The 114,419-nt window shown below is 45.5% G+C and carries 104 protein-coding genes and 4 pseudogenes (1 of these 108 only partly in view); 34 read left to right on the top strand and 74 right to left on the bottom strand.

Annotated features, from left to right (window positions below; translation table 11 throughout):
• The 3 genes from R8O11_RS07315 to R8O11_RS07325 form a co-directional block, all read left to right on the top strand.
• Nucleotides 1–861 carry the 3' portion of a serine/threonine-protein kinase gene (locus R8O11_RS07315; RefSeq protein WP_033907005.1) on the top strand. The gene continues 1,290 nt to the left of window position 1, outside the view, so the window shows 861 of its 2,151 coding nt (coding positions 1,291–2,151); the start codon falls outside the window, past its left edge; the stop codon is at nucleotides 859–861.
• A 446-nt stretch (nucleotides 862–1,307) separates the two neighbouring features.
• The gene (locus R8O11_RS07320; protein WP_031781126.1) at nucleotides 1,308–1,643 is read left to right on the top strand and encodes an Hpt domain-containing protein; all 336 of its coding nucleotides are present in this window, start codon (nucleotides 1,308–1,310) and stop codon (nucleotides 1,641–1,643) included.
• Between the two features lie 34 nt (nucleotides 1,644–1,677).
• Complete coding sequence (locus R8O11_RS07325; protein WP_025767706.1) at nucleotides 1,678–1,869, top strand: hypothetical protein; 192 nt, start codon at nucleotides 1,678–1,680, stop codon at nucleotides 1,867–1,869.
• Between the two features lie 70 nt (nucleotides 1,870–1,939).
• On the opposite strand, the gene R8O11_RS07330 is transcribed toward R8O11_RS07325, so the two are convergent.
• From R8O11_RS07330 to R8O11_RS07345, 4 genes are all read right to left on the bottom strand, one after another.
• Nucleotides 1,940–2,317 carry an ATP-binding protein gene (locus R8O11_RS07330; RefSeq protein ID WP_230856642.1) on the bottom strand — a complete coding sequence of 126 codons (378 nt, stop codon included), beginning with the start codon at nucleotides 2,315–2,317 and terminating at the stop codon, nucleotides 1,940–1,942.
• A 64-nt stretch (nucleotides 2,318–2,381) separates the two neighbouring features.
• Nucleotides 2,382–3,611, bottom strand: a complete 1,230-nt coding sequence (locus tag R8O11_RS07335) for a PP2C family protein-serine/threonine phosphatase (RefSeq protein WP_064376518.1) — start codon at nucleotides 3,609–3,611, stop codon at nucleotides 2,382–2,384.
• 29 nt (nucleotides 3,612–3,640) lie between these two features.
• A complete protein-coding gene (locus R8O11_RS07340) occupies nucleotides 3,641–3,901 on the bottom strand; it encodes a hypothetical protein (RefSeq protein ID WP_017820228.1) in 261 nt (86 codons plus the stop codon).
• Between the two features lie 220 nt (nucleotides 3,902–4,121).
• Nucleotides 4,122–4,736 (bottom strand): glutathione S-transferase family protein, encoded by a 615-nt coding sequence (locus R8O11_RS07345; RefSeq protein ID WP_005375905.1) that lies wholly within the window; start codon nucleotides 4,734–4,736, stop codon nucleotides 4,122–4,124.
• Nucleotides 4,737–5,020: 284 nt separating this feature from the next.
• On the opposite strand from R8O11_RS07345, the gene R8O11_RS07350 reads away from it, so the two are divergent.
• Nucleotides 5,021–5,596 (top strand): TetR/AcrR family transcriptional regulator, encoded by a 576-nt coding sequence (locus tag R8O11_RS07350; RefSeq protein WP_318194043.1) that lies wholly within the window; start codon nucleotides 5,021–5,023, stop codon nucleotides 5,594–5,596.
• 1 nt (nucleotide 5,597) lies between these two features.
• A complete protein-coding gene (locus R8O11_RS07355; RefSeq protein WP_158155215.1) occupies nucleotides 5,598–6,002 on the top strand; it encodes a PPC domain-containing DNA-binding protein in 405 nt (134 codons plus the stop codon).
• 98 nt (nucleotides 6,003–6,100) lie between these two features.
• On the opposite strand, the gene nirD is transcribed toward R8O11_RS07355, so the two are convergent.
• The 11 genes from nirD to R8O11_RS07410 all read right to left on the bottom strand — a co-directional run bounded on the left by nirD (nucleotide 6,101) and on the right by R8O11_RS07410 (nucleotide 19,551).
• Nucleotides 6,101–6,436 (bottom strand): nitrite reductase small subunit NirD, encoded by a 336-nt coding sequence (nirD, locus tag R8O11_RS07360; protein ID WP_158155217.1) that lies wholly within the window; start codon nucleotides 6,434–6,436, stop codon nucleotides 6,101–6,103.
• Nucleotides 6,437–8,956, bottom strand: coding sequence for a nitrite reductase large subunit NirB (gene nirB, locus R8O11_RS07365; RefSeq protein WP_318194044.1), 2,520 nt, complete (start codon nucleotides 8,954–8,956; stop codon nucleotides 6,437–6,439). It abuts the gene before it with no gap.
• Between the two features lie 10 nt (nucleotides 8,957–8,966).
• Nucleotides 8,967–9,803: an ABC transporter ATP-binding protein gene (locus R8O11_RS07370; protein WP_053053060.1), complete on the bottom strand. Its 837-nt coding sequence runs from the start codon at nucleotides 9,801–9,803 to the stop codon at nucleotides 8,967–8,969.
• 11 nt (nucleotides 9,804–9,814) lie between these two features.
• Nucleotides 9,815–10,780: an ABC transporter permease gene (locus R8O11_RS07375; RefSeq protein ID WP_079401738.1), complete on the bottom strand. Its 966-nt coding sequence runs from the start codon at nucleotides 10,778–10,780 to the stop codon at nucleotides 9,815–9,817.
• Between the two features lie 72 nt (nucleotides 10,781–10,852).
• A complete protein-coding gene (locus R8O11_RS07380; protein ID WP_115386679.1) occupies nucleotides 10,853–12,217 on the bottom strand; it encodes a CmpA/NrtA family ABC transporter substrate-binding protein in 1,365 nt (454 codons plus the stop codon).
• 265 nt (nucleotides 12,218–12,482) lie between these two features.
• Nucleotides 12,483–13,064 carry an ANTAR domain-containing response regulator gene (locus R8O11_RS07385; RefSeq protein ID WP_033906998.1) on the bottom strand — a complete coding sequence of 194 codons (582 nt, stop codon included), beginning with the start codon at nucleotides 13,062–13,064 and terminating at the stop codon, nucleotides 12,483–12,485.
• 73 nt (nucleotides 13,065–13,137) lie between these two features.
• Complete coding sequence (locus R8O11_RS07390) at nucleotides 13,138–14,055, bottom strand: dienelactone hydrolase family protein (RefSeq protein ID WP_009704599.1); 918 nt, start codon at nucleotides 14,053–14,055, stop codon at nucleotides 13,138–13,140.
• A 229-nt stretch (nucleotides 14,056–14,284) separates the two neighbouring features.
• The gene (locus R8O11_RS07395) at nucleotides 14,285–15,238 is read right to left on the bottom strand and encodes a glycosyl transferase family protein (RefSeq protein ID WP_318194045.1); all 954 of its coding nucleotides are present in this window, start codon (nucleotides 15,236–15,238) and stop codon (nucleotides 14,285–14,287) included.
• Complete coding sequence (cobA, locus tag R8O11_RS07400) at nucleotides 15,235–16,140, bottom strand: uroporphyrinogen-III C-methyltransferase (RefSeq protein WP_213963802.1); 906 nt, start codon at nucleotides 16,138–16,140, stop codon at nucleotides 15,235–15,237. The genes R8O11_RS07395 and cobA overlap by 4 nt, the downstream gene beginning before the upstream one ends.
• Before the next feature lie 20 nt (nucleotides 16,141–16,160).
• Entirely contained in the window at nucleotides 16,161–18,824 is a 2,664-nt protein-coding gene (locus tag R8O11_RS07405; RefSeq protein WP_318194046.1) for a nitrate reductase, read from the bottom strand.
• A gap of 292 nt (nucleotides 18,825–19,116) precedes the next feature.
• Entirely contained in the window at nucleotides 19,117–19,551 is a 435-nt protein-coding gene (locus R8O11_RS07410; RefSeq protein ID WP_005375870.1) for a GNAT family N-acetyltransferase, read from the bottom strand.
• Between the two features lie 379 nt (nucleotides 19,552–19,930).
• On the opposite strand from R8O11_RS07410, the gene R8O11_RS07415 reads away from it, so the two are divergent.
• From R8O11_RS07415 to R8O11_RS07435, 5 genes are all read left to right on the top strand, one after another.
• Nucleotides 19,931–21,187 carry an aromatic amino acid transport family protein gene (locus R8O11_RS07415; protein ID WP_033907092.1) on the top strand — a complete coding sequence of 419 codons (1,257 nt, stop codon included), beginning with the start codon at nucleotides 19,931–19,933 and terminating at the stop codon, nucleotides 21,185–21,187.
• Nucleotides 21,188–21,798: 611 nt separating this feature from the next.
• A complete protein-coding gene (locus tag R8O11_RS07420) occupies nucleotides 21,799–23,712 on the top strand; it encodes a tetratricopeptide repeat-containing diguanylate cyclase (RefSeq protein ID WP_318194047.1) in 1,914 nt (637 codons plus the stop codon).
• Nucleotides 23,713–23,722: 10 nt separating this feature from the next.
• A complete protein-coding gene (locus R8O11_RS07425; protein ID WP_033906993.1) occupies nucleotides 23,723–24,064 on the top strand; it encodes a hypothetical protein in 342 nt (113 codons plus the stop codon).
• Nucleotides 24,065–24,312: 248 nt separating this feature from the next.
• On the top strand, nucleotides 24,313–26,091 hold the full coding sequence (locus R8O11_RS07430; protein ID WP_262902057.1) for a S8 family peptidase: 1,779 nt from the start codon (nucleotides 24,313–24,315) through the stop codon (nucleotides 26,089–26,091).
• 13 nt (nucleotides 26,092–26,104) lie between these two features.
• Nucleotides 26,105–26,560: a hypothetical protein gene (locus R8O11_RS07435; RefSeq protein ID WP_025767689.1), complete on the top strand. Its 456-nt coding sequence runs from the start codon at nucleotides 26,105–26,107 to the stop codon at nucleotides 26,558–26,560.
• Between the two features lie 146 nt (nucleotides 26,561–26,706).
• Here the strand turns inward: R8O11_RS07435 and R8O11_RS07440 are convergent, their stop codons facing one another.
• The 3 genes from R8O11_RS07440 to R8O11_RS07450 form a co-directional block, all read right to left on the bottom strand.
• Nucleotides 26,707–27,636, bottom strand: coding sequence for an SRPBCC family protein (locus tag R8O11_RS07440; protein ID WP_262902056.1), 930 nt, complete (start codon nucleotides 27,634–27,636; stop codon nucleotides 26,707–26,709).
• 137 nt (nucleotides 27,637–27,773) lie between these two features.
• Nucleotides 27,774–29,015 (bottom strand): HAMP domain-containing sensor histidine kinase, encoded by a 1,242-nt coding sequence (locus R8O11_RS07445; protein WP_318194048.1) that lies wholly within the window; start codon nucleotides 29,013–29,015, stop codon nucleotides 27,774–27,776.
• Nucleotides 28,987–29,655: a response regulator transcription factor gene (locus R8O11_RS07450; RefSeq protein ID WP_318194049.1), complete on the bottom strand. Its 669-nt coding sequence runs from the start codon at nucleotides 29,653–29,655 to the stop codon at nucleotides 28,987–28,989. Before R8O11_RS07450 ends, R8O11_RS07445 begins: the two co-directional genes overlap by 29 nt.
• Nucleotides 29,656–29,744: 89 nt before the next feature.
• Between R8O11_RS07450 and R8O11_RS07455 the strand changes: the two genes are divergently transcribed.
• The gene (locus tag R8O11_RS07455; RefSeq protein ID WP_318194050.1) at nucleotides 29,745–30,944 is read left to right on the top strand and encodes a DUF5666 domain-containing protein; all 1,200 of its coding nucleotides are present in this window, start codon (nucleotides 29,745–29,747) and stop codon (nucleotides 30,942–30,944) included.
• A gap of 149 nt (nucleotides 30,945–31,093) precedes the next feature.
• Complete coding sequence (locus R8O11_RS07460; protein WP_258635093.1) at nucleotides 31,094–31,390, top strand: hypothetical protein; 297 nt, start codon at nucleotides 31,094–31,096, stop codon at nucleotides 31,388–31,390.
• A gap of 97 nt (nucleotides 31,391–31,487) precedes the next feature.
• On the opposite strand, the gene R8O11_RS07465 is transcribed toward R8O11_RS07460, so the two are convergent.
• Nucleotides 31,488–32,537, bottom strand: a complete 1,050-nt coding sequence (locus tag R8O11_RS07465; protein ID WP_213961490.1) for a Preprotein translocase subunit SecY — start codon at nucleotides 32,535–32,537, stop codon at nucleotides 31,488–31,490.
• Between the two features lie 439 nt (nucleotides 32,538–32,976).
• Here R8O11_RS07465 and R8O11_RS07470 point away from each other — a divergent pair, with 439 nt between their 5' ends.
• On the top strand, nucleotides 32,977–33,438 hold the full coding sequence (locus R8O11_RS07470; RefSeq protein ID WP_054578984.1) for a hypothetical protein: 462 nt from the start codon (nucleotides 32,977–32,979) through the stop codon (nucleotides 33,436–33,438).
• Nucleotides 33,439–33,531: 93 nt separating this feature from the next.
• Entirely contained in the window at nucleotides 33,532–34,005 is a 474-nt protein-coding gene (locus R8O11_RS07475) for a copper chaperone PCu(A)C (RefSeq protein WP_318194051.1), read from the top strand.
• A gap of 341 nt (nucleotides 34,006–34,346) precedes the next feature.
• Here the strand turns inward: R8O11_RS07475 and yegD are convergent, their stop codons facing one another.
• The 4 genes from yegD to R8O11_RS07495 all read right to left on the bottom strand — a co-directional run bounded on the left by yegD (nucleotide 34,347) and on the right by R8O11_RS07495 (nucleotide 37,682).
• Nucleotides 34,347–35,699 (bottom strand): molecular chaperone, encoded by a 1,353-nt coding sequence (gene yegD, locus R8O11_RS07480; RefSeq protein WP_161441559.1) that lies wholly within the window; start codon nucleotides 35,697–35,699, stop codon nucleotides 34,347–34,349.
• A gap of 122 nt (nucleotides 35,700–35,821) precedes the next feature.
• Nucleotides 35,822–36,445: a hypothetical protein gene (locus R8O11_RS07485; protein WP_130545582.1), complete on the bottom strand. Its 624-nt coding sequence runs from the start codon at nucleotides 36,443–36,445 to the stop codon at nucleotides 35,822–35,824.
• A 325-nt stretch (nucleotides 36,446–36,770) separates the two neighbouring features.
• Nucleotides 36,771–37,091 (bottom strand): DOPA 4,5-dioxygenase family protein, encoded by a 321-nt coding sequence (locus R8O11_RS07490; RefSeq protein ID WP_005375836.1) that lies wholly within the window; start codon nucleotides 37,089–37,091, stop codon nucleotides 36,771–36,773.
• Nucleotides 37,092–37,487: 396 nt separating this feature from the next.
• Complete coding sequence (locus tag R8O11_RS07495; protein ID WP_127891143.1) at nucleotides 37,488–37,682, bottom strand: hypothetical protein; 195 nt, start codon at nucleotides 37,680–37,682, stop codon at nucleotides 37,488–37,490.
• A 65-nt stretch (nucleotides 37,683–37,747) separates the two neighbouring features.
• On the opposite strand from R8O11_RS07495, the gene pdhA reads away from it, so the two are divergent.
• From pdhA to R8O11_RS07510, 3 genes are read left to right on the top strand one after another with little or no spacing between them, the layout of a single operon-like run.
• Nucleotides 37,748–38,842, top strand: coding sequence for a pyruvate dehydrogenase (acetyl-transferring) E1 component subunit alpha (pdhA, locus tag R8O11_RS07500; RefSeq protein ID WP_213905226.1), 1,095 nt, complete (start codon nucleotides 37,748–37,750; stop codon nucleotides 38,840–38,842).
• Nucleotides 38,835–39,818, top strand: coding sequence for an alpha-ketoacid dehydrogenase subunit beta (locus R8O11_RS07505; RefSeq protein WP_017634235.1), 984 nt, complete (start codon nucleotides 38,835–38,837; stop codon nucleotides 39,816–39,818). The genes pdhA and R8O11_RS07505 overlap by 8 nt, the downstream gene beginning before the upstream one ends.
• A complete protein-coding gene (locus R8O11_RS07510; RefSeq protein ID WP_053307766.1) occupies nucleotides 39,815–40,963 on the top strand; it encodes a dihydrolipoamide acetyltransferase family protein in 1,149 nt (382 codons plus the stop codon). Before R8O11_RS07505 ends, R8O11_RS07510 begins: the two co-directional genes overlap by 4 nt.
• A 67-nt stretch (nucleotides 40,964–41,030) precedes the next feature.
• Here R8O11_RS07510 and R8O11_RS07515 read toward each other — a convergent pair whose 3' ends face one another.
• Nucleotides 41,031–41,996: an electron transfer flavoprotein subunit alpha/FixB family protein gene (locus R8O11_RS07515; RefSeq protein WP_017821214.1), complete on the bottom strand. Its 966-nt coding sequence runs from the start codon at nucleotides 41,994–41,996 to the stop codon at nucleotides 41,031–41,033.
• A gap of 137 nt (nucleotides 41,997–42,133) precedes the next feature.
• Between R8O11_RS07515 and R8O11_RS07520 the strand changes: the two genes are divergently transcribed.
• On the top strand, nucleotides 42,134–43,795 hold the full coding sequence (locus R8O11_RS07520) for an electron transfer flavoprotein-ubiquinone oxidoreductase (protein ID WP_318194052.1): 1,662 nt from the start codon (nucleotides 42,134–42,136) through the stop codon (nucleotides 43,793–43,795).
• A gap of 59 nt (nucleotides 43,796–43,854) precedes the next feature.
• On the opposite strand, the gene R8O11_RS07525 is transcribed toward R8O11_RS07520, so the two are convergent.
• Nucleotides 43,855–44,739 (bottom strand): LysR family transcriptional regulator, encoded by an 885-nt coding sequence (locus tag R8O11_RS07525; RefSeq protein WP_005388553.1) that lies wholly within the window; start codon nucleotides 44,737–44,739, stop codon nucleotides 43,855–43,857.
• 117 nt (nucleotides 44,740–44,856) lie between these two features.
• On the opposite strand from R8O11_RS07525, the gene R8O11_RS07530 reads away from it, so the two are divergent.
• A complete protein-coding gene (locus tag R8O11_RS07530; RefSeq protein WP_318194053.1) occupies nucleotides 44,857–45,528 on the top strand; it encodes a type 1 glutamine amidotransferase domain-containing protein in 672 nt (223 codons plus the stop codon).
• 84 nt (nucleotides 45,529–45,612) lie between these two features.
• Here R8O11_RS07530 and R8O11_RS07535 read toward each other — a convergent pair whose 3' ends face one another.
• The gene (locus R8O11_RS07535) at nucleotides 45,613–46,260 is read right to left on the bottom strand and encodes a glutathione S-transferase family protein (RefSeq protein WP_158155262.1); all 648 of its coding nucleotides are present in this window, start codon (nucleotides 46,258–46,260) and stop codon (nucleotides 45,613–45,615) included.
• 118 nt (nucleotides 46,261–46,378) lie between these two features.
• Here R8O11_RS07535 and R8O11_RS07540 point away from each other — a divergent pair, with 118 nt between their 5' ends.
• Nucleotides 46,379–47,209, top strand: a complete 831-nt coding sequence (locus R8O11_RS07540; protein ID WP_054576774.1) for a LysR family transcriptional regulator — start codon at nucleotides 46,379–46,381, stop codon at nucleotides 47,207–47,209.
• Between the two features lie 9 nt (nucleotides 47,210–47,218).
• On the opposite strand, the gene R8O11_RS07545 is transcribed toward R8O11_RS07540, so the two are convergent.
• The 5 genes from R8O11_RS07545 to artP all read right to left on the bottom strand — a co-directional run bounded on the left by R8O11_RS07545 (nucleotide 47,219) and on the right by artP (nucleotide 50,833).
• Nucleotides 47,219–47,791: a protocatechuate 3,4-dioxygenase gene (locus tag R8O11_RS07545; RefSeq protein ID WP_054576775.1), complete on the bottom strand. Its 573-nt coding sequence runs from the start codon at nucleotides 47,789–47,791 to the stop codon at nucleotides 47,219–47,221.
• A gap of 137 nt (nucleotides 47,792–47,928) precedes the next feature.
• Nucleotides 47,929–48,597: an arginine ABC transporter permease ArtM gene (gene artM / locus R8O11_RS07550; RefSeq protein WP_318194054.1), complete on the bottom strand. Its 669-nt coding sequence runs from the start codon at nucleotides 48,595–48,597 to the stop codon at nucleotides 47,929–47,931.
• The gene (gene artQ, locus R8O11_RS07555) at nucleotides 48,594–49,283 is read right to left on the bottom strand and encodes an arginine ABC transporter permease ArtQ (RefSeq protein ID WP_318194055.1); all 690 of its coding nucleotides are present in this window, start codon (nucleotides 49,281–49,283) and stop codon (nucleotides 48,594–48,596) included. The genes artM and artQ overlap by 4 nt, the downstream gene beginning before the upstream one ends.
• Nucleotide 49,284: 1 nt before the next feature.
• Complete coding sequence (locus R8O11_RS07560) at nucleotides 49,285–50,016, bottom strand: arginine ABC transporter substrate-binding protein (RefSeq protein ID WP_085568965.1); 732 nt, start codon at nucleotides 50,014–50,016, stop codon at nucleotides 49,285–49,287.
• Nucleotides 50,017–50,104: 88 nt separating this feature from the next.
• Entirely contained in the window at nucleotides 50,105–50,833 is a 729-nt protein-coding gene (gene artP / locus R8O11_RS07565) for an arginine ABC transporter ATP-binding protein ArtP (protein ID WP_284143208.1), read from the bottom strand.
• Nucleotides 50,834–51,258: 425 nt separating this feature from the next.
• On the opposite strand from artP, the gene R8O11_RS07570 reads away from it, so the two are divergent.
• A complete protein-coding gene (locus R8O11_RS07570; RefSeq protein ID WP_318194056.1) occupies nucleotides 51,259–53,493 on the top strand; it encodes a hypothetical protein in 2,235 nt (744 codons plus the stop codon).
• Nucleotides 53,494–53,634: 141 nt separating this feature from the next.
• Complete coding sequence (locus tag R8O11_RS07575; RefSeq protein WP_017821206.1) at nucleotides 53,635–54,630, top strand: ABC transporter substrate-binding protein; 996 nt, start codon at nucleotides 53,635–53,637, stop codon at nucleotides 54,628–54,630.
• Nucleotides 54,631–54,712: 82 nt separating this feature from the next.
• Here R8O11_RS07575 and R8O11_RS07580 read toward each other — a convergent pair whose 3' ends face one another.
• From R8O11_RS07580 to R8O11_RS07610, 7 genes are all read right to left on the bottom strand, one after another.
• Nucleotides 54,713–55,090 carry a nuclear transport factor 2 family protein gene (locus tag R8O11_RS07580; RefSeq protein WP_031777276.1) on the bottom strand — a complete coding sequence of 126 codons (378 nt, stop codon included), beginning with the start codon at nucleotides 55,088–55,090 and terminating at the stop codon, nucleotides 54,713–54,715.
• A gap of 142 nt (nucleotides 55,091–55,232) precedes the next feature.
• Nucleotides 55,233–55,964, bottom strand: a complete 732-nt coding sequence (locus R8O11_RS07585) for a DUF3726 domain-containing protein (protein WP_017821204.1) — start codon at nucleotides 55,962–55,964, stop codon at nucleotides 55,233–55,235.
• Entirely contained in the window at nucleotides 55,961–57,697 is a 1,737-nt protein-coding gene (locus tag R8O11_RS07590) for a hypothetical protein (RefSeq protein ID WP_275115260.1), read from the bottom strand. The genes R8O11_RS07585 and R8O11_RS07590 overlap by 4 nt, the downstream gene beginning before the upstream one ends.
• A gap of 101 nt (nucleotides 57,698–57,798) precedes the next feature.
• A complete protein-coding gene (locus R8O11_RS07595) occupies nucleotides 57,799–59,400 on the bottom strand; it encodes a BCCT family transporter (protein ID WP_115386696.1) in 1,602 nt (533 codons plus the stop codon).
• A 109-nt stretch (nucleotides 59,401–59,509) separates the two neighbouring features.
• Nucleotides 59,510–60,499, bottom strand: coding sequence for a membrane dipeptidase (locus tag R8O11_RS07600; RefSeq protein ID WP_053303711.1), 990 nt, complete (start codon nucleotides 60,497–60,499; stop codon nucleotides 59,510–59,512).
• A gap of 69 nt (nucleotides 60,500–60,568) precedes the next feature.
• On the bottom strand, nucleotides 60,569–62,029 hold the full coding sequence (locus R8O11_RS07605; RefSeq protein WP_047100933.1) for an aldehyde dehydrogenase family protein: 1,461 nt from the start codon (nucleotides 62,027–62,029) through the stop codon (nucleotides 60,569–60,571).
• A 73-nt stretch (nucleotides 62,030–62,102) separates the two neighbouring features.
• Nucleotides 62,103–62,501 carry a RidA family protein gene (locus R8O11_RS07610; protein ID WP_005375789.1) on the bottom strand — a complete coding sequence of 133 codons (399 nt, stop codon included), beginning with the start codon at nucleotides 62,499–62,501 and terminating at the stop codon, nucleotides 62,103–62,105.
• A gap of 155 nt (nucleotides 62,502–62,656) precedes the next feature.
• On the opposite strand from R8O11_RS07610, the gene R8O11_RS07615 reads away from it, so the two are divergent.
• Nucleotides 62,657–63,547: a LysR family transcriptional regulator gene (locus R8O11_RS07615; RefSeq protein ID WP_005375788.1), complete on the top strand. Its 891-nt coding sequence runs from the start codon at nucleotides 62,657–62,659 to the stop codon at nucleotides 63,545–63,547.
• 80 nt (nucleotides 63,548–63,627) lie between these two features.
• Here the strand turns inward: R8O11_RS07615 and R8O11_RS07620 are convergent, their stop codons facing one another.
• The 13 genes from R8O11_RS07620 to R8O11_RS07680 form a co-directional block, all read right to left on the bottom strand.
• The gene (locus R8O11_RS07620) at nucleotides 63,628–64,734 is read right to left on the bottom strand and encodes an NADH:flavin oxidoreductase (RefSeq protein WP_318194057.1); all 1,107 of its coding nucleotides are present in this window, start codon (nucleotides 64,732–64,734) and stop codon (nucleotides 63,628–63,630) included.
• 671 nt (nucleotides 64,735–65,405) lie between these two features.
• Nucleotides 65,406–66,320: a heme o synthase gene (gene cyoE / locus R8O11_RS07625; protein ID WP_033906955.1), complete on the bottom strand. Its 915-nt coding sequence runs from the start codon at nucleotides 66,318–66,320 to the stop codon at nucleotides 65,406–65,408.
• Nucleotides 66,281–66,592 (bottom strand): cytochrome o ubiquinol oxidase subunit IV, encoded by a 312-nt coding sequence (cyoD, locus tag R8O11_RS07630; protein WP_012842490.1) that lies wholly within the window; start codon nucleotides 66,590–66,592, stop codon nucleotides 66,281–66,283. The genes cyoE and cyoD overlap by 40 nt, the downstream gene beginning before the upstream one ends.
• The gene (gene cyoC / locus R8O11_RS07635; RefSeq protein ID WP_005375782.1) at nucleotides 66,592–67,194 is read right to left on the bottom strand and encodes a cytochrome o ubiquinol oxidase subunit III; all 603 of its coding nucleotides are present in this window, start codon (nucleotides 67,192–67,194) and stop codon (nucleotides 66,592–66,594) included. Before cyoC ends, cyoD begins: the two co-directional genes overlap by 1 nt.
• The gene (cyoB, locus tag R8O11_RS07640; RefSeq protein ID WP_005375781.1) at nucleotides 67,184–69,220 is read right to left on the bottom strand and encodes a cytochrome o ubiquinol oxidase subunit I; all 2,037 of its coding nucleotides are present in this window, start codon (nucleotides 69,218–69,220) and stop codon (nucleotides 67,184–67,186) included. The genes cyoC and cyoB overlap by 11 nt, the downstream gene beginning before the upstream one ends.
• Nucleotides 69,221–69,225: 5 nt before the next feature.
• Nucleotides 69,226–70,107: a ubiquinol oxidase subunit II gene (gene cyoA, locus R8O11_RS07645; protein ID WP_005388604.1), complete on the bottom strand. Its 882-nt coding sequence runs from the start codon at nucleotides 70,105–70,107 to the stop codon at nucleotides 69,226–69,228.
• Nucleotides 70,108–70,905: 798 nt separating this feature from the next.
• Nucleotides 70,906–71,664, bottom strand: coding sequence for an SDR family oxidoreductase (locus R8O11_RS07650; RefSeq protein WP_005375778.1), 759 nt, complete (start codon nucleotides 71,662–71,664; stop codon nucleotides 70,906–70,908).
• A gap of 110 nt (nucleotides 71,665–71,774) precedes the next feature.
• On the bottom strand, nucleotides 71,775–72,680 hold the full coding sequence (gene mmsB, locus R8O11_RS07655) for a 3-hydroxyisobutyrate dehydrogenase (protein WP_258658463.1): 906 nt from the start codon (nucleotides 72,678–72,680) through the stop codon (nucleotides 71,775–71,777).
• An 11-nt stretch (nucleotides 72,681–72,691) separates the two neighbouring features.
• Nucleotides 72,692–73,831, bottom strand: a complete 1,140-nt coding sequence (locus R8O11_RS07660) for an enoyl-CoA hydratase/isomerase family protein (RefSeq protein ID WP_054574349.1) — start codon at nucleotides 73,829–73,831, stop codon at nucleotides 72,692–72,694.
• Between the two features lie 8 nt (nucleotides 73,832–73,839).
• Nucleotides 73,840–74,625 (bottom strand): enoyl-CoA hydratase, encoded by a 786-nt coding sequence (locus R8O11_RS07665; protein WP_191115842.1) that lies wholly within the window; start codon nucleotides 74,623–74,625, stop codon nucleotides 73,840–73,842.
• 38 nt (nucleotides 74,626–74,663) lie between these two features.
• The gene (locus R8O11_RS07670; RefSeq protein WP_158155285.1) at nucleotides 74,664–75,818 is read right to left on the bottom strand and encodes an acyl-CoA dehydrogenase family protein; all 1,155 of its coding nucleotides are present in this window, start codon (nucleotides 75,816–75,818) and stop codon (nucleotides 74,664–74,666) included.
• Between the two features lie 19 nt (nucleotides 75,819–75,837).
• Nucleotides 75,838–77,331: a CoA-acylating methylmalonate-semialdehyde dehydrogenase gene (locus R8O11_RS07675; RefSeq protein ID WP_191115844.1), complete on the bottom strand. Its 1,494-nt coding sequence runs from the start codon at nucleotides 77,329–77,331 to the stop codon at nucleotides 75,838–75,840.
• Nucleotides 77,332–77,354: 23 nt separating this feature from the next.
• Nucleotides 77,355–78,566 (bottom strand): thiolase family protein, encoded by a 1,212-nt coding sequence (locus R8O11_RS07680; protein ID WP_269333958.1) that lies wholly within the window; start codon nucleotides 78,564–78,566, stop codon nucleotides 77,355–77,357.
• 275 nt (nucleotides 78,567–78,841) lie between these two features.
• Here R8O11_RS07680 and R8O11_RS07685 point away from each other — a divergent pair, with 275 nt between their 5' ends.
• The 5 genes from R8O11_RS07685 (at nucleotide 78,842) to R8O11_RS07705 (ending at nucleotide 83,859) form a co-directional block, all read left to right on the top strand.
• Nucleotides 78,842–79,216 (top strand): MerR family transcriptional regulator, encoded by a 375-nt coding sequence (locus R8O11_RS07685; RefSeq protein ID WP_017821195.1) that lies wholly within the window; start codon nucleotides 78,842–78,844, stop codon nucleotides 79,214–79,216.
• Between the two features lie 66 nt (nucleotides 79,217–79,282).
• Nucleotides 79,283–80,452: an isovaleryl-CoA dehydrogenase gene (locus R8O11_RS07690; protein ID WP_158159375.1), complete on the top strand. Its 1,170-nt coding sequence runs from the start codon at nucleotides 79,283–79,285 to the stop codon at nucleotides 80,450–80,452.
• A 25-nt stretch (nucleotides 80,453–80,477) separates the two neighbouring features.
• The gene (locus tag R8O11_RS07695; RefSeq protein WP_025767660.1) at nucleotides 80,478–82,082 is read left to right on the top strand and encodes a carboxyl transferase domain-containing protein; all 1,605 of its coding nucleotides are present in this window, start codon (nucleotides 80,478–80,480) and stop codon (nucleotides 82,080–82,082) included.
• Between the two features lie 29 nt (nucleotides 82,083–82,111).
• Nucleotides 82,112–82,951 carry an enoyl-CoA hydratase-related protein gene (locus R8O11_RS07700; protein ID WP_042521092.1) on the top strand — a complete coding sequence of 280 codons (840 nt, stop codon included), beginning with the start codon at nucleotides 82,112–82,114 and terminating at the stop codon, nucleotides 82,949–82,951.
• Nucleotides 82,951–83,859 carry a hydroxymethylglutaryl-CoA lyase gene (locus R8O11_RS07705; RefSeq protein ID WP_042521094.1) on the top strand — a complete coding sequence of 303 codons (909 nt, stop codon included), beginning with the start codon at nucleotides 82,951–82,953 and terminating at the stop codon, nucleotides 83,857–83,859. The genes R8O11_RS07700 and R8O11_RS07705 overlap by 1 nt, the downstream gene beginning before the upstream one ends.
• A 46-nt stretch (nucleotides 83,860–83,905) precedes the next feature.
• Here the strand turns inward: R8O11_RS07705 and R8O11_RS07710 are convergent, their stop codons facing one another.
• From R8O11_RS07710 to R8O11_RS07725, 4 genes are all read right to left on the bottom strand, one after another.
• The gene (locus tag R8O11_RS07710; protein WP_005375761.1) at nucleotides 83,906–84,784 is read right to left on the bottom strand and encodes a DMT family transporter; all 879 of its coding nucleotides are present in this window, start codon (nucleotides 84,782–84,784) and stop codon (nucleotides 83,906–83,908) included.
• 215 nt (nucleotides 84,785–84,999) lie between these two features.
• Nucleotides 85,000–88,047, bottom strand: a complete 3,048-nt coding sequence (locus R8O11_RS07715) for an FAD-binding and (Fe-S)-binding domain-containing protein (RefSeq protein ID WP_258479024.1) — start codon at nucleotides 88,045–88,047, stop codon at nucleotides 85,000–85,002.
• A 55-nt stretch (nucleotides 88,048–88,102) separates the two neighbouring features.
• Nucleotides 88,103–88,972: an amidohydrolase family protein gene (locus R8O11_RS07720; protein ID WP_053307794.1), complete on the bottom strand. Its 870-nt coding sequence runs from the start codon at nucleotides 88,970–88,972 to the stop codon at nucleotides 88,103–88,105.
• Between the two features lie 58 nt (nucleotides 88,973–89,030).
• Nucleotides 89,031–89,924: an alpha/beta hydrolase gene (locus R8O11_RS07725; protein WP_053307795.1), complete on the bottom strand. Its 894-nt coding sequence runs from the start codon at nucleotides 89,922–89,924 to the stop codon at nucleotides 89,031–89,033.
• Nucleotides 89,925–90,078: 154 nt separating this feature from the next.
• Between R8O11_RS07725 and R8O11_RS07730 the strand changes: the two genes are divergently transcribed.
• The gene (locus R8O11_RS07730; RefSeq protein ID WP_005375751.1) at nucleotides 90,079–91,035 is read left to right on the top strand and encodes a GlxA family transcriptional regulator; all 957 of its coding nucleotides are present in this window, start codon (nucleotides 90,079–90,081) and stop codon (nucleotides 91,033–91,035) included.
• A gap of 36 nt (nucleotides 91,036–91,071) precedes the next feature.
• On the opposite strand, the gene R8O11_RS07735 is transcribed toward R8O11_RS07730, so the two are convergent.
• From R8O11_RS07735 to R8O11_RS07815, 18 genes and pseudogenes are all read right to left on the bottom strand, one after another.
• Nucleotides 91,072–92,421, bottom strand: coding sequence for an MmgE/PrpD family protein (locus R8O11_RS07735; RefSeq protein ID WP_005375749.1), 1,350 nt, complete (start codon nucleotides 92,419–92,421; stop codon nucleotides 91,072–91,074).
• Between the two features lie 14 nt (nucleotides 92,422–92,435).
• Entirely contained in the window at nucleotides 92,436–93,272 is an 837-nt protein-coding gene (locus tag R8O11_RS07740; protein ID WP_005375747.1) for a nitrilase-related carbon-nitrogen hydrolase, read from the bottom strand.
• A 4-nt stretch (nucleotides 93,273–93,276) separates the two neighbouring features.
• The gene (locus tag R8O11_RS07745; RefSeq protein WP_005375745.1) at nucleotides 93,277–94,158 is read right to left on the bottom strand and encodes a glycine betaine ABC transporter substrate-binding protein; all 882 of its coding nucleotides are present in this window, start codon (nucleotides 94,156–94,158) and stop codon (nucleotides 93,277–93,279) included.
• A gap of 35 nt (nucleotides 94,159–94,193) precedes the next feature.
• The gene (locus R8O11_RS07750) at nucleotides 94,194–94,928 is read right to left on the bottom strand and encodes an ABC transporter permease (RefSeq protein WP_005375743.1); all 735 of its coding nucleotides are present in this window, start codon (nucleotides 94,926–94,928) and stop codon (nucleotides 94,194–94,196) included.
• Nucleotides 94,925–96,094, bottom strand: coding sequence for an ABC transporter ATP-binding protein (locus R8O11_RS07755; RefSeq protein ID WP_005375741.1), 1,170 nt, complete (start codon nucleotides 96,092–96,094; stop codon nucleotides 94,925–94,927). Before R8O11_RS07755 ends, R8O11_RS07750 begins: the two co-directional genes overlap by 4 nt.
• A 24-nt stretch (nucleotides 96,095–96,118) precedes the next feature.
• Nucleotides 96,119–96,721, bottom strand: coding sequence for an ABC transporter permease (locus R8O11_RS07760; RefSeq protein ID WP_412035061.1), 603 nt, complete (start codon nucleotides 96,719–96,721; stop codon nucleotides 96,119–96,121).
• 287 nt (nucleotides 96,722–97,008) lie between these two features.
• Complete coding sequence (locus R8O11_RS31790; protein WP_373921618.1) at nucleotides 97,009–97,545, bottom strand: methyl-accepting chemotaxis protein; 537 nt, start codon at nucleotides 97,543–97,545, stop codon at nucleotides 97,009–97,011.
• Nucleotides 97,543–98,322: pseudogene (locus R8O11_RS31795) on the bottom strand (PAS domain-containing protein); the annotation flags it as partial. The pseudogene R8O11_RS31795 and the gene R8O11_RS31790, both read right to left, overlap by 3 nt.
• Nucleotides 98,323–98,919: 597 nt before the next feature.
• Nucleotides 98,920–99,093, bottom strand: a complete 174-nt coding sequence (locus tag R8O11_RS07770; protein WP_165862932.1) for a hypothetical protein — start codon at nucleotides 99,091–99,093, stop codon at nucleotides 98,920–98,922.
• 44 nt (nucleotides 99,094–99,137) lie between these two features.
• Complete coding sequence (locus R8O11_RS07775; RefSeq protein ID WP_318194059.1) at nucleotides 99,138–99,914, bottom strand: SprT family zinc-dependent metalloprotease; 777 nt, start codon at nucleotides 99,912–99,914, stop codon at nucleotides 99,138–99,140.
• 2 nt (nucleotides 99,915–99,916) lie between these two features.
• Nucleotides 99,917–103,228 carry an HsdR family type I site-specific deoxyribonuclease gene (locus R8O11_RS07780; RefSeq protein WP_318194060.1) on the bottom strand — a complete coding sequence of 1,104 codons (3,312 nt, stop codon included), beginning with the start codon at nucleotides 103,226–103,228 and terminating at the stop codon, nucleotides 99,917–99,919.
• An 80-nt stretch (nucleotides 103,229–103,308) separates the two neighbouring features.
• The gene (locus R8O11_RS07785; protein WP_318194061.1) at nucleotides 103,309–104,505 is read right to left on the bottom strand and encodes a restriction endonuclease subunit S; all 1,197 of its coding nucleotides are present in this window, start codon (nucleotides 104,503–104,505) and stop codon (nucleotides 103,309–103,311) included.
• Nucleotides 104,495–106,012, bottom strand: coding sequence for a type I restriction-modification system subunit M (locus R8O11_RS07790; RefSeq protein WP_318194062.1), 1,518 nt, complete (start codon nucleotides 106,010–106,012; stop codon nucleotides 104,495–104,497). The genes R8O11_RS07785 and R8O11_RS07790 overlap by 11 nt, the downstream gene beginning before the upstream one ends.
• 19 nt (nucleotides 106,013–106,031) lie before the next feature.
• Nucleotides 106,032–106,973 carry a nucleotidyl transferase AbiEii/AbiGii toxin family protein gene (locus tag R8O11_RS07795; RefSeq protein WP_258644212.1) on the bottom strand — a complete coding sequence of 314 codons (942 nt, stop codon included), beginning with the start codon at nucleotides 106,971–106,973 and terminating at the stop codon, nucleotides 106,032–106,034.
• A 1-nt stretch (nucleotide 106,974) separates the two neighbouring features.
• Nucleotides 106,975–107,379, bottom strand: coding sequence for a DUF6088 family protein (locus R8O11_RS07800; protein ID WP_258644213.1), 405 nt, complete (start codon nucleotides 107,377–107,379; stop codon nucleotides 106,975–106,977).
• 189 nt (nucleotides 107,380–107,568) lie between these two features.
• The gene (locus tag R8O11_RS07805) at nucleotides 107,569–108,162 is read right to left on the bottom strand and encodes a tyrosine-type recombinase/integrase (RefSeq protein WP_258644214.1); all 594 of its coding nucleotides are present in this window, start codon (nucleotides 108,160–108,162) and stop codon (nucleotides 107,569–107,571) included.
• Between the two features lie 217 nt (nucleotides 108,163–108,379).
• Complete coding sequence (locus R8O11_RS07810) at nucleotides 108,380–109,309, bottom strand: PD-(D/E)XK nuclease superfamily protein (RefSeq protein ID WP_262652261.1); 930 nt, start codon at nucleotides 109,307–109,309, stop codon at nucleotides 108,380–108,382.
• Nucleotides 109,310–109,489: 180 nt separating this feature from the next.
• Nucleotides 109,490–110,125, bottom strand: a complete 636-nt coding sequence (locus R8O11_RS07815) for a recombinase family protein (RefSeq protein ID WP_031847521.1) — start codon at nucleotides 110,123–110,125, stop codon at nucleotides 109,490–109,492.
• A gap of 195 nt (nucleotides 110,126–110,320) precedes the next feature.
• Here R8O11_RS07815 and R8O11_RS07820 point away from each other — a divergent pair, with 195 nt between their 5' ends.
• The 4 genes and pseudogenes from R8O11_RS07820 to R8O11_RS07835 form a co-directional block, all read left to right on the top strand.
• A complete protein-coding gene (locus R8O11_RS07820) occupies nucleotides 110,321–110,563 on the top strand; it encodes a type II toxin-antitoxin system ParD family antitoxin (protein ID WP_016151373.1) in 243 nt (80 codons plus the stop codon).
• Nucleotides 110,556–110,855, top strand: coding sequence for a type II toxin-antitoxin system RelE/ParE family toxin (locus R8O11_RS07825; protein WP_016151372.1), 300 nt, complete (start codon nucleotides 110,556–110,558; stop codon nucleotides 110,853–110,855). The genes R8O11_RS07820 and R8O11_RS07825 overlap by 8 nt, the downstream gene beginning before the upstream one ends.
• An 83-nt stretch (nucleotides 110,856–110,938) precedes the next feature.
• Nucleotides 110,939–113,225 (top strand): annotated as a pseudogene (locus R8O11_RS07830) (Tn3 family transposase); the annotation flags it as partial.
• Nucleotides 113,221–113,379, top strand: a pseudogene (locus R8O11_RS07835) (IS66 family transposase); the annotation flags it as partial. The pseudogenes R8O11_RS07830 and R8O11_RS07835, both read left to right, overlap by 5 nt.
• Nucleotides 113,380–113,386: 7 nt before the next feature.
• On the opposite strand, the gene R8O11_RS07840 reads toward R8O11_RS07835, so the two are convergent.
• Entirely contained in the window at nucleotides 113,387–114,160 is a 774-nt protein-coding gene (locus R8O11_RS07840; protein ID WP_203514069.1) for an EAL domain-containing protein, read from the bottom strand.
• A 137-nt stretch (nucleotides 114,161–114,297) separates the two neighbouring features.
• Here R8O11_RS07840 and R8O11_RS07845 point away from each other — a divergent pair.
• Nucleotides 114,298–114,419, top strand: a pseudogene (locus tag R8O11_RS07845) (IS5/IS1182 family transposase); the annotation flags it as partial.

Here is a 114,419-nt window from a genome sequence, read left to right on the forward strand (position 1 = left end):
CCAGTCGTTAAGGCTGGCTTATTACGCTTACACAAGACCTATATTCTCAGCGAGTTTGAATCTGAAATTGATCAGGTTTTGAATTCTGATGCCAACAACTACCCGAATTATGATGAAATTGAGTCCATACTTGATAAAGCAAAAACCTACTACCCTGACTCACATAAAATAGAAGTTCTTGCCTTAGATATTCAGTCAAGCAAGCACTCCACGTTACTTTCGATAGCAAGGCAAATCAACAGTCAACTTGAAAAGTCTCGGTACAGTAAAGAAGACGGCAGTAAATCCATCTATGAGCTCAAGGATGAGTTAAATCAGATTCATCAAGGTTATCCTTTCACGCCAAGTTCGTTATCTAGCGATGTTTTCGGTCAGCACCTCACTGAAGCACTCAAAAAGAAAGACGCAGCTGCACTTGTTGCTCTTATTAAGGTTGGGAACACCTTCTTTTCAAACGTAGAAGAGCATCAAGAGAACTTACAGATAAGTAATGCGATGAAAGATGCAGTGCTGGAAATGAAATTATATGAGACAGCGCTAGATTCCAACAGCCCTCTACCGTTTCCAGAAGATGCCGCTAGAATCCTGTTCCAAGAAGAGTTTGAAAACTTTTATTCTCGCCTAGAAAAGGCAAGGACGACAACTCATCTCGATAACTTGGTGAAGGATGTGGATCTGTTCTCGAAAAACTTTCCTATTGGTTTTCAGGATGTTAACGATTTAAGATTCAAAACTGCTGATAAATACTTACGCTTCTCCGATATATTGCTTAATAAGCGAAGGACTTCAAGCGCAAGACGCGCTATGAAGAAAGCCAACGAGCTTATGAAGCAAATAGAACAGGACTCTAAGCAAAGCTAGTAATACAAAAGGGACGCGAGTCCCTTTTTTGCCGTAGATTACTTGCCAATATGCAACTAGATTGCTAATTTATACTTGTACTTAATGAGGAGAGTTAGCCTTGACTGAAGGAATAGTCAAAGTTGGCGAACGTCTGGCGTCCGTATGTAACGATAGCCTTAAACTAGGACTGCAAGACACTTACCGACTCGGCGTTTTACTTGGAAACATCCCCTTTGCTACTTGTGTTAAAAACACGCGAGTTGAAGTTTTTTCATCCCTACATTTCGACCATTGCCGTTTGGATATAAGTCAAAATATCTTTAACAATGACTTTCTTTTTGTAAGTTTATCTCAAGCGACAAGCAAACTATTTCTGCTCAAATACTGGTTATGCCATTCATACCTTCGGCTAAGCCTTCATTATCCGAAACATTCCTCTACCTCAACGTTTAATAGGGGTATACATGATTAATTTTGATGTTCTCAATACATACATGGATAACGACGTAGATCTGATCGTCACTGTTTTTTCTACATACCTTGAAGATCACACGAATGATATAGAGCGTATAGATGAGCTATATGCAAGCAAATGTTGGTCAGAACTCTATCTATTAGCTCATAGTTTAAAGGGCATTTTAGAGAGTTTCGGAGAAGACACCGCGGTCATTGCGTTTCAAAGAATAGAAGAAAAAACCAGAAACGATACAGCGCCAGATAGCTCAGATATAGCTATAGTTACTAAAGAGCTAGCTGCAATTAATCAACAAATCTTCACTTACTTGAAGAATATGCAATAAAGAAATTCAAGGCTTAACTGGGGGAAATATGGCAATGAATAATAGCAATTTCAGGGAGTTGATTGAGTCTCTCAAAGACTTAACACCAACTCAAAAAAGGTACTTACTTAGCCGTACAAAGATGGCGCTAGATGATGAAAGTAATATGTTAAACATCAGTGATATTCTAACACCAGAAGAGTTGGAGGCGTTACTATCACCGGCACCAACAACGAATACAAAATAACAATGATATACAACGCAACCGTCAGATTAACGCTAGGGACCAAGTGAAGCAAATCGACTTTGCTTGGTTGTTAGTTTCTCTCCCTATTCCTTTTCACTACAACAAACGTATTGTTTTCGAAACCTTTTTCCAATGTAAACAGGTCAGATAATTGAGCGACTAACATCAGTCCGCGACCTGAGGAGGACCAACTATCGTCATCCATTAAGTTAGGTGCCTCAATCTGTTTATTTTTATGTTGGATGAACGTCTTTTCATTGATCGGCGCTCCGCAATCAGAGACTCTCAGTTCCACGAAACCGGACACTTGGTCATCCCCAACCCTACACTCCACTTCAATTGGTAGGCCTTCTATTTCACTGTAAGAATGAATATAAGCGTTATTCATGAGTTCAACGACACAAAGCTCCAATGATTGAATTGCATTTAAGGGGATTTGATGACCCATCAAAAACCGAACAACGTCTTTGCTCGCACTTCGTGAGTGAGTAAGGGAGCTCCCGTAAGTTCGTTTAAATTCGCTCTTTGACATTCTTTTCCTTAAAATCGAGCCTCTCACCATGCCATTTTACCTGTAAAAGGCTGGCATCATCATCAAACTCATCTTCGTTATGCCAAGATTGTACTTTTTTAAAGACGTCTCCCACTTGGTCTTCAACTGTCAGCGTGCAAACAACTTTTATACTCGATGCCAATCGTTGTAGTGAAAACATCTCCTCACCCTGCCTCGCTTCAATCAAACCATCCGAATAAAGCCACAATGCATCGCCCTCATCCAGACTAATTTGGTTACCGATATATTCCATCGGCTGCATTGCACCAACGATAAAGTTATCGTCACCTATCTGTTCCATCGTTTTCGTACTCGTTCGCCAAACTAAGATCCTGGGGTGGCCAGCCGTGCAATAGCTAAGTTGCCCTGATTTTGTGTTAAGAATGGCGTAAGCCATAGTAAAGTAAAGTTGACTGTTTCTAGTTTGCTGATAACGCCGATTTAGCCGTTCAATCACAGATGCAGGCTCACTTACGCAATAGCCGTCATCTCTCAACTCCATCGTGATCGAATCAGGCCCCTGACTTTGAGATAGCGTCTGTTGAATAGAAAAAGCCATCAAAGCTGAAGAAATACCATGACCAGAAACATCAAATACATAAAACGCAACATGTCGTTCATCGAGCTCCAAATACCCCAACATATCACCACCAATCTGGGAGCATGGTTTGTAGACATAGCTAAAATTTACATTCTGAATAGTTGATTCAGCAGGGAGTAGTTGCTCCATCAGATGACTAGCAGACTGTAGGTCTTGGTGAATTGTTTGATAGGCCGCATCTAGCTCTTTATTTCTCTCAACGAGTTTGTTGTGCAGTTCTAAAGTACGAAACCCCGCACGGATTCTGGCCTGAAGTTCCTCTACAGACGTCTTCTTATCTACGAAATCATCTGCGCCAGCATCAATGCCTTTCACGATCGAACTTTGGTCATTTCTAGAAGACAGTAGAACAAAGAAAATGTAACGTTCGCTAACTTTAGATTTTAATTGGCGACACAATTCAATACCATTAATTCCAGGCATCATTAAATCACTCAGCACAAACTGAATATCAGGGCGGTGGGTTAGCACCTCAAGCGCCGCTCTTCCGTCTTCAACTGCAACCACTTCATAGCCCTGCTTTTCCAATGCACTGCTGATGTAAAGCAGTACTGTTTTACTATCATCGACCAAAAGAATGGGTTTCATCTTCCTCCTTAATACGGTTGCTTTACTGGCTAACGCAAAACACTAGTCACTGACTGCTCATTTCTAAAACGGCTGTAGTCTTCGGCTAATAATTGGTGTTGATATCGAGTGTAAGACAACGCTTCATTAGAAATTAGTATCTGATGCTCTTTTTCGATTAACTGACTTTGCAGCCTTTCAATCTGTTCATTCTGCTGCGTGTAATTGAGGTACAGTGCGAATAGACCAAAAACCGAAACCATTAACAGGGCGATTAGAATATTATTGATAGTTTTCACTTGAATACTCATGACCTCTCCTTGTCTATTATTAGACTTTCCATGATGAAAGAGAGCGTCTACGGACCAAGAGCCCAAGGCTCTAAAACGCAACGAAGCAAATTGAGGTTGTTTTTCCAATTATAGGCGATAGGAGAAAAAATAAGAAAAATCTGAAAAAATTTGAATATCCTGCTGAGTTAAGAATCGGTAAGGTGGTAGCAGCGAGCTATCATCCACTCGCTGCAATACATTAACTCTGAAATGCAGGTCTAGCTAAAATTTGGTTATACCATCGAGCAATGTTTGGCGACGTCGATAGCACATCAATTTCTAGGCCTTTAATTGCGAAACTGATCAAAATAAAGCCTGTTATATCGACGATAGTAAAATGGTCTACGGCGATAAAATCATTATGTTCAAGGCGCTTGTCTAAGACAGGCAGAAATTCGTAGACGCGTTGTTTTGATTCTTCGCCCCATGCTTCAACGCAACGTTCTCTGTCTCCATAAACTCCGGTCATGTTTCGAAACGCCTGAAATGCCGCATTTAGTCCTTGGAACTCCACCACACGATGCCACATTTCCACCTGAGCACGTTCGAGCTGGTTTGCACCAAACAGCGCCAGATCATTTTCAAACGCTTCATCTAGGTAGCGACAAATCGCCACGCTTTCACAGATCGTCGTGCCGTCATCCAGTTCCAGTAAAGGCACTTTGCCGTTCACGCTTTTCGATTTAAACGGTTCAGATAGGTTATCGCCCTCACGAACGTTCAGCGCAATTCGCTCAACCTCGCCACCGATTTCCTTTAGAAAAATGCTAACTCGCTTACAACTTGGAGTCATTGCGGTTTCATAGAGCTTCATTTCACATCCTTTTATCTTTTTCTAACCGATTGGTTAGGATATACTGTAGCCAGTTTATAAACGATCAGTCAAGAACTTCACTATCAAAAATTTTCAAACAGTTGTGGGTCTGTTTGCTGAGCGAGATTTTTGATGCCGTTTGTGAGTTCACATGAATTTGGAGGCTGATACCCAAGCATAGATGGGTATTCATCATATTGGTTCAGTTCGAACGCTAGAGGTTCTCTGTACCATCCCTCCAAAGCAATTTAATTACCCGATAAGCAGACCCAGGCAGGTAATTTATGGCAAGAAAAGCCAACTTCGACCGAGATGAAAAGCTTCTCGTGGCTATGGATGTGTTTTGGCGCAAGGGCTTTGCGAACACGTCTATCTCGGATCTCACCGACGAACTGAACATCAACCGCTTCAGTCTTTACAACACCTATGGTGACAAGCAACAGCTCTACTACGAAGCGCTCGATACTTACTTAAAAAAGGTCTCGCTACCGTCACTCAATGATTTGGAAAAAGACGACGCGTCTTTACCTGAGTTGGAATCGTTCCTTAAATCTTTTGCTGAGCTGCAGCGCAAACGCAACTGTGGGTGCTTTATTCAAAATGCGTTGATTGAGCACGCTGGCGAAGACGATGACGTACTGCGCAAAGGGCATTTTTTGTTTGACCATCTTATCGACATCATTGCGGATGCGCTGACCAATGCGCAGAAAGAAGCCTTAGTGCCGAAAACGCTGAAACCAGAAGAACTCGCTCGTTTTGTTCTCAACAACATGCAAGGCATGCGCGTACTTGGCAAAGCCAAACGTTATGCAGACTTGGATACGGCGCTTTCCTGCTTGCTGGTTTTGATTAGGAAATAATATGTCGATTGAAGTGATAGCGGTACGCCTTACCAAAGGCATGGACTTAAAGCTGAGCCTAGCGAAATTGGTCGAGCAGCATGGTATCAAAGCAGGCTCGATTTCCTCATGCGTTGGCTGTATCTCTGACCTCAACGTTCGTTTGGCAGGTGCAGAGAGTACGTTAACCAAACAAGAACCATTTGAAATCGTCTCTGTGATGGGAACCCTAACGCCTGAACATCAACACGTTCATATCTCGGTATCTGATCGTGAAGGACGAGTCTGGGGCGGGCATTTAATGGAAGGCACGGTTATAGATACCACCGCAGAATTGATCATCCATTCTTACTCAGAACTTGAGTTTACCAGAACGATGGACGACTCGACCGGCTATACCGAACTGCAAGTGAATCCTTCCAAATAGTAAAAAGCTCCAGAGCCATACTGTGCTGTCTCTGGAGCTTTACTCGCTTATCTCTTACGCTAAGCATTCACTCATATCGAGCAAGCTAATTTCGAGGATCATTCTTCGACTAAATAACAAACCTGATTATCGTCGACTGTTACTTGCCACGTTTTTAGACAGTGCGCTTCGTTTTCTAAGCACTCCCCGCTCGTTAAGCTGAAATGCTGTTTGTACAGTGGTGACGCAACACACATCTCACCATCGATATCACCGACAATCCCTCGACTCATCACATAAGCCTTACCAATTGGGTCCCAATCTTGAACGGCGTAAACACCGTTATCAGGAATGTAGAATAACGCGACATGCTCGCCTTCAATCAATACAGTGGCACCGATAAACGGCATTAAGTCATCAAGCTGACATAATTTCACTTTGGTTAAAGCTGCCATTTACACCTCCTGTTTCACGGGAATACGCTGACCGCGCACACGTTGGTACGGCAAGACTTTGCTGCCCGACGTGCTGTTCAAGAAAGGACGGAAGCGTTGCAATTTTTGAGGATTATCCAACGTACTCTTCCACTCACACTGATAGGTATCTACGACTCGTGCCATTTGTTCATCCAAAGAGTCACATAGGTTGAGAGAGTCATCCAAAATCACTTGTTTGAGGTAGTCTAGGCCCCCTTCCATGTTCTCCATCCACACCGACGTACGCTGCAAGCGATCTGCGGTGCTGACGTAGAACATCAATACTCGGTCGATCATGGTGATCAACTCTGATTTGGATAAGTCGGATGCAAACAAATCAGCGTGTCGTGGTCTCATGCCGCCATTACCACAAACGTATAGATTCCAGCCGTTTTCGGTGGCGATCACCCCAATGTCTTTACTTTGCGCTTCTGTACACTCGCGAGTACAGCCCGATACGGCAAACTTAAGCTTATGGGGCGCTCGCAATCCTTTGTAGCGGTTCTCTAACTCAATGGCTAATCCAACCGAATCATCAACACCATAACGACACCAAGTAGAACCGACGCAAGATTTCACGGTGCGGACCGATTTTCCGTAGGCGTGCCCTGTTTCAAAACCAGCATCGATTAAGGTTTGCCAGATTTCTGGGAGTTGTTCTAACTGCGCGCCAAATAAATCCACGCGCTGACCGCCAGTGATCTTGGTGTATAGATCGTATTGCTGAGCAACTTCGCCTAGCACGATGAGTTTGTCTGGTGTGATTTCGCCGCCCGGAACACGAGGTACAATCGAGTAAGAGCCGTCTTTTTGCAGGTTTGCCATAAAGGCATCATTAGAATCTTGCAGAGATTGATGTTGAGGCTCCATGATGTGTTCATTCCACAAAGAAGCGAACACAGATGCCGCCGTTGGCTTACAGATATCACACCCATGCCCTTTGCCATACAGTGCAATTAAGGTGTCGAAGTCTTTGATTTGTTCCACTTGGCAAATATGGAACATCTCTTGGCGACTAAGCTCAAAGTGCTCACAAAGGTGGTTGTTAACCTCTACCCCCATGGCTGCCAATTGAGTATCCAATACCGACTTGACCATATTGCTACAGCCACCACAGCCTGTACCGGCTTTGGTGTTAGCTTTAAGGTCTGTGAGGTTGGTGGTTCCGGCTTGAATCTCGGCAACTAAGTCGCCTTTTGTGACGTTGTGACAAGAACAGATAATGGCGCTGTCTGGCATCTCTCCATCAAGCATTCCGGTATCAAACAGCAGGTTCGCTGCGTGGTCTGGCAGGACCGTTTTGTTCAAATAACACTGTAAGAGCGCATCGTAGTCACTGTTGTCACCAACGAGAATCGCACCAAGCAATTGGGTACCACTCGCATCTACCACCAGCTTTTTGTAGATGCCTGCAACCGCATCTTGCAATACCATTTCTTGTGCGCCTTCGGTTTGCATTTGTGCATCGCCGATAGACGCCACATCCACCCCAAGCAGCTTAAGTTTGGTGCTCATGTCCGCACCTTTAAAACCTTCGCTTGGCATCCCAGTCAAGACATCGGCAGTGGTTCTCGCCATGGTGTAACCGGGTGCGACTAAACCAAAGATCTTCTGCTCCCAAAGGGCACATTCGCCAATCGCGTAAATGTTCTCATCGCTGGTTTGGCATTGGTTATTAATCACAATGCCGCCTCGCTCGCCTATTTCTAGCTCAGCCAGCCTTGCCAACTCATCTTGAGGACGAATGCCTGCGGAGAAGACAATCACATCCACTTCGAGAGGATCTTTGTCTTTAAACACCATACGATGCTTAGCCGTTTCACCATCGCAGATTCGTTCCGTACCCGTTGAGGTGTGAACGGTTAGCCCTAGCGCTTCAATCTTCTCTTTTAGCACTAAGCCAGCACCATCATCTAACTGTACAGGCATCAGGCGAGGCGCAAATTCAATGACGTGAGTTTCTAACCCCAATAGTTTGAGTGCGTTTGCCGCTTCTAAACCCAACAAGCCACCACCAATCACTGCGCCTGTTCTTGCACCTTCACATGCCTTTTTGATTTGTGAAAGATCATCAAGCGTGCGGTAGACAAACACGTTGTCGCGGTCTTTACCTTCAATTGGCGGCACAAATGGGTACGAACCAGTAGCGAGCACAAGTTGGTCGTAACCCAGCACATCTTCACCATCAAGCAGAATGCGCTTTTGCTCTCTGTCGATGCCTGTTACTTGGCTGCCAAGTACGAGTTGGATGCCATGCATGTCGTACCATTCTTGGTTACTCAGCATCAAATCATCATGAGACTTACCCGCAAACAAAGAGGACAACTGTACACGGTCATACGCGATAAAGCGCTCTGCACCAATCACGGTAATTCGGTGCTCCAAATGCGCGTTTTTCTGCACTAATTGCTCGACGAGGTGTTGCCCGACCATACCGTTGCCTACCACAACGATGTGGCTCAATGCGTTCTTTACTGGAATCGTTAAAGGACTGTTCATCGCTGCCTCCTTATGCCGTTTGCGCTGCGGTTTTGGGTTTGTCTTCTTTCGAAACAGGAATCTCGACTTTGGATTGCTTCTCATAAAGGAACTTCAACACGGCTTGTCGACACTTCTGATACTGCGCATCATCCGCCAGTGCGACACGCTCACGAGGGCGAGGTAGGTTCACTTCTAACACTTCACCAATGGTTGCCGCCGGTCCGTTAGTCATCATCACGATTTTGTCGGATAGCAGCACCGCTTCATCCACGTCGTGGGTAATCATGATGACAGTGTTGTTTAGCTCGGCTTGAATCTTCATCAGTGCATCCTGTAAGTGCGCACGAGTCAACGCATCCAGCGCACCAAATGGCTCATCCATCAGCAAAACCTTTGGTTGAAGTGCCAGTGCTCTCGCAATGCCGACTCGCTGCTTCATACCGCCCGAGATTTCATCCGGCTTTTTGTGCGCAGCATGCTGCATTTGAATCAACTCCAAATAGTGGTTCACTTGTTCCTGAATCCACGCTTTGCCCTTTTTACCGGCAATTTGTTTTACTGCAAGCTCAACGTTTTGATACACGGTTAACCAAGGCAATAATGAATGGTTTTGGAACACCACTGCGCGGTCGGGTCCCGGCCCTGCCACCTCTCGTCCATCGACGATCACGCCGCCGTCTGTTGGCATGTGTAGCCCTGCGACTAAGTTTAATACCGTTGATTTACCGCAGCCAGAGTGACCAATTAGGGATACAAACTCGCCTTTATTGATTTGTAAATCGACGTTCTTAAGCGCGATGAACTCGCCATCTGGCGTTGGGAATCGCATCCCTAAACGCGTTAGATCTAATAATGCTTTTTCCATGATCGTTTCCCTTATCTCAACGCTTGTTGTTTATTCCAAGACAGCCACTTTTGAAGTTGCAGCATGCCTCTATCGAGCATCAAACCGATAAAACCAATGGTGATGACCGCCACCATGATGCGCCCCAATGATGCCGAGCTGCCGTTCTGGAATTCATCCCAAACGAACTTGCCTAACCCCGGGTTCTGAGCGAGCATCTCTGCCGCAATCAATACCATCCAAGCGATACCTAAAGAGAGACGTAAACCGGTGAAGATCATTGGAATGGCAGAAGGTAAAACGATGGTGCGAATGTGCTGCCACCACGAAAGTTGAAGCACTTTACTCACGTTGATTAAGTCTTTATCAACGCTCGTTACACCCACTGCGGTATTAATCAGCGTCGGCCATAAGCTACACAGCGCTACAGTGATCAGAGAGTTAATGAACGACTTAGCAAACATCGGGTCATCACTCACATAAGTGGCACTTACAACCATAGTGACGATAGGCAGCCAAGCTAAAGGTGATACGGGCTTGAGCAATTGAATGATTGGGTTGAACGCTTGATACAGTCCTTGATTCAGACCAAGCACGATGCCAAGTGGAATCGCAATGACAGTCGCCAATAGAAAGCCAGCAGTTACAGTCACTAAGCTTGTTATGATTTGGTCGAAGAACGTCGGTTTACCTGTGTAAGGACGAATCTTCACTTCCGCATCCGGATTCTTGACTAACTTCGCAGCATTGCGTTTTTCCTGACGTTCGATAAACGCTTGTTCCTTTTCTCGCTCTTGCCAATGGTCATCGACAAGGTTGCTGAACTGCTGAAAAGTTTGCACAGGTCCCGGTAGCGTACCTAATGAGGTTTGCACTTCTCTCGCTGCTAAGTGCCACATTGCCAAAAAGATCAGCAAGCCAATGACGGGCAAAAGCACCAACCGACTTCGGTTCACTACCTGCTTAGCAGGAAACAGGGAAATGACATTACTAGACATACTCACTCCTAAGAAATTTACATCCTTGTTGCCACAAGCGAATTCCCTCGCCTGTGGCGTTTATCGTTATGGTTAAACCTTGTCTTTTCCTTTAAGCCCGATAGATAACTTCTCTAGATATTTATTTGGCTCACGACCGTCATAAACGATGTTGTCAATAAAGTGCGTTTGCGGCGCACGGAAACCATCTTCAGCACTGAAATCTGGGAAGTCTTTTTTGCTCAACACACCATCTTCAATTAGCGCTTGAGCTGCTTGTTGGTAGATATCTGGACGGTAAACCTCTTTTGCCACATCCATGTACCAATCATCGGATTTCTCGCTTGAGATCTGTCCCCAGCGACGCATTTGGGTCAGGTACCAAATCGCATCGCTGTAATACGGATACGTGGCGTTATGACGGAAGAACACGTTGAAGTCTGGCACGTCTCGTTTGTCACCTTTCTCGTATTCAAATGTGCCGGTCATTGAGTTAGCGATAACTTCGGCATCGGCTCCAACATATTCGCTTTTTGATAGCATCTTCACAGCTTCTTGGCGGTTGGCATTGTCGTTTTCATCCAACCAATGTGCCGCTCGAATCAAGGCTTTCACTACGCGAATGTGTGTGTTTGGATACTTCTCAGCCCAAGCTTTGGAAACACCAAACACTTTCTCTGGGTTGTTCTTCCAGATCTCGTAATCGGTCACGACTGGCGTACCAATACCTTTGAATACGGCTTGTTGGTTCCATGGTTCGCCTACGCAGTACCCTTTGATCGTGCCCGCTTCCATTGTGGCTGGCATTTGTGGTGGCGGTGTAACACTCAAAAGAACGTCAGCATCCAACTGGCCACTGTTATCGCCTGATTCTGGGGCATAAAAACCTGGATGAATCCCACCTGCCGCTAACCAGTATCGCAACTCATAGTTGTGTGTCGATACAGGGAACACCATGCCCATGTTGAACGGTTTGCCTTTATCCAGATAGCTGTCGACCACAGGCTTCAGCGCATCCGCTTTGATTGGGTGAACTGGTTTGCCATCTGGTTGCTTTGGAATGTACTGCTTCATCTGCTCCCAAGTGTCATTGGAAACCGTAATTGCGTTGCCGTTCAAATCCATACTGAACGCGGTAATCACTTCTGCTTTTGTGCCGACACCAATCGTTGCGCCCAATGGCTGACCAGCAAGCATGTGCGCGCCAGCAAGCTCACCATCGATGACTCGGTCTAAAAGCACCTTCCAGTTTGCTTGCGCTTCTAAAGTGACGTACAAGCCTTCGTCTTCAAAAAAGCCTTTCTCATAAGCAACCGCCAGCGGTGCCATATCGGTTAACTTAATAAAACCAAACTTCAGGTCTTCAATTTCTGGTTCACCCAACTCTGCCTTTACGCTGACCGTGGTGAATACCGATAACGAAATTGCTGACACTTTCAGCATCGAACTCCATTTCATTGGTTTGCTCCCATAAAAAAAGCGCTACTACTCCGAAGAGCAGTAGCGCCGTTGCTAAGTCTACAATTACCGCCGTTGATAATTGAGATAAGCGATTCAACAATAAACCCAATTCTACTAATCCAATTACTGTGCCAACTTATTTTTCACAGTAAATACAATAAATTAGTATATCTTGCCGTTTGTTATTCCCTGTTATTGCTTGCTGATAGTGCAACACGCACCACGTTAGAAAACGCACTATAACCCCAAAGTGGTAGAACGACTAATCAAGCACCTCCAAAGTAGTTATCAAATTCTTGGCAACTTGTGCGAGCGTTTGGCTCGATTGCATGGCTGAATTTCTTAGCGCTTTATAAGCCTGTCCTTCATCAACGCTGTGCATCTTCATCAGCAGACCTTTCGCTTTTTCCACCAGCTTGCGCTCTTCAATCTTATTGGTCAGTAATTCAATTTCCGATTGCATACTTTCGAATTTCGCTCTCACTAATGTCGCATGTTCAATCCAAGGTTGAAGTGCAAACTCACTATCGTGCGGCATAAGAACATAGTCCATTTTTTCTGATAAACGATTGATATCATTGGATGATAGCTGCTTTAAGACGATAAGAAGTGGTGCCGATTTTCTGCGGCAGAAATCGACGATCAAACGCAGTTCCGCGGTTGGTTGCTGCCATCCAACCACAACGCTTGCTGACGGTTCTCGTTGCATTAACGTTTCTAGTTGTGCCAATTGGCAACCCATGATGTTGTCGTAATCTTTGCTCAATAAGCCGGACAATCGAGCCTGCTCTTGGAGGCTATCGCAGCATACTATGATGGGTGTTTTTGACGTTGATTGAGTCATGCACATTCCTTGTTTATATCTCACTCACTAAGAGAGACATAACAAGGAATGTGCCAACTAAAGTAGACGCGCTTTAACTAGAGGCGAGATGTTCTTTGAAGAAGCCGAGTGTACGTTCCCAAGCGAGTGCTGCTTCTTCCGGTGCGTAGCGTGCTGTTGAGTCGTTATGGAAGCCGTGGTTGACGTTCTCATACATTAACGCTTGATACTGTGCGTCGGTTGCGATCAATTGCTGCTCATAAGCAGGCCATGTGTCGTTAACACGCTTATCGAGCCCTGCAAAGTGAATCATCAACGGTCCTTTGACTTGCTTTTGGATCTCTTGCGCCGCTGGTGTTCCATAAAAAGGCACACCTGCATCGAGCTCTTCAGGCATTACCGCTGCAAGCATATTGACAATGTATCCACCGAAGCAGAATCCAACCGCGCCCAATTTACCGTTGCCACCCTCGTATTGTTTGAGGAAGTTAGCGGCTGCAATAAAGTCTTGTTCGATCTTGGCTCTGTCCATCTCTTTCTGCATCGCGCGACCTTCATCGTCGTTCCCCGGATAGCCGCCGAGTGGATAAAGCGCGTCTGGAGCGAAAGCAATAAAGCCATCTTTTGCAAGTCGTCTTGCGACATCTTTGATATAAGGGTTCAGACCTCGATTTTCATGAATCACCAACACGGTCGGCGATTTTAAGGTCTTCTTCTGTGGCATCACCAAATAACCACGCCCTTCTCCATGCCCATTTGGAGATGGAAAGGTTTCGTAAGTTGCTTTGATGTCAGGATCGTTAAATGAAACTTGTTCTGCGAGTGCGTAATTCGGGGTTAACGCATCGACCAGTGCTGTCATGCTAAAGCCAAGCACCGCAAGGCCACCCAGCCTATTTAGAAACTCACGGCGCGAGATTTTTCCGTGGGCGTATTCGTCGTACCAATCGAAGGCTTCTTGCGGGATCGGATGAGAAGCCTTTTCACTAGGAGTGGTATGCTTTAGAACCATTATCCATGTCCTCTGTGTCTTACCATATGGGATTTTCTCATTCTCAAACGCGAAGCTAAAAACGAACGCGATTGAGGCTAAAACTGCGGTTTCACCACTCTGATACGGAGCAAGGTTGTGAAACACATCATTGGCGAGCTAGGATCTTTTACCTTCTTCAAACAATAGATAATGGATTCAGATTCAACAACTTTGCGTCGTTGGTTTTACATTAATTGACAATAGTGTGTCATTGTTGGCCGCAATAGGCTTGCCAGTAAGAGAAAGCTCGTTCGAATGCTTTTTCCCTGTCGTGTATTTGTGCAAACAAAACCACTGTCATGGTAGCGAGAACCGTATTTGCCATTTGGTTCATGTCATCTTCTGACGTCCCAAACGGGCAGTTCACAGGCATTGGCACCTCAGACAGCATTTGCTCCGTCCAGTAGTGCGATGTCACGCCGTTTGTTTGGCTTAGCCATACTGTTTGGCTTACTTTCGGGTTGTATTCTGACTCACCCGATTGTCCTTTGAATGAAACAACGGCATGAGCGGTTTGACCAATCTCATATTCGACTTCAGCATGAAGTTGTTGAAACCCAGGATGGAAGCTACCACGAATACCAACCGTCGCCTGCCCCGGATTCAATGCACGAACCACGGTATTAATCGGCGTTCTAAGCCCATAACGATTCTTCCAACCGATCATGGTTTCTGCTTGAGGAGCGAACGCACTGAGCGGCAGATACACGATGTTTTGTGTTTCTAACACACGCTTTGCGTCTTCTGCTGATTCCGCTTTGTTGATAGAAAACTTATCGAGGTAATCTTCGGCATGCAAACGACCAGATTGACGGTCATGATAGCCGTGCATCAGCACTTTGTGGCCATTATCGGCAAGGATCTTCGCTGCCAACAGATGCCAAGGCTGACCTGCCGCTTCACGTTTGCCTGCATAACATGGCCAGTCTATGTCTGCACCAATAGCAGGCATGCGGGATTGGAATGCTTTCACAAAGCCAGCGATTTCTTGTTGAGTCTCGTTCTGTACACGGATCAGCATCAATAACATTGCCATCTGATCGTCGTCGCACTCACCGTTTAGGTATTCATCCATAACTCGAAACGCTTGGTCAAAGTTCAGTGGTTTTCTACCACGTTCGCCACGACCGACTGTTCTAATACATTCCAAAATGCTGCTCATATTCCCTCGTATTCCGTCACTGACTGTACGGTTTCTATTAGTTGTTCGCGCAGTTTGACAACTTCTCCCATCACAATCAATGCTGGGCTCACGCCTTTAAGTGTAATCGATAAATCATTGAGCTGATTGAGTTGGGTAACATGAACTTGTTGCTGAGGGCTGCAACCATGAGTGATGATCGCGACTGGGAAATCTGCTCTCAAACCAGAGCCTAATAAACCCGTTTGTATTTGCGATGACTTTTCTAACCCCATATAGAAGACTAATGTTTGTCCACTTTGCATCAGTTGGCTCCAAGCTTCAAATGCGCCTGTTACCACTTGCCCTGTCACAAAGGTAACGCTGCGAGCAACGCCACGATGAGTCAGCGGAATCAAGCTGTTTGCTGAACATCCAATCGCAGCGGTAATGCCGGGGATGACTTCGTAAGCGATTGAGTGTTTGACGAGTGCTAACGCCTCTTCACCTCCACGGCCAAATACGAAAGGATCTCCCCCTTTTAAGCGTACAACTCGCTTTCCTTGCTGAGCGAGCGACACCATCAAGTCACAAATTTCTTCCTGACCAATACTGGGTTGTCCGCATCTTTTGCCCACGTAAATCCAATCGGCTTGTGGCGAAGCCAACTCCAAAATATCTTTGTTAACCAAACGGTCGTACAACAGAACCTCTGCCGACATAATCGCTTTTACAGCCTTTACCGTTAACAAGTCAGGATCGTGCGGCCCTGCTCCGACTATCGACACAAAACCTTTGTGGTTCGCGTCGAGGTCTAGTGAATGGTCTTCTAAGAGTTGGTTCAGTTTGCTTGCTTGGTCATGCTTAGAAAAGCGAGACGAGCGTTCTTGATTCTGACTCGCTTGTCCTTTCTTAAACCAAGACTTTTGATAAGGCGCTTCCATGTGCTTATCCTCTTTATGACTTACTTTATTTGAATCGCCAGACTTTGCTGGTTCGCTTGCTGTTTGCCCTTTTGATGCTGATGGCTGTCGACCATTTGTTTGATTTGAGAAACGCACGAGCCACAGTTAGTGCCGCATTTGAGTTTGTTTTGAAGTTGAGTCAGTGACGTGCAGTCTTGTTTCTCCATCGCGTCATGTATTTGTTTATCGGTGACACGGAAACAACTACAAACCAGTTTGGCACTGCTTTGCGATTGAGTGATGGTAAGCAGTTGCGATAGCTCCATCGGCTTGCCAATCAAGCCAGTAAAGTTGGTGTAGTCGGTTTGAATCGGTTCATTAGACACCACCAAAACAGAGCGAATGATACGCACGTCTCCAACAAGGTCGTAATCCACCGCTAGCCAACCTTGGGCAATATCTATCGTAATTCTGCGGCTCTTTTCCGTTCGACAAAAACTCTGCTTCTTTGGTCGTTTGTCGTGTGCAAAGCGCCAGATGCCTAAATTACTTTCTGCTTGAAATGCGCTGTAGAGAAACTTGCCGGAATCAAACTGTGTACCGATGAACATACCGTAGGTTTTTACCGCCGCATCTTGCACTTCAACATAAGACGACTTAAATGCAGGCTGCCCAGAAATAGGGTCTTTTGCGCTGTTTACTATCGCGTTAACACTACTTTCACCGCCATATCGACCCGCCCAGTGCATTGACATAAATAGCTCTTGAAAACCCAAACCTTCATCAATGGCAACTTTGGCATAAATACTGGTGTTTGAAGTAGGCTGAAACAGCTTGGTGAGTTGTCCTGCTTTTAAGCGATTTTGAGTAGCAGAGAGTGTGTTCATGTACACGGTTGGTTCTAACTCAGAGGCGGCAAGGTGTGCGATATGGCCTGTGCGCGTCATGGTATGCCATTGGTCGCGTTGTCTGCCCGTATTGAGCCACCAGCCTTTTGTTCTCTCTAAACGCGTTGGAGATTCACTGGTCACGACAAAACGCGCTTTACCATCTGGGTGCGAATAGACGCCATCAGAAAAAGGACGCTCTCCTCCCCATTGTGTCGGCACCCACTCTTCGTATTCTTGCTCAGTTAAGTTCGCGTATTGAGACAGATCGAGCTTCAATGGCGAATCTGCATTCATGCCTGTCATCGCCGCATATTCCCTGAATACCACCCGCTCTGAAGTAAACGCAAAACCATTTTGTGTCTTTTCCAATGCACACAGAGCTTGTCCGACTTGGCTTATCGCCCACCAATCTGATTTTGCTTCACCGGTAGGCGTTTGAAACTGGCGCTGCCTAGAAAGGCGACGCTCAGAGTTGGTTACCATACCTTGTTTCTCACCCCAACCAGCGGCGGGCAGCAACAGATCCGCAAAATGCGCTACATCCGAATCCGCTGTGATATCGGAAACAATCACAAACGGACAAATCTCTAGTGCTCGTTTTACCAATTGGTTATCTGGCAAAGAGACGACAGGATTGGTTGCCATGATCCACAGCACTTTAATCTCACCACGTTCTACCGCCTCAAACAGTTCAACGGCTTTTAATCCGGGCTGAGTGGCAATTTCAGGTGAATCCCAGAACGCTTGTACTTGCTTGATAGACTCTGCGTCAAAAGCACGATGAACCGCTAATTGATTTGCCAATCCACCGACTTCTCGACCACCCATCGCATTCGGCTGACCTGTAATAGAAAACGGACCACAACCTGACTTAGCAATTTTACCTGTCGCCAAATGTGCATTAATAATGGCATTGCCTTTATCGACACCATTTTCGGCTTGGTTAACCCCTTGGCAAAACAACGTGATTGCGGTTGGGCTTTGTGCAAACCATTGGAAGAATGTCGTGAGTTTTTCTTCTGAAATCCCAATGGAAGACGTTAGATTAGTGACATCGTAACGCAAATCAGAAGCTTCTTCTGCAAGCGCATCAAACCCGTCGGTATAGGAATTTATGTATTGAGAATCAACGCACTGCTGCTCGATAAGAAACTTGAGCAGCCCATTGAAGAGCGACACGTCTCCATCATTTTTGATCGGTAGATGCAAATCTGCTTGTTGCGCGGTGACCGTTTCACGAGGGTCAATGACCACCAGCTTGAGATTAGGATTGTTCTCTCTCGCTTGTTGAATGCGTCGAAATAAAACAGGGTGCGTCCAAGCAGTATTCGCACCGCAGATGACCAACAGCTCGGTATTATCAATGTCATCGTAATTGACAGGAACGACATCTTCGCCAAACGCTCGTACATGAGCCGCAACCGCCGAAGACATACACAAACGGGAGTTCGTATCGATGTTTGCGCTGCCAACATAGCCTTTCATGAGTTTGTTGGCGACGTAATAGTCTTCCGTCAACAACTGACCAGAAACATACATAGCGACGGAATCCGGTCCAAACTCCGCTTTCGCTTGATGAATCTTCTCTGCAATCAGATCCGTGGCTTGTTGCCATTGCACTTCTTGCCCTTGAGGTCGCTGCTTGGTGACAAGCTTTGGATACAGCAAGCGCGAAGGCATATTCAAGCTCTCTGCCAACGCGACGCCCTTTACGCACAGTGAGCCCGCATTTGCAGAATGACACGCATCCCCAACGATTCCTTTCGCATTGACCTCGACACCACATCCAACACCACAATAGGGACAAGTGGTTTTTTTGCATCCTTGCGACATAACACCTCCAGTGCGATTCAGCCCAACTTACTAGCAAAAAAAAGCCTCTCCCGAATCGAGAGAGGCAGCAATGCCTTTAACGCTGTTAGTACATTTTCAAAAAGTAATACCCTATACCGCTCTCGCCTGCTATTGAGAGCGGTGCATCGAGTTATCGATGAACGTTTATGTAAAGCAAGTGAGGTGCCAAGATTAAAAACCCTTACTATACAAAAGGTTAGCTTAAAACCAATTATAGCAACGCAATGCTACGCACTGATTGTGTGCAAACTTCGGTCATTATCGTGCAGTATTACTTTACTAATTCCATAACTAACCTGGATTCTTCGTCACCAAAATAATGCGCTTCTTCTTCTAACGTTTTAAAGCCAAGGGAGAGGTATAAAGACAATGCAGGTTGGTTCTTAGGATCGACAGTCAATTTCACGCTTGAGCCTAACGTCAACGGCGCAATAACGTTTTCAAGGAGGGAACGCGCAATACCTTTACCTCTATGTTGAATATCGACGGCCAATGACATGATCCAATATTGATGTGCATTTGTGCTAGTCGTTAGCAATATATACCCTGCGACCTGCTCTCCCTCTTTTGCTACCAGTAAACTCTCTCCCCAACAATCAAAAGCTTGCCGAAAGAAAAATTGAGGATAGGCGTGTTCTCCAAATAAAGTATTTTCGAGCTTATATATGGCAAATAAGTCCTCTTTTTGCGCAGACAAGATGTCCATTCAATGACTCCTTCTTTAACATGAATGGCAGCAGTATACCTAAATCTCATCTAAATGACGGGACACAAACATCTCAATTAAGTGCTTAAGAAATGTAATATTCTTCCTGAAAATTAGGCCTAACTCACTTAGAACATACATCCGTGATTAAGTTTTAACCGCAAAATCAAAAACCACACAAGATGAAAATTTCAATACATACGACCATTAAACGCATTAGATTTAAGAACTTTATTCTGGTTTATTGAAAAATTCATAGTTGGATAATTTACAACCACCCCAAATTCACAGCATTATTCACCAAGCTTCGCGTGTGATAATAAACACTAAAACCTTTACCATTTTCAGCATTATTATTTTTATAAAAGCGAGTTTTAAAGTGAAAGAATCTCGAAATGCCTTAAATCCTAGTGAAATAAACACAGCCACAGCTTGGTCAAAACATGATACACATTGGGTTCTTAGCCTATTTGGAACAGCCGTTGGCGCAGGCATCCTGTTTCTGCCAATTAACCTTGGGATTGGTGGTTTTTGGCCTTTAGTCGCGATGGCAGTACTTGCTTTTCCAATGACCTATCTTGCGCACCGTGGCTTAGCTCGTTTTGTACTATCTTCTAAGATCAAAAACGCAGACTTCACTGATGTAGTGGAAGAGCACTTCGGCGCAAAAGCAGGCCGTTCTATTTCACTGCTGTATTTTCTTTCGATCTTCCCGATCCTGTTGATATATGGTGTTGGAATAACAAACACAGTAGATAGCTTCATGGTAAATCAGGCTGATATGGCTTCTTTACCTAGACCTTTGCTTTCTGGCGTACTAGTGTTTGCACTAATTGCTATTATGATGGCGGGTGAAAAAGTAATGCTACGGGCCTTTGCCATTATGGTGTTCCCACTTGTTGCCATTCTTGCCTTTCTATCATTTTACTTAATACCGAACTGGACCATGCCTGTCATGGATGTGCCAGAAGCGTCAGCTTTTGCTAGCACTATGTGGTTAGCAGTTCCTGTAGTGATTTTCTCGTTTAGTCACGCAGCTGCAATTTCAAGCTTTGCAAATGTACAACGTCGCCATTACGGTAAGCAGGCAGATGCCAAATCCGAAGTTATTCTTCGTCGCACTAGCATCATGCTGATTGCCTTTGTTCTTATTTTTGTATTTTCCTGTGTGCTAACACTGTCACCTGAACAATTGGCTCAAGCAAAAGAACAAAACGTATCCGTATTGTCTTACTTAGCGAACGCAACCGATAATCCATTTATTGCAACACTTGGTCCTTTAGTAGCGTTTGTCGCTATCACTTCATCTTTCCTTGGGCATTTTTTAGGTGCGCGTGAAAGCTTAAATGGTTTAATTAACAAGCATTTTAACCTACCTGAGAAGCGTGTTGATCGTATCAGCGTGGCAGCACTGTTCTTCTCAATCTGGGCGGCGGCGATCATGAACCCAAGTATTCTTGGTATGATGGAAGCATTGTCAGGGCCTGTTATTGCAATGATCTTATTTATTATGCCAATGTTAGCGGTGTATAAAATCGAGGCGATGAAACAATATCGAGGAAATGTCTCTACTTACTTTGTTCTAGCAGCAGGCATTGTGGCGGTAAGTGCATTGATTTTTAGCTTCTTCAGCTAATAACTAAAGACTAGCTTGGATTTTCAGGGGAATACCTTACACAAGGTTAAGGTGATTCCCTGAATTTTCTTACTCTTTAAAAGGTAATCATCGTTACCCTTGACTCTTAAATAAGAGCGAAAACACCCGCAATCATAAGTACTGAAGCAATGCAGGTACGGCCGATAATGCCGAAGTGCGAAGGTTGAATCATTTCATTATGCATAGTTAATCTCCTATTTATTATAAAAGCCATTTTTTATTGGCTTAATAACACTATGTCTAATATCCAGTTTTTTAACAACCCATACAAACATTAAATATTTATGACAGAAACGTAATTTTTTACACTTCACCCTGATTTCGAGCGATGAATCCGCGGCTTAAACCACTAGATTGAGTCCACCGAATATGCTCACTTACCTTCCATCGTTACCCTACCTATGCCATCTTCCAATCAACACATAAGTTTTCAATAGATTTTGTTTTTATAAATCATAATATTATAGAGATCCTTCTCGTATCTCACTCCCAAAACACTTTGCCACTGGGAATCCATCCGCACTTAACCAACAAGAAATGGTAGACTTAACTGGTATTCGGTTAAGAGATCAGATTTTATTAATACGCTCATGCACTTCTCAATTAAAAAACTGGCTTGCGCACTTTGTACTGCACTTGGACTTTTCTTGCATCCCACCAACGTACTGGCGAGTACCGAAAAGCAAGCTTATCTGGAAGAACACATTTCAGCAGAAAGCAAGCCCATGTTAAAACTCTACTTTCGCTCGATGGGTAAGCCGCGATCAATTCAAAAAGATGAGTTAAATACGCCACAGCATGCATCAGCGGAGTCTCTTGCTCTGTATTACTTTGCACGAAAGTACCTTAAGCGTTACGAAGGCGTTCCATTACCGAAAGATATGCCCGATTTAATCGAATTCGGTAAAAAGCACCATTTGGAATGGGTCGTCGCTGAAGCACAGCTCAATAAGGCAGTAACAATGATTGAGCAAGACGATAACTGGAACGCAGAATTGTTACTCCATGACGTTGTTTCTACAGCCCGTGATCTTGGTTATCTAGCATTAGAAGGCCGTGCTTACCGCTGGTTAGGCAATCTAGAAGTATCTCGAAATCAACTACGCAGTGGCCTAAAATATTATCGCAATGCCTATGAGTTATTAGAAAAAACAGTATTTGAAATACAAGTCGCGATGACACTGAACAACATTGGGACGGTCTACATCGATGCATCAGATTGGGCTCGGGCCAAAAGTTACCTAACGCAAGCTCTCGACACTTACCTAGAGAGCGAATATCAATACGATAATAGCTTTTTTATGGGGGTTATCTACGCAAACCTTAGCATCGTTCACTCGAGCCTCGGAGATAACAAAAAAGCGGAATATTATTTCAATGAAGCCATTCGACTTTCAATGCAAACGGGGTCGGACACAGTCAAGCACCACTCTTTATCCAGCTTTTCACAAATGTTGAGCTCGGTAGGAAAAATTGATGATGCATTAATGGTCGCACAGCGTTGCGTAGACCTGCCCATTCCAAAAAATCTAGAAATGCTAAAAACGTCTTGTTACGAGGCATTTGCAGAGGCTTACCTCGCAAACAAACAATACGATAAAGCTATTACAACAGCGCTTAACGTTCTAGAACAAACCAAGTCAACCAGTGAATTAGAGCTGCGGCAGCGTATTGATATGCTTTCGGTACTGGTAAACGCTCATCAAATTCTTAATGACTATGAAGCTGCTTTTCATTATTTAACCCAATTAAGAGAGCTAGAGGCTGAGTTTTCTCATCATATTCATGGTGAAGAGATGATTAACATTAAGTTTGATCTCGAAGCTAAGTTAGCCCAGAAAGAACTCAAATTGCTAGAAACAAAAAATGCGCTACAAGCGTCTGAACTGCGTTCGCAGCGCTATCGAGAAATGTTCTACTTTATCGCTATTACGGCAATTGGTGTCGTTGGTTTTCGTTACGTACTGCGCGTTAGACGTATTAATAAAGCACTTACTCAAGAAAATACTACCGATCCGTTAACTCAACTGCATAACCGTCGCTATCTTCACATTTGGCTGGACAAAATGGCTCGTAGAAGCCCAGATAGAACATTTGCCTTAGCCGTTTTAGATATTGATCATTTTAAAACCTTTAATGATCAATATGGACACGATATTGGCGATAAAATGCTGACTCATATTGCCACGCTATTTAATGAATCCACTCGCTCTGGTGACCTACTCATTCGTTGGGGTGGAGAAGAGTTTGTCCTATTATTCGAAGTACAGCGAGTTGAAGATTGCGCTAAGTTTTTGGAGCGATTGAGATATACTGTTGAAAACACGCCATTGGTGGTTGACTCTAAACCATTAAACGCGACAATTTCCCTTGGAGCAGTGGACAAACTGTCGGCACAAATAATTAAACAAGAATGGGATCAGTGGTTTTTCTTGGCAGACCAAGCTTTGTATGATGCGAAGCAAGCTGGCAGAAACCAGTTCATCATTCACCCTACATCATAAAAAAGCACACATGAAAAAAAATCTAATCATTATTACTTTTGCGCCTCTATTTCTTATGGCGTGCAGTAATCAGCAAGCATCTCAACTGGGAATGCGCAGCAGCAGTGTCAATGTATATGCCCAGCAAATGAGTAACACTCAACTATGTGAAACTCTCTACTACAACCGTGCAACCAACCAAACCAAAGTGGCGATTGGTGCTGAGTTCAATCGACGTGGATTAAACAAAAAGTGGTGTGATAAAGAATTCGATAAGTTGTACATTAAAAAGTGGATTGATAACGTGCTGCCTAAAGAAAAAGCCGAACCTAAGAAACCAATGGCAACTATTCAACCCGCTTCAACTAAATAACTCCCCTCTTGAAGCAGACGGTACACTCGTATTTTCTGCTTTTCACTTTTCACGCATGCTCGATGCGACATATAAAAACCTCATGGTTTCAGTAAATTAACAAAGACTTATGTTGTCCATCGAACTTTTAATGTAAACAAGTTGTAAATGGTTTTCGTCCTTATTCTTTGTCGTTAGCTTTGTTTGTTCCTGTTAGCGGAATATGAAACAGGAACTAAAAAATTCCAAACAAAGACATGAGGTCAAAAATGGAAATACGCATTAATCGCCTATTTGCTGCTTTGTTGGCAGTAGGCATTGCACCTGCCGTCTCGGCGTTTGATCCACTCTATTCTGAACAATGGCACTTAGACAACACGGGGCAAACTGCGTTTGCGGCTAATCCTGCTGTTGCTGGGAACGACTTAAACACTAAGCTCACTCAGGCAATGGGGATTGCAGGTGTTGGTGTGAAAGTTGCCGTCATTGATTCTGGAGTGCAGATCGATCACCCCGACCTTGCAGGTAATATAGTTACAGGTAGCAGAAACTTCGTCGAAGACTCTTCATTCCCACCAAGTTATCCGGTTGATACTAATGGTCATGGCACTGCTGTAGCCGGTTTGATTAGCGCCGTCGGCAACAACGGTGAAGGCGGACGCGGTGTCGCTTCTCACTCTTCCCTCATTGGTTTTAACTGGTTAGCCAACCAGACATTAGAAGGTTGGTTAATCTCCCATGGCATGGACCCAGCAACACGTGATGTTCGCGTATTTAACCAAAGTTACGGTTTCAGCCCTATAAACCCGATTACTTTTGATGAAAGCGACCCTCAACTAAAACTTGAAATGGACGTGATGAAAAACGTCAGCGAGAGTAACGCCTGGGGTCGAGGTGCTGTATTTGTAAAGTCAGCAGGTAATGGTTACCGTTATTTCAATGCAGGGCGATTCTTCGTATTGCCAAGTAACTTCTTTGCTGGTGGAGACAATCAAGGCTTACCGATGCACAACTCTGCTCAGTCTTATGATAACGCCAATTACTTCAATTTAGTCACTAGTGCACTGCGAGCGGATGGTACGAGAGCGAGTTACTCATCGGTGGGTTCGAACGTGTGGGTTGCAGCACCAGCAGGTGAATATGGGCAAGATTTCCCTGCTATGGTCACCACTGATTTAATGGGTTGTGAAGAAGGGCAAAATACCAGTGAAGGCCTTGGCATTAATGGGTTACACGGCGGAACGGAGCTCGATCCGAACTGTAACTATACCAGTACGATGAACGGAACCTCATCGGCTGCGCCAAACACATCGGGTGCCATCGCGGCAATAATGTCAACCAACCACGCACTTTCTGCTCGTGATGTACGTGCTTTATTAGCGGAGACAGCAAAAGTAACGGATAAAGCGCATCCAGGCGTACAGCTTGAATTTACTAACCATAAAGGTGAACAGGTTAGCTACGAGGCCATTGCCCCTTGGCAGAAAAACGCAGCAGGCGTAGATTTCCATACTTTTTATGGCTTCGGCGCTGTAGATTTAGATGAAGCGATGCAACGTGCTCGTATGACGAATCGTGTTTTACCAGCTCAAGTCATTACACCATGGGTTAATAGCGCTACAGAAGTAAGTGTACCCGATGCAAGTCTAGTTGGTGGTTCTTCAAATATCGCCATTGCCGATGAGCTGACAGTAGAATCGGTTCAAGTGACATTGACATTGGACCACGCTCGTCTGCCCGACTTAGCTATCGAGCTCATTTCGCCATCAGGGACTCGTTCCGTTTTGCAAACACCGCGCAATGGTCTTGTTGGTCAATCTCTTGATCCAACGATTACAGGCTACAAAGATCAATTAATGTTGTCTAACCAATTTTATGGCGAAGATGCAAAAGGCGAATGGACGTTGCGAGCAATAGATACGAACGGCGATGAAGTCTATTCTTACATTGCATATTTCAACTCTTCCACCATCTATGACATTCCGATGGCAAACAACGCTCAGCCCGGTGTTATTAAGAACTGGTCGATGCGCATATTTGGACACTAAAGGAGTCAATAACATGAAATACAAATCATTTTCTATGCTGGCTCTCGTTATCATGACGTCGAGTGTATACGCTGAGCAACAGCTCTCTCAACAACCTGCACCAGAACTGTTTGTGCCATCAGAAGCGGTTGAGATTAATGGCCAAGATTATCGAAAAGTGCAAACTGGCACTGTTAGAACCCTATCTGAAGACGTAAAACTTCAAGCGGGTGATGAGGTGTTTAAGAATGCGTTTAGTAACGTATCCAAAGCCACTGGACTGGTTTATATCACCGTAAACAATCCTAACGAAGCGAAAGCAGTCGCCAAAGAGTTAAAATTAGAAGTTATCTTCGCAGAGGGGGAATCAGCGGTGTTAAAAGCATCTCAAGATCAAGATCTACTAAGTATTAGCGACTACCTAAACGCAGACAGCCGGGTAAAAGCGTCTAAAATTGAACTAAACAGCGGTAAATACCGTGCACAATAATTCTCTAACAAGAGAAGTTGGCCTGTAAAACCATGCCTCAGCGATTGCTGAGGCATTTTTATGGGTAGGAACAGATAGGCTATTATTCTTTAATAACATTTCGCATAACCAGTATGATACCTAAACACCCTACTCGCCTGCGCCTGTCATTTCTTAAACAAAATAATTTCCGTTCTTAGCTCTTCTTCCGTGGTTTCCTTCGGGCTATTCAGATAGCGTTCGATTCCTAAAGGACTGGTTTTGACTTTCATACCACTCTGACGAACCAAGTTCATCGCTAAAGCCCATGCATTTCCCAAAAACTGATATTCACCTCGGTGTTCAACGACAAATGTTTCACTCTCAGGAATGGTACCGGTAACCGCCCCTTGAGGCGCTGGTACTGAGTTATGAAGAGGAAAGCAAGTGATAAACTCGAATGTACCTTTCTGCATATCCATCGACTGGTAATAACAAAACAATTCACCATTCACGGATAGGGTTTCGTCACTAATTAACTGTTCTAGTTGCTGAACATGCTTCTCAATTACCGAACCTAATTCCTGCAAGCTAGCCACACCCTTGATCCCAATATAATGAATTTGAGGCAACGCTCGGTTACCAATTTCGACTAAGTCTGAATGCACTCGTCCGGTTTCAAGCTTACTTTTAAGCATGCGTAACCCACGTTGATAATCCATCTCTATCATCGACTTAAACATACTTTTCAGAAAGAACAGATACCAAGGGACGCGAGATTGCATTTGCCATTCGACTAAACAGCCATTTTGTGACGGCGTCACGATTAGAGTCACCTTTCCATGGCTCTTGATTGGGCGAAAGAAATGCAGCTCCATATCTAATCGATGCTCTTGAGTACTTTCCAGTACAATCGCGCCAGTCCCAATACGCTGACCATTCCATTGATAACCAGCTCCAACGTGGCCCTGATTATCACTGAATGTCAGCTCGCAGCTTGGTTCAAGAATGATCCATGGTGACCAGCTGGGCCAGTTATTGAAGTTCTTGAGATAGCCAATAATTTCACTTTGATTCTTATTAATTTCAATACTTCGGCTGACCTGATAAGAGAGCATAACGGTTCCTCGAGTTTCCGCTTCACTAACTTCAGTCTAATTCAAATTCCAGTTTTTTCTTGTTTGACTGCGGGTTAGATGCGTACGACAAGAAAAATCCAGAGCGTTAATTCTCACTTGAATCAATACGCGCAAAGCTAAGAGCAGAACTCCACTTTTGCACTAAATCGAACACCATCATCGTCCAGTACTAACGCCCACCCCATCCGTTCACATATTCGTTGTACGATAACAAGCCCACAACCATAACCAGCGTTGTACGTCTCGTTGCCATCGTGACGGTTTAGGATCTTAAGCGCATGACCTTTCAACTCAATTTCAATATCTCCCACACTATAGCTAAAGGCGTTTTTAATCAGATTGTTGATTACAATGGTCACAAAACTCTCCGGTGCATTCACGACACCACTATGTTGTTCGTGCAAAGCGTAGTTCGAATCTTGCTTGGCAAATAAAGGAGCCAGCTCTTCCAGTTGTTTTTGTAAACAAGTAAGAAGCTGATGCTCTCCGTAATGTTGAGGCTCTATTTTCTCTTTACCAAGTAAGAGAAACGCTTCTGTCAGTACACGCATCTCGTCACAAGCTGACTGCATCCTCGTGATGGCTTTTTGCGCAACTCGAGGTTGATCAGGAATACGCGTCAGAATGTCTGTTGAGCCTTTTATCACCATAATTGGCGTTCTCAACTCATGTGATGCAAAACGACTAAATTCTTGTTCTCGTTTGAAATAGCTCGCGATATCGTTTTTATTATCCAGCAAAGTTTGCTCTATCTGGCGTGTTTCGCTGAACTTAGTTTCAACTTGGAAAGCGGGTTGATCCGGTGACATTTGGCTAATTTTTTCTTCGATTTGCGCTAGTGGTCGAGACAATATTCGCACCATATAAATGCCATACCCGACCATAACAAATGAAAATAAGCCACCGAGCAGTAGCGTAAACTGATGCAGCGAGCTTTCGTATTCGTCGAGGTAATCATCGGAGTCATCTTGAAATACAATGTACATAAGCCCCTTCCCTGAGGGATGGTTCAATACAACAAAGTGTTTGTCTTCTTCACCAAGCAGGTATTCGTAAAAACCAGGTGAAGTAAAAGAGAGCAACCAATCCGGTGTCGGAGCTTCACTCCAATATGAGTTGAACTCCAATACGTTTGGCAATGGCGCATCCCAGCCCTGTTTCTCGAAATTCTCACTATAAAGCGCAGCTTCAGTATCGAGCCAGTGATGTAAACTCAGCACTTCCAGTTTGTTTTCTGCCACATAAATCAGCGACCAAAAAAGAGTAAACATCACAAACGTCATGACCCCAAAACCCCAACGGATCTTGCGATAAATGCTTGGATATTCGTTATGCTTTAAGTCGGTAACCTTGTCCATGAATAGTCTCTAATCGTGATTCTTCAAAACCTTTGTCTAGTGCGGTTCTTAAACCATAAATATGGCTACGAAGTGCATCACTTCCAGGTGGTTCGTCTCCCCACACACTATCGATCACTTCTGTGCGCGAGACCGCTGCTGGAGCACGTTGGAGGAGCAATTTTAAAATTTTAGTTTGAATTCGACTCAGCTTAATTTCTTTGTCTTTTCTCGTTACTTTTCCTGTACGCGCATCTAAACAAATATCTGCAAATTTGAGCGTTCCGATATCTTGTCTTGGACCACGATTAGCCAAAGCATGAACACGCAAACTGAGCTCTTCCATCGCAAATGGCTTCATTAAATAGTCATCTCCCCCCGCTTTAAAAGCCGCGATTTTGTCATCTAGCGTATCTTTTGCCGTTAGGAAGAGAATTGGCGTTCCACATAACTTATCTTGTCGAAGCTTCTGTACCGTACTGATGCCATCGAGCTTCGGCATCATGATATCCATGATAATTACATCGTAATGATTTTCCTCGATTAACTTAATCGCAGCCTCTCCATGAAACGCACAATCGATAATCATGCCTTCGAGCTCAAGATAGTCTGCAATCGTCTCCGAGACGTTATTGTTGTCATCTACAATTAAAATTTTCATAAAATCACATTTCTTCACGATCTCTTCACGATATGCCCAATAAGATACAGGCAATTTCCTAAACTCGCTCGTAAATTGAGGTTAATACAATGAAAAAACTCGCTCTTATTTCTGTAGTAGGTTTGGCATTGTCTGGTTGTGGTGGTTCAGGTGGTGGCAGCAATAGCGATAGCACACCAACTCAACCAACAGTGAAACCAAGTGTAGCGATGGGCTCTGTTGAAGCGGTCAACGCTGAAGAAAGCACGTTAACCGTCAATGGACATACGTATCGTGTGTCTGAGGTGGTTTATGACGACACACAAGTGCAATTGGCCGATGTAAAACCCAAAATGGTGGTTCGCGTGGGGTCAGATATTCGGCAAGCTTCGGACAATGGCGTCCGAGTCACACTTGAACCAACCATTACAGGACGTGTCACAGCGATTGATCATGTGAAGAAAACATTCACGGTAAACGGCATAGAGCTGCAGTTTGACGATTTAAGTGATGATATAGAAGTCAACGACTGGGTGATGGTGTCATCATTGCCAACTGCTGATGCGGGTTATCGAGTGTTGTCTGTGGTCGAACTCGACGTAGATAACGATTACCCAGTACTTGATAACGACTACGAACTGGAAGGCCGTATTACCAGTATCGATGAAAATGCTGGCACGTTTGAGCTTGGTACAAATATAACCGTATCTTACGACAACATTAGCCAACTTAGCATCGGCCAATGGGTGGAAGTAGAAGGTGAAATGCAAAACGGTATCTTCATGGCACATGAGGTACAAGTTGAAGACTACGACGATCTAAAAAATGACAGCGATGTGGAAGGTATCGTGACTTGGGTTGCCAAGGATTATAGTGAGTTCTCTCTAAACTACCGAGGAGCATTCTTCATCGATAACGCAACACGATTTGAAGACGGCAGCAAAGCGAACCTAAAACAAGGCCAAGAAGTGGAAGTAACGTCTGTCATGAAAAATGGCAAACGCATCGCTACCGTTATTGAGTTTGAGCAACCAGACTTTGACGATAACAACCAATGGCAAGGTAAAGAATTTGAATGTGAAGGATACGTATCAAACTACGATGCTGAAGCAAGAACATTTGAAATCGAGCGTTGCGAAAACGACGCAGATCAATTGCTAAACAACACGACCGTTGTGATTGATGCACAAACCCGCTTCCAAGGCATCGAAGAACTTAACCTAAATGGTGCTCGTGTCGAAGTCGAAGGTGTGATCATTAACGACCAAAATATTGCCCGTGAAGTGGAGTTAGACGTTTACGACAACTAATCCCTTCTACGCTTAAGAAAAAGTGTCACTTCGATGGCACTTTTTCTTTTCACCTTACTTTGCTTCCCAAGCTCAAACCAACAAATTCTCAGCCAAAGCCTTTTCTCTCCGTTACACTTTACCTATGTTTCACAACATTGGTGACAACTATGAAAAAACGCAACCTCATTTTGTTAATCTTGTTTTTTGGTTCAGCCACGAGCTTAGCTAGCGTTATGGATCCTGACTGCGATGCAGAAAAGGCAGCTAAAGCCGCTGCGACAAAAGCCGTGGTTGGTGTTGGTGGTCGCTGTACGCCTAAAGAGGCACTGAAAGATACCGCAGTTGATGCAGGAAAAGACAAATTTCCAGATGAAGGGATGGCGGGTAAAGCTGTTGATGCAATGACACCGGAAAAAGAGAAGAAAACGGTGAAAGACGTAACCAAAAAGCTCAATAAAGATTGATACGCTTTCTTGTAGTTAACTTTAATAGCGAAACTCCCCCCTCCCCAAAAAAAAGAGCGCCGATTGACGCTCTTTCCGAACTCTAATAGATAACCAATTATGCGGTTTCTGCTTCACCTATCCAATGATAATGGTGGTTGGCTTTTTTCCCCACTAAACCGAGCTCTGCCAATTCTTCAAATACCTTGTCTACCTCTTCCGCAGACAGCCTAAACTGTTTAGCAACGGCTTTTTTGGTGCACGTAATTTGATGCGTTTTAAGTGCATCGCTAACTTGCTCTAACAAGGTTTTCGGTTCCTTTGGTTCTTCTGGCTCCGGCGCAGCTGGTATTTCTTGCTCTTCTTCCTCTTTTATATGAGGAAGATAACCCGCAGGCGCTGGGTCTATATCGCGAACTGTTTTCAATATCATGCCCTCATTTCTGCGATAGAAATATCGGAACCGTTGCTCTTCACCAATCAAGCCAACAAAAAATGCAGCAAAGAAGTCCAAAAGAATCGAAAGAAATACAACCAAGCCAAGCTGAGCTTGTTGAGAGGTGGTACCAAATGCATTGGCTAGGCTATCAATCAAACCAATCACTGAGCCTTGCGTCACCGGCGGTAAACTATCACGCTCCATAGCCAAGCGTTGCTGCTCTTCACGTAAGGTTTTGTTTTGCTCCTGGATGCGAGTTACACCAGTCGCGATACGTTCCATCTCGATGTATTTCTGCGCTGCCATATTGTTGAGCTCAATCTGCTTATCGATTGCCGCAATCTGACGATTAAACGCTTCCACTTTCGCCTGCTCTACCGAAATATGACTTTGTGCACTATTGGTTGCACTATTAATCCCACCAATACTACCGCCAATGGAAATCGCAGCTAAGACTAAATAAAACACGAGAGCGGTTGCTGCTCCTGTGTAGTTGCGATGGGCTCGGCGCTCACCGTATTCATACCAAGCGTAAAATTTACCTGCTTCAAAAACGATCGCTAAACCACCAAATAAGGTTTGCATCATCGGGTTTTCGTCGATAGACAAAAACAGCAATAGAGAAAAAATAGTCGATGCTAAAATCGCAGCACCGGTGAATGCATATACACTCACCATGGCAAATCGACCTTTAGGGTATCGATATCCAATCTGTTGTTCGTATTTCATTTGAGAAATTTCTTAAGATTAATCGCCCCTCCGACTAAGCAGGACGGACGTTTCTGGCATGTACAAAGGAGCGCAGAATACCGTATCCTTTATTAAATTACTGTCATAATTCCGTTAATGGAAAACAAGTGAAGATTCGGTGTGCATTTTGAATCGATATCAGCCAAATCTAGCACGTAAAAACACCACCACGACACCCACTAACCGAAGCTTCAGTGGCATATAAGAGAGATTAATTCGGTATCTTCAAAAGCGACTAGGCAAGACTGACAAGTTGAATTGGAGGTTGTGAATGTCAGCCGAATCAAAACATTAAAGCGTTAAAAATAGGCAATAAAACAAATAATGCACACTTGCATCACCTTTTAGTAAACTGATAATTACATTGTTTGGTTAATTTGTTAGTATCCCGCGCCGAAGAAGATAAGCACTCAATTGTATGGAAAACACTCTAATACAGCACAAACACCATCGCTTGCACGCTATTGCGGTTATTATCGCGGTGTTGTTTCAGTTGTATTTAGCGTCCACAGCCGCTCTTAACCCTACACAAGTTCACAGCACAACTTGGCTCAACAAAGTCCAAAGTGAAAAGGTTTTACTGTGTACCGCAGATGGTTTCAAATGGGTGGATATCAATACGTTGATTGAGGCTAACGCTCAATCTTCTTCTAAGCTCATCCAAGATCTTAACTTACACGACGGCTTTCAGTTTGAATGTCCGCTTCTTCAAGCTGTTCAATTCTTTCTTCTGGTTGCGATTGGGCTTTACCTGACAACCATCCATTGGCTGCGCCGAGTAAAGTATGCAATGACGACTTATCATTTTTCAAAATGCGATAAGCTCGTTTACAAACACATCGCGCCTAAGCACTCTCCGCCGAGTGTTTTTCCTGCCTAACAGGCATCTAATCATTGACAACTTTATTCAAAAATAACGATGACTCTGTTTGTTGTCCATTCAGAGAAGCTATTCATTCAAAAGGAAAAACACATGCTTAAATCATTTAAAACCGCCGCTATCGCGCTTATTGCTGTCATCGCTAGCCCACTGAGTTTAGCGCACGATTATGAAGCAGGAAAAATTCATATCGACCATCCATGGAGCCGCGAAGCGCCACCAAACGCACCTGTTATCGGTGGTTTTTTTCAATTAACCAACCACGGTGAGAGTGAAGATGCATTGATCGCAGCAGAAAGCCCAATCGCAGAGCATGTCGAAATTCACACGCATAAGAAAGAAGATGGTGTGATGAAAATGATTAAGATTGACGAAGTGCGCGTTCCAGCCAATGACTCAGTGTTGTTTAAGCCAGGCAGCTTCCATTTAATGATTTTCAATCCAACACAAGCGCTCAAAGAAGGCGACCGCTTCCCTATGACGTTAACATTCAAAAACGCGGGTAAAGTGGAAGTAGAAATGGCGGTTGAGAAACAAGGCCACATGGAAAAACACATGCATCATTAATGACGCAAACAAAAGTGCCCGCTGATTTAGCGGGCATTTTTATTTCAGCTTAGTAAAAATCAGTATTCCGATAGATCATAACCCGACTCTTAAGAATAATGGTGATAAATAACACTTGGCGAAACGGGGTCATATATCATAACAGCGTGCTCGGGCAAGAGATTCTAAATCACGCTCGTTCCTCGCTGTTCAGAATGACGTTAAAAGATTTAAGAATCCCAAACAGGTTTCCTACTCGCATGAAACTCAATCTCTCAGCGAAATCTTCCAACCATCATTTGATAAGCCTAAGCGAAGTCATAAATTTGGTAACAATGCCCATAGCGCAATTAGTTTTCTTTCTACTTGAAACAAACCTCAGCCCAACGAGCTAAGCCCGCAGTTACTGAGCCAAAATAGTTTCCACTGACAACCGGAATACTTGGCAGTACGGTTTGAACCGCATCGCGCAAGATTGGCGAGCGTGCCGAACCTCCAGTCATAAAGATAGCATCGGGGTTAACTCCAGCTTGCTCTACCGCTTCTGTCACCAACGCCGTCATTTTATTCTTTGGCGACTGGATCGCTTCGATCATTTCGTCACGTTGTACATCAACTTCAATCGTTTCTGATAGTAAGTTGATGCCAGTTCGGTAAGAAGCTTGTTCTGAAAGTGCCACTTTTGCCTCTTCGGCACGGCGAACAATGTTGTAGCCTAAAGACTCATGATACACCTCTAGCAAACGAGCAAGTTTTTCTGGCTCTTGAGCCTGCTTTTGAAGCAACTTTAACGCTGATAGGTTCTCTCGCGAATAGAAGTCACTCTGCGCTTCTACATTATTGATTGCTATCGGGTTCCAGAATTGGGTAGTCGGCATCACAATACCTGACTCCATTTTACTTCCCATGCCAAAAGGGAACATGAGCTGCTTAAATGCTAACGCGATATCAAGATCATTCCCGCCGACACGCTGGCCACTGTGAGCTAACAAGCTTGCGGTCCTATCTGCTTTGCCGCGCCAAGACGGTCCCATTTGGATCAACGAACAGTCCGTTGTACCACCGCCAATATCGACTACTAGAATGATTTTATCTTCGCTGAGTGTCGCTTCATACTCTAGGCCCGCCGCGACAGGCTCAAACTGAAACTCCACATTTTGGAAGCCCGCACGTTTCGCTGCCCGCAACAAAATGCGTTCAGCCTGAATGTTAGCCGTTTCACCGCCACGCCCATGAAAGTTAATTGGTCTGCCGATCACAGCATCGGTAATACTTTGCTGCGCATCGCTTTCGGCTTCCGACTTAATATTGTCCATCATCGCGCAGACAAGGTCTTCGAAAAAAGCCAATTGCACATCACGCAAGCCAGATGCACCAAGAAAAGACTTCGGCGATTTCACATAATAGATATCGCGAGGATCTTCCAAATAGAGGTTAAGTGCATCCTGACCAAACGCAATGTCGTCGGATTCTAAGTCAATACTTTCTTCTCGGTTTAAATTGATTGCCCGGCGTAAAACCTGCTCACCAACTTGATCTAATGGTTTAATATCTCGATGGCGAAATAAATGCTCGGATACCGATTCACGACTCGGTGCAGCAAGGGTGGAAGGAATAAAAGGGCTGTTTCCTTCTAGATTAAGCAGTACTGGCTCACCCGGTTCCATTTTAGCCACTGAACAGTTTGCAGTACCATAGTCAAAGCCGATAAACATTGTTTCTCCCACTGTCCCACTGATTAGTGGCCTTTTGACCGTTAAAAAAACTGGCAATGCTAACTTAATGGCATAAGAATTACTATCCTAAAATCGAATGTAATTTAACGTGGAAAACCTATCTAAGGTACACTATTTTCTCTTTTTGCAGATGGCACAACAACCGCTACCAATAAAGCTAACAGCAGGAACACAGGGCTAAGCATTAATCCATGCCAGATTGAATACCCATCATGGAACAGCCAGAATATACCAAGCGTCAGTAGGTACGAAAAGTAGCTGCAAAACACCAAGCTAATCGCGACAAAGCGCTTTTGATTAATAATAAGAATCCGCACTAGATACTGGCTAAGAATACCGGAGCAGCGCATGGCAAGTTGCCAATTAATGATAAAGAAAGCAAGCGCAATAAACCCAGCTACGACCAGTGCATCATGCGTGCTTAAAATGAAGTAGCTACCAAATCGGCTTATGATGACCGGATAATCGCCTTCGTATATCGTTGACCAAGATATTGCGTTCGCTGCTGCTACGTAATTGGCAAAATAAGCAATAGCGTAGAAAGTCGTTTGAGAACTGAACGGCTGAAATACATCCCTACAAAATCCTCGCCATTCTTCTTTGTTGGCGGTAGGCCCTACCCAGTCACGTTTTTTTTGGGCGGTACGCCCGGCAAACTCAGGCCCGTTGCGAAACAACAGCCAAAATATATAGAGTGCAAGTATAACCAAGAGTATTGAAAACATACCCTTCCCCCTCAGAAATTATCGGCGCCACTGCCAATGGCGTTGGGGTCGTAAACTGCACTTCCCTGCTATACCTATTTGATTTATCAAAGACTTATTGTTTTATTACCACCAAAATTAATTAATGGCATGCTAAACAGCGATATTTTCACGCTTTGTGCGTGAAGTTCGAAAGCCTACTTTTAGGTTTAGCATAAAAATAGCTACAACAAAGCGTAAGATAGGGATTCCGCACCCATCAATGAAGATGAGGCGTTAAGCAGAAGCTGCGACCGCAATGAGAAGAGAAGGATTCAAAGCGGTCATGCATGGGCGGGAGGAGCAACTATTTCTCTAACTTTTCTTCAAATACACCAATCTCTCTGCCCAACCAAATCGCGCGTTCTGTGTGATCGAGCAACTCTTCTTCGCTTACTGGGTGAATAAGCACAGAAAAATCGCCTCGAATCGTATCAAGCCACGCCAAGAACTCTTCACTCAATGATTCTAGGTGAATTTCAAACATCGGCATCTTGTGTGGGCCAACTAACCTTCCAACTAATGGAAACACACGCAGCACATCTTGACGCTCTTGACGGATGATCTCGTTCAAGGCTTGCGCTTTATCTTGTTCTCTTAGGGGAAAATAAACATGAGCGTGGTACATAACTTCTCCATAATCACTTCCACTTGAGCACTACCTACTTTGGATAAGCTCAAGGACTGCCGAGGGTATACATTTGTAATGCCGTCACCCTACCTTGATTCCACTCAGTTGGGAAGAAGTTATGCATTCTCATAAGGTCGAGGCGTCGAGCACAACAAAAATTTGCAATTCATCATATAGCAACTGTTTGAGTTGATTCATTAATAATGACTCACTTTGTCAAATTTTACAGCCAAATTTTGCTGCAAATATGTTTCATTAACCAGTAATTAAATTCGAGTTTAAAAATACCACCAACAAAATAGCAGCATATTACTCTGCAAAATCAGGGTGTAAGCAAAACTTTACTACTGAGCGAAAGTCAAAATGAAGCATAATTTAACAATTTGTTTACACTTATTGTATCTGGCTATACCACGATTTAGTTAGAGGGTTAGATACAGAAAAGCCTTTCTCTGTATCTTGCGGTGAAATAGTCGCAGCGATGTTATCGACAAATAGTTTAAGGGACGAACAGATGCCTACCGCTATCGAAAGCACACGCAACCTTAGGTATGGCCTTTGCGCTGATATCAGAGTTTGAGTACCCATACAAACTCTGGTTTTGTATGAACAGCTGCAGTCCAAAAGACCCGCAGCGTCAAAAGGAGCTTGAGATGAACGTTCAGGCATTACCCATGCATCGGTTTATCGACCATCGTGGGGACCTAGTCGGCCAACTACCCAACTGGGCTGACACTGAAACATTGGTCGGGTTTTACCGAGATATGGTATTAACTCGCACTTACGACAACAAAGCAGTTGCCTTGCAACGCACCGGTAAGCTAGGGACCTATCCCTCACACTTAGGCGCGGAAGCCATAGGCATTGCGGTCGGCAGAGCACTTAAAGCCGATGATGTGTTTGTTCCTTACTACCGCGATATGCCTGCGATGTGGTGTCGTGGCATTGGCATGGAAAAGAACCTTCAATACTGGGGTGGCGATGAGCGCGGGAGTGATTTTGCTCCTGAAGGCAGTCCGGTTCCTAGCCGAGACCTTCCCTACTGTGTACCCATAGCGACGCAATGTACGCATGCTGTCGGGGTGGCTTCCGCGCTAAAAATTCAAGGTAACCATGAAGCTGCGCTAGTCATGTGCGGCGATGGTGGTACATCCAAAGGGGACTTTCTTGAGTCAATAAACTGCGCAGGTACTTGGAATATTCCACTTGTTTTCGTCGTAAACAATAACCAGTGGGCAATTTCAGTGCCGCGTAGTCTCCAATGTGCCGCCGATTTCTTATCAGAAAAAGCGCAAGGTGCAGGTATACCGGGTATTACTGTCGATGGTAACGATGTCGTCGCCGTTTATGATGCAACTAAAACCGCCCTTGAGAGAGCAAGAAAAGGGAAAGGTGCAACACTCATCGAAGCGGTGAGTTACCGACTGAGTGACCACACTACGGCCGATGATGCGACTCGTTATCGTAAAGAAGATGATGTTCAAACTGCATGGCAATACGAACCTATCACACGTCTTAAAACGTACCTCCTTAATCAAGGCGCTTGGAGCGACGAACAAGAACAGCAATGGCTAGATTACTGTAAAGAGCAAGTAGAGTTAGCTGTTGAACGCTATCTGAGCTTACCGCCACAAGCACCAGAAACCGGTTTCGATTATTTGTATGAATCGCTACCTCAAGAGCTTCATGCACAAAGAGATGAACTCATCAACAAGGCAATGAGAATGCAGGGAGGCAGACATGGCTGAGCTAACGTTGGTTGAAGCAGTAAACCTTGCCCTGCACCACGAAATGCAACAAGACCCCAATGTTGTCGTACTAGGTGAAGACGTGGGCGATAATGGTGGTGTATTTCGTGCCACTGTTGGACTCAAGCAAGAATTTGGTCTTAAACGAGTCATCGATACGCCACTCGCTGAAGCCTTAATCGGCGGGGTTGCGGTCGGTATGGCAACGCAAGGATTACGACCTGTCGCCGAATTTCAGTTTCAAGGTTTCGTTTTTCCTGCGATGGAGCACTTAATGTGCCACGCGGCTCGAATGCGTAACAGAACTCGCGGTCGGCTCACTTGTCCCGCGGTTTTTCGTGCGCCATTTGGCGGCGGTATCCACGCTCCGGAACACCACTCAGAAAGCGTGGAAGCGCTATTTGCTCACACTGCTGGATTTAAAGTGGTGATTCCTTCTTCTCCACAACGCGCATACGGCTTACTTCTCGCTGCAATTAGAAGCAATGATCCCGTCATGTTCTTCGAACCGAAGCGCATATATCGCACCGTTAAATCTGAAGTCGTTGATAACGGCGAAGCACTCCCACTCGACACCTGCTTCACCTTGCGTAAGGGGCGAGATATCACGCTCGTTACTTGGGGCGCATGTGTCGTAGAGTCACTTCAGGCCGCGCAAACCTTGTCTAGTCAGGGGATTGAAGTCGAGGTGATTGATTTGGCGAGTATTAAGCCAATTGATACCGCGACGATTTTCAGCTCACTAGAAAAAACTGGACGTTTACTCGTTGTTCATGAAGCGAGTAAAACTTGTGGTGTGGGCTCTGAGCTATTAGCTCGAACCGCTGAACATGCCATGTGCTTACTTAAAGCCCCACCTAAACGAGTAACTGGAATGGACACCATTATGCCTTATTACCGTAACGAAGATTATTTCATGGTTCAGGAAGAAGACATTGTGACCGCGGCGCGCGAACTCGTGGAGGATTGGAAATGAAGACGTTTAATTTACCCGATCTCGGTGAAGGTCTCGCTGAGTCAGAAATTGTCAAATGGCACGTTAATGTCGGAGACATGGTTAAATTAGATCAAGTGATCTTAACCGTAGAGACAGCAAAAGCGACGGTAGACGTCCCTGCCCCCTATTCGGGCCGTGTGGTCAGCCGTCATGGTGAGGAAGGTGAAATCGTCAATATTGGTGCATTACTGCTAGAGATTGATGAAACAGGTGCCGGGATAGAAGTAACGGAAGAGAAAAAAGCCACTGCTGACGCCGCAACCGTCGTCGGTAGCGTTTCTCACCAAGCGCATCATGTTAACGTTGATGATTTCTGGATTGGTGGCAACCACAACACGACAGAAAGTAACCTCGTTACCGCCCTGCCTTCGGCTCGCTTGTTGGCACAAAAACTTGGGGTAGATCTTAACCTTGTGTCAGGTAGTGGCCCGAACGGACTTATCGTAGATGCCGATATTTACGACGAAGCCGGAAAACAGCGTCCAGGCACCGAAGTTTTGAAAGGCGCTCGACGTACCATGGTATCGTCTATGACCGAATCGCACGAACATGTTGCTGCCGTAACCATTACGGAAGAAGCATTGTTGGAAGATTGGCTGCCAAACGAAGATATCAGTATCCGCCTTGTTCAAGCGATTGTTCATGCGTGTCAAGAAGAGCCCGCTTTAAACGCTTGGTTTGATGCCGAAACCATGACACGCTGTGTACACACAACGGTCAATGTAGGAATTGCAGTAGATAGCCGTCATGGATTGTACGTGCCAGTCTTGCGCCACGCAGATGAATACGAGCCACAAGATGTTCGTCGTTGGCTCGATCAAACCGTTGAAGGGATCAGAGAGAGAAAAATCGGTCGTGAGCAATTGCAACACGCGACGATTACGCTTTCCAACTTCGGCGCGATTGCCGGTATTTACGCGACACCTGTCGTCACACCGCCACAAGTCGCTATTGTCGGCGCGGGCCGAATACTCGACCGAGTTGTGATAAGAAATGGTCAAGCAATTTCGGTGAAAGCAATGCCGCTATCCGTAACGTTTGATCATCGCGCTTGTACTGGTGGTGAAGCTGCAAGGTTTACAAAAGTACTTGCAGAGCACCTGCAACGTCCGAGCGAAAAGTAACTTATAAAAATCAAATGATAAAGGCTTCCAGTCCGGAAGCCTTTTGTTTTAGGAAGCAAGACTATATCTACAGCTTCTCTAACAGCTCAGGCATTACCACAAACAAATCGTCGACCAATCCATAATCTGCAATGTCAAAAATAGGCGCATCAGGGTCGCTATTAATTGCAACAATCACCTTGGAATCTTTCATTCCCGCCAAATGCTGGATCGCGCCAGAAATTCCGACGGCAATGTATAACTCCGGTGCAACAATTTTGCCGGTTTGCCCAACTTGATGGTCATTAGACACATAGCCCGCATCGACCGCCGCTCGTGACGCCCCTACCGCTCCACCTAGCTTGTCAGCCAATTGTTCTACTAAAACAAACTTCTCTTTACTCCCGAATGCACGACCACCCGACACTACTACTCTAGCCGCTGGCAATTCTGGTCGCTCACTTTCTGGCGTTTGTTGCGAAACAAACTCACTAAGTTTATTGATAATCACCGTGTCGACTTGAGTAAGCTTAGGGACAACTGGCGTGTCAGATAGCTCTGCGGCATCAAAAGCCGTACTTCTTATGGTCATCACTTTATAGGGATCATTCGACGTGACTCTCGCCAATGCATTTCCAGCATAAATTGGACGAATCACCGTATCGATAGACTCGATTGTCATCACGTCAGAAAGTTGACCAACATTAAGCAACGCCGCCACACGAGGCATCACATTCTTACCAAATGTACTGGCAGGAGAAAGAATGTGTGAGTAGTTTTTGGCTACTTGTGAGATCAAAGGTGCGATATTTTCCGCTAATCCATGTTCATATCCCTTCGCATCAACCCAGATAATTTCTGCAACACCTTGAACACAATTCAACTCATCCAAAACTGATTGGCACTGATAACCAATAAGCAACACAGAAACAGGAAGCGATTTATCATCATCCTTAATCTCAAATGCCGCTTTAATTGCACACAGCGTCCCTACAGCCAACGATTGGTTGTCATGCTCTGCGAGCACAAGTGTTGCTAATGGTCGGTCTTCCATGGTCATGCCTCATATAACACGTCAGATCCATTACTTGAGCTTAGTCCACTTCACGTTAACGTCAACTGAGCTATAGTTTTCTGTATAGAAACCAAAACCTGTCACGCAGATGACGATAATAGAAAGGAAGCATAAAGATGGAACGAGAATGCATGGAGTTTGATGTCGTGATCGTGGGGGCCGGACCCGCAGGCTTAAGCGCCGCTTGTCGGCTAGCTCAACTCAACCAAGACAGTGAAGGTGACGCACTTTCAATTTGCGTTGTAGAAAAAGGCTCAGAAGTGGGCGCACATATTTTATCTGGCGCTGTTTTTGAAACTAGTGCCTTAGATGAGCTTTTCCCCAACTGGAAAGAAATGGACGCCCCGCTAGCAGCCTCAGTTCAACGAGATGATTTCCTTTATCTTACTACTGAACAAAACCATATTCGCGTTCCCCACTTCCTTACACCGCGTCCAATGATAAATGGCGAGAATAATTACGTAATTAGCCTTGCCAACCTTTGCCGTTGGCTCGCTAACCAAGCAGAAAATCTTGGGGTGGAAGTTTTTCCGGGCTTTGCCGCTGCAAGCATCAATTATGATCAGACTGGCGCCGTGACAGGCATTAACACGAGCGATATGGGACTAGATAAGAACGGCCAGGCCAAACCTAACTTTGAACCAGGTATCGAGCTAAGGGCAAAATACACCCTTTTTGCTGAAGGTTGTCGCGGACATCTGGGTAAAGAACTTATTCAAAGGTTCGACCTAGACGCAGGAAAGCAACCACAGCACTACGCGCTTGGCCTAAAAGAGGTATGGGAGTTGCCCACTGACAGTAAGGATGTATCTGGCAGTGTTATCCACTCCGCTGGCTGGCCCTTGAGTGAAACAAATACCACAGGCGGCGGTTTTCTCTATCACATGGAGAACAACCAAATCGCCGTGGGGCTTATTGTCGACTTGAATTACAGCAATCCTTACTTGAGCCCGTTTGACGAATTTCAACGCTTTAAACACCATCCTGCTATTGAACCACATTTGAAAGGTGCTCAGCGCATCGCTTACGGCGCAAGAGCCATTGCGAAAGGTGGACTTTCCTCTCTGCCGAGACAGCAATTCCCTGGCGGTTTATTGATTGGTTGTGATGCGGGGACTTTGAACGTTGCTAAAATTAAAGGCAGCCACACAGCAATGAAATCCGGAATCATTGCAGCAGAAGCGGTACATACGGCCCGACAAACTGGAGCTTCTGAGCCAGACTACCAGTCGTTGTTTGAATCATCATGGTTGTATGACGAACTCGCTGAAACGCGTAACTTTGGTGCGAACATTCATAAGTTTGGCAGCATACTGGGCGGTGCTCTTTCGACTTTTGAACACAACCTGTGGCAACCACTGGTTAAGAAGCCGTTACCTTGGTCTATCAAGGACTATTCGCACGATCATGAGCAGTTAAAACCTAAACAAGAGTGCCACCCAATTGCATACCCAAAACCAGATGGTGAAATCAGTTTTGATAAGCCTTCGTCGGTATTTTTGTCGGGAACACAGCACGAAGAGAATCAACCTTGTCACCTTGTTCTGACTTACCCTCACATTCCAATTGATGTGAATTTAGGTATGTATGACGAGCCGAGCCAGCGCTATTGCCCAGCAGGGGTTTACGAAGTGGTGGAAGTTGAGAGTAAGTTGAAGTTTCAGATAAATGCCGCCAACTGCGTGCATTGCAAAACCTGTGACATCAAAGATCCTTCACAAAACATCACATGGAAAGCACCAGAAGGCGGTGGTGGACCGAGCTATCAAAACATGTAGATACGTTAGTATGTTGACGATCTAACAAATGGATAAACAAACCGATTGGCAGAGCCTCATTACTCCTGCCAATCGGCAAAATGATCAAGTAGAAAATCGATAGCCAATCGCGCTCGTAGTGGCAGAAAGTGACGATTCTGATAAACAATCCAGCTGCTGTTGCCACTTCCCCAATAGGGCTCTAGGATTGGCACCAAACGACCAGACGAAATAGCATCGTTGAAACTACTCTTCGGTAAGTACGCCACACCTAATCCTTCTGCACAGGCTTGCAAGACCGTGTGTGCGTTATTGCTCTTCCATCTGCCCTGCACTTTTACGCCATCTAAAGGCTTGCCGTCTTTTTCAAACAACCAAACGTCCTTATTGGCAATAATGCAGCTATGACGCTTGAGTTGCTCTGGGTGCGTTGGTAAACCATGTTCATCGAGATAACGCTGACTGGCTGCCGCTGCCATGGGACGATCCACCAGCTTTCTCGCAACCAAGCCTGAATCACTCAACCTGCCGTAACGAATGGCAAAATCGAAACCATCTTCAATAAAGTTGACCATGCTGGTGTTGAAGTTAATTTCAACCGTGAGATTAGGATGTTGCTTGGCAAACGCCATCAAGGCAGGCGCTACATGGTTCTCAGAAAACGCACCAGCGGCACTCACACGTAACGTACCACTCAATTGAGTTTGCTGCGTGGTGAGTTGCTCATTGGCTTGCTGAAGCCCAATCACCAACTCTTTACACTGTTGATAATACGCTTGCCCCGCTTCCGTTAGACTCACCATTCTTGTCGAACGTGCTAACAAAGCGACACCTAATCGCTCTTCTAGTCTTGTGACTTGGCGACTGACGTGACTGGTACTGCAACCTAACTGTTTTGCCGCTGCAGAAAACCCTAAGCTCTCAGCAACCGTAACAAACTCATTGATGCCTTCAAAACTGTCCATACTTACCTTTGCTATATAGCAATAATGTTTTGCCAATTAATCATATTATCACTTATTTGTTTAGCAATTAGTATGAAGGTGTTCAACAAATATACGTAAGCCAAAAAGGAAACCATCATGAAAAAAGTACTCATCATTGTGACGAACCATGCGACCCTTGGTGAAACTGACCAAGCAAACGGAACTTACGCGCCAGAGCTCACTCATGCGCTTAGCGAGCTACTAGGTGCAGGCTTCGATTACGACATTGCCTCTATCAAAGGCGGGCAAGCACCACTGTACGGAACCGACATCGAAGGCGACGCAGTCAACGAGAAAATCTTAGCGGATGATGATTTCCAGAACCGCATCAACAACACGATTCCAGTATCACAAATCAACGGTGACAACTACGATGCGATCTTCTATCCGGGTGGCTTTGGTCTTCTTTCAGACCTAGCGAGCAACGAAGATTTTGCCAAGATTTCTGCAAAACACTATGAAGATGGCGGTATTGTGGCAGCAGTTTGTCATGGTCCAGGCGCTCTTCTCCCTATCACGCTTAGCAATGGCGAAAAGCTGCTTGCGTCTAAATCAGTAACAGGTTTCACTCGCGAAGAAGAGATCGACTCCGGCACCATCAACGATATCCCATTCCTATTGGAAGAATCTCTTGCACGCAGCGCAGCGCGCTACTCTAAAGTGCAACCATGGCAAGAGTTTGTAATTGTGGATGATCGTGTCATCACAGGTCAAAACCCAACGAGCGCACACGGCGTAGGCAGAGCGATTGTTGAACACCTAGCTTAAACGCGCCGGAAACTACAACCATCCTAGAAGAGGAAAGCGTGCTTTGTCATGCTTTCCCTTGCTACAGGCGATCGCAAGATGCGCTTATACTTCTACCCCTGCTTCATCTTCTTCTACGATATCCGTTTCTTGGTTCGCCTCTTCCAACCATTGCTGTAAAGATTCACTTGCTAGCACCTTTTGTTGGTAAGCTTTGGCACCTTCCGATAACTCGATGCCGTAAGTTTGGAAACGCAATGCCACAGGTGCATACATAGCATCCGCTATCGACCATTCTCCAAATAGCCAACCGTTTGGATGCAGTTCTGCTTGCTCTGCCCAAATGGCGTCAATACGAGCAATATCTTTAAGCGCACCCTTCGTTAAGTCGACTTTTCTGTGTGCGCGGATGTTCATTGGGAGTTCGTTTCTTAAATCAAAGAAACCCGAATGCATTTCTGATGCAATGGCGCGTGCTTTAGCTCGTTCTGTGGAGTTGCTTGGCCAAGCTTTACCTTGTAAATATTGCTCGTTAACGTATTCCAAAATCGCTAATGAATCCCACACGGTTGCGTCACCATCCACCAAGGTAGGTACTTTCGCGGTTGGTGTAATACCTTCCAAGGTCTTATAAAAATCTTCTGTGAATAATTTGAGCTTGGTGACTTCGACATCTAGTTTGAATTGAGAAAAGATCAGCCATGCGCGAAGTGACCAGCTTGAGTAGTTTTGATTAGCAATAAACAGTTTCATGACGCCTCCATGCGGTTCGTGTTTTGAGTACCCATTCACAATATCTGATTGTATTTAAGGGGACTAACGGATAGTTTTGATGGAACACTTCAACAAAAACGATGGATGAGTTTTAGATATGGATATCGATGCGTTACGCAGCTTTCTGGCTTTTGTCGAAACGGGAAGTTTCACTCGTGCAGCCAAGCAGATCAATCGCACCCAATCCGCGTTCAGTGCGCAAATGCGTAAGCTAGAAGACGAACTCAGCGTCAGTTTGTTTGAAAAAGAAGGTCGCAATCTTGTCTTAAGTGAAGCGGGATTAGCACTACGCTCTCACGCAGAGCAATTGGTTAGCTTGCACAATCAAGCACTGAAACAAGTGAAACGTTATGAAGATAAGCGTCCTCTTCGATTAGGTTGCCCCGAGGATTACAACGACAATATCTTGCCTAAAGTCATCCGCGTATTACAGCAATCTGAGCCCACATGTTCGATTCAGGTCTTTAGTGAGCCGAGCATCACCTTGAGAGAAAAACTTGATGAAGGAAAGCTAGACGCCGCTATTGTGACAAGAGCACCGGACAGTGAGGAAGGTTACTGGCTAGCAAGCGACAAAGGCGTGTGGATTGCTCATCCTGATTTTGACATTGAGAACGCCCAACCTCTCCCTCTCGCCCTATTCCAAACCGACTGTAAATACCATGCGGCAGCAGTAGACGGATTAACCAAACGTGGCACTCCTTATCAACTACTGGCATGTTGCAATACGGCTTCTGCACAACGAGCGATTGTACGTTCAGGCATGGCTATCGGTGCGATGGGCAGTATTAGCGTTAGCGAGGATCTTAAGATCTTAGACGATATGCCATCGCTGCCTTCCGTGGATATTGTACTGGTCACGGGCGTCGAGCCTCATCCGATACTGGATAAAGAATGCTTGGCGCAATTGGTTGAGTTAATGGCTTAACCGGATTAGCTAGCCAATCACAAAGTTAAATTGGCCCGTTAACCGCCCGTCGATTCGTATAGTTTCAAACTGCAGATAATCACGGGCTTTGCCACCCCACCATTCATCACCAGTATTGCCTCTTAAGTATAATTGAGTGGTCAGAAGCTCTTTGTTACCCCGCCACAACTTAACGTGAATGTGCGGCGGACGAGAGGCATAAGGCACAGGGTACAAGGTCTGAAACAAGTAGTGACCATCCGATTGAGTTTCTACCGCACCAAAGCCCGCAAAGTGCGCATCAAACTTATCGTTATTTGGTTGCTTAGGATGATCGTAAATCCCCTGCCCATCGCATTGCCAGATTTCTACTTTGATGCCTGAGACAGGGTTTCCCGATGTATCTACTACTCTGCCTTGCAACACGATAGGTTCACCGACCAAGCCTTCTGATTGCAGAATCAAGTTTTGACGAAGAGGAATATCCACTACTGGATAAAATGGCCCTTCTGTTTGTGCTGGCGTCGGCCGCATTGGTGTCGTCGCTTTTAAAGAGGGTGCGAACAACAATGTCCACAGCGCTAAAAAGTGTCTTCTTTCCATGATGCCACCAATGCAATTACGTTGAATTAAGTTTGGTGGAACTTGAGAGATTTGCCATGACGAATATAAAAATGCCCCTGCAAGAGAGTCATTTGCAGAGGCACTGTGGAACTAAATGATGAGTGTTGATCGAAGGATTATGCGGCTTCGAACGCCAGTGCTTTCTTCTCTACCTGACGGAAAATGAGAGTCAGCACACCATTTACCGTTAAATAAAATGCGCCTGCAATACCAAATACCGTCAACGTGTCGTAGGTTTGTGCGTTAATGCGTTGCGCGTAGCCCATCAGATCCATGATCGTAATCGTGCTTGCTAGTGACGTACCTTTGAAGACCAAAATCACTTCGTTCGAGTAAGCCGGAACAGCACGACGAATAGCGTATGGCAGCAGCACTTTTAGTGTTGCGGTTTTGTTCATACCCAGAGCACGAGCCGCTTGCCATTGACCGGAAGGAATCGCGTTAAACGCTCCTTTGAACAACTGAGTGCTGTATGCAGCGGTATTGAGTGCTAGCGCTAACATCGCACAGAACCAAGGTTGGCTTAACCATGTCCAGAATACACTTTCTCTTACGGCATCAAACTGACCCGGACCGTAGTACACCAAGAAGATCTGTACCAGCAAAGGCGTACCTGTGAACAAGGTGATGATGCCACGACTTACCCAATGCAAACCCGGAGTACGTAGGATCAGAGTCAGCGTCATCATCAGAGCTAAAAGACAGCCCACAACCAAGGAAGCGGCGGTCAATTGGAGGCTAGTGCCTAAGCCATCCAGCATTTGCCAAACGTGTTGTTCGTTCATGCGGTCGCCTCCTGTCCCATGCTCATGCCTTGAATTGAGAACTTCTTATCAATCAGTTTGACGGCACGTTGTGTAATCAAAGTAATGCCTAAGTAAATCGCCGCAGCAGTTGCGTACCATGTAAACGCTTCATGCGTCGCTGCAGATGTTAGCTGCGCTTGTTTCAACAAATCCGTTACGCCAATCAGTGATACAAGCGCGGTGTCTTTCAGCAGAACCAACCATTGGTTCGTTAAACCTGGTAGTGCGTGTCTTACTGCTTGTGGTAAAACAATGCGAACGAAAGCGTGTGCTTGACTGATGCCGAGTGCACTTGCTGCTTCTCTCTGCCCTCTTCTAACGGCTTTTAATGCGCCACGTAGAGTTTGAGAAGCGTAGGAAGCGAAGATCAATGACAACGCCACCACGCCAGACAAGAACGGGCTAACTTCAATAAAGTCGCCGGTGATTAAAAACAGAACCTGCGTCGAACCAAAATAGATGAACAACACGACAAGGATTTCTGGCAAGCCACGTACAATCGTCACAAACGCCGTCATTGGCCATTTAACGAAAACGCGGCGAGACATTTCACCACTGGCGAATACCACTGCCAGAATCAAACCGACTAAAAGGCTTGTGAAGGCTAGCTGGACAGTCATCCAACTAGCTTGAACAAGCGATAAAGAGTAACCCGTTAGTGCCATATTACTTACCGAAGTACTTGTTGTAGATTACGTCGTATTCGCCGTTCGCTTTCACTGTTTTCAGTGCCGTGTTCAGCTTGTTCACTAGCTCGTCGTTACCTTTATTTACTGCGATACCGAAACCGTTACCGAAGTATTTAGGGTTAGTGACGTGCTCACCCACGTAAGCTAGGTTGTCTTCTTTCTTGAACCATTCTGCTACGACTGCTGTGTCACCGAATACAGAATCAATACGGCCATTTTTCATATCGATGAACGCGTCTTGGTAGCTTGAGTAAGGAACCGCGGTTACGCCCGGCATTTGCTCAATCAGGTAGCTTTGGTGTGTTGAACCGTTTTGAACACCAACACGCTTACCTTCTAGTGCTTTTTGATCAGCCACTTTTTCTTTGATAGAAACAAACGCTGCTGAGTTGTCATAGTATGCATTCGTGAAATTCACTTGCTCCAAACGCGCCTCAGTAATGTCCATTGCAGAGATTGCCGCATCGTAGCGCTTGAATTTTAATGCTGGGATCAGGCTGTCAAAAGATTGGTTGTGGAAGGTGCATTTTGCTTCGATTTCTTTACATAGTGCATTCGCCAGATCCACATCAAAACCTTGGATTTGGTTGTTTTCATCCATGTATTCGAATGGGGCGTACGTCGCTTCCATCGCAAATTTGATCTCTTCTTGTGCTGCTGCATTCGCTGAGACAAGTCCGATTAGTGAAGCTAGTAGAATCTTTTTCATTGCAATACTCCGTGTGTACTTAGTGGGCTGACACTCGCAATGACAGCCGAGCTTATCTGTTAAATAGACTGAACTTTAAAAACGTGATTTAGTGATTTAAGTAGTCAGCAAACTGGGCGGTTTGCGGGTTAGAAAACGAATCATTTGTGCCGTGCTCAACGATGTGTCCTTTTTCTAAATACAGTACGTGGCTAGCGATTTTCTTGGCGAAATCCACTTCGTGCGTCACAACTACTTGTGTAATTCCGGTTTCGCTTAAATCTTTAATAATCTTAACGACTTGGTTAGTAATTTCCGGATCAAGCGCAGCGGTCGGTTCATCAAAAAGCAAGACTTCCGGTTTCATCATCAATGCACGAGCAATCGCCACACGTTGTTGCTGACCACCAGAAAGTTGCATCGGCCATGCATCCGCTTTGTCTGCCAAATGCAGCGTCGCAAGAATTTGCATTGCCTGCTTCTTCGCTTCGTCTTTATCCATGCCAGCGACTTTTACCGGAGCCTCAATCAGGTTCTCCATCACTGTCATATGCGGCCATAGGTTGTACTGTTGGAACACCATGCCCACTTTACGACGAAGCGCTAAACCTTGCTTCTCTTTGATTTCAGTTGAAAAGTCGAATGCGTCATTAGCGATGTTTAACTGGCCGTTATCCGCTCCTTCAAGAAGGTTAAGAACACGTAGTAGAGAGCTCTTCCCTGCACCACTCGGACCGAGTAACACCAGTGTTTCGCCGCTTTCACACTTAAAGCTGACATCGTGAAGCACTTGTGTCTCACCGTAGGATTTATTGATTCCGCTTACCTGAATAGTCATGCTGACATACCGCATTAATTGTCACTTGGCATTTATATTACTCAAAAGGATTTTTTATGCAATAAAAATGTATAAAAATTAATTTTGTTAAATTTTTGTATGATAAGCAATCAATACAACAGAGAATATGACTGGTTTAATCAGTTGGTTTTAACTGAAATTGTTGATGAAAATCCAACAATATGATGGCAATCGAAACAAGGTTAAAATTCTGGTTACTTTTGTGCTTGTGTAGACGGAATTTTGAGTCTTTGAACGTACTACACCCGACGCAGACCTTCTCATTTTTGCCGGGCTTCCCCCCTCGATTTCCGGTAAAGCCTTCTATCGGCGGGTTCCTGATTAGGACTTTGTGAATGGACTATAATTTCTCTTTGTATTCTGGCCCTTAATTCGAGTCATCTAAGTATGAGTGAGATAACCCCATGTTGAAGTCGCATTGTTTTTCTCTCATTGCACTTGCTTCTCTGAGCTTACTTTCTATACCCAGCGTTTGGAGTAGAACAGCAATCGTGTTACCTGGATTGCATGAACAGGGTATTGATCTTCAAGATAAGCCTATCTCTGCTGTGGCTACACGTGAATGGGAACTGGATCATGCTGATATCGTGTTTGGAGCTTACAAAGATAAGAGTGATAACGAGCGTGTAAAAGCGCTTGGTTACATGTACAACCAAAAGCTGGAACTTAACTCAGGTTGGCTGGAAAACGATATACGTAACCAAGCAGAACTGAATGGAATTGACTACGAAGATTTCTTTCTCCACTTTTCTGAAGACACTATCCTAGCTGAAGTCGACTCAAGCCATGGCGAGAATACTCTACTCAATCGAAAACCGATGATCGTTGGCTATACCGCCAGCGCTAACCACGCCGGTTTTTGGCTATATCAACCACCGCCATGGGATGCTGATGTATTTGGTCAGGCGAATAATGGTGGAGCCCTCTATGTCTATCACTCAGAGAAGTTCGACCGCTTAGCCTTTACGTTCTCTCAGTTTGCTCAAGGCGGCAGCTTCACGATTGAATACCCTTCTGCCATCGACTCGTTTGGTCAGGTAACTGAATGGAAACGCTTCGCGATTAAAAAAGACAAAACTGAGAACATGACTAAAAACCAAACGGTCAACTGGTCTGTCCCTTCGGATTGGGTTCGCGCTACAACGCATGATGGTAGCGGAAAAACTTATGGTGGCGGTCAGAACTTTGGCTCCACCTTTTTACGCGACGGCGGCCGCCTTTACGTTGCGAAAATTACTTGGCATGACGACAACATAGAAAACCGCCCACGTCTCGAAAACATTCAACTCAAAGATAGCTTCCCTGCCGTCAATATCTCAGGAGCACCAACGGAGACACCTGAAGGTCAAACCATTCAACGCTGGCGTAAAATTCGTGGCTTCGACAAATCTGCAGATCGAAACCAAGACAATTATCTTTCTTGGCATGAATACAAAAACCGTTCGAATAAGAATGCAACCGCACGATTTCGTTGGGAGTCACGCGTTATTCCATTTGGTCGTATGTGGAATCAAACCTCTTCTTGGGCATTGACCAATCTCGGCAATCCCTTTTTTGCCAATACGATGCGCCACTCTTACCAAGCTGAATGGGCGAAACAAGGTTTAAATGGTGCGTACAACGACGATACGAATAAGTTACTCGGTGCAAATCAGTTCTACATATATTCCGGAGGCACAGTGGATGAACTTGGTTTGGTGGCGGGTAGCCAAGCTGCTGACGATGCTTACAAAGCGCAATTCTCGGCGTTCTTGAATAAACTGGCAACGCTGGATGAAGATGCGTTAATTGGCCTCAACATAGGTACGGCAAACTTATTCGGTCGTAATGGGCAAAACCACTTGGTTAACGCTGGCTCCTTGTACTTGCGCGAGCACTACCTTTTCCCTGCTACTGGCTTTAGTGGCTATGCTGGCTTGGCTAAGTTTTGGGATAACTCTGCACTCGCCAAAGCGGGTCAGAAAGTGATTTATCAAGCGACCACGCGTTATGGTCGAGTTCAATACTTTGGTAACACAGAAAACAATTGGAAACAGGACCAATACTCTGCACTAGCGGTGTTCTACTTAAACTATCACCCTGAGCGCATTTACTTTAATCAGTGGAACAATGGCTACTTATATGGAAGTAATAACACAACAAGTGACAACTTCTGGAAGGCAGGCGTACCAAAGAATATTGCTTATCAACCTAGCGCCTTGCTTGCCATCGATTTAGGTATGCCAACCAATCAAATCCCAGATGGGTATCAGGCGACTCCGCTAATGATGTCCACCAGCACGCCCTATTCCGCCGATTACACGGTGATTGGAGATGCTTCTATGAGCAAAGTGGCTCATCCTGACTTGCCTAATGGCGCTATCGATTTGTTACCAACCCATACGTACTTTGCGTATCACTCAGACGATACGGTGGTGGTGCATGGCCCTACAGAGATGGTGTTAGCCCGCGAATTCACCAAAGGCCGAGTGCTGTATCGGACTGATTTCTTTGGCAAAAATATCGATTACTTCTCCTCACCGAAGATAACTATCGCACTTCCAGAGCCTATGCGACCTGTAGATCAAGACGGTAACATCGGCGACTATGTTTCTCATATTGAGATTGGCGGCTACGAAGGAGTGTTCTTGCTGTATTAACGCCCTTTAAACCCCTCTCACCAAACGCTTCATAAATCGCCGTTTTTATGCTCAACGTCACTGAAAAAAACTTGTTCACTGAATCTTTATAAACCGATGTATATACTGAAGTAAATGACAACGACAAGGAAATTCAGTCACATGAAGACGACACCTTCAATGCTCTCTGTTATGCTGCTCTCAGCATTATCAACTCATGCAAATGCGGATGAATGTGGAAAAATAACCATCGCGGATATGAATTGGAATTCGGCCAGCTTAATGGCGCACATCGACCAATTTGTCTTAAATGAAGGCTACCAGTGCGATGCGGAATTGATCCCTGGTGATAGCGTTCCTACGGGCACCTCTATGATTGAAAAGGGGCAGCCTGACGTTGCGCCAGAGTTATGGACAAACGGCATTAAAGAAGCACTTGATAAAGGAATTGCGGATAAACGCTTGCGCATCGCTAGTGAATCGCTTGTCAATGGTGGTGAAGAAGGGTTTTGGGTTCCCGCCTATCTGGTAAAACAGTATCCAGAACTCGCGACGATAGAAGGCGTCATCAAGCACGCCAAACTATTTGAACACCCAGAAGATGATGACAAGTTCGCGTTTTATAGCTGCCCTGCTGGTTGGACATGCCAAATCACCTCCGGTCACTTGTTTAATGCATTAGGGTTAAGTGAGCACGGCTTTGAGATGGTTGACCCAGGCTCTGGCGCTGCACTAGCTGGTACCATCGCCAAAGCCTATGATCGCAAAATGCCTTGGTTTGGTTACTACTGGTCACCAACACCCGTATTGGGCAAGTATGATATGGTCAAAGTGGATTTTGGTAGCGGAACGGATCTGGAAGAGTATCGCAACTGTACCACCCAGCCTGATTGTACTTCTCCCAAAGTAACAATGTACCCACCTTCTCCAGTTCGCACAGTAACAACTGAGGCATTTGCGAACAAAGAACCCCAAGCATTCGCGTACTTGCAGAAACGCGGATTTACCAACGAGCAAATGAGTGAAATGCTGGCCTGGATGGAAGATAACTACGCGGACGGTGAAGAAGCGATGTTTTACTTCTTTAATACCTACCCTGACTTGTGGAAAGGCTGGGTATCTGAAGACGTCGCGGTGAGAATCGAAAAAGCGCTTTGATGATTAATACTTCGAGTGCCACAAATCATTTAACCTCCCATACCGTTTGAATAAACGGCATGGGAGGCTAATCAACGACTCGTTAATACATGGTGTGACCATTCAATGTTTCTTTGGGTATCTCTTGCAGAGCGTCCCAATGTTCAACGATCTTCCCATTGTGATCAAAACGAAAGAAATCCATCGTCACGTATTCAATATCATTAGGCCATGTTTGGTGAGTGTGTAGTGCCACCAAATTCCCTTCAGCAATGGCTCGCACAAACGTAATATCTTTATCGGGATACTCATTTTGCATCCGCTCAAAATACTCGATAAAAGCCTCGGGGCCATTTCCAACTAATGGATTGTGCTGGATGTACTCATCACCTACGTAGTCTTCAACTGCCTTTCTTGGGTTACCTCTATAGGCGGTTTCGTAAAACGCAATGGCATTTCTTTTATTCTCTTGCAGATCCATTTTTCTTACCTGTGTTGCTCCATCTTGCGGATAACGGTAATCATAGTCTTTGAACTTCAGAAGTGACTGAACATCGCGCACAAAAAAGGCCGCTAAACAGCAGCCTTCATCACTTCTACTTGGAATCATCGCCTTTCATAGCTTAAACCACACCACCAGCACCGAGCATAGAACGCTCACTGTTCTCCACCAGCAACGCGGTTGCGGTTTGTTTCAGTGTTTCCCATTCTTGGTCTTCGACAAAGATACCATTTTGCCAAGAAGCTTGTTGCGTACGGCTTAACTCATCGCCTTCAATGTGGGTGGTATATCCTTGTGCACTTTTCTCGATATCGAAATCGTTCACGGAGAGCTCGATAACCATACTATGCAAATCCGTATCATGCCCATCAAACTGATCCGAGAAAAAGACTTCTGGCGCGATTCGTCCACGGTTTAACACATAAAGCGTTCGCTTGGGACTAGAGCCATTGACCCATTGTGCACGGCACGCAATGCCTTTTGCAGAGAGCTTCAACAACTCACTAAAACCTAGCCAACGGTTATGACACTGTTTCAACGTAACGGTAATCGACTTACGGTTGATCATTTTCTCGAGCGCGAAATCCAACACCGCGGGTAAATGACACGCTACACTCCCGTTGTGCAGTTCTACCTCTATGCTTGACGGCGTACTGTTGGTCACCGATACGGCGCAGTCTGAATCTAACCCAAGAAACAGACTGGCGTTATTAAAATGACGAACTCCATGTAAGCCAACCATTTGCAAGTCCGCCACCATGTTCGCAATGACATCCGCCTCACCACAGTGACGGCGCATGCCAAGAAATGCCTTATTAACCGCGGCCACCAATTCGTTGTGAGAGACGATCATAATGCAAATCCTCCACTGATTTTTTGATTGTCACTTTGCGCAATTTCGTCACGTGGCGGCATGCTAGGGAAAATCCATGTGTCTGCCAGTTTAGGGTCGTGAATTTCATCTAACAACGGCGCACCTTGGAAGAAAGTTACTCGAACCCAACGATCCGAGCGCGGATCAAACTTAGTCGCGCCAAAGATCGCCAATTTACAGCGCAGTAAGTGCATTGGTAACGCATCTTTACGCAGCACATTCATTTGAATATCCCCCATCGCACGGTTGCCTAGCGTCCATACGCGACGTGTGATCGAACGATAAGCCGGTTTTTGCAATAGAAACTCTGCTACGGACATTTCTACATCACAGTCAAGCAAGGCCTGGTACAAGCGATTCACTTGTCTGCCGATATCAAGCGGCAGTTCTTTTTCTTCTCCAGCCTCTTCCCCGCGAACACCAAGCCTTGGCTCTTCTTTATCTTGTGAGCGATACCAGAACCAGTAGTTGTTCTCGGCTAGTGAGTAATCCGCATCAATCGCCCAGCGGTACTTGCTTTGCAACACTTCCAGTAAATCTTGGATCTTTTTCCCGCCCGGAATAGATAACGTTTCATCCGTATTCATTTGGCTAGCAAATTCATCCACTAAAGATGGGTAGAGTTCGATCAAGCAAGAGGTGAGGATTTCTTGGGCCTCCACACTCATTGTTTTCTTATGCTCGACCAAACTCGCCCAATTCGGATGTGATGCCATTAACGTTGTTAGCTCTGATAGCAGTTGTTTGATGTCTGCTATCGCTTGATGATTGAGCCTGTCTTGATGTTCATTGATGGTGATGACTTGCTCTAAATGACGCTGTGCTTTTTGCAGCAATCCTTGCAAAGGAGCATGGAATGAAGCTTCACATGGCATCGCAAAGACTCGCGCTACCGCACGTTCGCGAGAGGTCATCCATTGGTCAACGATGCACGGGTGATTAATCAAGTATGGAGCCATGCCTAAGCCAGTCGCATTGCCGACACCAAGGTAGCGCTGCAAGCCACGATGCAAAGCCACCGCCTTGTCGCCACCTTGTTGAAGTGCCAGATAGTGCACCCAATCTAGGCTGAATTCACGCAACATATATACGGCACACATTTGCGCACTAAAAGACTGGCTGAAATCTGAGTTGTTCTCTAACAGTTTGAAATCGGCGATACCAAACTTTCCGTTACCATAAACAGCTGTGGTACGCAGGATATAACCCACTTCCGCTAACTCTTTCGGCTCAGGCTGCTCGCCTTGAGAAAGCGCGCTAACAATGTGCTCAAACACGCGCACACTTTTGTTTGCGCGAGCAAGAACAAGTACGTTGTTTGGATTACGTCCCGCTTCTTGCAGCGGTACATTTTCTCGCAATCTTTCCAACAAAGTAACATCAACATCGCCTTGAACCAGTGCAAATGTGACGTCCCACTTTTCAGCAATTACGCGATCATTACGCTCGTCGTCGGCAATTTCATCACAGAATACCACCAAATGATAAACGTGCTCTGGCGTGGTCAATTTGTAAATCACATGACCATAACCACGAGGACAAAGCTGCCACTCATGCTTGGTTACTTGCCAGTTTTGGCTTGCCATATTACGAATCAGACTGCGAACAAAGCTGATTCGGTTTTGGTGCATTGCGCCAAGCCTTTCGGCTGCCATGACAATCGCTGCATCGCGCATAGTTGCTTCCGTATAAGTAGAACGATGTGCATCCATTTTGCTCACCACCTATTTGTTATTGTAAGAATACTAGGGTTTGTGCGGATGCAGGAGGAAAACACCCGCACAAGCTCCACGTTGTTTGAATTAGATAATTGTTATAGCCCTTGCTCTTTCGCCATTTTGATTGCGATTTGCGGCGCATTCCAAAGTGACGGTAACAGAATCAACGAAACCGGAACCGCGGTAATCACAATGAAAGATTGCAGTGCAGAGATGCCACCAGAGCCAAGAGAAATCAGGATCAATGCCGTCACACCCATCATTACTCCCCAGAAGGTACGGATGATCGCATTCGGCTCCGTTTCACCACTGATCACGACACTGATTGTGTAGGTCATTGAGTCGCCCGTCGTGACGATGAAGATCGTGGTTAAAATCAGAAATAGAATTGAAGTCAGCATTGGCATTGGTAGTTGCTGAGTCACCGCAAGCAAAGCACCTGGCAGGTTAAAGCCTTCGAACGCCGCACTCACGCTACCCGGTTCAGCAATTTCAAACGCAAGACCTGAGCCGCCCACAATCGTGAACCAAAAACAGGTGGTTAACGGAGCCACAATACTGATGGTGGAAATAACTTGGCGAATAGTTCGACCACGGGAAATACGCGCAATAAAGATTGCCATCATCGGACCATAACCCAGGAACCAGCCCCAGAAAAATACTGTCCACCAACTTAGCCAACCTTCGTCACCGCGATAAGTCGCCATTGGGATAAAGTTATCCAACATGCTTCCTACACCTTGAATGTATCCGTTAAAGATAAAATTCGTAGGGCCAAAAAACAGGATGTAAACCATCAATGCCATTGCCAGAATCACGTTGTAACGACTAAGCAGTTGCATGCCTCGGCTTAATCCACTGAGTGCTGACAAGGTGTAAAGAGCAATCGCAAACAAGATGATGATAAGCTGAGTGGTAAAGCCATCAGGAATATCAAACAGCGCATTTAACGCGTAGCTAACCTGCAAGCCTAGAAACCCAATTGGCCCGATGGTGCCTGCGGCTACCGCGATAATGCAGCACGCGTCAATCAATGCACCGAGTTGGCCTTTAAGTGCTCGTTCGCCCAAGACTGGGTAAAGCAAAATACGGGGTTTTAGTGGTAAACCTTTGTCGTAATGCAGGTGCATCACCACGATCGAAGTTAAGCTACCTACAATCGCCCAAGCCAGAAAGCCCCAGTGCATAAAGGATTGCGACAACGCATTCACCGCACCTTGCTGCGGGTTATCTTGCGCGCCGTATAAAGGGGGTGGGCTAACATAGTGTGCGATAGGCTCAGCCGCGGCCCAGAAAACGCCACCACCAGCCAATAAGGTACAGAAAATAATCGCCATCCAGCGGAAAGAATCCATTTCTGGTTTTGCAATCCCGCCCAACATCACCTTGCCTGTTCGCCCTGCAGCCAAGCCAAGACCAATAAGAAAAGTGAGAAGCAGCAGTAACTGCCAGTATGGACCAAATACCTGAACTGCCCAGCCAAAGCCAGCGTTAACGATCGTAGATAACAGCTCGCCGTCATAAAGTGCAATAGCAACGAACAACGCGATGAAACCACCGCTATACCAAAAGGCCGGGTTATTCAGTCCTAATTTGTCCGTCGTGTTTTCTGTTGTTGATGTGTTGTGTTTTGCTTTCGACTTGCCCGATGACACGTTCATCGTGGAAGCTTTCATGCTATTGGTTAAATCAGACATACTCTGGCTCCAGAGGTTCTTTGCAGCAGCCAAAGACTGGCTACAAATGTGAGTTTTACGCCTGCCGTATTGTTATTATGTGGGCAGGCGGTTCCTACTTTGGGGAATGCTATGAAATAGGCTCTAATCCTTCTTTAAGGAAGTTGAACCAGTTTTCACCCAATATTTTTCCAGCCTCAGATTCACTGAATCCGTGACCCATTAATCCGTTGTAGATGTTCTCCATCCCTGCGCTGCCGCAGAACCATGGCAGCGCATCTGGCCATCCCGAGTTACTTGCTGAACCTTCGCCGTAATCCATCGCTTTTGACCAACGACCGTTGCGCATCCACTCCAACACTTGTTGCGGCTGATTTAGGCACAAATCGCTACCGATACCTAAATGGTCGACGCCAAACATGTCTGCGGTTTTCGCTACCATCTGGCAGAAATCATCCAGCGTGCACTGGCTGCCATTTGGCAAATGGAATGGATATAAACTGAATCCAATCAAACCACCGCGCTCCGTCAGTGCTTTGATCACGGTGTTGGATTTGTTGCGCAGTGCGTCATGCGCAAACGTCGGGTTAGCATGGCTGATACAAATTGGACGCGAAGAGAGCTCGATAGCTTCCAACGTCGAACGCTCCGCGCTGTGGGACATATCAATGATCATCCCGACTCGGTTCATCTCTTCAATCGCTTGCTTACCAAAGCGAGTTACGCCGGAATCGTTTTGTTCGTAACAACCTGTCGCCAGTAAGCTTTGGTTGTTGTAGGTCAGTTGCATGATCAGCAGACCTTGGCGGCGCATCACTTCAATCAGACCAATTTCATCATCGATAGGTGAGCAATTTTGCGCGCCGAAGAAGATGCCGACTTTGCCTTCTGCTTTGGCTTTTTCTACATCTGCCATTGAATAAATAGGCATGATGAGGTCCGCATTTTGCTCGAAGCGCAAGTTCCATTCAGCAAAACGCGTTAAGGTTTCGCGCGCAGTTTCGTGGTAGACGATAGTGGCATGAACGGCGGTAATGCCACTCGCCTTAAGCGTTTGGAAATACTCTCGATCCCAATTGCAGTACTGCAATCCGTCAATCACAATCCGTTGTTGGTACATAACCACTCCTTAAACAATTTCTTAGCCTTTCAGTGCGGGTAACTGACACCATCAGTTACCCTGCCGATCTTAGTAAGGACGCTGATAAGCGGTTTTCACTACGGTGTAGAACTCTTTGGCGTACTGACCTTGCTCACGAGGACCAAAGCTAGATTCTTTACGACCACCAAATGGAACGTGATAATCTGTACCCGCAGTTGGCAAGTTAACCATGACGCAGCCCGTTTGGACTTGCTGTTTGAAGATCGCGCTATTACGCAAGCTTTGCGTGATAATGCCGCCTGTCAGGCCAAAGCGCGTATCGTTCGCGACTGCAATTGCCTCATCCAGATCAGAAACGCGAATCACGCTCGCCATTGGCGCAAAGACTTCTTCTTGGTTCACTTCCCAGCCATTCTGTGTATTTAAAAACAGAGTTGGTGACATGTAGTAACCGTCATGCTCTAGGCTCAGACGCTCACCACCGAAAGCCAACTCCGCGCCTGCTTGGCGTGCGCTTTCGATCCACTCAAAGTTCGCATTCAGCTGGTTACCATCAACCACAGGGCCCATGAACACGCCCTCTTCCAGTGCGTGACCCACTTTAAGTTCGCTCATGCGTTTGATTAGCGCTTCAACATACGCGTCGTGAATTCCGTCCATAACCACAAGACGAGAAGACGCGGTGCACTTTTGACCTGCACCCGAGAATGAGCCTGCGATTGTCGCTTCGACAGCAATCTGAATATCTGCATCATCTGCCACTACGAGCGCATTTTTGCTACCCATCTCTAGCTGACAACGCACAAAATTTGGTGCGGTTGCCGCTGCAACTTTACGGCCAGTGTCCACAGAACCAGTGAAGCTCACGCCGTTCACTTCCTTCGAATTGATAAGGGTATTACCGACTTGCGAACCGCTACCCAAAACGAGGTTAAACGTGCCGGCAGGTAAACCTTGGCGATGGATAATCTCTGTCAGCGCGACGGCACTTGCTGGGGTTAGGTTGGCAGGCTTCCAGACGACGCTGTTGCCAAACGCAAGTGCTGGCGCGATTTTCCAAGCCGCTGTTGCTGTTGGGAAGTTCCAAGGAGAGATAATGGCGATAACGCCGACGGCTTCGCGAGTAACTTCAACGGAGACACCTGGACGGACGGAAGCAGCGTTATCGCCAATTTGACGCAGTACCTCAGCAGCAAAGTATTGGAAGAATTGGCCAGCACGGTAAATCTCACCTCGACCTTCAGCAAATGGCTTACCTTCTTCACGCGAAAGCAAGGTGCCCAATTCGTCACATCGTGCAATGAGCTCATCACCAATCGCTTGTAACACTGCTTGTTTGCGCTCGATTGGTGTTTTTTCCCACTCTGGCTGCGCTGATTTAGCCGCTTGAATCGCTTGCTCTACTTGCGACACACTCGCTTGTGCAAAATCACCAATGTTTTCGCTGATATCAGAAGGGTTAATATTGGCGATGGTGTCCATGCCCGATTGCCACTCACCCGCTATATAGAGGGATTTTTCTGCTTGAACATTGTTAATAAAAGTCATGGTTCTTTCCTTGTTCTTCCGATTTGTGATGGCAAGCCACCCACTCACTGATCTCTAATTGTTCTTATTGGATTTATTCTGGTTGGCTTGCCGACGCGTAGACGACAAACTCCACCAACATCTCTTCTCGCGCTAACCCTGCAACCACCATGGCGGCACGATTTGGGTACGGCGCTTCAAAATATTCCGCGTACACTTGGTTAACGGTCTTTAAGTATTCTCTGTCGGTCACATAAATCAGGACCTGCAACACCGAGTCCAAAGACTCCCCTGCACACTCCAGGGTGTGAATGAGATTGTTAAAGGTTTGACGTGTTTGTGCTTCGATACCGCCTTCCACAACCGCGCCTGTGTCATCAATAGGAATTTGAGCCGTATACAGGGTTCCGTTGTTGACTATCGCCCATTCAAGCGGCGCTTTAGAAGCAAATAGACTGGTTTTAACTGGGTGTTTTTTAGTAGGAGTATTCACGTGCCTTTCAACCTTTGTAACAGCTTTGTTTCAATATGGTTAAATGATGCACATTGACAGGCGATAAATCTAACGGTAAATTTTTGACATTTGATAAATTAAACTTATCACTCTGTTTAAAATAACGTAAATAAAGGGATTAAGAGGCATTAGGGATGAGTATTAAGCTTCAACAATTAATGCATTTTGTGATGGTAGTCGAGGAAGGAGGCTTTCGAGCCGCTTCACATCGTGCAAATCGTTCTCAGGCGGCACTGTCAACATCGATAAAAGAGCTTGAAAAAATTCTAGGGCAAACGCTGTTTGAACCCGGAAACAAAACCAAATTGACCCCGTTTGGTGAAATTTGTCTGCCCAAAGTGGTTCAGTTTCTCAATATCTACAGTGCACTAGACAACGATCTCAAAGCAGCCGCTGCCGGACAGCAAGGGAGAGTGCGAATTGCGAGCGTTCCTTCTGTTGCAGCGAAGCTCATCCCTAGCGTGTTGGGTGCCTTTTGCGAACAGTATCCAAATGTAGAAGTAAGCTTGATAGACGATAATGCCGCTGGCGTCGAGGCTCGCCTACTCTCCGGTGAGGTCGACTTAGCGCTCGGTAACCCCTCTCACCTCGATGAGGGCGGCATTGACTTTACGCCACTGTTAGCCGATCCAATAGGCGTGGTATGTTTAAAGGATAACCCTATTGCGAGTCATCCAGAAGGAATCGAGTGGCAAACTTTGTTGGAACAACCCTTTATCCGTAACGGCACTTGTACACTTCTCGATCCAACCCCAGCAAGAGCTCTGAGTCAGCAAGCGCTCTATTCGGTCGAAAATATTACTTCGCTGTTTTCTGTCTTAGAACTTGGGATTGGTGTCACGACCCTACCGAAGCTTGCTTTCCCAACCAATGAAACACGCTTGGTTTGGATTCCGCTTATCGATCCACCACTTGAAAGGCAAATTGGTATATTTACGTTAACCGATCGCACGATCTCGCCTCAAGCTAAAGCATTTCACGATCTTTGTGTGCATTATTTAAACTATCAAAAAGAAGATAAATAATGGTTCGATTAACATGCGGATAATTAAAAGCCTCCATATTCAGAGTGGAGGCTAATTTGTATTTGTGTATTCGCTTCGTTCTATTTTTTGCGACGATTTCGGTTCTTATACACCACGCAAAAGTTACCGCGCTTGGTACGACACTTTGAGCAACGTTCGCAATCTACTGGTGCGCGATTGCCTTCTTTCCAACGTTTGATCAACTGTGGCTCAGCCAATAAAGGGCGTGACACAGCAAAAAATTGGATACCTGTGTTTTCTGCAATTTTCTCAATCGCATCAATGTCGCTCAGCCCGCCGACAGTAATCACCGGTATGCTAACGTCCTGACTGATCACGTGACCATATTCGTGAAAGTAACCTTCTTCTTGTAGTGTGTAACCATCGAACGTTTGACCAACAAGTTCGTTTGCTTTGCCGTGAACATTGCCAGATACGATGATCGCATCAACGCCTACTTCTTCAAGTTTCTTACAGACGACGCGAGTTTCATCGAACGTTAAACCGCCGTCAAAGAACTCTGTTGCCGTCAGTTTAACGAGGATGGGAAATTCGCTTCCAACCAGCTTTCTGGTTTCAGAATAAATTTCTAAAAGAAAGCGCATGCGATTTTCTAAGTCACCACCATATTCGTCTTCGCGACGATTATAGTACGGGCTTAAAAACTGGTTAATTAAATAAGTGTGCGCCGCATGAATCTCTACGCCGTCAAAACCAGCGTCTTTAGCACGTTTACTCGCCAATGCGAATGCCTTTACGATGTAGTCTATTTCGTCCTTTGTCATCGCTTTGCCTTGCGTATTTGTACCACGCTCAGGCACGTCACTCGGAGCGAAGATGACACGCTCACCGACGTTATGGGTGGTTTTGGTGCCACCGTAAGCAATTTGCATCACGATTTTAGAATCTTGTTGATGTACTAGCTCTGTTAGCTTTTTGTATTCTTCAATAAAAGAGTCGTTGTAGATCCCCATCATACCTGCGTTGGGTTTCTCTTCTTCAACGATATTGGCATAACCCGTGACAATAAGCCCAACTTCCCCTTTCGCAAGCGTTTCGTAAATATCGTAAAGCTTTGCCGTCATGTGACCATCTTCGGTCGCCAGGTTCTCCCACGTTGCGCTTCGCACAAAACGGTTCTTTAGGGTCATGTTGCCAATGCGGGCTTCGGAAAACAAAATGCTCAAAACCAGTCCTCTTAAAGTTGTCTTTATGTTTTATCTTTTCGCAAGTAAACAAGAACGAAAAAGGAACAGCGATACACGATGTATGGCTGTTCCTTCTCTGAATCCTTGAGACCTGCAAACTACAGGCGCACCTTAATGCCTCGGAGACGATAAAACTTTAATCTGGGTTAAGGTTTAGTGAGTTTTTAGATTATGTAAATGGATGATTCTTAATCGTGTTCATTTCACTGGAGTTAAGATGCTTCGTCACCCACTTTCAGTCGTAAAGCTTTTGTATTTCGCTAGCTGGTGATTCAACTCAAACATTCACATTGTTAGTTTGTATGCTGCTATCGGAACTAGCACTACCCCAAGTGTTTACATTACAAACTATCGATATTGAATTCTCATATGGCAAATAGAGTTATTGCGCTGTTTATACTTTTTGGCTTAATCGTCGCTATCTCTTGGCATTATTACGCGTCAGCGGAAACACGCGACCCACTATGTTTTACACACTGGTTGTTTTTGCTTTTAGATATGAATACGTGATAGTGAAGCTAGAGGAGGAACAGGAAAAACAGGGAAAACAAAGGACAATAGAAAGTTAAATGACCTTACTTCTAGGTAAGGTCATTCATGCATTCAGCAGCAAAAGATATTGGCGCTTAGCAAACGCTTAGGTTTGGTTGTTACAGAGCTAGAGGAATCAACTCGACACCAAGCACACCACTAATCCCCATCACCACTAGCAGTGAGACTTTAAACACCGACTTTGACCAAGCGATGTAGTTGTTGTCATCAATGCTGCGAAAGGTCACTTTCGTCCACATAAAGCAAACAACCGCTGCAACCGCTAAGTATTCATACCCGGCTTCACCTAGTAAAAATAACCCCAATGATGCTGCTCCAAACGCCACAACATACGCTTTCATGTGTCGATGCGCTTTATGAATGCCTTCTTTAACTGGCAATACGGGAATCCCGGCTTCTCGGTAGTCTTGCATGCGGAACATGGCAATGGCATACGAGTGCGGCATTTGCCAGAGACAGAACATGGTAAAGAGTAAAATCGCTTCCAAGCTAATGAAGTTTGTTACCGCTAAGTAACCCACCAATGGCGGAACTGCGCCTGAGATACTTCCCACTAAGGTCCCATACACCGAGTTACGTTTGTACCACATCGTGTAAAAGAACACGTAATACACGTAGCCAAGCAACACGACGACAGCGGATAGTGGGTTCACTCGGATAAATAACAGTGCGGTTCCTACCAGCAATAAAGCAAGTGCATAAACAAACGCAATATCGATATTGATGTTGCCTTTCACTGTTTCACGATTTCGTGTACGTGCCATCTTTTGGTCGATATCACGATCGAAAATATTATTCACCACACAACCTGAAGCGATGACTAACCCAACACCAACTAACGTCGTAACGAACAACATTAGACTGGCTGGTTCTGTTTTTGCGGCGAGGAAGAACCCCGCCGCAACAGAAATCAGGTTGCCGAAAATAATGCCCGGTTTAGTGATAGACAAATAACTTTTCAGCATACCTTGACCTACAACTTCATGTTGACGTTCATGTTGTAGATGATCCATACCGAGCCAGCGATAAGGATAAGTACAACAATGGCGGTAAACATCAGTGATACAAGGTTCCAACGTCCGTCGGATGTTTTTGTTTCCATGTGCAAGAAGTATTTAAAGTGAACAAATATCTGCACTAATGCACATCCAAATAGAATCGCATAGGTCGTTGTATCTGGTAATGATTTCGTCCAAACAAAGTAGAACGGAATTACCGTCAGAATCAGTGAGGCAATAAAGCCTTTCACGTAATCTGACGCACTGGTTTCTACATGTTGATCCATTACATTACCCCCAGTAAGTAAACGATGGTAAAGACACAAATCCAAACGATATCTAGAAAGTGCCAGAATAGGCTTAAGCAGTTAAAGCGCATTGCCATATTGTCGTTCAGACCTTTCGTCGACAGTTGATGATACGCTACCGCTAACCAAATCAAACCAAAGGTTACGTGCAGGCCGTGCGTACCAACCAACGTAAAGAATGCCGACAGGAATGCACTTGTTTGGGGCCCATAGCCTTCTTCAATCAGGTGATGGAACTCATAGACCTCCATACAGATAAAGCCAAGACCAAGCGCGAACGTGACTAACATCCAACGTTTGAGACCAGCAACGTTGTTGCGCTTCATCGCGATAATGCCAAAACCAAATGTGATACTGCTAAACAGCAGCAGCATGGTTTCGACAAACACGAATGGGAGTTCGAAAATGTCTTTACCTGTAGGGCCCGCAATTGAATTGCTCGACAGCACAGCGTAAGTCGCGAACAAGGTCGCAAACAATACACAGTCACTCATCAGGTAAACCCAGAAGCCAAATAGCTTGTTGCCATTCGTGTCATGGTGGTGATCATGGTCGTGATGTGCTGCGATATTAGTTTGCATACGTCACCTCCAGATCATCTTTACTTTCGCTGTCTTTCACTGAGTTTTTCTTCGCTTCTTCAAGCTGAGCTCGACGTTCGGCCTCAATTGCTTTGATCTCTTCAACTTCCACGTAGTAATCCACATCATCGTTATAGCTATGCTGAATACACGTCACGATAATACCGACCAAACTTGCCGCCGCTAGCCACCAGATGTACCAAATCATTCCGAAGCCAAATAGGAGCGACCAAGCCGACACGTAGATGCCTGTTGCCGTGTTTTTTGGCATATGAATACGTTCGTATTCCACTTCTTTAGTTGGATCGAACTCGCCACTTTGTTTCTGGTACCAGAAGGCATCCAGCACATCACCTTTTGGTAGGTGCGCAAAGTTGTAGAACGGCGGTGGAGACGATGTTGCCCACTCAAGAGTACGACCACCCCACGGGTCACCAGTTAGATCACGGTTTTGCTCGCGGTCACGGATACTCACGTAAATTTGGATGAACTGAGACAATACGCCCAGCGCAATCACAACCGTACCTGCTGCGGCAATCGACAACAGTGGGAAGTATTCTGGGTTGATGTCTTGGCTTAAACGACGAGTCATCCCCATGAAGCCCAGCGCGTAAAGCGGTAAGAACGCCATTAAGAAACCAATAATCCAAAGATAGAACGCGCGTTTGCCCCAAGTTTCATTCATGGTGAAACCGGTCGCTTTCGGGAACCAGTAAGTGATCGCAGCGAAACATCCAAACACCACACCACCGATGATAACGTTGTGGAAGTGAGCGATAAGGAATACTGAGTTATGCAGAACGAAATCTGCGCCCGGAACAGCCATTAGTACGCCCGTCATACCACCAACAGTAAAGGTGATCAGGAAACCCACCGTCCACATCATTGGCGTCGTAAAGCGGATGCGGCCTTTGTACATCGTGAATAGCCAGTTGAAGATCTTCACCCCTGTTGGGATAGAAATGATCATCGTGGCAATACCGAAGAAGGCATTTACGTTCGCGCCAGACCCCATCGTAAAGAAGTGGTGTAGCCAAACGACAAAGGCAAGAATCGTGATAACTACGGTAGCCCAAACTAGCGATGTGTAACCGAACAACTTTTTACGTGAGAAGGTTGCGGTGACTTCTGAGAACACACCAAAAATTGGCAAGATCAAGATGTACACTTCTGGGTGACCCCAAGCCCAAATCAGGTTGACGTACATCATTACGTTGCCGCCAAGATCATTGGTAAAGAAGTGCATGCCTAGGTATCTATCCAGCGTAAGCAGAGCGATAGTCACCGTTAGGATTGGGAATGAAATGATGATCAAAATGTTTGCACACAGAGACGCCCAAGTGAAAACTGGCATCTTCATCATTGGCATAGACGGTGTACGCATACGCAAAATGGTCGCGAAGAAGTTCACGCCTGTTAACGTCGTACCAACACCTGATATCTGCAGCGCCCAAATCCAATAGTCGACCCCGACTCCTGGGCTAGCCTCGATACCTGAAAGCGGCGGATACGCCAACCAGCCGGTACGACCAAATTCACCTAAGCCGAGAGACATGTTTGTTAGGATGACACCTACAACAAACAGCCAGAAGCTCAAGTTATTCAGATACGGGAAAGCTACGTCACGCGCACCAATCTGCAATGGCACGATGATGTTCATCAGACCAATGACCAATGGCATCGCTACGAAGAAGATCATGATCACGCCATGGGCAGTAAAAATTTGATCGTAGTGATGCGGTGGTAAGTAACCTGCTTCACCCGCAGAAGAAAGGAGTTGCTGACTACGCATCATGACTGCGTCAGCAAAACCACGAACAAGCATCACCATCGCTACTGCGATGTACATGAAGCCAAGTTTTTTATGGTCTACTGAAGTAAACCATTCATTCCACAAATATTGCCACTTTCCGGCTTTGGTCACCGCGTAAACTACGGCTAAACCAACCAGCGCCACAACCGCTAGGGTGATGACAATAATAGGTTCGTGGAATGGAACTGAATCAAGAGTTAATCTTCCAAACATTACGATTATCCTTGGTTTTCAGGCAAACAGTTCATTGAACCAGGATGCTGAGTCACAACGTCGGTGAACAAGAACGGAGGAACGCTAGAGAACAAAGTGACTGGCTCTGCGATACTTGGCGCTGCCAGTGAGCTGTATTGCTCCCAATCTTCAATACGATCAGGGCTCGCCTTCACTTTCTGCACCCAATTTAGGAACGCAGCACGATCAGACATTGCTGAAGCTGTGAACTTCATTTGCGAAAAGCCTTCGCCGCTGTAGTTCGATGCAAAACCCTTGTAGTCACCTTCGTGGTTCGCTATCAGGTTGAGCTTGGTTACCATTCCTGGCATCGCGTAGATCTGTGTACCTAAGCGAGGGATGAAAAACGCGTTCATGATGTTGTCCGAAGTCAGTTTGAACTGCACTGGCACGTCTTTCGGGAACGCCACATAGTTTACCGTCGCAATGTTTTCTTCTGGATAGATGAACAACCATTTCCAATCGAGTGACACCACTTCGATGGTCATTGGTTTAACATCACTTTCCAATGGTTTGGAGGGCTCTAGTTCATGAGTCGAACGCCATGTGATCGTCGCAAGAATCGCAATGATGATGATTGGAATTGTCCATACCACCACTTCGATTTTGGTCGAGTGTGACCACTCGGGTGCGTACTCTTCTTCAGTGTTAGAGGCGCGGTATCGGTAAGCGAAGTAAATCGTCATTAAAATCACAGGGATTACAACGATCAACATCAGCAAAAGAGCAGTAATAATTAACTCTTTTTCTTGCACACCAATGGCACCTTTGGGGTCAAGTAAAGCTGAATTACATCCTGAGAGCATAAGTATGACGGACGCCAAACTTCCCCTCGACAAGATGCGTTTATATCTTGAGGCTTCCATTAACTTTCTCGATGGTTGTCTGGTTTCAAAGCAGATGCCAATCAAAGTAAATAAGAGCTCACAAATAGCGCAGAGGTAATGTATGAGAACAAGAAGAAACTTCGATAAGTAGTTATTCTACTTACAATTTTTCAACTTCGCCATCAAGCATTTAACCAGCTAGAATGAACCGTTATTTGCTACGATACGATTGGTATCAAGCCAAGAACCAGTTGTTATAGTCATTAGAATGTTTATGTGTTGAGCATGAGTAACGTCGGGCTCAGAGCGAAACAAAACGGAATTGAGTGGAGATCAAAACCACACTCTTAGTGTGAGTTTATTGTTACACTTTGAAACACTATGTTACATTTGGCGCATTATGAGGAGTAAAAAGTTAAAGCTCATTAGCCACAACTGGAAACTAACCTTCCATTAATGGAAGTTACACACTTTAAATAGAATATTAACCTCAACACGAATTTCTCGTGCTTCAACAATTAATTATTTAAAAACAAATAGTTGAAACTTAAAATTGATGAGACTGACTATCAACTTCATTTACGCAGATAGCCTTAATGAGAAGCGGAAACTAAAAAACCAAAAGTGTGATCAGCATCAAATTAATGATTTCACTTAATATTTGAGTGGTATTTACATCTCTTTATTGGATTGTGAGAAATCATTCTCAAGGTAAATCCAAACATAAGTTGTAAATACATTTGGGTTGCGCAGAATTAGCACTCCACAACATAGAAAATGTTGAAATGGAAAGAGACTTATTATTCAGGTCTATCAGAGCCTTATTTCAGTGATCACTTACATACGAATGCCGCCATCCACTTCTAAAACCCTGCCAGTAAAGTAATCACTCTCAATAATGTATTTTACTGCATGCGCGATTTCGCTTGTTTCGCCCATCCTGCCAACTGGGATCATCTTTTCTAATCGCTCTATGGCTTCGGGTTTCATTTGCTCTGCCATCGCGGTATGAACTACACCTGGTGCAACCGCCGCCGCGCGAATACCGTATCTTGCGAGCTCACGAGCCCATGTTGTCGCCATGGTCGCGACCGCCGCTTTTGACGCAGAATAATTGGTTTGTCCGATATTCCCAGCTCTCGCAACACTAGAAATATTGATGATAACGCCTTGGGAGCCACTCTCAATCATCTTGACGGCAGCTTCACGCCCACACAAAAACGTTCCTGTCACGTTAACGTTCATGACCAAGTTGAATTGATCCAAAGACATCTTACTGATCACGCCATCTTTTGCTTTTACAAGTAACCCATCTCTTAACACGCCAGCGTTATTGACTAACCCATTGAGTTGACCAAAATCTTGGATAATCGCTTCAAACGTGGTTTCAACATCGATTTCGTTGGTGACATCCACTTGATATGTCAACGCTTTCGCACTCAGCATTCGACACTGCTCTTGTGTTTCCATTAAGCCACTGGCGTTTACATCCAACAACGCTAAATCAGCGCCAGCTTGAGCAAGGGTAATGGCCATCATTTGCCCAAGCCCCTGCCCTGCTCCTGTAATGGCAATAACACTACTTTTTATGTCCATATTGGTGCACTCCATAGCTCGTAATGTTCTATACCTCAACCAGTCTAAGTTGGCCGAAATGATGCGCATTTTACGTCACCATCTCGGGCTGGTTTGTCACAAAACTCGGTCTAGCCTTTCTTACTCTTGTATAACTCAAATAAGCTTGAGAAATCGAGCTCGCCGTGGCCGCTCGCGTTGTGGAAAGAATATAAGTTGCGCGCTAACGACCCCATCGGAACCGAAGAATGTGTTTGTAACGCCGCATCTAACCCCAAGCCGAGATCTTTTAGCATGAGTTTGCTCATAAAGCCCGGTTGGTAATCGTGACTGGCTGGCGCACTGTCCATCACGCCTGGGCAAGGATTGTAAAGCTCCAATGCCCAATTTCGGCCAGAGCTTTGCAGCATGATGTTTGATAGCACTTTTGGATCGAGTCCATGATCGATACCTAGGTTTAATGCCTCGCACGTACCAGACATTAAAATGCCGAGCATAAGGTTGTTACAGATTTTTGCCATTTGACCATCGCCTGCTTTGCCAGCATGGAAAACATTTTTTCCTATATACTGCAAAATCGCATTGGCTTTAGAAAACGCTTGATCCGAACCACCAACAATAAAGGTTAATGTCGCCGCTTTAGCGCCAGCAACGCCCCCCGAAACGGGCGCGTCGACAAACAACACGCGTTTATTTGCCGCTTCATTGGCGACTAATCGCGCAGAGTCCGGATCAATGGTTGAACAATCAATCATCAAGGTACTTGGCGAGACAAGATTGAGGACACCTACGCCACCGTGTAAGTCACCAAGATACACGGAACGAACGTGAGACCCTGCTGGTAGCATCGTGATGACTGTGCTAGCACCATCTACTACCTCTTCGATAGAGCTCGCCACCACCGCACCAAAAGGTACTAGTTGCTTTGCGGCTTCGCTATCGACATCGAATACTTGCACGTTAAATCCAGACGCGAGTAAGTTTTGCGCCATAGGATGCCCCATTCTTCCTAAACCGATAAATGCGATGGTACTCATGATCATTCTCCTTATTGACCTAGTGTTTGTTCACCCAAATTAGCAAGCGGATGCTCATTATCCGACCAAAGCGAGGTAAACAAAGTATCGATAACATCTTCATCGACTTCACTGACACTGTTAAATATCCAGCTCGGCTCGCCATCCCGGTCAATGAGCCGAGAACGGACGCCCTCTTTAAATTCACCTAATAAGGCACTGCGAACCGACAAACTCAACTCTAAACGGAAGCAATCTGCAAGCGGTAAGCTGTGGTACTCTTTCACTTGTCTAAAGCAAATATGCGCGGTGATCGGACTGCCCGATGCGAACGTTTGTTTCGCGTTTTCTATCCACTGGCTATTCCCTTCGATAGTCATGATTCGCTGTGCTATCGCATTAAGATCAAAGCCTTTGCACGCTTCCTCTATCTGATCTAAGTATGGACAAATTTGCGTGGTTGGTTTGCTATCAATAACTTGTTCTTCCATTAACTGTAGTAGTGCAGTTACCAACTCTTTCGCGTCTTCTTTGCCCCACTGGAGCCGCTTTAGCTCATCCAGTAAGGTGGGATACTGCTCTTCCAACAGTAACCAATCGGCCAAACCAATAGTGACAGCGTCACTTGAGTTCACCATGGAACCTGTCAATCCGAGGAATAAACCCACCTGCGGATCTATCTGGCTTAAAAACCACGTACCTCCCACATCAGGATACAGTCCAATATTGATTTCTGGCATAGCAAGGCGTGATGTTGTTGTCACAACTTTATGGCTGGTTCCCATAAAAAGCCCCATCCCACCACCCATTACAATACCTTCTCCCCAACCGATAATAGGCTTGTTGTAAGTGTGAATGAGATAGTCACACTCATACTCCAACGAGAAATAGTCCGTACAGAACTCTACGATTTTTTCTTTACTCTCGTTATGCATGACGTGATACATAGCTCGAACATCGCCACCAGCACAGAATGCTTTTTCTCCAGCGCCAGTGAGTACCACACAAGTCACATGCGGATCGTCTTGCCACTTGATAAGCTGATCGTTAAGTTGGACTAACATGTCATACGTCAATGCATTCAATGAAGCGGTGTTGTCTAACGTTGCGATACCAATGCGGTGCACGCCATCGAAGCACTCTATTTCACTAATGGCTACCATCCCTGCCATGTGGCCTCCTATCGGTTTTTCCATTGCGGTGGGCGTTTTTCTAAAAAGGCGCGAACACCCTCAACTTGATCTTCCGTATCAAAAAGAGTCAGAAACAACTCTCGCTCTTTCATTAAGCCGTGCTTAAGTGGCGCAGAGCGCATATTTTGAATGAGCGCCTTACATGCGGCGACAGAAGATGGCGACTGGTTCGCAACAGAGTCAGCAAGCTCCAGCGCTTTACTTAAAGCTTCGCCTTTGGAGACCAACTCCTCAGCCAAGCCTAGTTCTTTTGCTTTGTCAGCGCTGACTTGCTCTCCACATAAAATGATACGCTTTGCCCAGCCTTCCCCTACTAACGCTGTGAGGTTTTGGGTACCGCCAGCGCAGGGCAAAAGTCCGACTTTGGCTTCAGGTAAAGCAAGTACCGCTTGCTCTTCAACGACTCGAATATCACAAGCTAATGCCACTTCTAAACCTCCACCCATGGCGTAACCATTAATAGCGGCAATGGAAACACCACGGAATTCCGAGAGCGTTTCAAACGCTTCACCAAAGCATCGCGCCATGTCTAACGCAACCGCTTTGTCACCGTCAGAAAATAGCTTGAGATCTGCACCAGCAGAGAAAAACTTTTCTCCACTGCCGGTTAAAACCAGTGCGTAGACCTGCTTATCATTGTTAAGTGTGAGTATCAGCGACTTCAGTACCTTGAGGCTCTCTGCTGTCCACGTATTGGCCGGCGGGTTGTTCATCGTCACCACCGCAACGTGATTAGTGATCGTATGTTGAATGGCTTCTTGGGTTAATGGCATATCTGAATCCTTTCTCAATGAGCAAATCCAATACTTCGCTACAGCAAGGCCGACTCCTCAGAGAGCAAACGGCGCGCGATGATCAAGCGCATGATTTCGTTCGTTCCCTCCAGAATTTGATGCACACGCACATCTCTGAAATGACGCTCCATTGGATACTCTTTGATGTAACCATAGCCGCCATAAAGCTGCAGCGCTTGGTCGCAAACCTGAAAGCCCACATCGGTTGCGAACCGTTTTGCCATCGCGCAATAAGCCGTGGCATCTGGGTCATTTCGGTCGAGCTTGCTGGCGGCATAGCGCACTAACTGCCGAGCAGCCACTAGCTCTGTCGCCATGTCTGCTAATTTGAATTGTAAGGCTTGAAACTGCGCAAGCGACTTGCCGAACTGCTTACGCTCCTGAATGTATTGTGTCGCCTGTTCAAGGGCCTGTTGAGCCGTACCGACGGAACAGGTCGCAATATTTATACGCCCTCCATCAAGCCCTTTCATCGCAAAGACAAAACCTTGCCCTTCTTCGCCCAGTAAATGGCTAGCTGGAATAACGACATTTTCAAAAGTAACCGCTCGTGTTGGTTGGCTGTTCCAACCCATTTTGGGTTCTTTGCGCCCATAGCTGATACCATCTGCGTGAGCAGGAACAACAAATGCAGACACGCCTTTGGCACCCGCTTCTCCGGTTCGCGCCATCACGACCAAAACATCTGTCTCTCCTGCGCCAGAGATAAAGGTTTTGCCGCCGTTGATGACATACTTATCTCCCTTTTTTGTAGCGGAAGTGGTCAGTGCAGCGGCGTCTGATCCTGCGTTAGGCTCAGTTAAGCAATAGGAGCCTAACCACTCCCCCGTAACTAATTTCGGACAGAACTGCGTTTTGGCTTCATCGGTAGCAAAACTGGCTATCATCCAACTGACCATGTTGTGAATCGTCATAAACGCCGTAGTGGACGTACATCCCATGGCCAGTTGTTCAAAGATAATTGAAGCATCCAAGCGACTCAGCCCTAGGCCACCTTGCGCTTCTGGAGTGTAGAGACTGAGAAACCCTAGTTCCCCCGCCTCTCTCAATACGTCTTTGGGGAAAATCTGCTTTTCATCCCACTCCGCCGCCATCGGTGCTAAACGCTCATCGGCAAATTGTTGAGCGGTATCGGCAAATGCACGTTGATCTTCATTAAGTTCAAAGTCCATAAAAGCTCCTTTTATTCACTCAGCGCAGTTGGATGGTCAGATTTGGCCCCGTTGGAATATCGTCATCAAACCAACGCGCCGTCACCGTTTTGGTCTCGGTATAAAAACGCACTGCTTGTTTACCATACGCATGTAAATCACCATAGAAACTGCCTCTCCAACCAGTAAAGGAGAAAAATGGTAAAGGGACTGGAATAGGCACATTGATCCCAACCTGACCGACTTGAATGTCATGCTGATATTTTCTCGCAGCAGCGCCATTAGCGGTAAATATAGAAGTTCCGTTGCCGTAAGGGTTGCGATTCACTAACTCAATAGCTTCTTGCAACGTTTCGACTTCCATACAAACTAAGACAGGGCCAAATATCTCTTGCGTGTAAATCGACATGTTCGCTGTTACACCGCTAAACAAGGTTGGGCCAATCCAGTTTCCATCGGGAAAGCCTTCCACTTCACACTGACTGCCATCGAGTTCACACACTGCGCCTTGTTGTTTGCCATCTTCAATTAGGTCCAATACGCGTTGTTTAGCTTGCTCACTGATCAGTGGGCCATAAGCAGCTTGCTCATCGTCCCAAGGCCCTGGGTGTACTTTCGCCATTGCCTGTTTGAGGTCTGTAATCCATTGTTTTGAATCGCCGACAAATACCGCAACAGAAATTGCCATACAACGCTGCCCCGCAGCCCCTACGGAGGCTCCGATTAGGTTATTCACCACTTGATCTTTGTTTGCATCAGGCATGATCACCATGTGATTCTTTGCACCAGCAAAAGCTTGAACCCGTTTAAAATGTTTAGTCCCTGTGGTGTAGATATAACGGGCAACGGGAACCGAGCCAACAAATGACACCGCTCGAATATCAGGATGAGCCAGAAGAAAGTCGACTTGCTCTTTGCGGCCATGAACAATCTGCAACACCCCTTTAGGCGCGCCAGCTTGCTCAAATAGTTCGGCTAAACGAATAGAGGTCAACGGCACTTGTTCAGATGGTTTGAGCACAAACGTATTGCCCGCAGCGATAGCGATTGGGAACATCCACAACGGAATCATGGCTGGAAAGTTAAACGGCGTGATACCACAACACACACCTAAGGGCTGAATCATTGAGTAACTATCAATATCCGTAGCAACGTTTTCGACGGTTTCTCCCATCATGTTGCTAGCAATGTTTGCCGCCTGCTCAACCACCTCGATACCACGCCACACATCGCCTTTGGCATCCGCTAAAATCTTACCCGTCTCATGAGAAAGCAGTGTGGCAAGCTCATCATGATGGTCTTTGAGCAAGTGCTGATAACGCAGCATAACTCGGGCACGCTCGGGTATCGCCACTTCTTTCCAAGATTGGAATGTCTCTTTCGCATTATCAATGGCGGCTTCCATCTCGTGCTCTGTGGAACATGGAACGTACGCAATGACATCATTAGTGGCGGGATTGGTTACCTCAACCCAATCCGATGTTTGAGATTCACGAAACTCGCCACCAATAAACAAGGGAACCAAACGAGTCATCATTTACTCCTTTCTGATTTCAATTAAAGCGGTATTTCAATGCCTATCGCCGTGGCTTCTCCACCACCGATACAAAGTGACGCAACACCCCGCATCACTTTTTTGGCTTCGAGATCACCATTGGTGCCTAGCGCTTGTAGCTGACGCAAACTGTGAATCAATGTCACCAGAATTCGTGCGCCACTAGCCCCTATCGGATGCCCAAGTGCACAGGCTCCACCTTTAATATTTACTTTGCTCGTATCAAGCCCAAGTTCCGCCACCGCTATTTGTGTCACAACGGCAAAGGCTTCATTGATTTCCCACAGGTCCACTTCATAAATTGACCAATCTAGCTGGAACAGCAGTTGCTCAATTGCGTAGACGGGTGCCAAAGTAAATTCTGCAGGTTTTCTGGCATGTGTAGAGTGCGCCTTGATGATCGCAAGTGGTTTAAGCCCCTGATGACGCGCAGTGTCTTCATCCATAAGCACCAGAGCCGCCGCGCCATCTGAAATGGCACTCGAATTAGCAGCGGTCACCGTACCTTTTTCATCGAATGCAGGTTTGAGTTGAGGAATTTTACCAAAGTCAATCGAGCGTGGGTGCTCATCGTAATCCAGCACCGCTTGTTCTGACTTGGTATTGAGTGAAACCGGCGAAAGTTCATCGGCAAACAAGCCTCGCTCTTGAGCTTCCAACGCACGTTTTGCCGACATCACGGCCCATTCATCCATTTGCTCTCTGGTGAACTTAAGCCTGTCAGCGACTTGCTGAGCATAAACACCCATTAAGTGCCCTTCGTAAGCATCTTGTAGCCCATCGAGAAACATGTGGTCATACGTAGACTGGTGCCCCATGCGCATTCCCTTTCTCGCCTCCCTCAGCAAATACGGCGCATTGGTCATACTTTCCATACCACCAGCAATGGCAGAGCGAATCGTTCCAGCTTTAATGAGATCGTGCGCTAACATGACGCTCTTCATGCCAGAGCCACACACTTTGTTAATGGTGGTGCACCCTACACCCAAAGGAAGATCTGCCCCCATAGATGCTTGCCTCGCAGGAGCTTGTCCACACCCTGCTGGAAGCACACATCCCATGAACACTTCATCCACCGAAGTCACATTCACTTCGTGCATTGCCGCCTTGATCGCCAGTGCGCCTAATTGAGGAGCAGAGTAAGTTTGCAACTTGCCTTGAAAGCGCCCAATTGGCGTTCTTTTCGCGCTGACAATCCAGATGTCTTTTCCCATGATTCGCATTCCCTTAAGGTATATGTGAACACTTGGCAGAATGATGACACCCTACATAGAATTACTCACCAAGCGCCACACCAGCCTTTATCGCCTTTTTCACTAACAAACTTTCATTCCGCGATTTCTTGACGTTTACGTAAGCATAGCACTAGCCTTTACAATGAGATGAAAAAACACACCAAGCAGACGTTTATATTTCAAAGTTGATGTTCGGCCTTCCCATTTAAGGTTCGATTTCCAGAAACTGGATTTTTATTCGAGGTAAGTATGTTATGGAAAAATACAAGATCAGTGACCTCGCCAAGGAGTTTGATATTACTACTCGCAGTATCCGGTTTTATGAAGACGTGGGTCTGATTGAACCAGAGCGAAAAGGCAATATGCGCGTTTATCAACGCAGGGATAGAATTCGCCTCAAACTGATTTTAAGAGGGAAACGACTCGGTTTTTCGTTGGCAGAAATTCGTGAACTTTTCGAGCTCTACGACATGCAACAAACCGAAGGACAGTTATTGAAAATGCTCAATATCATTGAAGAGAAACAAGCCGTCCTACAACAACAACTCAACGACATCAGCGTCGTTATGGCTGAGTTGAATGCCGCTAAGGAGCGTTGTATTCAAACACTCAAAAGCAAGCAGACATAAACGCTATACTCAATTAGCAACACCGCTACCGGCTTTTCCACCTTACCTCTGATACCGGGAGACGTTATGAAAAGCACCTATACCCCACTCAATTTCGGACTTGGTGATACCATCGATATGCTCCGAGAACACGTTAATGCCTTTGCTACGGAACATATTGCGCCCATCGCCGCTGAGATAGACCGCGATAACCAGTTCCCGAATCATTTATGGCCTTTGTTGGGAGAAATGGGGTTGCTTGGTGTGACCGTCGATGAAGAGCTTGGTGGTGCAGGCATGGGATACCTCGCTCATGTTGTTGCCATGGAAGAAATCAGCCGTGCCTCTGCGTCTGTCGCTTTAAGCTACGGCGCTCATTCTAACCTGTGCGTCAACCAAATCTTTCGTAACGGCACGCCTTCTCAACGCGAAAAATACCTTCCAAAACTCATTGATGGTACGCACGTTGGCGCCCTAGCGATGAGTGAGCCCAATGCCGGTTCAGACGTGATAAGCATGCAACTGAAAGCGGAGAACAAGGGCGACCATTTTGTACTGAATGGCAACAAAATGTGGATAACAAACGGGCCCGATGCTGACGTAGTGGTGCTTTACGCTAAAACGGATGTCAGCGCAGGTTCACGTGGCATTACCGCATTCATTATTGAACGTAACTTCGCAGGTTTCACTCATGCTCAAAAGCTGGACAAGCTAGGCATGAGAGGCTCGAATACTTGCGAACTTGTATTTAACCATTGCGTAGTGCCAAAAGAGAATATTCTTGGCGAGTTGAATAAAGGCGTCGAGGTGTTAATGAGTGGGCTGGATTACGAGCGCGTCGTCCTCGCTGCCGGACCACTCGGGATAATGCAAGCTTGCATGGACATTGTGGTCCCGTACGTACATGAACGAGAGCAGTTTGGAAAATCCATTGGCGAGTTTCAGTTAGTTCAGGGCAAGATCGCCGATATGTACTCTCGAATGAGTGCAGCAAAAGCGTATGTATATACCGTCGCAGCGGCTTGTGATCGAGGTAACGCAACACGCAAAGATGCGGCAGGAGCGATTTTGTACAGTGCAGAGCTCGCCACACAAATGGCACTCGATGCAATACAACTGCTCGGTGGGAATGGCTACATCAATGAATACCCTGCTGGTCGTTTGCTACGTGATGCAAAGCTTTATGAAATCGGCGCGGGTACCTCAGAGATTCGCCGCATGTTAATAGGCCGAGAGTTGTTCGAAGAATCTCGCTAACGGAACATACGACAAGGAAGTCATTATGGCCATTATCAAAAGTAAAACTAAGCCAACTGACGAGTTATTTCTTTCCAATAAAGCTGCGATGGAAACGTTGGTCACTCAACTTAATCAACACATCGAGACCATCAAACAGGGCGGCGGTGAAAAAGCCATTCAGCACCAGAGGCAAAAAGGAAAACTCCCCGCACGAGAACGCATCGCGCGCTTGCTTGATGACAACACTGACTTTCTTGAAATCAGCCAGTTTGCCGCCTGGCAAGTGTATGACGAAGCGATCCCCTGCGCTGGCGTTATCGCCGGCATTGGTATCATAGAGGGGATTCAATGCATGGTCATCGCCAACGATGCTTCGGTAAAAGGCGGAACCTACTACCCACTCACGGTAAAAAAACACCTTAGAGCGCAAGAGATTGCCCAACGTTGCCAACTCCCCTGCGTGTACTTGGTGGACTCCGGTGGCGCAAATCTCCCTCATCAGTCCGACGTCTTCCCCGACAAAGAACACTTTGGTCGCATTTTCTTTAACCAAGCGAGAATGTCGGCGAAAGGCATCCCCCAAGTTGCTGTTGTGATGGGGCTTTGCACTGCTGGGGGCGCGTACGTTCCTGCCATGGCGGATGTGTCCATTATGGTTAAAGAGCAAGGCACCATTTTTTTGGCGGGGCCACCTTTGGTGAAAGCGGCCACTGGCGAAGTCGTGACGGGTGAAGAGCTCGGCGGTGCAGACGTGCATTGTCGAAAATCTGGTGTCGCAGATTATTACGCTGAAAATGATGAACATGCCCTAATGCTTGCGAGAGAAGCCATTGCCAATGCCAATAGAACAAGACCTGTTAAGCCAGAAAACACCGTGCTTCCTCCCCGCTACGACGCAGAAGAAATCTACGGAATTGTGAATGCCAACTTACGACTGTCATTCGACGTTCGAGAAATTATTGCCCGCATCGTCGATGATTCTGATTTCGACGAATTCAAAGCCTTGTACGGCAGAACGCTAGTGTGTGGCTTCGCTCGTATTCAAGGACACTTGATTGGTATTGTGGCAAACAACGGTATCTTGTTTTCTGAATCGGCACAAAAAGGCGCGCACTTTATTGAGCTGTGCGCCAAACGGAAAACACCGCTTCTCTTTCTCCAAAACATTACCGGCTTTATGGTCGGAAAAAAGGTTGAAGAAGAAGGCATCGCAAAACATGGCGCCAAGCTAGTGATGGCCGTCGCTTGTGCTGACGTGCCGAAGTTTACCGTGATCATCGGTGGATCGTACGGCGCTGGTAATTACGGCATGTGCGGCCGAGCGTATGATCCAACCATGATGTGGATGTGGCCGAACGCGCGTATTTCTGTTATGGGCGGAGAACAAGCAGCAGGCGTTTTAACACAAGTTCGAAAAGACGCGAAGGAACGTCAGGGGGAAGAGTGGTCAGAGCAAGAAGAGCACATTTTTAGAGAATCGATCATAGGCTTGTATGAAACACAAGGACATCCCTATTTTGCGAGTGCTCGGCTATGGGATGACGGAATTATTGACCCTAAAAAAACGCGTCAGGTGTTGAGTCAAGCGTTAATGGCAGCATTAAATGCCCCCATTCCTGATAGCGAGTTTGGCGTCTTCAGAATGTAAACATCCAAAGATGAATTAAGGAAGTTAGTATGCAGGAAATGCAACCAAGCATTATTCCCAACGCCCAAAGGCAAGATGATGTTCTTTGGCATGTCGATGATAATGGCGTAGCGACCATTACCCTAAACAGAACAGCTAAACACAATGCTTTTGACGCTTGTACGATCGACTTGCTGATCCACCGCCTAGATTATCTCGCTTTACGAACGGATGTGCGGTGCTTGGTATTAAGAAGTAACGGCAAGCACTTTTCATCCGGGGCCGATTTGAATTGGATGCAGTCGATGGCCGACAGCACGAGGCAAGATAACTTCGTTGATGCCCAAAACTTGGCAAGACTCATGGAAACATTAGATTCGTTCCCTCAACCCACCATCGCAGTTGTTCAAGGTTCCGCTTATGGTGGTGCTTTAGGGTTGATTTGTTGTAGTGATATCGCCATCGCAAGCCAAAGTGCCAACTTTTGCTTAAGTGAAGTTAAGCTTGGTTTAGTTCCAGCGACCATTGCGCCTTACGTCATGCGCGCGATGGGGAATAGACAAGCTAGACGCTATATCTTAAGTGGTGAAGTCATTTCAGCCGAAGATGCCGAACGGTTTGGTATTGTGCACGAAGTGAAAGAAGCCAAACAGCTTGAAAATGCGGTCGATAGCGTAATCAAGACGTTGCTACTGAATAGCCCAGATGCGATGCGTAAAGCGAAAACGCTCTGCCATCAATGTCATCAAAACCCCATCGATCAACAACTGATTCACTATACTAGCAAGCTCATTGCGGACATTAGAGTATCACCCCAAGGTCAAGATGGGCTGCAAGCGTTTCTTGAAAAACGTAGCCCAAGTTGGGTCACCAAGTCACAGGACAAGTAATGCTACCTTCCAAAGTAAAGATTGTCGAAGTAGGTCCTAGAGATGGGTTGCAAAATGAACCTCCTGTTGCGACCCAGACTAAAATCCGGCTGATCAACTTACTCTCTGATACTGGGTTAACGCATATTGAGGCGGGCTCTTTTGTTTCGCCCAAATGGGTGCCACAAATGGCGGACTCAACAGAGGTCATGAAAGCAATAACAAGGCGAAATCATGTTACTTATTCTGCCCTGACACCAAACCTAAAAGGCTTCGAACAAGCCTTGGAGGCTGGTGCCAATCAGGTCGCGATTTTCACTTCATCATCAGAAGGATTCTGCCAACACAATATCAATTGCTCGATTGCAGAAAGCCTAACTCGCTTCGAACCTGTAATGCGATTAGCCACCAAACACGGCATCCCTGTTCGTGGCTATCTATCCTGCGTTGCCGACTGCCCTTACGATGGCCCGACAGCCCCTAAACAAGTGGCGAGCGTGGTCAAATCACTCATCGATTTAGGGTGTTATGAGGTGTCTCTAGGCGACACAATCGGTACAGGCACGCCAAACCGTATCGCTGCTATGCTGGAAGCCGTCATGTTGGTTGCACCTCTTCCCCAGCTTGCTGTCCATTTCCACGACACATGGGGACAAGCTCTCACCAACATTTATCAGGCATTGAGTATGGGCATCAATACCATCGACAGTAGTGTAGCTGGGCTGGGTGGATGCCCATACGCTCATGGCGCATCAGGAAATGTCGCAACGGAGGATGTACTGTATTTATGCCAAGGGTTAGGAATAGAAACGGGGATCGACTTAGAGCTACTGGCTAAAGCTGGCTGGATGATCAGCGAAGAGCTGGGTCGGCAGCCTACATCAAAAGTGTCATTAGCATTGCGTAACCGCGTATTATCACTTTCGTAGAAGGCCATCCGGCACCTCAAATTCTCCCAACCCAAGTTAATTTGCTCTACTTTCGAGTAGGGAAGCGAAACCGCCCGCCAGTACGATAAATAATTAGAGAAAATAAGATAAGCACACAACCTACTAGTTTATTTGCCGTTAGCACTTCGCCATACCACAGCACGCTCAGAATAACCGTCCAAACTGGTTCTAATATCATAATTAGAGCAGCGTTACCTGCCTGAACAAATTTTTGCCCCATGGTTTGCATTACGTAACGCAAGCTCGTCGCTAATAAGGTACTCAACGCAAACCACCACCAAATAGAGGAGTCCACCTCAGCCGGGAAAGATTCCATAAAAAATGAAACCAACAAACCTAAGCAACCTGCTGAAAAAAGTTGCACGCAAGTAAGCAGCAGCACAGGTAGTTTTTGAGAGTATTTGCTGTTCACATTAAAATGAAGCGCCAAAACCAGTGCTGCACCAAGAAACCACAATTGACTGGCCGATTGTTTCCAGCCACCAACTAAAGAAAGACAAGCAAGACCTAATACAGCGATAGGCAAAGAAAGCCAGAAAATTCGTTGTGGTCGTTGACGAAACATAACCCATGCAACAATCGGCACAAACAGCATGGAAAGGCTCATGATAAATGCGCCTTCCCCAAGAGTATCACTGATAGAAATAGCGTAAATCCATGTCATAACGGCACTGCCTAACAGGAGCCCGACACCACCAGCAGAAAGCACATCTTTTAAGTTTGCTTTCAGCAAAGGTCGGTAACATAGAGGCAGTAAGCAGAGCGAAGCGATAGTAAATCGCGCCCCAATAAAGCCAAAAGGTGGTAAACCCTGTATTGTTTCCTTAGAGAATATCCAGCCAAGTGCAGCGATCATCGTCGTCGCAACCAGAATAACCGTCGCTTTGCGTTCTGAGTTAAACATAAGTACTCACAAAATATGGAACACACAATAGCGCAGCAAGAGAGTTTTACTGCGCTATTGTGTAAATTTGAAAGGGGTTTGTGTCGAGCGAAAAAGTGAAAGCCCGATCCTCTCCTGTATTGTTGTCACGCAGATTGAAGTTCTGCTGCTAGATACATTAAATGCAGGCAAAGTCTTAAGGCAAGCCTTTTCGCATACTAAATTACTTTAGCATTCTATACAGCAAGCAAACTGGCTAAAACCTGTACCGGGTGTCGAACTACCTCCCCTTCAAAACGCTTAACTTGACTGCGGCAGGAGTACCCCGTGGCTAACACACGCTCAGTGGGCAGGTTCTTTATATTCGGTTTCCAACTAAGCTGATATATAGCTTCAGACGTACTTTTCTTATCCACTTCATGTCCGAATGTCCCAGCCATGCCACAACATCCCGTAGGTATGACTTGCAGATTTAAGCCAAAGTGCTGAAAAATAGACTGCCAAGATTTCTCAGTCTCCGGTATTTTGGTCTTTTCTGTGCAATGCGCCATCAAATACCAAGGCTCTTCATCTGATGCGCGTACAGCTGGCCATTCGTTGAGTGTATCCACCAGCCATTCATGAGCCGTATAAACTGTAAATTCGCCTCGCTTCTCTTTTAGAACCTGATGGTATTCATCACGATAACAAAGCACTAAGGCTGCATCGATACCGATCATAGGAATTTCAACCTCAGCAACTTGTTTGAGAAAATCCGAGGTGTTTTGTGCATTTCTGGCGAATGCCTTAAGGAAACCTTTTACATGTTGAGCTTTCCCATTGGGTTTGAAAGGCAGAACAACAGGGTGTTTCCCTAACCGCTGCAATAACTGAATAAAGTCCGCAACCAACTCGGCTTCATAAAAGCTGGTAAATGGATCTTGAACAATCAAGACGTAATTTTGCTTCACTTCTGGGGAAAGCGATTCTAGATACACAAAGTCAAACGGGCTCACTCCAAGTGCCTGACATCGACTTTGCAACGTAGGGATCGATAGCACTGGCGAATCAATAAAACCGATGGATGTCTCTAATACTTGCGTAACAGGCCTACTAGATGCAATTTGATTAACCAGCTTGGGAGCTTTTGCCATAATCGGCAGCAGTTGCTCAATATTCGACACCAGATAGTCGCGCAGAGGTCTACGATAACGAGAGTGATAGAGGTGTAAAAAACGCGCTCTAAAATCAGGCACATCAACTTTAACAGGACACTGACTCGCACACGCTTTGCACGCTAGACAACCGTTCATCACCTCATAAACTTCATGCGATAAATCATCAGGATCGGGGCGAGATATCAACTTACTCAGCTTCTGAGCCAAAAGCTTAACCGATAACGTTTGATTGAGAAGTTGCTGTTCGTTAGCGAGCAAATCGAAGTCACTGTCATTAAGGCGACGCAGCCATTCACGCATTATCCCCGCCCTCCCTTTCGGAGAGTGGCGACGATCGGCTGTCACTTTAAATGATGGACACATTGGGCTATCAGCATCGTAATTAAAACACAGCCCATTGCCATTGCAAGACAGTACGGGCTTAAGCGACTCTCGGACTTCTACGGGGATCTGACGATCATAGTAGCCACGCTTGGTCGCTGTGACTTTTACCATTTCAGCGTCGCTATTCAGTGGCGTGCAAATCTTGCCCGGGTTCATTTTATTGTCGGGGTCAAACGCCGCTTTAATACGCCTTAATTCAGTAAAGAGCTCATCACCAAAGAAGGCAGGTCCATATTCTGAGCGATATCCTTTACCGTGCTCTCCCCACATTAAACCATTGTATTTTGCCACGAGCGCGACCACATCATCGGACAGTTGATGCATCAACGCTTCTTGTTCGGGGTCACACATATCGAGCGCTGGACGCACGTGAAGAACGCCTGCATCCACATGCCCAAACATGCCATAATGCAGGTTATTGCTGTCTAGCAACGTACGAAATTCCGCGATAAAGTCCGCCAAACTTTCAGGCGGCACACAGGTATCTTCCGCGAATGCAATCGGCTTTGCCTGACCTTTAGTCGCGCCAAGCAGCCCAACCGCTTTCTTGCGCATTACATAAATAGCTTGGATGTCTTTGGGGTCGCGACAGACTTGATAGCCGATGATACCACTGCGTCGATGAACGATTTCTTTATCAAGAATTAAAAGTAAGCGTTCAACTTTATCCTCAATATCATCGCTTTGACTGCCTGCGAACTCGACAAAGTTAATCCCTTGCATCTCTTTGCCCTGCACGTCTGAGATCGCGTGTTTTACCGAGTGCCAGACAATGTCTTCTCTTGCAAGATTGAGTACCTTTGCATCAACTGTCTCAACCGATAGCGCCTCTGCTTCGACCAACAAGGGCGCATTTCGTAGCGCAGAGTCAAAACTATCGTATTTAACGTTCACTAATAGTCGCGTGGTAGGTATTCGCGTAAGATTGAGCTTGGCTTCAGTGATAAAAGCTAACGTACCTTCAGAGCCACATAATATTCTCGTGACGTCAAACTCTTCACTCTTGTCGTTGATGGCGTTTTTTAGGTCATAACCAGTAAGAAATCGATTCAGAGGAGGAAACTTATCCAGAATCTGTTGACGCTTGTCTCGACAAACTTCCTCCGTAATTTTTAACGCTCGCGATACTACATCACTGTTTAACCATTTGTTTTGTTGAATTGCTTCGGTATCGAGAACCGAACCATCCGCCAATACTGCTTTGAGCGCCAACACATGATCCGAGGTTTTACCATATTGCAAAGAGCCTTGGCCTGATGCATCAGTATTAATCATCCCACCTAATGTTGCGCGGTTGCTGGTCGACAGATCTGGCGAGAAGAAATAACCATAAGGGCGAACGATGTCGTTGAGTTGATCTTTAACTATCCCAGTTTCCACTCTCACCCAGCCTTCCTGCTCGTTGATCTCTAACACTCGATTCATATAGCGAGACAGATCAACCACGATCCCCGAGTTCAATGATTGTCCGTTGGTGCCCGTTCCGCCTCCTCTGGGCGAAAAGGTCAGGTGTTTAAATTCATCACGAGCACTGACCTTGCCAAGTATTACCACATCATGATGGTTGGCAGGAAAGACGACCGACAACGGAAGTTGCTGGTAGACGCTGTTGTCAGTCGCCATACTCAATCGAGTGGTATAGCGAGCATCAGTATCCCCCTTGAAACCAAGCTGTTTAAGGGTGTTAAAGAACTTGATAACCACAGGATCAGAAGAAACCTGTAGCGGAAGTGCAGGAAGCATAATTTGAATCAGTGCCTTACGGTTGTCTTTTTAGGTTCATAACATGAATGTGGAGTTAAAAGCGGTAGAGGCGCTTGGGGTTATCGACCAGAATCTTACTAAACAGTGTCGTATCTTGCGTCCAGTGCCACAAGGTATCTAACAACTGGCCATCATTTGGCATCTCAGCAGCAAAACATGGGTGAGGCCAATCCGAACCCCAGACACATTGCTCTTCATTCGCTTCTAACAAAGCTTGAGCAAATGGAGAAACGTCATCATAAGGCGGTGATTGAGGCGACAAACGATACGGAGCCGACAGTTTTGTCCACACTTTCCCTTCGGCCTTAAGCTTCAATAAGGTTTGAAAACCAGGATGAGAAATCAGCTTGTTTGTTGGCATATGTCCAAGATGATCAATCACTACGGGCACGGGTAAAGCTCTTAATCGATGATATAAGTCATCAAACTGCGAAACATCAATTAAGCATTGAAGGTGCCAGTGTCGCTCTGCAAGGCGAGCCGCTAAACGCTCAACATCACGCCACTCAATACCACCTTTAAACAGCAAATTCATCCGTACACCACAAAATCCCGCTTCTTGTAGCTCATCAAGCGTTTGCTTAGACACATCCGCATCCACGACCGCGACGCCTTTGTAGTCGTAACCTTGCTGGCGTAAATACCGTAATGTATCAAGATGCAACTGGTTGTCATTGCCATACACACTCGGCTGAACCAGAACACCATGACGGATGCCTAATTGCTTGTGCAAATGCAGGTACGCGCCGACGCTGGCATCAGGTGGCGTGTAGGTTCGCGTTTCACAGTACGGATAACGTGAAGAAAAAACGTGGGCGTGACAATCAACCGCGCCTTCAGGAATCGCGATTGTTGGTTTATGTACAAATGGTTCCGCCGCTTCACAAAATGGAATTATGCTCATCGAAAATCATCCTGTCAGAAAGGTAGAGGTGCCATCAACGAAAGCACCTCTTGAAGACTTAACTGAAGTTCTCACTCAACCAGTTCGCGATCACGCCAGAGAACTGAATAAACTTAGGATCGTCGTCCAACATCCACTCGGTGTGACCACCTTCAGGCAGTAAGAATAGAGATTTCGGCCCAGGGTATTTCGCGTACAGCGACTTTGCTTCGGTCACTGGGTGAAGCTCGTTTTCTGCACCGTGCGCAATCAAGATTGGCGCGTCTGCAAATCGTTCGTCCAGTAGGGCTTCCGGTTTGAAATTGATGAGAGAATCCGCAAAATCCAGATCAGATGTCACGCCGTAGCCCGGTGCTTTGACCAGTTCAGTGAATACATATTCGCGGCTTACTGGGTCAAGCGGGTAGATTTCAAATGGATCAATCCCCTGCTTTTCTCCACCAAGAGCAAGACGTGTACGCTCTTCTAACATAAATTGACGGAACGCTTTCCAACCGTGCTCGCCACGTTGAGCAACCTGAACACGTACCGCATCATAAAAGCCGTTCATGGAGATAAGGCCATCAATCGCATCTTGACAAACTCGGTAAGCATCAAGAATTAATCCACCGGCCATGCCCCAGCCAGCCAGTACGACTTTGCGGCCTTCCTCGTCAGCGCGCTGTTTCACAACCGCAACCGCGTTCGCGATGTCACGTACTTGTTCATCTAGGATAACTCGCTCACGAATACCCTCAGATTCACCAAAGCCACGGTAGTCAAATCCGAATACTGTAAAGCCCTTCGCAGTTAAGGCTCTCGCGTAACGCTCTGGGTGAATATTTTTTTGCCCAGTAAAGCCTGAGCAGACAATAACGATCGGTAAGTCTGGGTTGTTAACGTTCTCGTCAGTAAAGAAAGCGCCATCAAGGCGTAGACCATCACTAATTACTGGGGCTTTTTGTTCAATCATAATTATCTCGTCCAAATGAATGTGTATGCTCGACAAAGAAGTCCTTGTCTTAAGTCACATCATGTTCGAATTTTGATAGCAATAATTTAACAATTGCGACATTCTTATCCAGAAATACGACATAGATGAACTGCCCACTTGGTGACCACAGAGAATGAAAACGACACACACGTATCGCATTGGTTTTTTCCTTATTCCTGATTTTTCGATGCTCTCTTTTTCGGCGGTTATCGAACCTCTTCGAATGGCCAACCGCCTCGCTGGTTGCGATTTGTATCAGTGGGATATTTATGGATTCGAAGATAAAGAAGTGTCGGCCAGTAATGGCGTTTCATTCTCGCCAACACAGTCAGTCAACAACATTGCTCATTTAGACTTGCTGCTGGTTGTGGCAGGTATTGGCGCCCATGTTGCTGCTGCGAGTGGCTCGGTGAATCAGTGGTTAAAGCAAGCGCTTCGTCAAGGCATCGCCGTGGGCTCGACTTCGACAGGCAGCGTATTGTTAGCAAAAGCTGGCCTGTTAAAAAACAAAACGTGTACCGTGCATTGGGAGTCCGCCAACAGCCTGGCAGAGGAGTTTCCAAACATTAACGTGACCAGTGAGTTGTACGAATTCGACCCACGCACACCAACTTGTTCGGGCGGCTTAGCCGGTTTGGATATGATGCTTCATTTAATTACAAACCAACATGGGAGTGACTTGGCGAATCAAGTGGCAGAGCAATGCATTCACCCTGCGATTCGACCCGCGCATGATAAACAGCGGATGTCGTTAATCCGTAAGCACAACATCCGCCACCCGCGCCTGCTCGACGCTGTAGAGATCATGGAAGCCAACATGGAAGAGCCGCTAAAGTGCTATGAAATTGGCGAACAAGTAGGATTATCGGTCAGGCAGATGGAAAGGTTATTTTTGCAATACTTGCAAGACAAACCAGGCAATTACTACCTTCAATTGCGCTTAGAACGCGCTCAACATTTGTTGTTGCAAACCATGCTGTCCATCACTCAAATCAGCACGGCTTGTGGGTTCAGTTCTACATCGTATTTTGCGCGCTGCTACAAAAAACGCTATGAAAAAACGCCGCGTGAAGAGCGACGTTTAGCTTAAGATTGAGTAAGAGAAAGGAGTTCAATCTCTTCGATCTCATCGTGATGTGTCAGACGGCTTATCGGACAACGTGCCTTGGTAAAGCAATGATAGCCAAGCAATTACCTGCTCTTTACTGGCTTTATCAAGTTGCAAACAGCCCTCTTCTATCGCTGACACGTGCGAGGCGGGCAGTTCTTTCTCTGCCAAAGTACGAAACTTACCTCGCATCTCGCCTCGACTGAGCGGATTTTCAGGATTACCTCGCGCAATACAGGGAGGTGAAGTCAGTTTGTCGCCATTTTTCAACGTCACCACGACATGCGCCCAACGTTCGGCTGGAAACTTATCATTGTATGCAGGCTCTTCAATTAACTTCATCCGTTCCGTAAGTGCCAAGCGAGCAGGATCGTTCAGTCCTTTGGTGACGGCTTCTACCGTGACCGTATTATCTATAACCGCACTCGCGACTGAAAATGGCAAACTGTACTGAGCCTGCTCGGTTGTCTCAGGGCGCTTGGTATGCAGGCACACCGCCTGGTGAAAGCTGTGAACTTCGATAAGTTCAATCTCATCAGGTTCTAGTTTATTTTCTTGTTGCAGCGCTCTCACCGCTTCAACCGCGGGTTGAGCCCAACGACAAACCGGATACGGTTTAAAGTATTGCTCCAGGATATACCAGCGCTGCCCTAAATCTGCCCACAAAGCGTGAGTTTGTTGGTCCAGCAGAGTCACGGCTGGCGCGCCAGTAAAGCCCTCTTCTGCCAGCTCTGCACTGGCAAAGCCCGCCATCGCTCCCCAGCCAGAGCCGTCTTTGAGCATGGTTGGATGTTCAATACAACGCATCATTTGACTGCGCGGGCCATAGAACTCGGCAATGCCGAGCGCATGCTCTGTTTGTGCATCCGTTAAGTCTTTTCTTCTTGCAGACACCGCAGCGACGCCCAACGCATTCCAAGCACCAGAAGTATGATAGTCACAAGCGGTTTGATGCAGCGCGATTCCGGCGCGAGTTGCAATTTCGTAGCCAATGATGAGGGACGTTAATAACTCTTCTCCCGTGATCGCTGACTCATGCATACTGGCGAGCAGCCCCGGCAAAACAGCGACGCCAACATGGCCTTTCGTCAGGACTTGGCCGTCGTGCGCGTCCATGCTGTCAATCAACATGCCGCCATATAGAGTCGCCCCACAACCACTGGCCGTGTGATCAGAAAACAGCATCGGCGTATCACCGGCAAACTGCTTCTGCGCGAGTTTAGCTACCATATTTTGCAGTTGCGTCGCTTTACCTGCTGCGGCGACACCCAACAGATCCAAGACGCAATATTTCGCTTGTTCAATAACGTCAGCAGGAAGCTGTTCAAAGGTTAATTCGTGAATAAATCGATGAATAGATTGCATCATCTACTGCTCCAGTTTTAGCGTTTTGCCTTCGACAATAGCGTTGTGATCAATGGTGTATTGCTGTCTCGCACGGTAGGCAGCTCGAACCTGGCTTTATCAATATCGTCCAATGACAAGGTTGCAGTTATCAAGGTTTCACCGTCTTCTGCCTGCGCCAATAGCTCGCCCGTTGGAGACAAAATACAGCTTCCTCCCCAAAACCACGCTTCGCCCTCTGGCCCGTAACGATTAGCCATCAAAACTGGAGTTCCGTAGAGCACCGCATAAAATTTAACGTTAACTAACCAGTTGTCTTCGTTGGAAAAGTCTTTACTGACAATACTGCTGGCCGAGTTGATCGGCGCGAGCAAGATTTCAGGCTTATCGAGTAGCGCGCAATGAACCAAAGGTGGGTTCCATAAATCGGCACAAATTAAAACCGAGCCTCGCCAATTTTCATCAAGACAAACGCTGGTGGTAGCCTCTCCCGAATGAAACCACTTACCCTCTTCAAGCCCACCATAGGTTGGTAAATTGACTTTACGATGCACAGCAACCACCGTACCACCGAGCAACCAAGCCATCGCGTTGTAGTATTCTCCCGGAGCGGCCTGTTCAACAAAGCCGACAATCACGGACATCTGCGGTGCAAGTTGCGCAAGCTCTTTAAGCCGAGCATCATCACGCTTCATGGCAACTTCACGCACAGAGGATTGGAGCTGGTATCCGGTCAAGGAGAGTTCAGGAAACAGCAATAGCTGCGACCCTATGGCCGCAGCTTGCTTTATGTAATCCTGATGAGTATTCAGATTGGCATTCACATCGCCTAACTGGGCGTTGATTTGGGCCACACTGACTTGCAGGATAGTCATGGTATTACCCCAAGTTATGCTCAGATAGGAACTGGCTTGCGACTTCTGAGATCGAACGTCGCTCCACATCAACTTGTTGATTCAATGTCGACATCGTATCGCCATCGATCGCCGCAGAAAGCGCGTTCATTTGCTCGGCAAGGTCTGGGTTCGCATCTAGCGTTTCTTGGCGAACCACAGGAGTGATCGCGTAATCAGGGAAGAACTGTTTGTCATCCGTTAAAACGGTAAAACCAAATGCTTTGATACGACCATCTGTTGCAAATACGAGCGCAGCATCGACTTCTTGCCCTTTTAGCGCATCATAAGTTAACCCAGTATCCATGCGTTTCACTTGGTCTCGTGAAGCTTTGAATTTGTAGGTTTTCTGTAAAGGTCGGAAGCCATCTTTTCGTGCATAGAATTCCGCATTCAAAGCAATGGTCATTGGCGGGTCTTGGCGCATTTGCTCGGCAAACTCGGACAAGGTTGAGATGCCACGTTGTTTCGCATCGTCACTGCGCATAGCGAGCGCGTAGGTGTTGTTCGCTTTTGAAGGGTTAAGCCAAACTAGGCCTTTCTTCGCATCGAGTTCCTTAACGCGTTGATACACTTGCTCTGCTGGGAGCTTGTCTTTGACTTTGTTGTAAATGATCAGTGATGTGCCCGTGTATTCCCAATAAAGATCAATCTGGCCGTTTTCTTGCGCTTTACGCAAAACCGCACTGCCCATGCCCGAACGCTTATCAACGTCGTAGCCTTTTTTGGTTAAATATTGAGACGTGATCTCCGTTAAAAGCTGTTGTTCTGTAAAGTTTTTGCCACCTACGACGATTTCCGCGGATGCGTGAAAACTTGAAAGCAGTACACCAACGGCCAGCAAGCGGCGAGTAATTTGCTTTAACATGTTTGACTCCTGTCTGTGTTCAATTTTTAGGATTGTTATTGTCTAGCTCTAATAGGGTTACAGCCTTTAGGTACAGTGACATAGGAAACGGCTCCTACCACACTGTCGATAGCGATAGCCAACATCGCTGTAGGAATAGCGCCTGCCAGCATCATGATGGGTTCATCCAGATCAATACCGGTAAAAATGAGCTCCCCTAACCCACCGCCACCAATTAAGAAGGCCAGTGGCACGGTGCCCACGTTGACAGCTAACGCCGTGCGGATACCGGCAAAAGTGACGAACAGCGCATTAGGAATTTCAACCTGAAATAACATTTGTAACTCGGTCATACCAATGCCTGACGCCGCTTCTTTTAAATGAGCGGGCACTTCTTTCAGCCCGATGTAGGTGTTTCTGACAATCGGCAACAACGAGGCAATCGTCAGCCCAAATACCGCAGGCACGGTGCCAATGCCAAGAAAGCTCATTGCCAGCGCAAGAATAGCTAAAGTAGGAATCGTGGTCCCCACATTCAAAACCTGCATCGCCGATTCTGCGACTTTCTGAAAACGAGGACGGCTGAGCAATACGCCGACGGGAATAGCGATTAGGATCGCCAATCCACCAGACAGCAGCACCAGTTCAATGTGCTGAACCGTCAAATAAACAATGTCTTCTTGGTAGTAGAGGAAATCATCGATCGTACCCGCGCCTTGTAAATAAATACCCAACGCAAAGACACACGCCAATAAAACGAAATAGTAGGTTTGTTTTAGCTGATTGGTCACGATGCCTCCTTAGCCTGATGCAATGGCTGTGGCTCACTAAGAGAGGTATCGCGCTGATAAGTTGCGCCTAGATAATGAGTAATGCCGCGCTGTGTGACTTCGCCCACTAAGCGGCCATTCTCGTCAACACACGGCATCCAAACAATGTCGTGCGTGAACATCTTCGACGCGACTTTACGCAGATCATCCGTGGTTCGGGCGATTGTTTTCAGGCCGACATAATGTTCACCGCAGTACCCCTTCATATTGATTGCTGTAGCTTTTGGCACATAACCGATAGGCTGGTGTTGGCCATTTACTAATATCACGGCGTCGCGATACCCATACGCGTCAATTTTGGTTAAAGCGTCGGCAAGCGTCTCGTTAGGTTTCACGTGCGCAAAGGTGGTCTGCATGACGGACTCAGCCGTCACTAAGCGTAGACGTTTAAGTGCGCGATCATCTCCGACAAAGTTTTTCACGAAATCATCTTTCGGGTGTGCGAGCAAATCGTCAGGCGTATCGTACTGAACCAGATGACCATCGCGGAAAATCGCAATTCTATCGGCCATTTTGACCGCTTCATCAATGTCATGACTGACAAACATGATGGTCTTGTTGAGCTCTTGCTGCATTTTAAGGAACTCATCCTGGATTACTTCACGGTTGATCGGGTCAATCGCACCAAAAGGTTCATCCATCAGCATGACGGGAGGATCCGCAGCTAGCGCTCGAGCAACTCCAATTCGTTGCTGCTGTCCGCCAGACAACTCATTTGGATAACGATTAAGAAAGACACTAGGATCAAGAGCAACCATCTCCAATAGCTCTTTTGCACGCGTCATGTATCTTGCCTTATCCCACCCTAATAACTTGGGAACCACCGCGATGTTTTCGCCGATCGTCATGTTGGGAAATAAGCCAATTTGCTGAATAACATAGCCGATGTTGCGGCGCAGAGTGACTGTATCCATCCCAGAAGTATCTTCACCGCCAAGATAGATCTTGCCCGATGTCGCGGGAATAATTCGGTTGACCATTTTCAGCGTGGTGGTTTTGCCACAACCGGACGGGCCAAGTAACACACATATTTCACCACTGTGAACTTCCATCTCAATGTGATCTGCGGCAGTCACCGGGCCATTAGGCGTTTCAAAAATTTTGGTTAGCTTGTCAATTTTGATCATTTGAATGTCCCTATTATTTGTCCTTTATCGAGCAGCGGTTAGGCCCGGTGGCGTTAATCTTTTTTGTAGTCGAATCAATCCGTAATCCGCGATGATAGCCAGAAGGCTGACGGCGATGGCACCAACGATCAGTTGTCGAGGATCACTTTGCGAGATGCCACGGCTGATAAACACGCCCAGCCCACCGGCTCCGATATACGCGGCGATCGCCATAACGCCAATATTCATTACTACTGCCGTTCTCACACCCGCCATAATCACCGGAATCGCCAATGGAATTTCCACCATTTTCAAACGTTGAAAAGGCGTCATCCCGATACCGCGAGCAGCCTCTCTGAGCGATGGTTCTACGTTGTGAATTGCGGTACAAGTGTTGCGAATAATAGGCAGCTGAGAATAAAGCAGTACGGTAATCACGGCGGGCACGTAGCCAATCCCATGACCAATGGTCGATAAGAGAGGAATCATCAAACCAAACAATGCGATTGAAGGAATGGTGATAATGATGGACGCTACGTAAAGCACCACTTTCGCAGCGCGCTCATTTTGTGTGATAAGAATGCCGATAGGTACGCCAGTTAAGATGGCAAGCCCAACAGCCAGAGCAACCAAAGAGATGTGCTCCATGGTAAGCGTACCTAGCAGCGCTAAGTTATCTATGGTGAAATTTAGTAAGTCCAAGTAGGTCTCCCCCAACTGTGATTCGCAACCAAGTTAACAGGAGATTAAATTACGCTACTTTTTATTAACAGTGTTGTAAAATAGCGACACGTAAAGATAGAAATACGAAATATTAAGAAAGGAATGAACTGGCTTTCTCATCACCAAAAACACGCTTGATTGGCGATGAGTAGCACTAGTAAACAATTTGATTATATAGGAACTTAAAAGCCTGTGCTGGCATGAAGAACTGACTACAACGAGCGGTTAAATTGCTCCACGGCCTCTACAACACGGCTAGCGCCATCTTGTATTTCATTCATCACATTGCCTGCTTTTTCAGAGAGCTCTAGCGTATCTAGTGCTTCTTTTTGGCATTTAGCGATCAGCTTAACTGCGTTATCTGTTCGCTGTAGGTTTTCACTGACCATTGTGACAATTTCATCGGTGGTTGCATTGGTTCTTGTAGCAAGCTGTCTGACTTCATCAGCAACAACGGCAAAACCTCTGCCATGCTCACCCGCACGAGCCGCTTCTATCGCCGCATTTAACGCCAATAAGTTAGTTTGGTCAGCAATACCACTGATGCTATTTACCAACTCGCTAATACGCGATGAGTGCGCTTTAAGCTCGTCAATCGCCGTGTTCGCTTGCTGCATTTGCTCGGAAAGTGTCTGCATCTTTTCTAACGTTGAGCCTATAACCTCTTGCCCTTGCAGGGTTTGTGTTCCAGTTTCTTGGGAGATTTCGTTCGCCAATTGCGCAGCCTGGGCCATTTTCTGTTCCTGCATCACCTGTTGGGTAATATCTGTCGCGAACTTAACGACCTTATAGAGCTCTCCTCTGTCGTTATGGATAGGGTTATATGAAGCCTCTAACCACACCTCTTCACCATAACGGTTAACTCGTTTGAATCGCTCTGATGAAAATTGCCCTTTTGCTAAACGTTGCCAAAACTCACGGTAAGCTTGAGAGCTCGACTCTTCCTGATCACAAAACATGCGATGATGCTTCCCTAGAATCTGATCAAGCGTATAACCCATTGTGTTTAGGAAATTATCGTTGGCTTTTAAAACATGGCCATCTAATGTGAACTCAATTACCGCCATAGAACGACTTAATGCATTTAGCATGTCCTCTTGCTCACGGGATGATTTGATCGTTCGCGTAAGTTCAGAAGCAAAAACAAAAAAGCTTTCTACTTCTCTGCGCTCATTTAAAACAGGCTGGATAATCGTTCTTAACCAGGCTTCCTCACCATTACCTTTCCGTACTTGCAATGCCCCATTCCAGAACACTTTATCTTGGACGGCTTTCTTCATTCGATGAAAGTGGTCTGTATTGCGCGAATTTGACGGTACCAATTCAGTAATCGATTTCGTTAAGATCTCATCATCATTTAAGAAAAGTTCTTGCTGTAGCTTAGTATTTGCAGAAGTAATGATGCCTTTACTATCCAATGTTAAGCGGATCATCTCTTCATCTAAACTGGTTTGGATTTGCTGCAGGATTTGCAACTCCTGCTTTAATCGTTGATTTTCTTGTTGAAGCGACTTATTAAAAAACATGACTTTCTCTCATTTGACCGACCTTCGGACTAGTCAAAGGTTTATTATTTGTATACCGAATAAACTGCAAGCGGCAAAATCATTTGGTTGCATATTCAAACGCGATTTCTATTTCTCATCAAAGGACCCCGCTGGGAATACGGCGATTTTTTCTACAGTGTAACCTAAGCGCAGTATACTGAAATTTCTTCAGCGCCCAAGCTGTTTATATATTTATTAATATTAAAGCTCTTTATCGCCAGTTTGAGGTTTGTATTTGTGGATGTACTTATATGGAAAATTGGTGTGTTCAGATCAATAAGCCTTTCCATCAAAAAAGGGCTTTGACTTAGTTCCAATAATTTTTGCCGTTTTATCGCTGTTCCACCCGACTTTTGAGCGATTACCCACTCCTTATTCGCTTGTATTTCTATTAATAGCGCACGGAGCAACCAATAACAGCACACCGACCAACAAGCTTTTGGACAATTATTGGCTAGAGTGAAATATCTACTGCCAATAATTGTGGCTTGAATTTCGGTGAAAGCTATTCAGACAACGAATGATTATTCATTGCTTTTGGCTAAAATCAATTTAAGGTAAGTAAACAGTAACCCTTTAATCATCCACCACTTCAATCGTTATATGCTGCGCACCAAGATACGTGCCTTCATCAATCTCATAACGCAAAGTTTCATTGCAATGAGGACACTCAAATTCTTCATTGGGTTCAATACACTCATCTTCGAGCCAATCCCAACCAATATGTTTTTCACAAGTAGGACAACGCATAATCAAACTCCTTTGTTGTATCAATTAACTCGTTGGTTATGATCTCACTCATTCAAATACAACTCCGCCATACCATCTAGCTTGCTTTTCACTTCTTTCCAGTTCGGCATCACGCTCGTTAATAAGCGCCAAAAACGCTCGCTGTGGTTGTATTCTGCGATGTGGCAAAGTTCATGCAATATCACGTAATCAATACACTCTTTAGGGGCTTTGATTAGGTGAGGGTTGAGCATCAACGTCCCTTTGGCTGAGCAACTTCCCCATTGTTTTTGCATCGGCATAATGCGAAATGAAGGAATGCCTTCTACCCACGTTGCCTGCGGCAAAAGCGCAGCTAAGCGTTCATGGAATACGCGCTCGGCACGAACGCCATACCAACCAGACACCAGTGCTTTAACGAGCTTTGGCTTATCTTCATTGAAGCGGTTGAGCGTGACTAACAGCTTGCCTCGTTCCATCTTCACGTTGGAAATTGCTTCTTGGTCTTCAACCACCTTTAACACATAGCGGCGGCCTAAATAGAATTGCATTTCGCCGCTCACGTAGTGCTTGGTTTGCACGTATTCTAAATGGCTTCGAAATTCCATCAGTGCATTCCAAATCCATTGAGCGCGTTGCATAACCGCTTCATGGATTGCCGATTTTTCAGCATCTTGAGGCGCAGTGACAGTCACTCGGCAATCTGGATGGACTCGGATGGTGATTTTCTTTTTCTTGCCTTCAGCAAATACCTTGCGGATCACTTCATAGGTAACAGCTTCATCACCATAGATGAAGCTGTATTCCTCGGTATTGCCTTCTTTATGGTTAACCGATGTCATGCTTAGTCACCTGACTTATTGCTACCAGACAGGCCAAGGCGGGTGATTTGAATGACATCTGTAATAATAGCTTGCGCTTTATCGATACCCACATCAGCGAACAGCAGTGGCAATAGCCCTAAACGGATCTGATTTTCAATCTCCGATGGGTTAATTGAAAACTCAGCAACCGCTTTACGCACAATGCCATCAATGTCTAACGCATACTGAAAACACTGGTCTTCCGTTAGTGGAGATGGTTCACCTAGCACTTTCAGAAACAGTCCATAGTAAGCTTGAATATGGCGTTTGATTTTAGGATCAAGCACTGCAAAGCGATCAGTCGGTAATCCTGCTACATCACGGTTTTTAACCTGCTGCTCGAAGTCCGCAAATAGAAGATACTGTTTAACAGGGCTATCAAACATCTCCTTAGTTTTCTCGATAGCTTGCTTTAACAAGTTTGAGAAATACTCTTGGGCATACGGATCATCCGCCAAATCTTGCTCAATCATCTTGGTTACACGACCTGTGATGACATCCTTTTTGTTTTTGGCTTCATCATCGGTCATTTGCTCTGGTTTGGCATCTTTACCCATGTTACCGACCAGATAAGCGCCTTCTGGCTCTTCAATCGACACACCTGAAATGTGCTTGTCTAACATGGCGCGAATATTTTCCGAATACTCATCGTAGTCCACGGTTTCCTCTGCATCAGCACGTACTTGTTGGCGCAGTTGGCTCATGGATTTCAACGTGCTCTTATATAGTTCTCGCTTATTGTCGAAGCTCTTATCTGCAAAGTACGTCGCTGATTGAAGTGCTACTTTTAGGCAGTTAGCAAACGCAGTCAGCGCATCATAAAAATCATTACGCAGCTTTAAGTTGGTATCCGTCAATTGACCATCAATCGTATCAATTTTAGGTGCCAAAGCCTGACGAAGTGCTTGTCCATCTTGCTTGTTCTTCACACCAGAAAAAATTGCCCAAAGGTCATCATACAAACCTGGCAACTTCTTGTACTCGGTATCCATGCGGTTATATAAACCTTTGAGATCATCGATATCAAAGCCGCCTTGAGTACGTTCAGCTAAGTCTTGGTACTTTTCAATGGTGATATCCAGCTCTTTGAGAATGCCACGATAATCAATCAAATAGCCGAACTGCTTTTTGCTGTGCAGGCGGTTAACTCGCGCAATGGCTTGAATAAGGTTGTGCTGCTTTAACGGCTTGTCGATATACAACACCGTGTTTTTAGGCTCATCAAAGCCCGTTAGCAGTTTATCGACCACGATCATAATGTCGGGACCTTCATCCTTTTCAAATTCTTGAATGATGTGCTTGGTGTAGGCTTTTTCATCGCTCCAGCCTTTCTGTGCGACGTTATCTTTCCACCAATTTTGCACCAGATCGGTACTTTCATTATCGACGTTATCGTGTCCCTCACGGGTATCAGGTGGTGACATCGCTACAACTGAAGTGACTTTACCGATTTGATCTAACAGCTTCTTATAGCGGATCGCAGAGGCTTTAGAATCACACGCCAGTTGTCCTTTCAAACCTTGCTGCTTGAAGTTCTGGAAGTGATCAGAAATATCGTGCGCAATTAACTCTAATCGCCCTTCGGTTTGGTAGATCTGACCTTTTTGCGCAAACTTGCGCTTTAAGTCAGCGCGTTGCTTTTCCGATAGGGTATCGGTAATACGGTCAAACCATGCATCAATGGCTTTGTCGTTGGTGCTCAGGTCAGGCTTACGTTCTTCGTACAACAACGGCGTAACAGTGCCATCTTCGACGGCTTGCTGCATGGTGTATGAGTGAATGATCTTACCGAATTTGTTCTCGGTTTTGTCATCTTGCAGCAGAGGCGTGCCTGTGAAACCGATATAAGCGGCTTTTGGCAAGGCTTGCTGCATTCGAATGTTGTTTTCACCGTTTTGGCTACGGTGTCCCTCATCTACTAATACGATAATGTCTGGGCTATCGTTGTAGCATTCAGGTAGATTAATCGCTGTACCAAACTTGTTGATGATCGAGAAGATGATACGTTCATTGCCTTTACCTATTTGCTCAGCAAGGCGTTTACCTGTGGTTGCCATCGCATCTTTTTTGTCTTTATCTGACAGTGCGCCGCCAGAGGCAAAAGTACGAGCAAGCTGATCTTCTAAATCCACACGGTCGGTCACAACCACAACACGGCATTTCGCTAACTCTTTTAGCCAAATCAGTGCTTTTGACAAAAACACCATAGTGAATGATTTGCCTGAACCTGTGGTATGCCAGATCACACCGCCATTACGTGCGCCTTTGTCATCAAAAGAGGTGATGCGTTCCACTAAGGCTTTGATACCAAACACTTGCTGATAACGCGCAACAATTTTGCCCGCTTTTTTATCAAACAGGGTAAATAAACGGGTAAGCTCTAGTAAGCGGTCATGGCACAGCAAGGATACCAATAAGCGATCTTGGTCTGTCACCACCAAATCACCGCCTGCAATCAGTGATAGATATTCGTCTTTGATTGCTGGCGTGCGATGGCTGAAAATCGCATTCCGTTGCGCGTCATTCAGTGGCGTGTTCTTAAGGCGTTCAAAGGTGCTTTCGGTGATTTCTTCTTCTTTCCATTTCGCCCAGAACTTCTCAGGTGTGCCGCACGTACCGTATAAGCCATCATGACCATTGATGGACAACAACAGTTGGCTGTAAGCAAACAGATGAGGGATTTCATCTACTTTTTGGTTGCGGATGTTTTGCGAAATACCTTCGGTGATGGTGGGTTTGCCATTGATGCTGCTATCAGGACGTTTGGCCTCTATCACCACCCATGGCAAGCCATTAACGAAACAGACCACATCAGGAATGCGTTTACCTGTACCACGGGCGTTCTCGACTTCCATCTCTTCTGTGAAATGGAATTGGTTGTTTTCAGGCGTGTCCCAATCGATGATTTGAATCGTTGGGTTGGCTTTTTTACCATCGACAAACTCAGTCACACTAATGCCATAGGTTAAGGCGTTATAGAGTTTTTCATTGGCGGCTTTTAGCCCTTCATTCATAGCAGGGTTAGCCAGTTCTTGTACGATTTTATCAATTGCAGCTTTCGATAAATGGCGCTCTTTACCCATGAATGAATAAGTTTTAAAGCTCAATACTTTGCGTAACACCTGCGGCAAAATTACGGTGGTTTTGTTGCCCCGCATTGTCATGCATTCACTCGGCGGAATGAACTGATAACCAAGGTTGGTGAGCAAGGTCAGTGCTGGGATTTTTGCGCTTTGTTCTTCTTTGAAATTCGGTGCGTGATGCTTAGGTTCACTAGGAGATAATGGTTCCATACTTAGCCTATGACATTGTTCTTATTGTTAATCAGGGCTTGCTAAACAAGCCCTGTATTGGTTGTCAAAAGATACGCTAATTAAGCGGCTTCGGTTTTTGCCACTTTTACGCGGCGCTTACCCTTCAACAACTGCTGCATCAACGCCTTTTTCTCTTGCTTGAAGTAAGCAAGCTTGACTTCTAACAACTCGATGTCCTTATCGGCAGCGGTGAGAACTGAGGCAATTTTTTGCTGTTCTTCAATTTTAGGCACTCGCAACTTCATTACCTCAAGATCTTTAGGGTAAATATGCGGTTGTGCTCCGCCACTTTGCATAGAGTAAATGCGTATTTGGTTTAGTTGTAACCATTGAAAAATAAACCCAAGATAATTGGCAGGTTTTGCTGTTACGACTGAACAATCTGATGCCCATATTTTGTAAGGGTGGAATGACACATATCCCGCGTAAGCTCCACTTGCACTGACCGTAATAACATTTTCATGGGTAAAATCGACATGTGAATATGGACTACTTTTACCTCCTGCAATAACAGGGTAACTGCCAGCTACAAGGTTTTTAGCGCTTAGGGCTTTCCCTTTTTTTATCGAAGCTATATTTGAAAGATAAGTATCTTCCCATTCCCCCTCAAACGCTTTACCCGTTTCAGGATCAACCAAACGCTTTTTACCCGTCAACAACTGCTGCATTAAGGCTTTTTTCTGCTGTTTGCTGGCATCAATCAGCTTTTCTGTGGTTGCAATACCGCGATCCCACGTTGAAAGGATCTGGGCGATTTTGCGTTGTTCAGGGAGTGGGGGGACTGGTATTCCCAAATCCCCAATGATTTCTGTATTTAAGTTAGGTTGCCCTACTCCTGGAGCTAAAATCTCGCGGAAATATTGAGTTTTAGATGATAAATAGAAATAAGCAAACTTCGTAGCGATGCCATTTAGTTTTAATAGCATCGCGATTCCATCGTTAGCGCCACATCTTATTTTTGAAATCTTAGGCACACCTAAAGTTGCGCCACTATTTGTAAGCATCAATGTGCCAGGTTCGGTAATTCGAGTTCTTTGTGCACCAGCCTCTGTAAGCATTGTTTTGGTGCTTAATAGATACATCTCGTCATTACAGGTCAAATCTGCAACTGTTGCCCAAGGCAAATAATCACCATTAAAATACAAAGGGCTTCCTGCTGGACGAGGAGAGCTGCCTCTAACAACTTGACATACATTTTTTAATAAAGATGCAGACCAGTCAGTTGGGAGGATACCTGCTACTGTGTTATGCACCATAACCCAGCTCCTCTAGGTAGCCTGCCATCTCCGCTTCTAAGTCAGTTAGCTCGCTTTGGAGCGCTAAACGCTCACTACGCACAGCCATCAAATCAATTTCGGCTTCTTCTTCAAACGTATCTACGTAACGAGGAATGTTAAGGTTGTAGTCGTTTTCGCGGATCTCATCAAGGGTTGCCACATAGGCGTACTTATCCACGTTGTCGCCGCTACGGTAGGTTTTGACGATCTTATCTATGTTCTCTTGTGTCAATACGTTCTGGTTTTTGCCCGACTTAAACTCACGCGAAGCATCAATGAACATCACATCCTTGGTGTCTTTCTTCTTCTTGAAGATCAAGATTGCCGCTGGAATGCCTGTACCGAAGAACAATTTTTCAGGTAAGCCAATCACTGCATCTAGCAGGTTTTCTTCAATCAGTTGTTGGCGGATTTTGCCCTCACTCGATGCACGGAATAGCACACCATGAGGCACAACCACACCCATACGACCAGTTTCAGGTTTTAAAGTCTCAATCATGTGCGAGATAAACGCGTAGTCACCTTTGGTTTTCGGTGGCACGCCACGGCGGAAACGACCAAAGTGATCGCTTTCAGCATCTTCATGTCCCCATTTATCTAACGAGAACGGTGGGTTTGCGGTTACAACGTCAAAGTGCAGTAAGCCACCATTGCTGTCTTGTAGCTTAGGGTTACGAATGGTGTCGCCCCATTCAATGCGGTGGTTGTCTTCACCGTGCAGGAACATGTTCATTTTCGCCAGTGACCACGTTGAGCCAATCGCTTCTTGACCAAACAAGGCATACTGCTTAGAGCCGCCAAAGTTCTTTTGAACTTGCTTACCACATTTCATCAGTAGTGAGCCTGAGCCACAGGCTGGGTCACAAATGCTGTCGCCTTGTTGTGGCTCAAGGATGATAGAAAGCAGATCCGACACCTCTGGCGGGGTATAGAATTCACCTGCCGATTTTCCGCTGCCAGCGGCAAAGTGTTTGATCAGGTATTCGTAGGCGTTACCAATCACATCCAATGACCCAACACGGCTTGGACGTAGGTTTAGGGTTGGCTTGCCAAAGTCTTCCAATAGGTGGCGTAGGATGTCGTTCTTTTGCTTTTCATCACCCAGTTTATCGGTGTTGAAGCTAATGTCTTGGAATACGCCTTTTAGCTTGGTGCCATTGGCTTCTTCAATCGCGTGCAGCGCTTGGTCAATACGAGTACCGTTACCTGCGGTATTACGTGCATCATACAAATCCCAGAATGTTGAACCTACTGGAATTTTGAAAGATTGGCTAGCAAGCATGGCTTCGATCATATCTTGGTTGCCACCGAACTGAGTGGTGAGTTCTTCCACTTTGTCTTGGCGTACATCTGAGATGTACTTTAAGAACAGCATGGTCAAGATGAAGTCTTTGTAGATGGATGGATCTACGGTGCCACGGAACGTATCGCACGCCGACCAGACGGCTTTGTTGATTTCATCTTGGTTGATTGGTGAATTTGGCATTAAATTATCTCGAATAGTGTTAAATTTTTTCAATTAGCGATGCTGCAATGCGTTTAAATGAGGCAAAGCAGGTATCAAAATCATGGGGTTCGGTGTTAAACACCATTGGCGTAACAAAGTCCTGAAAGCGTTGGCGGAAAATTGGATTCTCCTCAAGCTCTTTGATGCCAAGTTGTAGCTCTTGTTTGGGGTTGGCAACAAACTCAGCATGTTGATTGCCAAAGCGGGCAATATCTTCTTCCAATACCGCTTTGAATAGACCGACAATCCCGTTGAGTTCAGGCATTGAGAGCGTTGTTATGCAGTGCACATCGTAAATGTGGCGCACGAGTGCAACATCATCGCTTCGATCCGTATTGCGTTTTACCGACATGGTACGACGCAGCATCGAAATGATTTTTTCAACCAATGTTGCATGGATAGAGACGCAATCAAATGCACTCACTTCTTGTGGTAGTTGGTACAACTCTGCGACCAGAGATTGAATGCTGCGCGGCTCCACATCCAGTAATGGAATGGTCTCGATTAACTCTAACTTGATGATCGGGCGAAGGCAGGGCGCTTGACTAAACTGCTGCGGGTATTTAAGTTCAAGCTCGACGTAGCGGTATTCATCTCGCACAGAACGCTCTTCAACGGTAAATAGCTCTGACTGAGTGATCGCTTGTTCTATCTCATTTACACATTTCTTTCTCGCTTCTTTCTTTTTCGCACGGCTCAGTTCATCAAATGCTTGGTTGGGGATGAGTTTTATATCCACATCCTCCGACATTCTTAGAATTTTAACGTTTGATTTCGCCAACGCCGTGCCGCCAGAAAAGACCATTTGATGATGTTCAGGAGAAACTTTCACTAGCTCGGCAAGTAAGGCAACGACCCAGTAATCTTTTTCAATAATGGCTGGGTTTCCGAGCTCAAGCGCATCGGAAACCTCAAGGAATTGTTGTTTTAGTGTGTTCATTTTAACTTGGTAAGTTCAGCACACGACTACCAACAACCAGTTTGCGATTAAACTGTTTTGGGTCCCATGAATACTGAATAGAAAATGGAATTTGGGTACTCGTGCCTGAAAGACTTTGTAGCGATAGACTATCCATCTCAAAATCAACGCCTTTCATTTTAAGAATTTCACGCACAAGAGCATCGGTGCCACCTGGATTGGTGGGCATAGGCTTACCTGTGAGGCTATTGATTCTTGCTTTGGTATACAAACCATAACCAAGCTTCATTAGTTCCCCTTGCTGCACAAGCTGCCTGAGTGCCCGACCTATTTGGTCGTAACTTGCAAATCCATCAAAGTCTTTGCGTTCAAATACATAACGTCTTGAACGCTTTATCTTTTGACAAATGCGGTCTACTGCTGTCATTTGAACCTCCTTACGTACAATAACAGCAGTATAACTGACCGTGTACATTCAAGGAATAGATGCGGCATAGTGCCATGAAAAAAAACGGCATGATTAGACATATTTTTTTGATATAAGCAATTGTTTTAGAATTAATTTTACCGACACCCTCCGTAGCCCACCTTAAAAGACAAAAAAGAATGACCTAGTTCAAGAATCGGTACTCTCAGATATGTTTAATGCGTCTTCGATTTCAACGCCAAGGTAGCGAATGGTATTGTCGAGTTTTACGTGTCCAAGCAATAATTGAACCGCACGGATGTTCTTTGTCCGTGCATAAATGAGTGTGGCTTTCGTGCGGCGCATTGAGTGAGTACCATACAGATACGGATCGTAGCCAAGCTTCGCGGCCCAACGACGAATGATTTTCAGATAATGGCTATAGCTCATAGCGTTATCCGGTTTTCTGGAACTTGGAAATAGGTAATCTGCTGCGGTAATTTGGCTTTTCATGATCCACTGTGCTAACGATTGTGCTGTACGGGAAGTGATCTCAAACTGCACCTCTCGCCCCGTCTTACTTTGACTGTAGAGGACACGATCTTGAATGACACCACCAGAAGATATGTCTCTCACTTTCATTCTAAGCAAATCACATGATCGTAACTTGCAATCTATGGCGAGATTCAGCAATGCGAGTTCCATGATGTTTTCCTCGATCTCAAGTCGAGTACGAATTCGCCATATATCCTCAAGCTTGAACGGCTTTTTCTGCCCAGTTAGATGACCTTTCTTCGTCCACATAATTGACCTCCTCTATGACTTTAGAAATGGCCTTATGAATTTTAGTTAGAATTGAATAGTGGCGGATTGAATGGATATGCAGTTGAAGAGTAGGTAAGAATTGGCGACTTAAATTAGCTAGAGTATTTGCGCTGTCTAATAATGGGGCATTTCTGTGTTTCATGCCCCATCAGCAAGCCTCTAGATATACGTTTTCCTGAGCATCGTTTCTTTAACGTCACACAGAAGGGTGATTTACCATCCACGAATGCAACTGCTGGGCTTTATTTAGTGCGATACTAATTTCTTCCAATACTGAGTCAAAACTCTGTTCTGCGATTGATATTTGAGGTAATGGTGTTTCTATGTTTACTGATTTTCCCGACTTTATGATTCGATATCCACTACCTTCCAAACCTTCAAATTGACTTTTGATATCATCAAAACTGTCTGCTTGGCCTAGAAACTGCAACTTGATGACTTTGCCGTAGATCTGGTGAATGATTCGTATTTTTTTATTTATTGGATCGGGGTAGAAATGAATCCAGTCGTGCCCATTAGCTCGGGGTTTTGATTGCTCGGGATTCAATTGAGGAAAATGTTCTGAGACATAAGCTAAGTATTTTTGTGCAAATTCTGTTGTTTTGGGGCAAACCGTCGCAACGTAACCCCTTCTGTTTTTCTCAATAGCATCTCTTAATGTCTGCGCCTTATAGAGTCCTCGCTTATCACCTTGGGCAGCAAGGTAAACCATTATTTCTTCATATGAAATGGCAGCGTCGTACGGCTCCGCATTTCGAGCAATATATGCCTTTGGGGCAATGATACATGTTCTAAAATCTTGCCAAAGACCATCTTCTAAACCTCTGTTACCCCTAAGCCTGTATCTCTCTCCTTGTTGAGCCTGAGCTGAAGCATCAATCTTATTTTCAATAAGTATTGCTTGTGAAGATAAGTCATCTGATTGATAGATATAAACTAAGTCTGACTCGCCTAGGTTAGTATCTACGACAGAGTGCCAAGCACCGAGCGTTTTCACTGAGGTTATTTCTTCTCGAACACGACAAACAAACCATTGAGCAAATGAGTCGGAAACATTAAGCTCCTCTAGCACTAATAGGTCAACATCTCGCTCGTTAACACTCTGAAATGTATTTAATTCTTTCATTAGCCATAGCTTTCCTATAGTCGTTATTGTAAGCACCCACTTCCCTAGACATTACATAGATAAGAAAAAGTAGGTCAAATCACCTCATTATGATTTGTGAGGTTAAGCGCGGCTGGCAAGGAAAGGGGCATTTCTTGTTTAGGGGACTAGAGCCCATAAGGAACAGAAACGTTAAGCTTCTTATCCCAATGAACGCTCACTTGCTAACTTCTTAGCCACCCGAATTACCGTTCTAGTGGACACATTCGTCAATTTAGCGGTATCACTGATACTTAACCCATTGATAACTCTTAACTGATAGATTTTTTCATGAAGCTGGAGATCTGCTTGTCTTCCTCGATATTTTCCCTCTTCTCGAGCCTTCATGATCCCTTCAGCTTGCCGCCGCCGTCGATCTTGGTAATCTTTTCGTGCAATTGCAGCGAGCATATCCATCATCATCCCATTAATAGCCCTGATCATCGAACGAGTGAACTCGTCGGGAATGTGTGGCGCAAAAGCGATATGGCTAGTTGGTAAATCGATACTGATTACCTTAAGTTCCTTTTGGTTCAGCATTTCTTTTAATTTGAACCAACTTTCTTCATCAAGTCGAGAAAGACGATCAATTTGCTCTATTATGATCGCATCACCAATTGCAGCATCATCAAGTAATCGGAGTAATTCAGGTCTTTGTAATGAGGCTCCCGATTCATTCTCAATATACCAACCTGCTATTCGAAAGCCCTTTTGCTGTGCAAACTCCTGTAAAGCACCTTGAGCACGTTTTGCATTCTGATCAGAGGTTGATGCTCTTAAGTATCCAAAGATGTACATAAGCCCCTCAAAGTGACATTTAGATTATGATCTAAACAAGTGTGACAAATAGGTTATGACAAATCTACTTTTCGTGTCAATTTTTACGTGTGACTTATAAGTATACTTCATTGTCATACGAAGATCGTGATTTGATTTTGAATTTTAGTTGACCTATTATTGGTGTGTTAATTATTCACACATGTAGGTGGAAATATGTCACGCACAACTAGTGTTACGATTGGGTCTCAGCTAGATGAGTTTGTCGGCCAACTCATAGCGACTGGTCGCTATGGCTCAACAAGCGAAGTAGTTCGTTCTGCATTGCGGCTACTCGAAAGGCAAGAGAAACAAACCACGGCTCTAAAAATGGCGATTGAAGCCGGAGAGCAGAGTGGTCAATGCTCATTATCACTTCATGACATTGCGACTAAAGTAAAGCAGAGACACAATGTATAAACTTTCCAACCTCGCCGCAGAAGACTTTGAGCATATCTTTGAATACACCCTATTGAACTTTGGCATAGAGCAAGCGGATGCTTATACAGACAGTATGCATGACGTTTTGCTAACGCTTGCAGAACAACCTTTGATGGGTTACGAGTGCCCCGAAATTGCCGAAGGGCTTCGCCGCCACGATCACCATAAACATGCTATTTTTTATCGCCCACAACCTCATAGTATTTACATAATCCGTATTCTTCATCAGCAAATGGAACCATTGCGGCATTTCCATCCAGATATTTATTAAAATTCCTCATGGCTTACATGCCGGAAATGGGAAAACAATACGTCACTGATTTGAGTTTGTGTAACCAATAAGAGGTTTTGGCTATGCCCGTAGATTTTTTAACCACTGAACAAAAAAATAGTTACGGGCAATTTAATGGGGAGCCGAATGATGTTCAATTGGCGCGGTACTTCCATTTGGACGAGGCTGACTTAGCTTTTATTACACAAAGACGTGGTGAACACAATCGATTTGGAGTTGCGCTGCAATTAGGTTGTGTTCGCTTTCTTGGTACTTTCTTGATCGATTTAAATCAAATCCCAACGAATACCCAATGGTTTGTCGCAAGGCAACTGAATATAACCAATATTGGTATTTTGTCTGACTATTCTCAGCGCGAAACCACACGCCGCGAGCATACCGCTCTGATCCGCAATCAGTATGGTTATCGTGAGTTTGTTTGGCCGTGGTCATTCCGGTTATCCCGCCTTCTCTATAGCCGGAGTTGGATCAGTAATGAACGCCCGAGTTTACTGTTTGATTTAGCGACCGGATGGCTGATCCAACATAAAATCCTTTTACCAGGCGCATCAACTTTAACCCGTTTAATTTCACAAATCAGAGACCGAGCAGAAAACCGATTGTGGCAGCAACTATCCAGTCTCCCAAATTCGGATCAGCAAGCTAGGTTGGATTCCTTACTACAAATTCCTGAAGCAGCCAGAACAACACACTTCGACCGTTTTCGTAAGGGGCCGGTCAATTGGCCCTGCATTTAATGAGGCTATTGAACGTTACAAAGCACTTCAAACCTATGGAATAACTGAACTGGATTTTACTGGTATTCCTCCCGTCCGGTTTAAACATATTGCCCGTCATGCTGGAATGATCTCGGCATACAAAATAGGCCGTATGCCGGAGACTAAGCGTACTGCGATACTCGTGGCTTTTGTGAAAGCCTATGAAATTATTGCATTAGATGAAGCGTTGGATGTACTGGATCTTTTGATTACAAATATCGCTGGCGAAGCGAAGAAATTAGGACAGAAAAAGCGTCTTCGTACTCTAAAAGATTTGGATAAATCTGCACTGGCTTTAGCTAAAGTTTGTGCTCTGCTGCTAGACGACAACTTAGATGATGAGTCGCTACGTCCGTCAATCTTTGCTAAATTTTCACGGGAAAAGCTAGCGCAATCTATTTCTACCGTACACGAGTTAGCCCGACCTTATGATGACAATTTTCATGAAGAGATGGTTGAACAGTACGGGCGAGTTCGGCGTTTTCTACCAAAACTGCTCCGTGATATCGAATTTTCCGCCGCTCCTGCGGGAGACAAAACGCTTGAAGTTCACCAGTACTTAGCGCAACTACTCGACTCAAAAAAACAAATTCTTGATGATGCGCCAGTGGATATCGTATCTAATCCATGGAAGCGATTGGTATTAGATAAAGGTGGTCGGGTGACTAAACGAGGCTACACACTGTGTTTTTTGGATAAATTACAGGATAGCTTGCGCCGACGAGATATCTATGTCGAAAACAGCGATCGCTGGGGCGATCCGAGAGCCAAACTTTTGCAGGGGCAAGAGTGGCAGTCCAACCGAATTCAGGTCTGTCGATCACTGGGACATCCGCTAAACGCAAAAGAAGCCATCGATGCGCTAGTCAGGCAACTGGATACAACCTATCATCAGGTTGCCGCAAATTTTGACGATAATGGTTCGGTGGATATTGATATCTCGGGGAAACGACCAGCTCTGACCATCACAAATATTGATAGACTAGATAACCCTCCGAGCTTACAGGGATTATCCAAACAAGTTGAGGCGTTACTTCCTGCCGTAGACCTCACAGAACTACTACTTGAAGTCAATGCTCATACTGGCTTTGCCGATGAATTCACTCATATTAGCGAATCTAACGCACGTGCCAATGATTTAACGGTAAGTATCTGCGCCGTGTTACTGTCCGAAGCTTGCAATATCGGCCTTGAGCCACTGATAAAGTCTCATATCCCTGCTTTAACCAGACACCGACTCAGTTGGGTTAAACAAAATTATTTACGTGCTGAAACGTTAGTAAAAGCCAACGCGAAACTGGTCGATTTTCAGTCTACTCTTGCACTAGCTAAGCATTGGGGCGGAGGTGAAGTTGCCTCTGCTGATGGGATGCGATTTATCACACCAATAAGAACCGTCAATTCAGGTGCGAACCGAAAATACTTTGGCTCCAGCCGTGGTATCACATGGTATAACTTCGTCTCCGATCAGTTTTCTGGATTTCACGGAATCGTTATACCAGGAACACTACGAGATTCCATATTCGTACTCGAAGGGTTATTGGAACAGCAAACCGGATTAAACCCTACTGAAATCATGACGAATACTGCCGCTGTATAGTCAGGAAACCCTGTTTACACAGTCAGGTATCGAGTTATCGAGAACCACGATGGCAAGGTGGGTGATTCAGGTGAGCGAGAAGTTCAAACCACTGTATCAAGCACTGAAAAAGAACTTACTTGAGCAAATCGTGGTTCAAGCCGACTAAAATGTCAATGATAAGTGTTTGCTTTTGATTTTTTCTTCATTAACTCTGATTCTTGATGATAATCTCGTTCGTTAGTCACCTTTCTTGGTCTAGAGTAAAAATAACCTTGAGCCAAAAGATTATATTTTTTAAGATATTCATTCTGGAAGTAAGTGTCAACCCCTTCAATTATCAAGCCGTGTTTACAATAAGTCCTTAAAACAAAAATAAGAGACTTTAAGCAATCATCATCACCAGAATTGTATAATAAGAATGACCTATCTATTTTAATATAGTCCCATTCAATTACCCCTAAAGATAAGTGAGCCGCTATATTTTCTTCATAATAATCGTCAAGAACGATTAACATACCTAACTTTTGAAGTCGTTTTATATTTTTTAGTATTTTACTAAATTTAATGGAAGTGCTTATTTCATTTATTTCTATATGAAATTTATTATAGACATTTTTATTTATAACCTTCTCTACAAATTCATCATCTTCTAATGCAGATAGATTTAAATTCAAAAAAATACCTTTAGACGTTTTTATATTACTAAAATATTCCATCTGTAGTAAAAAAACAGTCTTAATGAATTCATCGTCAATATTATCGAAGAAGGATTCACTATTTAATGTCTCTCCTGATTCTTTAATTACTCTTGAGAGGCATTCGCAATAGATCGTTTCTCCAGATTTAGGGATGTATATTGGCTGCAATAAAAACTCTAGGGTTACATAGCTATTTTTGTTGCTGATTGTAACACCACCACACGTTGAATATTCAACAGTAAACATACGCACTCCTACTTTTACACAGTTTGTAAATATAGTTGAGTTTTTGTCGCAATCCTAGGCTTTTTTGCTTAAATCGGTGGAACTAAATCAAAAATCTACGATCTGATCGTGCTATACCCATCAATCGTCGTAGCCTCATGCCGAAACCTCGTTACAAAACAACTAACTGGAAGCAATACAATAAAGCCTTAATAAACCGTGGTTCTCTGACCTTTTGGATTGATGAGGAAACGATAGCCGAGTGGAAGCAAAACAAACA

This window comes from Vibrio sp. 1288 (assembly GCF_033344475.1).

Coding starts and splice junctions, on each gene's coding strand:
- R8O11_RS07320 (WP_031781126.1), top strand. CDS start 1,308: ATGATTAATTTTGATGTTCTCAATACATACATGGATAACGACGTAGAT.
- R8O11_RS07325 (WP_025767706.1), top strand. CDS start 1,678: ATGAATAATAGCAATTTCAGGGAGTTGATTGAGTCTCTCAAAGACTTA.
- R8O11_RS07330 (WP_230856642.1), bottom strand. CDS start 2,317: ATGGGTCATCAAATCCCCTTAAATGCAATTCAATCATTGGAGCTTTGT.
- R8O11_RS07335 (WP_064376518.1), bottom strand. CDS start 3,611: ATGAAACCCATTCTTTTGGTCGATGATAGTAAAACAGTACTGCTTTAC.
- R8O11_RS07340 (WP_017820228.1), bottom strand. CDS start 3,901: ATGAGTATTCAAGTGAAAACTATCAATAATATTCTAATCGCCCTGTTA.
- R8O11_RS07345 (WP_005375905.1), bottom strand. CDS start 4,736: ATGAAGCTCTATGAAACCGCAATGACTCCAAGTTGTAAGCGAGTTAGC.
- R8O11_RS07350 (WP_318194043.1), top strand. CDS start 5,021: ATGGCAAGAAAAGCCAACTTCGACCGAGATGAAAAGCTTCTCGTGGCT.
- R8O11_RS07355 (WP_158155215.1), top strand. CDS start 5,598: ATGTCGATTGAAGTGATAGCGGTACGCCTTACCAAAGGCATGGACTTA.
- nirD (WP_158155217.1), bottom strand. CDS start 6,436: ATGGCAGCTTTAACCAAAGTGAAATTATGTCAGCTTGATGACTTAATG.
- nirB (WP_318194044.1), bottom strand. CDS start 8,956: ATGAACAGTCCTTTAACGATTCCAGTAAAGAACGCATTGAGCCACATC.
- R8O11_RS07370 (WP_053053060.1), bottom strand. CDS start 9,803: ATGGAAAAAGCATTATTAGATCTAACGCGTTTAGGGATGCGATTCCCA.
- R8O11_RS07375 (WP_079401738.1), bottom strand. CDS start 10,780: ATGTCTAGTAATGTCATTTCCCTGTTTCCTGCTAAGCAGGTAGTGAAC.
- R8O11_RS07380 (WP_115386679.1), bottom strand. CDS start 12,217: ATGAAATGGAGTTCGATGCTGAAAGTGTCAGCAATTTCGTTATCGGTA.
- R8O11_RS07385 (WP_033906998.1), bottom strand. CDS start 13,064: ATGACTCAATCAACGTCAAAAACACCCATCATAGTATGCTGCGATAGC.
- R8O11_RS07390 (WP_009704599.1), bottom strand. CDS start 14,055: ATGGTTCTAAAGCATACCACTCCTAGTGAAAAGGCTTCTCATCCGATC.
- R8O11_RS07395 (WP_318194045.1), bottom strand. CDS start 15,238: ATGAGCAGCATTTTGGAATGTATTAGAACAGTCGGTCGTGGCGAACGT.
- cobA (WP_213963802.1), bottom strand. CDS start 16,140: ATGGAAGCGCCTTATCAAAAGTCTTGGTTTAAGAAAGGACAAGCGAGT.
- R8O11_RS07405 (WP_318194046.1), bottom strand. CDS start 18,824: ATGTCGCAAGGATGCAAAAAAACCACTTGTCCCTATTGTGGTGTTGGA.
- R8O11_RS07410 (WP_005375870.1), bottom strand. CDS start 19,551: ATGGACATCTTGTCTGCGCAAAAAGAGGACTTATTTGCCATATATAAG.
- R8O11_RS07420 (WP_318194047.1), top strand. CDS start 21,799: ATGCACTTCTCAATTAAAAAACTGGCTTGCGCACTTTGTACTGCACTT.
- R8O11_RS07425 (WP_033906993.1), top strand. CDS start 23,723: ATGAAAAAAAATCTAATCATTATTACTTTTGCGCCTCTATTTCTTATG.
- R8O11_RS07430 (WP_262902057.1), top strand. CDS start 24,313: ATGGAAATACGCATTAATCGCCTATTTGCTGCTTTGTTGGCAGTAGGC.
- R8O11_RS07435 (WP_025767689.1), top strand. CDS start 26,105: ATGAAATACAAATCATTTTCTATGCTGGCTCTCGTTATCATGACGTCG.
- R8O11_RS07440 (WP_262902056.1), bottom strand. CDS start 27,636: ATGCTCTCTTATCAGGTCAGCCGAAGTATTGAAATTAATAAGAATCAA.
- R8O11_RS07445 (WP_318194048.1), bottom strand. CDS start 29,015: ATGGACAAGGTTACCGACTTAAAGCATAACGAATATCCAAGCATTTAT.
- R8O11_RS07450 (WP_318194049.1), bottom strand. CDS start 29,655: ATGAAAATTTTAATTGTAGATGACAACAATAACGTCTCGGAGACGATT.
- R8O11_RS07455 (WP_318194050.1), top strand. CDS start 29,745: ATGAAAAAACTCGCTCTTATTTCTGTAGTAGGTTTGGCATTGTCTGGT.
- R8O11_RS07460 (WP_258635093.1), top strand. CDS start 31,094: ATGAAAAAACGCAACCTCATTTTGTTAATCTTGTTTTTTGGTTCAGCC.
- R8O11_RS07465 (WP_213961490.1), bottom strand. CDS start 32,537: ATGAAATACGAACAACAGATTGGATATCGATACCCTAAAGGTCGATTT.
- R8O11_RS07470 (WP_054578984.1), top strand. CDS start 32,977: ATGGAAAACACTCTAATACAGCACAAACACCATCGCTTGCACGCTATT.
- R8O11_RS07475 (WP_318194051.1), top strand. CDS start 33,532: ATGCTTAAATCATTTAAAACCGCCGCTATCGCGCTTATTGCTGTCATC.
- yegD (WP_161441559.1), bottom strand. CDS start 35,699: ATGTTTATCGGCTTTGACTATGGTACTGCAAACTGTTCAGTGGCTAAA.
- R8O11_RS07485 (WP_130545582.1), bottom strand. CDS start 36,445: ATGTTTTCAATACTCTTGGTTATACTTGCACTCTATATATTTTGGCTG.
- R8O11_RS07490 (WP_005375836.1), bottom strand. CDS start 37,091: ATGTACCACGCTCATGTTTATTTTCCCCTAAGAGAACAAGATAAAGCG.
- R8O11_RS07495 (WP_127891143.1), bottom strand. CDS start 37,682: ATGGGTACTCAAACTCTGATATCAGCGCAAAGGCCATACCTAAGGTTG.
- pdhA (WP_213905226.1), top strand. CDS start 37,748: ATGAACGTTCAGGCATTACCCATGCATCGGTTTATCGACCATCGTGGG.
- R8O11_RS07505 (WP_017634235.1), top strand. CDS start 38,835: ATGGCTGAGCTAACGTTGGTTGAAGCAGTAAACCTTGCCCTGCACCAC.
- R8O11_RS07510 (WP_053307766.1), top strand. CDS start 39,815: ATGAAGACGTTTAATTTACCCGATCTCGGTGAAGGTCTCGCTGAGTCA.
- R8O11_RS07515 (WP_017821214.1), bottom strand. CDS start 41,996: ATGGAAGACCGACCATTAGCAACACTTGTGCTCGCAGAGCATGACAAC.
- R8O11_RS07520 (WP_318194052.1), top strand. CDS start 42,134: ATGGAACGAGAATGCATGGAGTTTGATGTCGTGATCGTGGGGGCCGGA.
- R8O11_RS07525 (WP_005388553.1), bottom strand. CDS start 44,739: ATGGACAGTTTTGAAGGCATCAATGAGTTTGTTACGGTTGCTGAGAGC.
- R8O11_RS07530 (WP_318194053.1), top strand. CDS start 44,857: ATGAAAAAAGTACTCATCATTGTGACGAACCATGCGACCCTTGGTGAA.
- R8O11_RS07535 (WP_158155262.1), bottom strand. CDS start 46,260: ATGAAACTGTTTATTGCTAATCAAAACTACTCAAGCTGGTCACTTCGC.
- R8O11_RS07540 (WP_054576774.1), top strand. CDS start 46,379: ATGGATATCGATGCGTTACGCAGCTTTCTGGCTTTTGTCGAAACGGGA.
- R8O11_RS07545 (WP_054576775.1), bottom strand. CDS start 47,791: ATGGAAAGAAGACACTTTTTAGCGCTGTGGACATTGTTGTTCGCACCC.
- artM (WP_318194054.1), bottom strand. CDS start 48,597: ATGAACGAACAACACGTTTGGCAAATGCTGGATGGCTTAGGCACTAGC.
- artQ (WP_318194055.1), bottom strand. CDS start 49,283: ATGGCACTAACGGGTTACTCTTTATCGCTTGTTCAAGCTAGTTGGATG.
- R8O11_RS07560 (WP_085568965.1), bottom strand. CDS start 50,016: ATGAAAAAGATTCTACTAGCTTCACTAATCGGACTTGTCTCAGCGAAT.
- artP (WP_284143208.1), bottom strand. CDS start 50,833: ATGACTATTCAGGTAAGCGGAATCAATAAATCCTACGGTGAGACACAA.
- R8O11_RS07570 (WP_318194056.1), top strand. CDS start 51,259: ATGTTGAAGTCGCATTGTTTTTCTCTCATTGCACTTGCTTCTCTGAGC.
- R8O11_RS07575 (WP_017821206.1), top strand. CDS start 53,635: ATGAAGACGACACCTTCAATGCTCTCTGTTATGCTGCTCTCAGCATTA.
- R8O11_RS07580 (WP_031777276.1), bottom strand. CDS start 55,090: ATGGATCTGCAAGAGAATAAAAGAAATGCCATTGCGTTTTACGAAACC.
- R8O11_RS07585 (WP_017821204.1), bottom strand. CDS start 55,964: ATGATCGTCTCTCACAACGAATTGGTGGCCGCGGTTAATAAGGCATTT.
- R8O11_RS07590 (WP_275115260.1), bottom strand. CDS start 57,697: ATGGATGCACATCGTTCTACTTATACGGAAGCAACTATGCGCGATGCA.
- R8O11_RS07595 (WP_115386696.1), bottom strand. CDS start 59,400: ATGTCTGATTTAACCAATAGCATGAAAGCTTCCACGATGAACGTGTCA.
- R8O11_RS07600 (WP_053303711.1), bottom strand. CDS start 60,499: ATGTACCAACAACGGATTGTGATTGACGGATTGCAGTACTGCAATTGG.
- R8O11_RS07605 (WP_047100933.1), bottom strand. CDS start 62,029: ATGACTTTTATTAACAATGTTCAAGCAGAAAAATCCCTCTATATAGCG.
- R8O11_RS07615 (WP_005375788.1), top strand. CDS start 62,657: ATGAGTATTAAGCTTCAACAATTAATGCATTTTGTGATGGTAGTCGAG.
- cyoE (WP_033906955.1), bottom strand. CDS start 66,320: ATGGATCATCTACAACATGAACGTCAACATGAAGTTGTAGGTCAAGGT.
- cyoD (WP_012842490.1), bottom strand. CDS start 66,592: ATGGATCAACATGTAGAAACCAGTGCGTCAGATTACGTGAAAGGCTTT.
- cyoC (WP_005375782.1), bottom strand. CDS start 67,194: ATGCAAACTAATATCGCAGCACATCACGACCATGATCACCACCATGAC.
- cyoB (WP_005375781.1), bottom strand. CDS start 69,220: ATGTTTGGAAGATTAACTCTTGATTCAGTTCCATTCCACGAACCTATT.
- cyoA (WP_005388604.1), bottom strand. CDS start 70,107: ATGGAAGCCTCAAGATATAAACGCATCTTGTCGAGGGGAAGTTTGGCG.
- R8O11_RS07650 (WP_005375778.1), bottom strand. CDS start 71,664: ATGGACATAAAAAGTAGTGTTATTGCCATTACAGGAGCAGGGCAGGGG.
- mmsB (WP_258658463.1), bottom strand. CDS start 72,680: ATGAGTACCATCGCATTTATCGGTTTAGGAAGAATGGGGCATCCTATG.
- R8O11_RS07660 (WP_054574349.1), bottom strand. CDS start 73,831: ATGGCAGGGATGGTAGCCATTAGTGAAATAGAGTGCTTCGATGGCGTG.
- R8O11_RS07665 (WP_191115842.1), bottom strand. CDS start 74,625: ATGCCATTAACCCAAGAAGCCATTCAACATACGATCACTAATCACGTT.
- R8O11_RS07670 (WP_158155285.1), bottom strand. CDS start 75,818: ATGGACTTTGAACTTAATGAAGATCAACGTGCATTTGCCGATACCGCT.
- R8O11_RS07675 (WP_191115844.1), bottom strand. CDS start 77,331: ATGACTCGTTTGGTTCCCTTGTTTATTGGTGGCGAGTTTCGTGAATCT.
- R8O11_RS07680 (WP_269333958.1), bottom strand. CDS start 78,566: ATGGGAAAAGACATCTGGATTGTCAGCGCGAAAAGAACGCCAATTGGG.
- R8O11_RS07685 (WP_017821195.1), top strand. CDS start 78,842: ATGGAAAAATACAAGATCAGTGACCTCGCCAAGGAGTTTGATATTACT.
- R8O11_RS07690 (WP_158159375.1), top strand. CDS start 79,283: ATGAAAAGCACCTATACCCCACTCAATTTCGGACTTGGTGATACCATC.
- R8O11_RS07695 (WP_025767660.1), top strand. CDS start 80,478: ATGGCCATTATCAAAAGTAAAACTAAGCCAACTGACGAGTTATTTCTT.
- R8O11_RS07700 (WP_042521092.1), top strand. CDS start 82,112: ATGCAGGAAATGCAACCAAGCATTATTCCCAACGCCCAAAGGCAAGAT.
- R8O11_RS07705 (WP_042521094.1), top strand. CDS start 82,951: ATGCTACCTTCCAAAGTAAAGATTGTCGAAGTAGGTCCTAGAGATGGG.
- R8O11_RS07710 (WP_005375761.1), bottom strand. CDS start 84,784: ATGTTTAACTCAGAACGCAAAGCGACGGTTATTCTGGTTGCGACGACG.
- R8O11_RS07715 (WP_258479024.1), bottom strand. CDS start 88,047: ATGCTTCCTGCACTTCCGCTACAGGTTTCTTCTGATCCTGTGGTTATC.
- R8O11_RS07720 (WP_053307794.1), bottom strand. CDS start 88,972: ATGAGCATAATTCCATTTTGTGAAGCGGCGGAACCATTTGTACATAAA.
- R8O11_RS07725 (WP_053307795.1), bottom strand. CDS start 89,924: ATGATTGAACAAAAAGCCCCAGTAATTAGTGATGGTCTACGCCTTGAT.
- R8O11_RS07730 (WP_005375751.1), top strand. CDS start 90,079: ATGAAAACGACACACACGTATCGCATTGGTTTTTTCCTTATTCCTGAT.
- R8O11_RS07735 (WP_005375749.1), bottom strand. CDS start 92,421: ATGATGCAATCTATTCATCGATTTATTCACGAATTAACCTTTGAACAG.
- R8O11_RS07740 (WP_005375747.1), bottom strand. CDS start 93,272: ATGACTATCCTGCAAGTCAGTGTGGCCCAAATCAACGCCCAGTTAGGC.
- R8O11_RS07745 (WP_005375745.1), bottom strand. CDS start 94,158: ATGTTAAAGCAAATTACTCGCCGCTTGCTGGCCGTTGGTGTACTGCTT.
- R8O11_RS07755 (WP_005375741.1), bottom strand. CDS start 96,094: ATGATCAAAATTGACAAGCTAACCAAAATTTTTGAAACGCCTAATGGC.
- R8O11_RS07760 (WP_412035061.1), bottom strand. CDS start 96,721: ATGGAGCACATCTCTTTGGTTGCTCTGGCTGTTGGGCTTGCCATCTTA.
- R8O11_RS31790 (WP_373921618.1), bottom strand. CDS start 97,545: ATGCAGGAACAGAAAATGGCCCAGGCTGCGCAATTGGCGAACGAAATC.
- R8O11_RS07770 (WP_165862932.1), bottom strand. CDS start 99,093: ATGCGTTGTCCTACTTGTGAAAAACATATTGGTTGGGATTGGCTCGAA.
- R8O11_RS07775 (WP_318194059.1), bottom strand. CDS start 99,914: ATGACATCGGTTAACCATAAAGAAGGCAATACCGAGGAATACAGCTTC.
- R8O11_RS07780 (WP_318194060.1), bottom strand. CDS start 103,228: ATGGAACCATTATCTCCTAGTGAACCTAAGCATCACGCACCGAATTTC.
- R8O11_RS07785 (WP_318194061.1), bottom strand. CDS start 104,505: ATGGTGCATAACACAGTAGCAGGTATCCTCCCAACTGACTGGTCTGCA.
- R8O11_RS07790 (WP_318194062.1), bottom strand. CDS start 106,012: ATGCCAAATTCACCAATCAACCAAGATGAAATCAACAAAGCCGTCTGG.
- R8O11_RS07795 (WP_258644212.1), bottom strand. CDS start 106,973: ATGAACACACTAAAACAACAATTCCTTGAGGTTTCCGATGCGCTTGAG.
- R8O11_RS07800 (WP_258644213.1), bottom strand. CDS start 107,379: ATGACAGCAGTAGACCGCATTTGTCAAAAGATAAAGCGTTCAAGACGT.
- R8O11_RS07805 (WP_258644214.1), bottom strand. CDS start 108,162: ATGTGGACGAAGAAAGGTCATCTAACTGGGCAGAAAAAGCCGTTCAAG.
- R8O11_RS07810 (WP_262652261.1), bottom strand. CDS start 109,309: ATGAAAGAATTAAATACATTTCAGAGTGTTAACGAGCGAGATGTTGAC.
- R8O11_RS07815 (WP_031847521.1), bottom strand. CDS start 110,125: ATGTACATCTTTGGATACTTAAGAGCATCAACCTCTGATCAGAATGCA.
- R8O11_RS07820 (WP_016151373.1), top strand. CDS start 110,321: ATGTCACGCACAACTAGTGTTACGATTGGGTCTCAGCTAGATGAGTTT.
- R8O11_RS07825 (WP_016151372.1), top strand. CDS start 110,556: ATGTATAAACTTTCCAACCTCGCCGCAGAAGACTTTGAGCATATCTTT.
- R8O11_RS07840 (WP_203514069.1), bottom strand. CDS start 114,160: ATGTTTACTGTTGAATATTCAACGTGTGGTGGTGTTACAATCAGCAAC.